At 59.4% G+C, this 89253-nt stretch carries 85 protein-coding genes, 4 tRNA genes and 1 pseudogene; 41 read left to right on the forward strand and 49 right to left on the reverse strand.

The window, feature by feature from the left end; genetic code table 11:
- Positions 1 to 244: 244 nt before the first annotated feature.
- The 9 genes from msrQ to mrcB all read right to left on the reverse strand — a co-directional run bounded on the left by msrQ (position 245) and on the right by mrcB (position 10118).
- Complete coding sequence (msrQ, locus tag AC1DVE_RS21285) at positions 245 to 877, reverse strand: protein-methionine-sulfoxide reductase heme-binding subunit MsrQ (protein WP_223454888.1); 633 nt, start codon at positions 875 to 877, stop codon at positions 245 to 247.
- A complete protein-coding gene (gene msrP, locus AC1DVE_RS21290; protein ID WP_223532974.1) occupies positions 877 to 1890 on the reverse strand; it encodes a protein-methionine-sulfoxide reductase catalytic subunit MsrP in 1014 nt (337 codons plus the stop codon). The genes msrQ and msrP overlap by 1 nt, the downstream gene beginning before the upstream one ends.
- A 58-nt stretch (positions 1891 to 1948) precedes the next feature.
- Positions 1949 to 2803 (reverse strand): CDP-diacylglycerol--serine O-phosphatidyltransferase, encoded by an 855-nt coding sequence (gene pssA / locus AC1DVE_RS21295; protein WP_223454885.1) that lies wholly within the window; start codon positions 2801 to 2803, stop codon positions 1949 to 1951.
- A gap of 143 nt (positions 2804 to 2946) precedes the next feature.
- Entirely contained in the window at positions 2947 to 3963 is a 1017-nt protein-coding gene (gene ilvC, locus AC1DVE_RS21300) for a ketol-acid reductoisomerase (RefSeq protein WP_003228216.1), read from the reverse strand.
- Positions 3964 to 4008: 45 nt separating this feature from the next.
- On the reverse strand, positions 4009 to 4500 hold the full coding sequence (gene ilvN / locus AC1DVE_RS21305) for an acetolactate synthase small subunit (RefSeq protein WP_003176102.1): 492 nt from the start codon (positions 4498 to 4500) through the stop codon (positions 4009 to 4011).
- A gap of 2 nt (positions 4501 to 4502) precedes the next feature.
- On the reverse strand, positions 4503 to 6227 hold the full coding sequence (locus AC1DVE_RS21310; RefSeq protein WP_223454883.1) for an acetolactate synthase 3 large subunit: 1725 nt from the start codon (positions 6225 to 6227) through the stop codon (positions 4503 to 4505).
- Between the two features lie 483 nt (positions 6228 to 6710).
- Positions 6711 to 7046: a YqcC family protein gene (locus AC1DVE_RS21315; RefSeq protein ID WP_223454881.1), complete on the reverse strand. Its 336-nt coding sequence runs from the start codon at positions 7044 to 7046 to the stop codon at positions 6711 to 6713.
- Positions 7046 to 7783: a tetratricopeptide repeat protein gene (locus tag AC1DVE_RS21320; RefSeq protein ID WP_223454879.1), complete on the reverse strand. Its 738-nt coding sequence runs from the start codon at positions 7781 to 7783 to the stop codon at positions 7046 to 7048. The genes AC1DVE_RS21315 and AC1DVE_RS21320 overlap by 1 nt, the downstream gene beginning before the upstream one ends.
- A 16-nt stretch (positions 7784 to 7799) precedes the next feature.
- Positions 7800 to 10118, reverse strand: coding sequence for a penicillin-binding protein 1B (gene mrcB / locus AC1DVE_RS21325; RefSeq protein WP_223454877.1), 2319 nt, complete (start codon positions 10116 to 10118; stop codon positions 7800 to 7802).
- A gap of 116 nt (positions 10119 to 10234) precedes the next feature.
- On the opposite strand from mrcB, the gene AC1DVE_RS21330 reads away from it, so the two are divergent.
- The 4 genes from AC1DVE_RS21330 to AC1DVE_RS21345 all read left to right on the forward strand — a co-directional run bounded on the left by AC1DVE_RS21330 (position 10235) and on the right by AC1DVE_RS21345 (position 13514).
- Entirely contained in the window at positions 10235 to 11791 is a 1557-nt protein-coding gene (locus AC1DVE_RS21330) for a bifunctional aminoglycoside phosphotransferase/ATP-binding protein (RefSeq protein ID WP_223454875.1), read from the forward strand.
- Positions 11792 to 11882: 91 nt separating this feature from the next.
- The gene (locus tag AC1DVE_RS21335; protein WP_223454873.1) at positions 11883 to 12227 is read left to right on the forward strand and encodes a pentapeptide repeat-containing protein; all 345 of its coding nucleotides are present in this window, start codon (positions 11883 to 11885) and stop codon (positions 12225 to 12227) included.
- 243 nt (positions 12228 to 12470) lie between these two features.
- Positions 12471 to 12743, forward strand: a complete 273-nt coding sequence (locus tag AC1DVE_RS21340) for a TfoX/Sxy family protein (protein WP_096515175.1) — start codon at positions 12471 to 12473, stop codon at positions 12741 to 12743.
- A gap of 453 nt (positions 12744 to 13196) precedes the next feature.
- Positions 13197 to 13514, forward strand: coding sequence for a Rieske (2Fe-2S) protein (locus AC1DVE_RS21345; RefSeq protein WP_223454871.1), 318 nt, complete (start codon positions 13197 to 13199; stop codon positions 13512 to 13514).
- Here AC1DVE_RS21345 and sfsA read toward each other — a convergent pair.
- Both sfsA and AC1DVE_RS21355 read right to left on the reverse strand, forming a co-directional pair.
- Positions 13511 to 14224 (reverse strand): DNA/RNA nuclease SfsA, encoded by a 714-nt coding sequence (sfsA, locus tag AC1DVE_RS21350; protein WP_223454870.1) that lies wholly within the window; start codon positions 14222 to 14224, stop codon positions 13511 to 13513. The two genes, AC1DVE_RS21345 and sfsA, sit on opposite strands and share 4 nt — an antisense overlap.
- Complete coding sequence (locus AC1DVE_RS21355) at positions 14224 to 15396, reverse strand: pyridoxal phosphate-dependent aminotransferase (protein WP_223446836.1); 1173 nt, start codon at positions 15394 to 15396, stop codon at positions 14224 to 14226. Before AC1DVE_RS21355 ends, sfsA begins: the two co-directional genes overlap by 1 nt.
- A 333-nt stretch (positions 15397 to 15729) precedes the next feature.
- Here AC1DVE_RS21355 and dksA point away from each other — a divergent pair, with 333 nt between their 5' ends.
- From dksA to AC1DVE_RS21435, 16 genes are all read left to right on the forward strand, one after another.
- Positions 15730 to 16170 (forward strand): RNA polymerase-binding protein DksA, encoded by a 441-nt coding sequence (dksA, locus tag AC1DVE_RS21360; protein WP_007971100.1) that lies wholly within the window; start codon positions 15730 to 15732, stop codon positions 16168 to 16170.
- A 77-nt stretch (positions 16171 to 16247) separates the two neighbouring features.
- Positions 16248 to 17138 carry a tRNA glutamyl-Q(34) synthetase GluQRS gene (gene gluQRS, locus AC1DVE_RS21365; RefSeq protein ID WP_223454868.1) on the forward strand — a complete coding sequence of 297 codons (891 nt, stop codon included), beginning with the start codon at positions 16248 to 16250 and terminating at the stop codon, positions 17136 to 17138.
- 78 nt (positions 17139 to 17216) lie between these two features.
- A complete protein-coding gene (locus AC1DVE_RS21370; protein WP_003176118.1) occupies positions 17217 to 17393 on the forward strand; it encodes a hypothetical protein in 177 nt (58 codons plus the stop codon).
- Positions 17377 to 20331, forward strand: coding sequence for a sensor histidine kinase (locus tag AC1DVE_RS21375; RefSeq protein WP_223454866.1), 2955 nt, complete (start codon positions 17377 to 17379; stop codon positions 20329 to 20331). Before AC1DVE_RS21370 ends, AC1DVE_RS21375 begins: the two co-directional genes overlap by 17 nt.
- A 22-nt stretch (positions 20332 to 20353) precedes the next feature.
- Positions 20354 to 21793 (forward strand): sigma-54-dependent transcriptional regulator, encoded by a 1440-nt coding sequence (locus tag AC1DVE_RS21380; RefSeq protein WP_108216467.1) that lies wholly within the window; start codon positions 20354 to 20356, stop codon positions 21791 to 21793.
- Positions 21794 to 22529: 736 nt separating this feature from the next.
- A complete protein-coding gene (locus tag AC1DVE_RS21385) occupies positions 22530 to 23930 on the forward strand; it encodes a polynucleotide adenylyltransferase PcnB (protein WP_223454864.1) in 1401 nt (466 codons plus the stop codon).
- Between the two features lie 3 nt (positions 23931 to 23933).
- Positions 23934 to 24419, forward strand: coding sequence for a 2-amino-4-hydroxy-6-hydroxymethyldihydropteridine diphosphokinase (folK, locus tag AC1DVE_RS21390; RefSeq protein WP_223454862.1), 486 nt, complete (start codon positions 23934 to 23936; stop codon positions 24417 to 24419).
- Positions 24420 to 24787: 368 nt separating this feature from the next.
- On the forward strand, positions 24788 to 25588 hold the full coding sequence (gene panB, locus AC1DVE_RS21395) for a 3-methyl-2-oxobutanoate hydroxymethyltransferase (protein ID WP_095965623.1): 801 nt from the start codon (positions 24788 to 24790) through the stop codon (positions 25586 to 25588).
- Positions 25585 to 26445 (forward strand): pantoate--beta-alanine ligase, encoded by an 861-nt coding sequence (panC, locus tag AC1DVE_RS21400; protein WP_223543120.1) that lies wholly within the window; start codon positions 25585 to 25587, stop codon positions 26443 to 26445. The genes panB and panC overlap by 4 nt, the downstream gene beginning before the upstream one ends.
- Positions 26446 to 26694: 249 nt before the next feature.
- The gene (panD, locus tag AC1DVE_RS21405) at positions 26695 to 27075 is read left to right on the forward strand and encodes an aspartate 1-decarboxylase (RefSeq protein WP_003228271.1); all 381 of its coding nucleotides are present in this window, start codon (positions 26695 to 26697) and stop codon (positions 27073 to 27075) included.
- Positions 27076 to 27299: 224 nt separating this feature from the next.
- The gene (gene pgi, locus AC1DVE_RS21410) at positions 27300 to 28964 is read left to right on the forward strand and encodes a glucose-6-phosphate isomerase (RefSeq protein ID WP_223454858.1); all 1665 of its coding nucleotides are present in this window, start codon (positions 27300 to 27302) and stop codon (positions 28962 to 28964) included.
- A gap of 229 nt (positions 28965 to 29193) precedes the next feature.
- Positions 29194 to 31128: an acetate--CoA ligase gene (gene acs, locus AC1DVE_RS21415; protein WP_223532973.1), complete on the forward strand. Its 1935-nt coding sequence runs from the start codon at positions 29194 to 29196 to the stop codon at positions 31126 to 31128.
- Between the two features lie 116 nt (positions 31129 to 31244).
- On the forward strand, positions 31245 to 32117 hold the full coding sequence (locus tag AC1DVE_RS21420) for an oxygenase MpaB family protein (RefSeq protein ID WP_223454854.1): 873 nt from the start codon (positions 31245 to 31247) through the stop codon (positions 32115 to 32117).
- A 209-nt stretch (positions 32118 to 32326) separates the two neighbouring features.
- Positions 32327 to 33343 carry a class I SAM-dependent rRNA methyltransferase gene (locus AC1DVE_RS21425; protein WP_223454852.1) on the forward strand — a complete coding sequence of 339 codons (1017 nt, stop codon included), beginning with the start codon at positions 32327 to 32329 and terminating at the stop codon, positions 33341 to 33343.
- Between the two features lie 93 nt (positions 33344 to 33436).
- A complete protein-coding gene (locus AC1DVE_RS21430; RefSeq protein ID WP_223532969.1) occupies positions 33437 to 36394 on the forward strand; it encodes a DUF748 domain-containing protein in 2958 nt (985 codons plus the stop codon).
- Positions 36394 to 36690, forward strand: a complete 297-nt coding sequence (locus AC1DVE_RS21435) for a DUF2845 domain-containing protein (RefSeq protein WP_223446861.1) — start codon at positions 36394 to 36396, stop codon at positions 36688 to 36690. The genes AC1DVE_RS21430 and AC1DVE_RS21435 overlap by 1 nt, the downstream gene beginning before the upstream one ends.
- 196 nt (positions 36691 to 36886) lie before the next feature.
- Here the strand turns inward: AC1DVE_RS21435 and AC1DVE_RS21440 are convergent, their stop codons facing one another.
- Positions 36887 to 37243, reverse strand: a complete 357-nt coding sequence (locus AC1DVE_RS21440) for a BON domain-containing protein (protein WP_223454848.1) — start codon at positions 37241 to 37243, stop codon at positions 36887 to 36889.
- Between the two features lie 300 nt (positions 37244 to 37543).
- Positions 37544 to 37966: a pilin gene (locus tag AC1DVE_RS21445; RefSeq protein WP_223454846.1), complete on the reverse strand. Its 423-nt coding sequence runs from the start codon at positions 37964 to 37966 to the stop codon at positions 37544 to 37546.
- Positions 37967 to 38193: 227 nt separating this feature from the next.
- Here AC1DVE_RS21445 and AC1DVE_RS21450 point away from each other — a divergent pair, with 227 nt between their 5' ends.
- The 4 genes from AC1DVE_RS21450 to yacG are packed head-to-tail and all read left to right on the forward strand — an operon-like array spanning position 38194 to position 41102.
- A complete protein-coding gene (locus tag AC1DVE_RS21450) occupies positions 38194 to 39411 on the forward strand; it encodes a type II secretion system F family protein (protein ID WP_223454844.1) in 1218 nt (405 codons plus the stop codon).
- 1 nt (position 39412) lies between these two features.
- On the forward strand, positions 39413 to 40285 hold the full coding sequence (locus AC1DVE_RS21455) for a prepilin peptidase (protein WP_223454842.1): 873 nt from the start codon (positions 39413 to 39415) through the stop codon (positions 40283 to 40285).
- Positions 40282 to 40905 (forward strand): dephospho-CoA kinase, encoded by a 624-nt coding sequence (gene coaE, locus AC1DVE_RS21460; protein ID WP_223454840.1) that lies wholly within the window; start codon positions 40282 to 40284, stop codon positions 40903 to 40905. Before AC1DVE_RS21455 ends, coaE begins: the two co-directional genes overlap by 4 nt.
- A complete protein-coding gene (yacG, locus tag AC1DVE_RS21465; protein ID WP_218432541.1) occupies positions 40902 to 41102 on the forward strand; it encodes a DNA gyrase inhibitor YacG in 201 nt (66 codons plus the stop codon). Before coaE ends, yacG begins: the two co-directional genes overlap by 4 nt.
- Before the next feature lie 35 nt (positions 41103 to 41137).
- Here the strand turns inward: yacG and AC1DVE_RS21470 are convergent, their stop codons facing one another.
- Both AC1DVE_RS21470 and AC1DVE_RS21475 read right to left on the reverse strand, forming a co-directional pair.
- On the reverse strand, positions 41138 to 41827 hold the full coding sequence (locus AC1DVE_RS21470) for an energy-coupling factor ABC transporter permease (RefSeq protein WP_223532977.1): 690 nt from the start codon (positions 41825 to 41827) through the stop codon (positions 41138 to 41140).
- A 71-nt stretch (positions 41828 to 41898) separates the two neighbouring features.
- Positions 41899 to 42831, reverse strand: a complete 933-nt coding sequence (locus tag AC1DVE_RS21475) for a LysR family transcriptional regulator (protein ID WP_223454836.1) — start codon at positions 42829 to 42831, stop codon at positions 41899 to 41901.
- A gap of 121 nt (positions 42832 to 42952) precedes the next feature.
- Here AC1DVE_RS21475 and AC1DVE_RS21480 point away from each other — a divergent pair, with 121 nt between their 5' ends.
- Positions 42953 to 43195, forward strand: coding sequence for a DUF2790 domain-containing protein (locus AC1DVE_RS21480; RefSeq protein ID WP_223454834.1), 243 nt, complete (start codon positions 42953 to 42955; stop codon positions 43193 to 43195).
- A gap of 9 nt (positions 43196 to 43204) precedes the next feature.
- On the opposite strand, the gene AC1DVE_RS21485 is transcribed toward AC1DVE_RS21480, so the two are convergent.
- From AC1DVE_RS21485 to AC1DVE_RS21495, 3 genes are read right to left on the reverse strand one after another with little or no spacing between them, the layout of a single operon-like run.
- A complete protein-coding gene (locus tag AC1DVE_RS21485) occupies positions 43205 to 44473 on the reverse strand; it encodes an OprD family porin (RefSeq protein ID WP_223454832.1) in 1269 nt (422 codons plus the stop codon).
- A 16-nt stretch (positions 44474 to 44489) separates the two neighbouring features.
- Positions 44490 to 45710 carry a benzoate/H(+) symporter BenE family transporter gene (locus AC1DVE_RS21490; protein WP_223454831.1) on the reverse strand — a complete coding sequence of 407 codons (1221 nt, stop codon included), beginning with the start codon at positions 45708 to 45710 and terminating at the stop codon, positions 44490 to 44492.
- A gap of 3 nt (positions 45711 to 45713) precedes the next feature.
- Positions 45714 to 47057 carry an MFS transporter gene (locus AC1DVE_RS21495; protein ID WP_223532962.1) on the reverse strand — a complete coding sequence of 448 codons (1344 nt, stop codon included), beginning with the start codon at positions 47055 to 47057 and terminating at the stop codon, positions 45714 to 45716.
- Positions 47058 to 47276: 219 nt separating this feature from the next.
- On the opposite strand from AC1DVE_RS21495, the gene AC1DVE_RS21500 reads away from it, so the two are divergent.
- From AC1DVE_RS21500 to AC1DVE_RS21510, 3 genes are all read left to right on the forward strand, one after another.
- Positions 47277 to 47903: a DUF1780 domain-containing protein gene (locus tag AC1DVE_RS21500; protein ID WP_007970534.1), complete on the forward strand. Its 627-nt coding sequence runs from the start codon at positions 47277 to 47279 to the stop codon at positions 47901 to 47903.
- 104 nt (positions 47904 to 48007) lie between these two features.
- On the forward strand, positions 48008 to 48181 hold the full coding sequence (locus AC1DVE_RS21505; RefSeq protein WP_007970531.1) for a DUF3094 domain-containing protein: 174 nt from the start codon (positions 48008 to 48010) through the stop codon (positions 48179 to 48181).
- A 60-nt stretch (positions 48182 to 48241) separates the two neighbouring features.
- Complete coding sequence (locus AC1DVE_RS21510) at positions 48242 to 49540, forward strand: NAD(P)/FAD-dependent oxidoreductase (protein WP_223532960.1); 1299 nt, start codon at positions 48242 to 48244, stop codon at positions 49538 to 49540.
- A 170-nt stretch (positions 49541 to 49710) separates the two neighbouring features.
- On the opposite strand, the gene AC1DVE_RS21515 is transcribed toward AC1DVE_RS21510, so the two are convergent.
- The 7 genes from AC1DVE_RS21515 to rluD all read right to left on the reverse strand — a co-directional run bounded on the left by AC1DVE_RS21515 (position 49711) and on the right by rluD (position 54805).
- Positions 49711 to 49787: transfer RNA gene (locus tag AC1DVE_RS21515), tRNA-Pro, on the reverse strand.
- A 95-nt stretch (positions 49788 to 49882) separates the two neighbouring features.
- Positions 49883 to 49958 (reverse strand) — tRNA-Lys (locus AC1DVE_RS21520).
- A gap of 5 nt (positions 49959 to 49963) precedes the next feature.
- Positions 49964 to 50040, reverse strand: a tRNA-Pro gene (locus AC1DVE_RS21525).
- A gap of 9 nt (positions 50041 to 50049) precedes the next feature.
- A tRNA-Asn gene (locus AC1DVE_RS21530) sits at positions 50050 to 50125 on the reverse strand.
- Positions 50126 to 50425: 300 nt separating this feature from the next.
- Entirely contained in the window at positions 50426 to 52990 is a 2565-nt protein-coding gene (gene clpB / locus AC1DVE_RS21535) for an ATP-dependent chaperone ClpB (RefSeq protein ID WP_223454825.1), read from the reverse strand.
- Between the two features lie 130 nt (positions 52991 to 53120).
- On the reverse strand, positions 53121 to 53846 hold the full coding sequence (gene pgeF / locus AC1DVE_RS21540; RefSeq protein ID WP_477784169.1) for a peptidoglycan editing factor PgeF: 726 nt from the start codon (positions 53844 to 53846) through the stop codon (positions 53121 to 53123).
- Positions 53843 to 54805, reverse strand: coding sequence for a 23S rRNA pseudouridine(1911/1915/1917) synthase RluD (gene rluD, locus AC1DVE_RS21545; protein WP_007990414.1), 963 nt, complete (start codon positions 54803 to 54805; stop codon positions 53843 to 53845). The genes pgeF and rluD overlap by 4 nt, the downstream gene beginning before the upstream one ends.
- Positions 54806 to 54956: 151 nt before the next feature.
- On the opposite strand from rluD, the gene AC1DVE_RS21550 reads away from it, so the two are divergent.
- The 4 genes and pseudogenes from AC1DVE_RS21550 to AC1DVE_RS21565 all read left to right on the forward strand — a co-directional run bounded on the left by AC1DVE_RS21550 (position 54957) and on the right by AC1DVE_RS21565 (position 58022).
- A complete protein-coding gene (locus tag AC1DVE_RS21550) occupies positions 54957 to 55979 on the forward strand; it encodes an outer membrane protein assembly factor BamD (RefSeq protein WP_477784170.1) in 1023 nt (340 codons plus the stop codon).
- Positions 55980 to 56105: 126 nt separating this feature from the next.
- Positions 56106 to 56339, forward strand: coding sequence for a PP0621 family protein (locus tag AC1DVE_RS21555; protein ID WP_223454819.1), 234 nt, complete (start codon positions 56106 to 56108; stop codon positions 56337 to 56339).
- Between the two features lie 28 nt (positions 56340 to 56367).
- A pseudogene (locus tag AC1DVE_RS21560) lies at positions 56368 to 56688 on the forward strand (hypothetical protein); the annotation flags it as partial.
- Entirely contained in the window at positions 56685 to 58022 is a 1338-nt protein-coding gene (locus AC1DVE_RS21565) for a sigma-54-dependent transcriptional regulator (protein ID WP_223532956.1), read from the forward strand. The pseudogene AC1DVE_RS21560 and the gene AC1DVE_RS21565, both read left to right, overlap by 4 nt.
- A 23-nt stretch (positions 58023 to 58045) precedes the next feature.
- On the opposite strand, the gene thiO is transcribed toward AC1DVE_RS21565, so the two are convergent.
- From thiO to AC1DVE_RS21600, 7 genes are read right to left on the reverse strand one after another with little or no spacing between them, the layout of a single operon-like run.
- The gene (thiO, locus tag AC1DVE_RS21570) at positions 58046 to 59146 is read right to left on the reverse strand and encodes a glycine oxidase ThiO (protein ID WP_477784171.1); all 1101 of its coding nucleotides are present in this window, start codon (positions 59144 to 59146) and stop codon (positions 58046 to 58048) included.
- 56 nt (positions 59147 to 59202) lie between these two features.
- Positions 59203 to 59604, reverse strand: coding sequence for a type IV pilin protein (locus AC1DVE_RS21575; RefSeq protein ID WP_223454814.1), 402 nt, complete (start codon positions 59602 to 59604; stop codon positions 59203 to 59205).
- 14 nt (positions 59605 to 59618) lie between these two features.
- On the reverse strand, positions 59619 to 59960 hold the full coding sequence (locus AC1DVE_RS21580; protein ID WP_223454812.1) for a hypothetical protein: 342 nt from the start codon (positions 59958 to 59960) through the stop codon (positions 59619 to 59621).
- A 58-nt stretch (positions 59961 to 60018) separates the two neighbouring features.
- Entirely contained in the window at positions 60019 to 60498 is a 480-nt protein-coding gene (locus tag AC1DVE_RS21585; protein ID WP_223454810.1) for a pilus assembly PilX family protein, read from the reverse strand.
- 10 nt (positions 60499 to 60508) lie between these two features.
- Positions 60509 to 61216: a PilW family protein gene (locus AC1DVE_RS21590; protein ID WP_223454808.1), complete on the reverse strand. Its 708-nt coding sequence runs from the start codon at positions 61214 to 61216 to the stop codon at positions 60509 to 60511.
- Entirely contained in the window at positions 61213 to 61662 is a 450-nt protein-coding gene (gene pilV, locus AC1DVE_RS21595; RefSeq protein ID WP_223454806.1) for a type IV pilus modification protein PilV, read from the reverse strand. The genes AC1DVE_RS21590 and pilV overlap by 4 nt, the downstream gene beginning before the upstream one ends.
- The gene (locus AC1DVE_RS21600; protein WP_223454804.1) at positions 61659 to 62132 is read right to left on the reverse strand and encodes a GspH/FimT family pseudopilin; all 474 of its coding nucleotides are present in this window, start codon (positions 62130 to 62132) and stop codon (positions 61659 to 61661) included. Before AC1DVE_RS21600 ends, pilV begins: the two co-directional genes overlap by 4 nt.
- A gap of 130 nt (positions 62133 to 62262) precedes the next feature.
- On the opposite strand from AC1DVE_RS21600, the gene AC1DVE_RS21605 reads away from it, so the two are divergent.
- Positions 62263 to 62802 carry a GspH/FimT family pseudopilin gene (locus AC1DVE_RS21605; RefSeq protein WP_223454802.1) on the forward strand — a complete coding sequence of 180 codons (540 nt, stop codon included), beginning with the start codon at positions 62263 to 62265 and terminating at the stop codon, positions 62800 to 62802.
- Here AC1DVE_RS21605 and ispH read toward each other — a convergent pair.
- The 6 genes from ispH to murJ form a co-directional block, all read right to left on the reverse strand.
- The gene (gene ispH, locus AC1DVE_RS21610) at positions 62771 to 63718 is read right to left on the reverse strand and encodes a 4-hydroxy-3-methylbut-2-enyl diphosphate reductase (RefSeq protein WP_223454801.1); all 948 of its coding nucleotides are present in this window, start codon (positions 63716 to 63718) and stop codon (positions 62771 to 62773) included. The genes AC1DVE_RS21605 and ispH overlap by 32 nt on opposite strands.
- A 162-nt stretch (positions 63719 to 63880) precedes the next feature.
- Positions 63881 to 64318, reverse strand: coding sequence for an FKBP-type peptidyl-prolyl cis-trans isomerase (gene fkpB, locus AC1DVE_RS21615; RefSeq protein ID WP_172435403.1), 438 nt, complete (start codon positions 64316 to 64318; stop codon positions 63881 to 63883).
- A gap of 7 nt (positions 64319 to 64325) precedes the next feature.
- The gene (lspA, locus tag AC1DVE_RS21620) at positions 64326 to 64838 is read right to left on the reverse strand and encodes a signal peptidase II (protein WP_007970932.1); all 513 of its coding nucleotides are present in this window, start codon (positions 64836 to 64838) and stop codon (positions 64326 to 64328) included.
- A complete protein-coding gene (gene ileS, locus AC1DVE_RS21625) occupies positions 64831 to 67662 on the reverse strand; it encodes an isoleucine--tRNA ligase (RefSeq protein ID WP_477784172.1) in 2832 nt (943 codons plus the stop codon). The genes lspA and ileS overlap by 8 nt, the downstream gene beginning before the upstream one ends.
- A 13-nt stretch (positions 67663 to 67675) precedes the next feature.
- A complete protein-coding gene (gene ribF / locus AC1DVE_RS21630) occupies positions 67676 to 68614 on the reverse strand; it encodes a bifunctional riboflavin kinase/FAD synthetase (protein ID WP_046041774.1) in 939 nt (312 codons plus the stop codon).
- 129 nt (positions 68615 to 68743) lie between these two features.
- Positions 68744 to 70282, reverse strand: a complete 1539-nt coding sequence (gene murJ, locus AC1DVE_RS21635; RefSeq protein ID WP_223454797.1) for a murein biosynthesis integral membrane protein MurJ — start codon at positions 70280 to 70282, stop codon at positions 68744 to 68746.
- Between the two features lie 252 nt (positions 70283 to 70534).
- Between murJ and rpsT the strand changes: the two genes are divergently transcribed.
- Entirely contained in the window at positions 70535 to 70813 is a 279-nt protein-coding gene (gene rpsT, locus AC1DVE_RS21640; protein ID WP_007970922.1) for a 30S ribosomal protein S20, read from the forward strand.
- Between the two features lie 184 nt (positions 70814 to 70997).
- On the opposite strand, the gene AC1DVE_RS21645 is transcribed toward rpsT, so the two are convergent.
- The 5 genes from AC1DVE_RS21645 to rplU form a co-directional block, all read right to left on the reverse strand.
- Positions 70998 to 71462: a CreA family protein gene (locus tag AC1DVE_RS21645; protein ID WP_090451491.1), complete on the reverse strand. Its 465-nt coding sequence runs from the start codon at positions 71460 to 71462 to the stop codon at positions 70998 to 71000.
- Positions 71463 to 71474: 12 nt separating this feature from the next.
- A complete protein-coding gene (proB, locus tag AC1DVE_RS21650) occupies positions 71475 to 72593 on the reverse strand; it encodes a glutamate 5-kinase (protein ID WP_150727089.1) in 1119 nt (372 codons plus the stop codon).
- Between the two features lie 137 nt (positions 72594 to 72730).
- The gene (gene cgtA / locus AC1DVE_RS21655) at positions 72731 to 73954 is read right to left on the reverse strand and encodes an Obg family GTPase CgtA (RefSeq protein WP_223454795.1); all 1224 of its coding nucleotides are present in this window, start codon (positions 73952 to 73954) and stop codon (positions 72731 to 72733) included.
- 195 nt (positions 73955 to 74149) lie between these two features.
- Positions 74150 to 74407 carry a 50S ribosomal protein L27 gene (rpmA, locus tag AC1DVE_RS21660; RefSeq protein WP_003281574.1) on the reverse strand — a complete coding sequence of 86 codons (258 nt, stop codon included), beginning with the start codon at positions 74405 to 74407 and terminating at the stop codon, positions 74150 to 74152.
- Between the two features lie 35 nt (positions 74408 to 74442).
- The gene (gene rplU, locus AC1DVE_RS21665; RefSeq protein ID WP_003176051.1) at positions 74443 to 74757 is read right to left on the reverse strand and encodes a 50S ribosomal protein L21; all 315 of its coding nucleotides are present in this window, start codon (positions 74755 to 74757) and stop codon (positions 74443 to 74445) included.
- A gap of 239 nt (positions 74758 to 74996) precedes the next feature.
- Between rplU and AC1DVE_RS21670 the strand changes: the two genes are divergently transcribed.
- The 3 genes from AC1DVE_RS21670 (at position 74997) to AC1DVE_RS21680 (ending at position 76903) form a co-directional block, all read left to right on the forward strand.
- Positions 74997 to 75965, forward strand: a complete 969-nt coding sequence (locus tag AC1DVE_RS21670) for a polyprenyl synthetase family protein (protein WP_223454794.1) — start codon at positions 74997 to 74999, stop codon at positions 75963 to 75965.
- Positions 75966 to 76099: 134 nt separating this feature from the next.
- Positions 76100 to 76441, forward strand: a complete 342-nt coding sequence (locus AC1DVE_RS21675) for a zinc ribbon domain-containing protein YjdM (protein WP_477784173.1) — start codon at positions 76100 to 76102, stop codon at positions 76439 to 76441.
- 204 nt (positions 76442 to 76645) lie between these two features.
- Positions 76646 to 76903, forward strand: coding sequence for a PA4570 family protein (locus AC1DVE_RS21680; RefSeq protein ID WP_217836406.1), 258 nt, complete (start codon positions 76646 to 76648; stop codon positions 76901 to 76903).
- A gap of 149 nt (positions 76904 to 77052) precedes the next feature.
- On the opposite strand, the gene AC1DVE_RS21685 is transcribed toward AC1DVE_RS21680, so the two are convergent.
- The 3 genes from AC1DVE_RS21685 to AC1DVE_RS21695 form a co-directional block, all read right to left on the reverse strand.
- On the reverse strand, positions 77053 to 77670 hold the full coding sequence (locus AC1DVE_RS21685; protein WP_223454792.1) for an FKBP-type peptidyl-prolyl cis-trans isomerase: 618 nt from the start codon (positions 77668 to 77670) through the stop codon (positions 77053 to 77055).
- 121 nt (positions 77671 to 77791) lie between these two features.
- Entirely contained in the window at positions 77792 to 78082 is a 291-nt protein-coding gene (locus AC1DVE_RS21690) for a DUF6482 family protein (protein WP_046041769.1), read from the reverse strand.
- A 135-nt stretch (positions 78083 to 78217) separates the two neighbouring features.
- A complete protein-coding gene (locus AC1DVE_RS21695) occupies positions 78218 to 78706 on the reverse strand; it encodes a TIGR00645 family protein (protein WP_223454790.1) in 489 nt (162 codons plus the stop codon).
- Between the two features lie 170 nt (positions 78707 to 78876).
- Between AC1DVE_RS21695 and AC1DVE_RS21700 the strand changes: the two genes are divergently transcribed.
- Complete coding sequence (locus AC1DVE_RS21700; RefSeq protein WP_223454789.1) at positions 78877 to 80706, forward strand: hypothetical protein; 1830 nt, start codon at positions 78877 to 78879, stop codon at positions 80704 to 80706.
- Positions 80707 to 80712: 6 nt separating this feature from the next.
- On the opposite strand, the gene AC1DVE_RS21705 is transcribed toward AC1DVE_RS21700, so the two are convergent.
- Positions 80713 to 81054 (reverse strand): PA4575 family protein, encoded by a 342-nt coding sequence (locus tag AC1DVE_RS21705; protein ID WP_223532951.1) that lies wholly within the window; start codon positions 81052 to 81054, stop codon positions 80713 to 80715.
- 332 nt (positions 81055 to 81386) lie between these two features.
- Complete coding sequence (locus tag AC1DVE_RS21710; RefSeq protein ID WP_223454787.1) at positions 81387 to 83825, reverse strand: Lon protease family protein; 2439 nt, start codon at positions 83823 to 83825, stop codon at positions 81387 to 81389.
- Between the two features lie 277 nt (positions 83826 to 84102).
- On the opposite strand from AC1DVE_RS21710, the gene AC1DVE_RS21715 reads away from it, so the two are divergent.
- The 3 genes from AC1DVE_RS21715 to AC1DVE_RS21725 all read left to right on the forward strand — a co-directional run bounded on the left by AC1DVE_RS21715 (position 84103) and on the right by AC1DVE_RS21725 (position 87405).
- A complete protein-coding gene (locus tag AC1DVE_RS21715; protein ID WP_223454785.1) occupies positions 84103 to 84591 on the forward strand; it encodes a DUF3015 domain-containing protein in 489 nt (162 codons plus the stop codon).
- Between the two features lie 92 nt (positions 84592 to 84683).
- Positions 84684 to 86537, forward strand: a complete 1854-nt coding sequence (locus AC1DVE_RS21720) for an Lnb N-terminal periplasmic domain-containing protein (protein ID WP_223535852.1) — start codon at positions 84684 to 84686, stop codon at positions 86535 to 86537.
- Positions 86538 to 86910: 373 nt separating this feature from the next.
- A complete protein-coding gene (locus tag AC1DVE_RS21725; protein WP_223454782.1) occupies positions 86911 to 87405 on the forward strand; it encodes a GreA/GreB family elongation factor in 495 nt (164 codons plus the stop codon).
- Here AC1DVE_RS21725 and gdhA read toward each other — a convergent pair.
- Positions 87402 to 88739, reverse strand: coding sequence for an NADP-specific glutamate dehydrogenase (gdhA, locus tag AC1DVE_RS21730; protein WP_223532948.1), 1338 nt, complete (start codon positions 88737 to 88739; stop codon positions 87402 to 87404). The genes AC1DVE_RS21725 and gdhA overlap by 4 nt on opposite strands.
- Between the last annotated feature and the right edge of the window lie 514 nt (positions 88740 to 89253).

Genomic DNA, 89253 nt, shown 5'->3' on the forward strand with positions numbered 1-89253 from the left:
TTTTCAGAAGTTTTCCAAGTTTCCTTTGTAACTTCAACCACTTGCGCTTCAGATCTCTCGTCAGCGGGAGGCGAATTCTACAGCGTTACACGCTGCTGTCAACACCTCTTTTTCAACTTCGTTTTGGCTTCGATGACCTGAAGCAACCTGCTGCCGAAAACTGCGTAACTCTTTGTTTACCAAGGAGTTTTCCGTTTCGACTGCGCCGGAAGTGGGGCGAATTATAGACACCTGGAATCTGCCGTCAACCACTATTTACGCCTTTTTTGGCGGAAGAGCCCTTTTTAGCCATTAAACGCGGGATTCGACGAGCCAAAGGCGGTAGCCGCAGCACTAACAGTAATGCACCTATAGATGCATAGATCACCCACTCCTTCAGGTCGGCACGCACAATCCAGAGCATATGCAGTAATCCAAGCCCGAGAATTACATAAGCCAGGCGATGCAACTTCTTCCAGCGAACACCCAATCGCCGCTGACTGTATCGATTGGAAGTCACCGCCAATGCCAGCAAACCAAGAAAGCCCAGCGCGCCGACAATAATGTAAGGCCGCTTGCGTAACTCGACACCCAGCTGCGACCAGTCAAAACCAAGAATGAATGCGCAATAACTACTGAGGTGGAGCAGCACATAGGCAAAACACCACAACCCCAACTGTCGCCGCACGGCATTCCACCCCGCCCAACCAGTGAGTTTCTGCAAAGGCATCATGCTCAACGTTATAAGCAGCAGAACAAGCGCGCCCAAACCCAATCGATCGACCAGCACCTTTCCTGGATCCGGCCCGAGGACATCCTCCCAGGCCTGGTACAACCACAGCAGCGGCCACACCAACACCACGACAAAGACACCGATGCGCCAAAACGGATAGCGCATCAGTAGTTCTTCCTCAGGTCGAGCCCCGTATATAGAGAGGCGACTTCCTCTGAATAGCCGTTGAACATTTGCGTGTCGCGCACATTGGGCTTGAACAGGCCGCTGGGCAGGCGGCGTTCACGCGCCTGAGTCCAGCGAGGATGATCAACGGTAGGATTCACGTTCGCATAAAAACCATATTCATCCGCAGCAATGCTCTGCCAGGTGGTTTTCGGCAGCTCGCTGACCAGACTGATGCGCACGATGGACTTGATGCTCTTGAAGCCATATTTCCAGGGCACCACCAAACGCAACGGTGCGCCGTTTTGATTAGGCAACTCACGCCCGTACATGCCTACCGCAAGAATCGCCAATGGGTTCATCGCTTCATCCAGACGCAGCCCTTCTATATACGGCCAGTCGATCAAGGCAAAACCAGAGCGCTGACCCGGCATGCTTTTAGGATCCTGCAGGGTTTCGAAGCGGATGAATCTGGCTTTCGAGGTCGGCTCGACTTCCTTGAACAAGGCCGAGAGGGGAAAACCGATCCAGGGAATGACCATCGACCAGGCTTCCACACAGCGCAAACGGTAGATTCGCTCCTCCAGCTGATACGGTTTCATGAAGTCTTCGAGCGCATACCGCCCAGGCTTGCCCACCTCCCCGTCCACCACCACCGACCACGGCTCCGTCTTCAGCGTGCCGGCATTGGCAGCCGGATCACCTTTGTCGGTGCCGAACTCGTAGAAGTTGTTGTAGTGGGTCGCATCCTTGAACGGCGTGATCGCCTCATCCTTGACGCTGACCGCGCCCCACTGGGTAGCCGGAAGTTTTTCGCTGAACCAGGCAGGCGCCTTGCCGGGCTCTACATCCGGATAACGCGCAGCATCGCCAGCGCTGGCCCATTGCGGCAGGCTGCCCAGAGCGAAGCCGGCAACCGTGGCGCCGAGCACTTTGCGTCGAGAAAGATAGAGGGATTCAGGCGTGACGTCCGACTCATGGCAGTCGGACGTTCTGGAGACTTTGATCAGCATGGTTACTCCGCAGCTTTGGAGGACAGATGCACCCATAGACTGCGGAGTATGAGGGAAATTACGCGCCCTTGTTACGGCGAAGACGTAACAGGTATTGAACCGGGCCGGAGGCTGCATAGGCGAGAAACACCAGCAGCAGGATGCGCGGAGGGTCACTGAACACCACTGCGAACACCAGCACCACAGCGAGAATCGCCACGAAAGGCACTCGCCCCTTCAGGTCCAGCTCCTTGAAGCTGTTGTACTTGATGTTGCTAACCATCAGCATGCCGGCCGCCGCAACCATCAGCGCAACCAGGAAGGACATCTTCGATCCCTGAATGCCGTAGTCGCTGAACGCCCAGACGATACCTGCAACCACACCTGCAGCGGCAGGACTGGCCAGACCGATGAAGTAGCGCTTGTCCGCGGTGCCGACCTGCGTGTTGAAGCGCGCAAGGCGCAATGCCGCGCCCGCCACATAGATGAAGGCGACCATCCAGCCAACCTTGCCCATGTCACCCAAGGCCCAACCGAAGGCCAGCAATGCCGGGGCAACACCAAAGGCAACCATGTCCGACAGCGAGTCGTACTCGGCACCAAAGGCGCTCTGGGTATTGGTCATGCGGGCCACACGCCCATCAAGACCATCGAGCACCATAGCGACGAAGATCGCGATGGCCGCGAACGCGAAATACTTGCTCGCATTGGCCGAGTCACCAGCACTCAAGGCCGCCTGGGCGCTCATCGAGTTGATGATGGAATAGAACCCTGCGAACAGGTTCGCAGTGGTGAACAGATTCGGCAGAAGATAGATACCACGATGCCGGACTTTACGACCTTCAGCGTCATGCCCTTCCTCGACATGTTCATCGATGGGCAGCAGGCTTTCGGCGTCAGAAGCCTGGTTTGGCTCTTCGGGGCGTTCGCTCATGGACATTACCTTGCAACGGGTGGAAAGTTTGGACAGGTGTCTGGGACGACGGTTCGGCCGCAAACGATGCAGCTTTATACCAGAACCGGCTCCCCAAACGAAAAAACGCGGCCTAAGCCGCGTTTTTCGTACAAGCGCGTGACTTAGTTTTTAGCTTTGTCGACGATCTTGTTGGCACCGATCCACGGCATCATGGAGCGCAGTTGCTCGCCGATGATTTCGATGCCGTGAGCGGCGTTGTTACGACGCTTGGCGGTCATCGAAGGATAGCCGGTAGCGCCTTCGCTGATGAACATCTTGGCGTATTCGCCGTCCTGAATACGTTTCAGGGCGTTGCGCATGGCCTGACGGGATTCGGCGTTGATTACTTCCGGACCGGTCACGTACTCGCCGTATTCGGCGTTGTTGGAGATCGAGTAGTTCATGTTGGCGATACCGCCTTCGTACATGAGGTCAACGATCAGCTTCAGTTCGTGCAGGCACTCGAAGTAGGCCATTTCCGGCGCGTAGCCAGCTTCAACCAGAGTTTCGAAACCGGCCTTGACCAGCTCAACGGTACCGCCGCACAGAACGGCTTGTTCGCCGAACAGGTCGGTTTCAGTCTCGTCCTTGAAGGTGGTTTCGATGATGCCGGTACGACCGCCGCCAACGCCGGCAGCGTAGGACAGCGCAACGTTCTTGGCGTTGCCCGAGGCGTCCTGGTAGATAGCGATCAGGTCAGGGATACCGCCGCCCTTCACGAATTCGGAACGTACGGTGTGGCCTGGAGCCTTCGGCGCGATCATGATCACGTCGAGGTCAGCGCGCGGCACAACCTGGTTGTAGTGGATCGCGAAGCCGTGGGAGAAGGCCAGGGTGGCGCCTTTCTTGATGTTCGGCTCGATTTCGTTCTTGTACAGGGAGGACTGGAATTCGTCCGGGGTCAGGATCATGACCAGGTCGGCAGCTGCAACAGCAGAAGCAACGTCGGTCACTTTCAGGCCGTGGGCTTCAGCCTTGGCAACGGTAGCCGAACCCTTACGCAGGCCGACAGTTACGTCAACGCCGGAGTCTTTCAGGTTGCACGCTTGAGCGTGACCCTGGGAACCGTAACCGATGATGGCAACTTTCTTGCCCTGGATGATCGACAGGTCGCAGTCTTTATCGTAGAAAACTTTCATGAATTTCCCCTATATCAGGCCGTTCAGGCCGTTCGCTAATTTGGTTTAGATGCTGAGTACTTTGTCGCCGCGGGCAATGCCGGTCACGCCACTACGGACGGTTTCCAGAATCGAGGCGGTGCCAATGGACTGAATGAAGCTGTCGAGCTTGTCGCTGGTACCGGTCAATTGAACGGTATACACGCTGGCACTGACATCGACGATCTGTCCACGGTAAATATCGGTAGTGCGCTTGATCTCGGCACGCTGGGCGCCGGTGGCCTTGACCTTGACCAGCATCAGTTCGCGCTCGATGTGAGCACTCTCCGACAGGTCGACCAGTTTTACCACTTCGATCAGCTTGTTCAGGTTCTTGGTGATCTGCTCGATGACTTCATCGTGACCGACCGTGGTCAGCGTCAGACGCGACAGGGTCGGGTCTTCGGTCGGAGCCACGGTCAGGCTTTCGATGTTGTAGTTGCGCTGCGAGAACAGACCAACCACACGAGACAGAGCGCCGGGTTCGTTTTCCAGAAGCAAGGAAATAATGTGCCGCATGATTAGGTACGCTCCGTCTTGCTCAGCCACATATCGCGCATGGAGCCGTCTTTGATCTGCATCGGGTAGACGTGCTCGCTGGTATCGACCGAAATATCGATCACCACCAGGCGATCTTTCATGGCGAACGCTTCTTCCATCTTCGACTTCAAATCTTTCGATTCAGTGATGCGCACGCCAACGTGACCATAGGCTTCAGCCAGCTTGACGAAGTCAGGCAACGACTCCATGTAGGAGTGCGAGTGACGACTGCCATAGCTCATGTCTTGCCACTGACGAACCATACCCAGAACGCCGTTGTTCAGAATGACGATTTTTACCGGCAAACCGTATTGCAGACAGGTGGACAGTTCCTGGATGTTCATCTGGATACTGCCTTCGCCCGTTACACAGGCAACGTCGGCATCCGGATAGCTCAACTGAATGCCCATGGCCGCCGGGAAACCGAAGCCCATGGTGCCCAGGCCACCGGAGTTGATCCAGCGGTTCGGCTTGTTGAACTTGTAGTACTGCGCAGCAAACATCTGGTGCTGGCCCACGTCGGAGGTCACAAAGGCGTCGCCCTTGGTCACTTCGCACAGGGTTTCGATCACGGTCTGAGGCTTGATCTTGCTGCCGTCGCCCTTGTCATACGGGAACAGGCCACGATCACCGCGCCACTCGTCAACCTGCTTCCACCAGCTGGCAACGGAGTCCTTGTTCGGGGTCTCGCCGATTTCCTTGAGGATCGCGACCATTTCGGTCAGGACACTCTCAACCGGACCCACGATAGGCACGTCGGCCTTGATGGTCTTGGAGATCGAAGCCGGGTCGATGTCGATGTGAATGATCTTGGCATTCGGGCAGAACTTCGACGCGCCGTTGATGACACGGTCGTCGAAACGTGCGCCGACAGCGAGGATCACGTCAGCATGGTGCATCGCCAGGTTTGCGGTGTAGCTGCCGTGCATGCCGAGCATGCCGATGAACTGACGGTCGGTGCCAGGGTAGCCACCGAGGCCCATCAGGGTATTGGTCACTGGCAGATTGAGCATCTTCGCCAGTTCGGTCAGTGGCGCGGAACCACCGCCGAGGATCACGCCGCCGCCCGAATACAACACAGGACGCTTGGCCGCCAGGAGCATTTCTGCCGCCTTGCGGATTTGACCGGAGTGACCGCGAACAGCCGGGCTGTAGGAACGCAGCTTGGCTTTTTTCGGGAAGACGTATTCGAACTTCTCGGCCGGGTTGGTCATGTCTTTCGGGATATCGACAACGACCGGGCCAGGACGACCGGATTGCGCCAGGTAGAACGCCTTCTTCATGACTTCCGGGATTTCCGACGCGTGCTTGATCATGAAGCTGTGCTTCACGATCGGCCGGGAGATACCGATCATGTCGGTTTCCTGGAACGCATCGGTGCCGACCATGGTGCTAGGCACCTGGCCGGAAATGATCACCATCGGAATGGAGTCCATATAGGCGGTGGCGATACCGGTGATGGCGTTTGTTGCGCCAGGACCGGAAGTCACCAGTACTACACCAGCTTTACCGGTGGCACGGGCGTAGCCGTCAGCCATATGGGTAGCCGCTTGCTCGTGACGAACCAGGATGTGGGTCACTTCCGGTTCTTTGAACAGGGCATCGTAAACATGAAGAAGAGCACCACCCGGGTACCCGTAGATATATTTGACGCCTTCGTCACGCAAGAAGCGGACGAGCATCTCACCGCCAGATAAAAGCTCCACGTTGCTCACCTCTAAAACGCCAGAATACCGCCCACGAAAAATGGGACGGGTCTTAATAGGTTTACTTCTCGGCAGAGCATGAGCGACGGTGGTCGCCGACTACGTCAGCACTGACTGAGCAAGTATTGGGATCGTCCCAAGTGTTGCGGGGCTTTCCCACCCAGCGCGAGGTAACGCGTTGCGGGTGTAACAGGTCGACGCGGATATGCGCCTCATGATCTGCTGAGAGGGTCTGCTTCTGGCAGTCCCTGTACAGCGGACTTTGGATTCTTCTGTTTCGTCCTTCGCAAGTCAAGCCGTCTATGTGCTTTATTCTACTAAGCACATGAGAACGCAAGAAAAAACCCGTAAATCAGCCCTGTGTTAGCTTCGATTGCGCAACTTTTAGTAAAAAATTGGCACGCGCATGCACTTACCCCGCAGCGGCCGACAAAATAGAGAGAGATTGTGAACAACTGCCAGCGGACGCTGGCAGCTTCTGGCTCAGCGAGACGCCGTGATCAATTGATCAAACTGTTTGAGCAATACCTGCAACTGCCGATCCTTGCCTTGGACATTGCGTCCAGCAAAGACCATTTCGGCCATTTCCTGAATGCCCGAAGCATTGGGTAGCGGCAAATCCTGCTCAAGGATCATCTTCATGCGTGGCAGGAAGATCCACTGCAGCCATTGCTCGAAATCCAGTGTATCGACCGAAAACGGCTCGACACTGGCAAGCGCTTCAGCAGAGGGCGAGACTTCATCCCACCACCCTTGCACCCGCAACTCGCGCTCGATCAACAACAGTTGATCGGCGATTTTCAGAAAGCGCGCGTCCATCACAGCGTTACCTTGGCCTTCTGACGAGCCAGTGCTGCGCCTTGGGAATCACTCTGCTTTTCACGCGCCTGGGCAATCAGCTCCCACAAGTTGGCCTGGAGGGCTGGACGGCCATTGGCAAAGGTCAGCCCACGGCGAGCGAACTGCTCGGCCTGGGCCGCATCGCCTTGAGCCATGCGCACCTGCGCCAGACGGTAAAGCACCTGCGGCTCACGCGGTGCAACGCGTTGGGCGCGTTCGAGACTGGAGGAAGCACCGTTGAGATCACCGCTCGTCTGTTGCTGTTGAGCGGTGGTCAGCAAGGCCAACACCGGGCCGTCCAGTTGCTCGTCCGCCGACAGGCCACCCGAACTGGCCGACGGAATCCCGCTTGGCGACGACGGCATGCTGTAGCTGCCCTGATTGATCGGCGCCGACTGGACCGGCGACGTGTCAATTGGCCCCGGCGTGATCGGACCCGGGGTAATCGGTGTGGTGCTGATCGGCGTCGAAGTCGTTGCAGCGCCTGGCACCATCACCACTACACCGCTGTCGCCTTGCGGAATCGCCTGGGTCCGCGACTGGCCTTGTGCAGGGCGCTTGACGGTCGTCTGGCGGAAGCCGCCATTGGCCGAGATCCGCTCACTGTTGGACACGACGGTGCCGGAATCCACAACCGGAATCGAGCCACGTTGTACGCTAGAGCAACCGCTGAGCAAAGCTACGGCGGCAACCGCTGGAATCAACCACTTGTTCACTTGAAACCCTCTTTGCTTAATTCATCCAGCCCTTGACCCAGTCCATCACCGACTCGGCAGGGTTTTCACCACCGCAAGCGGCGCCGGGAGGCGGTTCGCTGCCGCGAATATACGGCATCTGTACGGCACTCGGGCAACCGGCGTCAGAACCTTGCCCGGTTCGCGAATCAACCCAGGCCTGAACGATATTGTCCGGCTGCGGCATGTCCAACGGCAACGGGTCGGCCTTGCGCATGAAACTGGTCCATACCTGCAGGGCCCCGGTGGCGCCGGTGAATGGCGTCTTGCCGTTGTCGTCGCGACCCAGCCAGACCACCGCCAGCAAGTCCTGACTGAAACCGGCAAACCAGCTGTCGCGCGAGTCGTTACTGGTACCGGTCTTGCCCGCCAGGGTCAGGGTCCTTGGCAGCACGTTATAGACCGAGCTGCCGGTACCTTCACGCATCACCCGCTGCATGGCGCTCTGGATCAGGTAAATGGAGGCCGGATCGAAACGCTGCTGGATCTGGAACGGATAACGCTTGAGCGGCTCGCCCTCGGCAGTCAGCACGCTGCGAATCCCGCGCATCGGCGTATTGAAGCCGCCGTTGGCGAGGGTCTGGTACATGGTCGCCACTTCGATTGGCGTCATGCCGCCGGCGCCGAGCAACATCGACGGGAAGGCCGGGAATTCACGGGTCACACCCAGGCGCTCCACCGTCTTCAGGACGTTCGGCACGCCAACCGCCAAACCGAGACGCGCGGTCGACAGGTTGTAGGAATGCGCCAGGCCTTGATATAGGAACACCGTACCGTGAGAACGACGATCATAGTTCTGCGGCTTCCAGACCTGACCATCGGCGCCTTTGACCGAGAAGGATTCGTCCGACAGCCAACTGGTCAGTGTGTACTGGCTGGGTTTCTCCAGCGCGGTCAGGTAAACCGCCGGCTTGATCAGCGAGCCGATCGGCCGTACCGCATCCAGCGCCCGGTTGAACCCGGCAAAACTGGCCTGGCGACTGCCAATCATGGCCTGCACTTCCCCGGTCTCCGGGTTGGTCACGACCATTGCCGCTTCGACGTCATCGGAACCCTTGCGTCCTGCCAGACGCTTGAAGGTGTCGTTGACCGAGGCTTCAGCCTTCATCTGCAGGATCGGGTCGAAACTGGTGAAGATCCGCAGACCTTCTTCGGTCAAGTCTTCGTCGCGATAGTCTTCACGCAACTGGCGTTTGACCAGATCGAGGAAGCCGGGGAACGAGCTGTCCGCCAGACTGCCGCGCTTGGTCACGCCCAGCGGCATTTTCTTCGCCGCCTCAACCTGCTCGGCAGTCGCAACGCCCTGCTCCTGCAGCACATCGAGTACCAGGTTGCGCCGCTCGAGGGCACGCTCCGGATAACGACGGGGGTTATAGGCAGAAGGTCCCTTGACCATGCCCACCAGCAGTGCGACCTGGTGCAACTTGAGTTCGGCCAGCGGCTGACTGAAGAAGAACTGGCTGGCGAGACCGAAACCATGCACCGCGCGCTGACCGTCCTGCCCGATGAACACTTCGTTGAGGTAAGCCTCAAGGATTTCGCGCTTGTCGTAATGCAGTTCAAGCAGCAGCGCCATCATCGCTTCGGTGAGTTTGCGGTTCAGGCTGCGCTCGTTGGTCAGGTAGAAGTTTTTGACCAACTGCTGAGTCAGGGTACTGCCGCCCTGACGCATGCGTCCGGACGAACCGTTGACCCAGACTGCACGGGCGATCGACTTCGGCGAAACACCAAAGTGATGATAAAAATCGCGGTCCTCTACCGCCACCAGCGTTTCAAGCAGGTACGGCGGCACCTGATCGATCTTGATCAGAATCCGGTCTTCGAGGTTTTTCGGGTACAGGCCGCCGATCAGCAGCGGCTCCAGGCGCACCACCGACAGTTTCGAGCCTTTTGCCCCCGCCAATTCGGCCACGTAATCTCCGGAGAAACGCACCCGCACCGGTTGCGCTTGCTCCATGCCTTCATAGAACTGGAAGCCACGGGTGTTCAGATCAACGGTATTGCCGTTGACCGACGCCGCACCCGGACCGTTAGCCACGCTTTCACGGCGATAGCCCAGGGCATCGAGTTCAGTCAGGAAATCATCCCGGCTCAGCTTCTGTCCGACGAACAGTTCGAGCGGGCGCGCGTAAACCTTGGCCGGGATGGTCCAGCGCTTGCCGGAGAACTTCTCCTGGACGATTGCATCAAGGTAAACGGCGAATCCGGCCAGCACTACCAGGGCGACCAGACTGAGTTTAATGGCCCAGCCCAGCCACGGGCGCAGGCCCCTGGAGGGTGGTTTTTTTGGGGTTCGGGGAGTTCGAGTACGAGTCATGGCGGCGGATTATACGCACTTTATTCATCCTCAACAGGAGCGCTCCGAGGTTTGCGTCGAGCGGACTTGCGGCCATAATGACGGCCTTGAATTTCCCAGTCTCTGAAGGATCGCCTGTGAGCCAGTCCCTGATCGCTGCCCTGCAAAACCCTGCCCTCTACCCGCATCCTGTAGAGGGATTCCAGGTCATCGAGACCCATATTTCCTGGGTACTGCTCACCGGCCCCTATGCCTATAAAGTGAAGAAGCCGGTCAATTTCGGTTTTCTCGACTTCACCAGCCTTGAGGCTCGCGAACACTTTTGCGCTGAAGAACTGCGCCTGAACCAGCGCCTGACCGACGATTTGTACCTCGAAGTGCTGCCCGTCACCGGCAGCGCCGAGGCTCCGCAACTGGGTGGCGAAGGCCCGGCCATCGAATACGTACTGAAGATGCGCCAGTTCCCGCAAAACGGCTTGCTCAGCACCCTTCAAGCCAATGGCGAACTGACCACCGCGCACATCGACGAGATGGCCGAGCGAATCGCCCGCTTCCACCTCAGCGCACCGAAAGTGCCAGCCGGGCACGAAGCCGGCACACCGGACAGCGTCATGGCGCCGGTGCGACAGAACTTCGAACAGATCCGTCCATTCCTCAGCGACAAAGCCGACCTGCTGCAACTCGACGCCCTGCAAGCCTGGGCCGAAAGCAGCTTCGAGCGCCTCAAACCGCTGTTCGCCCAGCGCAAGGCCGAAGGCTTCATTCGTGAATGCCACGGTGATATCCACTTGGGCAACGCAACCGTGATCGACAGCAAGGTCGTGATCTTCGACTGCATCGAATTCAATGAACCGTTTCGCTTTACCGACGTTTATGCCGACACCGGCTTCCTGGCGATGGACTTGGAAGATCGCGGCCTGAAGTGCCTGGCGCGTCGCTTCATCAGCCAGTACCTGGAGCTGACCGGTGACTATCGCGGCCTCGAACTGCTGAACTTCTATAAAGCCTACCGCGCACTGGTTCGCGCCAAGGTTGCCCTGTTCAGCATGCCGGCCGACGCCACTGCGGTGCAACGCGCCACAACCCTGCGCCAGTACCGCAACTACGCCAACCTGGCGGAAAGCTACAGCACCATTCCTTCGCGCTTTATGGCCATTACCAGCGGCGTTTCCGCCGTCGGCAAGAGCCATGTCGCCATGCGCCTGGTCGAAGCCCTGGGCGCAATTCGCCTGCGCTCCGATGTCGAGCGCAAGCGCCTGTTCGGCGAGCAAACCGTCGAGAATGATGTACAGGCCGGCATCTATAGCGCCGACGCCAGCATCGCGACCTATGCCCGCCTGCATGAAATCGCCGACGTCATTCTGCGTGCGGGCTTCCCGGTGGTGGTCGACGCCACTTACCTCAAGCGTGATCAGCGTGACAGTGCCGCAAAGGTGGCCGAGGCCACGGGCGCACCCTTCCTGATCCTCGACTGCAATGCGCCACAGGCCGTGATCGAAAGCTGGCTGGCCATGCGCCAGGCAGACAAGAAAGACCCGTCCGATGCCACCCTGGCTGTTATCGCAGCCCAGCAAGCCAGCCGTGAAGCGCTGACACCCGCGGAAATCCTCTGCAGCAAGCGTGTCCAGACCAATGAAAGCGGGACGCTCGATACCGTTGTGGAACAGATTCGCCAGCGCCTGCCAGGCCTGTAAGAAACTATTTCGGTCGTGAGGCCCGCGCTGGCTTCACGACCGTCAAATAGTGGCACTATAATGGCGCCATAAAACCATCAGGTGATGCGACATGAGCCAGCCTAAACTTCTCGACACACCGCTTTATGCCCTGCTGCACAAAGACGACATCAGAGGCTTCAACAGTGAACGCCCCAAGGATGGCCCCATCGACATGGTGGGTGGAGATTTCCGGGGGCTGGACCTGCGCGAGCTGAATGCAGATGGCGTGGATTTCAGCGACGCCTACTTCCGCTCCGCCGACTTGCGCGGCATTGATTTCAGTAAAGCGAACCTGGAAGGCGCGAGCCTGGCCCACGCGCAAATTTCCGGCGCCTACTTTCCGGTGGAACTCAGCGCCGACGAAATCCTGATGTCGATGAACTTCGGCACGCGATTGCGCTATCGCACCCGCTGATCGACATCGGTGACTGACACGTCCAGCGCCCCGTTGCGCTGGACTGCGGGAATGTTCAGCCGTAATTCCTGATTCTTCCCCGCCTCTTCCTACCGCGTTCGCGGACTTTTCACGCTCTGCCAATACTCGTTTCTTAGAAGCATTTGCGTCGAAAACGAGCAAACAATCACGCTTTTCCTACTGATGGCTACACTCCTCAGAAGATTGCCCACGCTCTCCATTCGGCCATCGCAAGGAGGCTTGATGAATGATGAACTGCAACACCTGAAGAATCTTGGCAAGACGTCAGCGCAATGGCTGCATGCCGTGGGCATCCATAGCGCTTCGGACTTGCGTCGCCTCGGGGCGGTGGATGCTTATCGGGCCGTGCGCACGCGCGGTTTTCGGGCGTCCAAGGTGTTGTTGTACGCAATTGAAGGCGCCCTGATGGACGTTCACTGGAACGACATTCCTGCCGAGCGCAAGGAAGCGTTGAACAAACAACTGGAAGCCATCTCTTCACGCCACAAGATTTGATCCGGCAAATACTTCTGAAAGTTTTCAACCTGAAACCTAATGATTACGGGGTCTGCAGACGCAAATCCAGCGAATCGCAAAGAAATCAAAAAAACAGCGGTTGACTTGGTAATGAGAATCGATATGATTATCACAACTGGTCGCGAGACTGGTCGATATTCTGAAAAGCCCTTGGTTCGGACTCTCGGATTATCTCCTCATCAGGCTAATCACGGTTATTTGACCCGGCTCTTGCCGGGTCTTTTTTTGCCTTTGGAAAAGTACTGGCAGGATGCGGCGATGGATGCTCCATGCAGATCACGCTGACGCGGGTGGTCAGGCGCATAAACAGCTTTCTTTGAAGGTTTCCCGGGCATCGAATGATCAGGCCAAGTATCCTCGACGCCAGGCACTTGTCCCCCGGCGGGCAAGACGGCCAATTGATAATTGCAAGCCGCGGGACCGAGGATAGACATGAAGTTGCTTTGCGCAGGTGCCGAGCTGGTCAATGACAGCAGCCGCGGGTTCGACATCGATGGCCAAAAGTTTTTTGCGGTGCGCCGTAGCGGGCAGGTTTATGTCTACATCAATCGCTGCCCGCACCGGGGCGTTGCCCTGGAGTGGCATCCCGACCAGTTTCTCGACCCCAGCAACAGCCTGATCGAGTGCGCCACCCATGGCGCACTGTTCCTGATCGAAGACGGCGAATGCGTCGCCGGCCCTTGCGCGGGGCAAGCCTTGACCAGCGTGGCCTGCCGCGAGGATGAACAAGGGATCTGGATCAGCCTTTAGCCACCCGGCAACACGTCCAGACGCCGGTCGACCAGCATTTCTTCGTGGTTCAACCGCACACCGTAAGCCAATACCTCGACCCCGCAGGCGATAGCCTCACGCAAGGCCTGCGCATAAGCCGGATCGATTTCCTGCGCCGGGCGCACGGCCTCGATGTCGGCCAGGCAAACACAGTACAACTGCACCGCGCGAATACCGTCCCTGGCCAAGTGCGCCAGCTCCCGCAGATGCTTGGCGCCACGTTGGGTGACTGCATCGGGAAACGCCGCCACCGCCGTACCGTCGAAGCCCAAGGTCACGCTTTTGACTTCGACGTAGGCCGGCCCGTCGGGATAATCAAGGCGGAAATCGATACGACTGTTTTCCTGACCATAAGCTACTTCGCGCTTGAGCCCGGTAAAACCGTTCAGTTCGGAGATGACGCCCGCCAGCAACGCCTCTTCGATCAAACCATTGGCCCGGGCGGTGTTCACGCAAAACAGCCGCCCTTGCGGGGTTTCACCGATCTCCCAGGTGCCGGGCAACTTGCGTTTCGGGTCGTTGGAGCGACTGAACCAGACCTGCCCGCCTTCGACCTGACAATTGAGCATCGAGCCTGTGTTCGGGCAGTGGATGGTCAGCAATTCGCCGCCAACGGTTTCGATATCGGCGAGAAAACGCTTGTAACGTCGGATCAGGCGCCCTTCTTCGAGGGGAGGATGAAAACGCATCAGCCTTGCCAGCTCCGCAACCCACGGGCAATGCGCTCGACCGCCTCCTGCAAACGCTCGAGATTTTGCGTATAGGCGAACCGCACATGATGCCCGGCCTGATAACGCCCGAAATCCAGCCCCGGGGTGAATGCCACATGTTCGGTTTCGAGAAAATGCTTACAGAACGCGAAGGCATCGCCGCCGAACTTGCTGATATCGGCGTACAAGTAGAACGCCCCTTCCGGCTCCACGGCAATGCCGAAGCCCAATTCACGCAAGGCCGGCAGCAGGTAATCCCGACGCCGGCCAAATTCGGCGCGACGCTCTTCGAGAATGCTGATGGTTGCCGGCTCGAAACAGGCCAGTGCAGCGTGCTGTGCCATGCTTGGAGCACTGATGTAGAGATTCTGGGCGAGCTTTTCCAGCTCACCGACGGCTGCGTCGGGGGCCACCAGCCATCCGAGCCGCCAACCGGTCATCCCGAAATACTTCGAAAAACTGTTCAGAACGAATGCACTGTCGTCGACTTCCAGCACGCTGGCCGCATCGGTGCCGTAGGTCAGGCCGTGATAAATCTCGTCGACCACCAGATGACCGTGGCGCTCCTTGATCGCGACAGACAGCTTCGCCAGCTCGTCGCGGGTCAGGATCGTGCCGGTGGGATTGGCTGGCGACGCCACCAATGCGCCGACGCTGTCGTGGTCCCAATGACGCTCGATCAGACCCGGCGTCAATTGATAACGCACATCCGGACCGACCGGCACCAGTTGTGCCGCGCCTTCCACCAGCCTTAGGAAGTGCCGGTTACACGGGTAGCCCGGGTCCGCCAGCAGCCAGTGTTTACCGGGGTCGACCAACAAAGCGCTGGCCAGCAGCAACGCGCCGGAGCCGCCAGGCGTGATGAGGATGCGCCGCGGGTCGATGTTCAAACCATAACGCTGCTGATAAAAGCCCGAAATGGCCTCACGCAGCTCCGGAATGCCGCGCGCGGCGGTGTAACGGGTTTTCCCCGCTGTCAGCGCAGCCTGACCGGCCTGGATGATCGGTTCGGCGGTGGTGAAGTCCGGCTCGCCGATTTCCAGGTGAATCACATCGTGGCCGGCCGCCTGCAATTCATTGGCCCGCGCCAACAGCGCCATGACATGAAAAGGTTCGATCGCGCGACTGCGGGCACTGTAGGGCTGAGCCATTAGCCTTCCTTCAACGGAAAAAAAACCGATTCTACCCAAGCGCAGGAACGAGCGAGAACCTAAAGCGGTCAGAGGCCTTGTAACCCCGATCACAAACGACTCAAGCGTGCGCGCAAGGTTTGACTAAAATCAATAATTGAGCAGGGCTCCAGAGCCACCAGACAACGGTTTGTCATCATTTGCAAGCACCATGTGCCGCGAGCTCGACATCCGGGAGTAGCGCGGCCCGAGTTGATCTGGTAAGTTCGCCCGCTTGCAGCCGCAGGGCCGGCAGGTGCCGGTGATGGAGCAATCCTGCGCAGATGGATTACAAGAGTAGAGGCGGTCTATTTCATGTCCACCCAAGCAAAGCAGCAAAACCAGGCGATCAGCGGCTTCGAGCCCTATGTTCAGAAAGCCGGCGAAGAGTACATGGGCGAGCCCATGCGCAAGCACTTCACCAAGGTCCTGAATCAGTGGAAGAAAGAGCTGATGGAAGGTGTCGACAAGACCGTGGACCACATGAAGGACGAAGCGGCCAACTTTCCTGATCCGGCAGACCGTGCCAGCCAGGAAGAGGAATTCGCCCTCGAACTGCGTGCCCGCGATCGTGAACGCAAGTTGATCAAGAAGATCGACAAGACACTTCAACTGATCGAAGACGAAGAGTACGGCTGGTGTGAATCCTGCGGCATCGAAATTGGCGTCAAGCGCCTCGAAGCGCGTCCTACCGCCGACCTGTGCATCGACTGCAAGACCCTGGCAGAAATCAAGGAAAAGCAAGTCGGCAAATAATTGCGACTTGAACGAAGAACGGAGCGTGCGAACGCTCCGTTTTTGTTTCTGATGTTTTTTTGGCTTTAAATGCATTCATGACCGCCAACACCCCCTACATCGGGCGCTTCGCCCCCACCCCTAGCGGCCATCTGCATTTCGGCTCGCTGGTCGCCGCACTGGCCTCCTACCTTGACGCGCGCTCGGTGGGCGGACGCTGGCTGATGCGCATGGAAGACCTTGATCCGCCCCGCGAGGAACCCGGCGCCCAGGCGGCCATTCTCAAGGCACTGGAAAGCTATGGCTTCGAGTGGGATGGCGACCTGGTTCGCCAAAGCGAGCGGCACGATGCCTACGCCGAGGTGCTCAATCGCCTGTTCAATCACGGCCTGGCCTACGCCTGCACCTGCTCGCGCAAACAGCTGGAACCGTATCACGGGATTTATCCGGGGCTGTGCCGCAATGCCGGCCATGGCACTGACGATGCGGCCATCCGCCTGCGCGTACCGGAACTGGAATACCACTTCATCGACCGGGTGCAGGGCCAATACCGCCAACATCTGGGTCGGGAAGTCGGCGACTTCGTGATCCGCCGCCGCGACGGGCTCTACGCCTATCAATTGGCCGTGGTCCTGGACGATGCCTGGCAGGGCATCACCGATATCGTTCGGGGTGCCGACCTGCTGGATTCCACGCCCCGCCAGCTTTACCTGCAAGAACTGCTCGGCCTGCCTCAACCGCGTTATCTGCATATCCCGCTGATTACCCAGCCGGATGGCAACAAACTCGGTAAATCCTACCGTTCGCCGCCGTTGACCGAGGATCAGGCAACGCCCCTGCTGCTGCGGGCGCTACGGGCGCTGGGACAGAACCCTGGAGCCGAACTGACGTACGCCACGCCACGGGAAGTGCTGAATTGGGGCATTGCCCACTGGGATGCCTCGTTGATCCCGCGCACACTGAGCCTGCCCGAGGCACAGCTATTGTGATCGCACTTGCAGTGGCGCGCCCATCCGTTACCATCGCCGCACGTTTTCGGGCACGCGCATAAAAAAAGAGAGGCCGGGATGTACATCTATCGCTTGGTCCTGCTTTTGGTAGTGGGGATTTACCTGTTTTCCCCGGCCATCATGGATTGGTGGATCGACGCCACTGGCGCCTGGTATCGCCCATATTTGCTCTGGCTGATTCTGATCGTCGTGACCTTCATCCTGCAGAGCCAAAAAGATGCCGATGAGCTTTAGCCTGACCCAGATGATCCTGATCAGCGCCGCGTACCTGGCGGTGCTGTTCGGTGTGGCTTGGATCAGTGAACGGGGCATGATCCCCCGGGCGATCATTCGCCACCCGCTGACTTACACCCTGTCACTGGGCGTCTACGCCAGTGCCTGGGCGTTTTACGGCACCGTGGGCCTGGCCTATCAATACGGCTATGGTTTTCTGTCCAGCTACCTGGGCGTTTCCGGGGCATTTCTGCTGGCGCCGGTGCTGCTCTATCCGATCCTGAAGATCACCCGCACTTATCAACTGTCGTCGTTGGCGGACCTGTTTGCCTTCCGCTTCCGCAGCACCTGGGCCGGTGCGCTGACCACGATTTTCATGCTGGTTGGCGTATTGCCGTTGTTGGCCTTGCAGATTCAGGCGGTCGCCGACTCCATCGGTATCCTCACCCGCGAGCCGGTACAGCATCGCGTGGCCCTGAGCTTCTGCGCACTGATTACGCTGTTCACGATTTTCTTCGGCTCCCGCCACATCGCCACCCGCGAAAAGCATGAAGGCCTGGTGTTCGCGATTGCCTTCGAGTCGGTGATCAAGCTGATCGCCCTCGGCGGTGTCGGGCTGTATGCGCTTTACGGTGTGTTCGACGGCCCGCAACAGCTTGAGCTGTGGCTGCTGCAAAACCAGACCGCGCTCGCCGCCCTGCACACGCCTTTGCAGGAAGGCCCGTGGCGTACGCTGTTGCTGGTGTTCTTCGCCTCGGCGATCGTGATGCCGCACATGTATCACATGACCTTTACCGAGAACCTCAACCCGCGCTCGCTGGTCAGTGCGAGCTGGGGCCTGCCGCTGTTCCTGTTGCTGATGAGCCTGGCGGTGCCGCTGATTCTCTGGGCCGGCCTGAAACTGGGCGCCACCACCAATCCGGAATACTTCACCCTGGGCATCGGCATCGCCGCCAACAACAAGGCTTTGGCGTTGCTGGCCTATGTCGGCGGGCTGTCCGCCGCCAGTGGCCTGATCATCGTCACCACGCTGGCGCTGTCCGGGATGGCCTTGAACCACCTGGTGCTGCCGCTGTATCAACCACCGGCCGAAGGCAACATCTACCGCTGGCTGAAGTGGACCCGCCGGGCGCTGATCGTCGCGATCATCATGGCCGGCTACGGCTTCTACCTGATGCTCGGTGCCGAGCAGGACCTGGCCAACCTCGGCATTGTCGCTTTCGTCGCCACGTTGCAGTTCCTGCCGGGCGTGCTCTCGGTCCTGTATTGGCCGACCGCCAACCGTCGCGGCTTCATCGCCGGCTTGCTGGCGGGGATCCTGGTGTGGCTGGTGACCATGCTGTTACCACTGGTCGGCAATCTGCAGGGCTTCTACATTCCGCTGCTGAACATGATCTACGTGCTGGACGACACCAGTTGGCACATGGCGGCGATTGCCTCGCTGGCGGCCAACGTGCTGATGTTCACCCTGATCTCGCTGTTCACCAACGCCAGCACCGAAGAGGCGAGCGCCGCCGAAGCCTGCGCCGTGGACAACGTGCGCCGTCCGCAACGCCGGGAACTGCACGCCGCCTCGCCCCAGGAGTTCGCCACGCAACTGGCCAAGCCACTGGGTGCAAAAGCGGCGCAGAAAGAAGTTGAACAGGCACTGCGCGACCTCTATCTGCCTTTCGACGAACGCCGACCCTATGCCCTGCGCCGCTTGCGTGACCGCATCGAGGCCAACCTCTCTGGCCTGATGGGCCCAAGCGTGGCCCAGGACATGGTCGAGACGTTCCTGCCGTACAAGGCCGGCGGCGAAAACTACGTCACCGAAGACATTCACTTCATCGAAAGCCGCCTCGAGGATTACCACTCGCGCCTGACCGGCCTGGCCGCCGAACTCGATGCCTTGCGCCGCTATCACCGCCAGACCCTGCAGGAATTGCCGATGGGCGTTTGCTCGCTGGCCAAGGATCAGGAAATCCTCATGTGGAACAAGGCCATGGAGGAACTCACCGGCATCGCCGCGCAGCGCGTGGTCGGTTCGCGCCTGAGCACCATTGCCGACCCATGGAAAGAACTGCTGCAAGGCTTCATCAATCTGCCGGACGAACACTTGCACAAACAGCACCTGGCCCTCGACGGCCAGACACGCTGGCTGAACCTGCACAAAGCGGCGATCGACGAACCCCTCGCGCCGGGCAACAGTGGCCTGGTGTTGCTGGTGGAAGACTTGACCGAAACCCAGATGCTCGAGGACAAACTGGTGCACTCCGAGCGTCTGGCCAGCATCGGTCGACTGGCGGCCGGCGTAGCCCATGAAATCGGCAACCCGATCACCGGTATCGCGTGTCTGGCGCAGAACCTGCGCGAAGAACGTGAAGAAGACGGCGAGCTGAAGGAAATCAGCGGCCAGATCCTCGAGCAGACCAAACGCGTGTCGCGCATCGTCCAGTCACTGATGAGCTTTGCCCATGCCGGCAGCCATCAGCACAGCGACGAGCCCGTCTGTCTGGCCGAAGTGGCTCAGGATGCCATCGGCCTGCTGGCCCTGAACCGACGCAATTTCGAAGTGCAGTTCTACAACCTGTGCGACCCCGAACACTGGGTCGAAGGCGACCCGCAACGGCTGGCCCAGGTATTGATCAACCTGCTTTCAAACGCCCGTGACGCCTCGCCTCCCGGCAGTGCGGTACGGGTCAAGAGCGAAGCCGGCGAACACACGGTCGATCTGATCGTGGAAGACGAAGGCAGCGGTATTCCGTCGAGCATCATGGACCGATTGTTCGAACCTTTCTTCACCACCAAGGACCCTGGCGAAGGCACCGGTCTGGGCCTTGCACTGGTCTATTCCATCGTTGAAGAGCATTATGGACAAATCACCATCGACAGCCCGGCTGATGTTCAAAGCCAACGCGGCACCCGAATCAGGGTTACCTTGCCGCGTCATGTCGAAGCGACGTCCGCTGTGAACTGAGACCGTCGAGAGTATCGAATCAATGCCGCACATTTTGATCGTCGAAGACGAAACCATTATCCGCTCCGCCTTGCGCCGCCTGCTGGAACGTAACCAGTACCAGGTCAGCGAAGCCGGATCAGTGCAGGAAGCACAAGAACGCTTCACCATTCCCTCGTTCGACCTGATCATCAGTGACCTGCGCCTGCCGGGCGCGCCCGGCACGGAGTTGATCAAGCTTGCCCAGGGCACGCCGGTGCTGATCATGACCAGCTATGCCAGCCTGCGCTCGGCGGTCGACTCGATGAAAATGGGCGCAGTGGACTACATTGCCAAACCATTCGACCATGACGAAATGCTGCAAGCGGCCGCACGAATCCTGCGTGACCGACAAACGGTACAAACCGGCGGTGAAGCCGTTGCCGGCAAAGCCGCCAACGGCGCGGCGAAATCCGGTACCGACAACAGCAACGGTGAAATCGGCATTATTGGTTCGTGCCCACCGATGCAGGACCTCTACGGCAAGATCCGCAAAGTGGCACCGACCGACTCCAACGTTCTGATCCAGGGCGAATCGGGTACCGGTAAAGAACTGGTGGCGCGCGCCCTGCACAACCTGTCCAAACGCGCCAAGGCGCCGATGATTTCGGTGAACTGCGCGGCCATTCCGGAAAGCCTGATCGAGTCAGAACTGTTCGGCCACGAAAAAGGCGCGTTCACCGGCGCCAGCGCCGGGCGCGCCGGCCTGGTGGAAGCGGCGGACGGCGGCACCCTGTTCCTCGACGAAATCGGCGAACTGCCACTGGAAGCCCAGGCTCGCCTGCTGCGCGTATTGCAGGAAGGCGAAATTCGTCGCGTGGGCTCGGTGCAGTCGCAAAAAGTCGATGTGCGCCTGATCGCTGCGACTCACCGCGACCTCAAGAGCCTGGCGAAGATCGGCCAGTTCCGTGAAGACTTGTATTACCGCCTCCACGTTATCGCGCTGAAGCTCCCAGCCCTGCGCGAACGCGGTGCGGACGTCAACGAGATCGCCAACGCCTTCCTGGCGCGGCAAAGTGCGCGGATCAACCGCACCGACCTGAAATTCGCCGCGGATGCCGAGCAAGCCATTCGCCACTACTCCTGGCCGGGCAACGTTCGTGAACTGGAAAACGCCGTCGAGCGCGCCGTTATCCTGTGCGAAAGCCCGGAAATCTCCGCCGAGCTACTGGGCATCGACATCGAACTGGGCGACCTGGAAGACGACGAGTTCATTGGCCTGCCGCCCCAACAGGGCAACGGCAACGCCAGTAACAGCAACCACGAACCGACCGAAGACCTCTCCCTGGAGGACTACTTCCAGCATTTCGTCCTCGAGCATCAGGACCACATGACCGAAACCGAGTTGGCCCGCAAGCTCGGGGTCAGCCGCAAATGCCTGTGGGAGCGCCGTCAGCGCCTGGGCATCCCACGGCGCAAGACCGGGGTGGCCAGCGAAAGCTGAACCGTACCTGTCTCATGTGCGGGTAACACGTGACTTTCTGAAAAAACTGTTACCTCAGCTTTTTCACGTAACAGAAGCCGGGGCTTACGGTAACGAAGCCCCGGCTTTTTTTCGCCCTCGAAATGCCTGTCGACCGACCTAACCCCTTGTTTTATTGGGTTTCGCAAAAGTTGGCACGCACCCTGCTATATGTTTGATACAAGAACAATAACAAGCAATGCACAAGACAATAAAAATAAGACGAATCGACTCACGCACAATAAAAACAAGACGGCGAGAGGCGCAGCTAACTGATTCTTTTGGAGAGGCGTTGTATTTGGGGCTTGCCCCACGACCAGGCCGAGAACAACAAAAAACTGTCTTAAGACAGAGCCTGTACTGGTTGGATCGAAAGATCACAGCAATTCAGCGACCAAAGCAATCCGTTTGCTCTTGGCTCCCGATTGGGAGGGTCATGAAGGAGAGCTTCATGGCGAGGGCACTCAACAAAAACAAGAAGCCCGAAACCAAAAATAAAAATAGAGCATGCAACTACTTCTTGGGGAGCTTCGGCTCCCCTTGTGGTTTTCGCGATTCGGAAATCCCCGCAAATCGGCTCGTTCCGGCCTTGAAGCCTGCGGCCTACAGCTCATATCTGCTGTGTCCTACACCATCCCCCGACTAAATGCTAGAATCCCCGCCCATCATGCGGTCATTCTTCTGTTATGGCCGAATATTCCTTCAAACAGTGCATCCCATGCTGAAGAAGCTGTTCCAGTCATTCCGTTCTCCCAAGCGTCCTACGCAACACATTCGCAGCACGCCTGAAGTGCTCAACAGCGGCCAACACTCGCTGCAGAAGGCGCAATTCAGCCGCTACGCGGTGAATATCGTTGAACGCCTGCAGAACGCCGGTTATCAGGCTTACCTGGTTGGCGGTTGCGTGCGCGACATGCTGCTGGGTATCACACCGAAAGATTTCGACGTTGCCACCAGCGCCACACCGGAACAGGTACGGGCCGAATTCCGTAACGCGCGAATCATCGGGCGCCGGTTCAAGCTGGTGCACATCCACTTCGGCCGCGAAATCATCGAAGTCGCGACCTTCCGCGCCAATCACCCGCAAAACGAAGACGAGGAAGACAGCAACCAGTCTTCGCGCAACGAAAGCGGGCGCATCTTGCGCGATAACGTCTATGGCACCCTGGAAGAGGACGCGCAACGTCGCGACTTCACCATCAATGCCTTGTATTACGATCCGGTCAGCGAACGCATCCTCGACTACGCCAACGGCGTACACGACATCCGCAACCACCTGATCCGCCTGATCGGCGATCCGACGCAACGCTACCAGGAAGACCCGGTACGGATGCTGCGGGCCGTGCGTTTCGCCGCCAAGCTGAACTTCGGCATCGAAAAACACAGCGCCCTGCCGATCCGCGGCCTGGCGCCGATGCTGCGCGAGATCCCGTCGGCCCGCCTGTTCGAAGAGGTGCTCAAGCTGTTCCTCTCCGGCCATGCCGCCGATACGTTTGAAATGCTGGTCGACCTGCAGTTGTTCGACCCACTGTTCCCGGCCTGCGCCGAAGCACTGGAATACAACCCGACGTACACCCACACCCTGATCAGCGAAGCCCTGATCAATACCGACCTGCGGATCAAGCAGAACAAACCGGTCACCCCGGCGTTCCTGTTTGCAGCCCTGCTCTGGCCTGCCCTGCCGGCCCGCGTCCTGCGCCTGCAGGAGCGTGGCATGCCGCCGATTCCGGCGATGCAGGAAGCTGCGCACGAACTGATTGCCGAACAGTGCCAGCGCATCGCGATTCCGAAACGCTTCACCATGCCGATCCGCGAGATCTGGGACATGCAGGAGCGCCTGCCCCGCCGCAGCGGCAAGCGTGCCGATCTGCTGCTGGACAATCCGCGCTTCCGCGCCGGCTACGACTTCCTGCTGCTACGCGAAAGCGCCGGCGAGCAGACCGATGGCCTGGGCGAATGGTGGACGGACTATCAGGACGCCAACGAAAGCGAGCGTCGCGACATGATTCGCGACCTCAGCGGCAAGGACGAAGGCACCGGCGCCCCGCGCAAGCGTCGCCGCAGCGGCGGTTCCAAGCGCAAACGCGCTGCCGGCGCTTCGAGCACCACGGGCGAGTAATCCATGGAACGCATCTACATCGGCATGGGCAGCAATCTGGCTGCCCCCGCCGACCAATTGCGCAGCGCCGTCGAGGCGCTGGCGCATTTGCCGCAAACGGCGCTGGTCGGGGTTTCTGCGTTTTATCAAAGCGACTCGCTGCTACCCGGACAACCGCGCTACACCAATGCGGTGGCCGCTCTCGACAGCACGCTGGCGCCGCTGGATTTGCTCGATGCCTTGCAGGCCATCGAAAACGGCCAGGGTCGTGAGCGCCTTGAGCGCTGGGGGCCGCGCACGCTGGACCTCGACATATTGCTGTTCGGTGATCGCCTGATCGACGAACCGCGCCTCAAGGTTCCCCATTACCACATGCAGGAAAGGGCCTTCGTGCTGTATCCACTGGCGGAACTGGCACCTGCGGATCTGCGCCTGGCCGATGGCCGGACCTTGGCCGAACTGCTCAAGGCATGCCCGTTCGTCGGCCTGGAACGCCTCCCTCAGAATTGACCAAGTTCCCCTGTGGGAGCGGGCTTGCTCCGGGCGGCGTTCCGACGAAAGCGGTGTTTCAATCAACAAAAATGTTGAATGTGATGCCCCCCTTCGCGAGCAAGCCCGCTCCCACACTGGTCGCAGCTTCGACTGCTGAATCGCATCAGTTACCCCGGTAACACCCCACCCGTAACAATGCGGTAACACACGCAATTGACTTCCCTCGTTCTCCTCACGACTATAGGCGTCCCGCTGCCGCCAACACGGCGTTCAAGGGCGCAATCCAGGCCTTAAAAGCACGACGAAAGAGCGTGCGCCTGTATTCAACGAAGAATCACGCGCGTTACTCGCAGTAGTTTCCACAGCGCCTGAATGAGGAACTTTTCATGCCAGCCATCACCCTGACCACCCTGCAAGGTCTGAAGCAAAAAGGTGAAAAGATCACCATGCTGACCTGCTACGACGCGACCTTCGCCCATGCCTGCAACCAGGCTGGCGTCGAAGTGCTGCTGGTGGGCGACTCCCTCGGCATGGTTTTGCAGGGCCACGACAGCACCTTGCCTGTCACCACCGCAGAAATGGCTTATCACGTGGCCGCCGTCAAACGCGGTAACAGCGATGCCCTGATCCTCGCCGACCTGCCTTTCATGGCCTACGCCACCACCGAGCAAGCCATGACCAACAGCGCCCTGTTGATGCAGGCCGGCGCGCATATGGTCAAGGTTGAAGGAGCGTTGTGGCTGGCCGATTCGATCCGCCTGCTGGCCGAGCGCGGCATCCCTGTCTGCGCGCACATGGGCCTGACGCCGCAGTCGGTGAACATCCTGGGCGGCTACAAGGTCCAGGGCCGCAATGAAAACCAGGCGCGGCAGATGCGTGCCGACGCGATCGCCCTGGAACAGGCTGGCGCGGCAATGCTGCTGCTCGAGTGCGTCCCGAGCGAACTGGCGGAAGAAATCACCCAGGCGGTGAAGATTCCGGTGATTGGTATTGGCGCCGGTAATCGCACCGATGGCCAGGTACTGGTTCTGCACGACATGCTGGGCCTGTCCATTACCGGCCGCGTGCCAAAATTCGTGAAAAACTTCATGACTGGCCAGACCAGCATTGAAGCGGCATTGAACGCCTACGTGACTGAAGTCAAAGCGGCAACTTTCCCTGGGATCGAACACGGATTTTCTGCATGAACACCGTAAAAACCGTACGCGAACTGCGGGCCGCCGTGGCCCGTGCCCGTAGCGAAGGCAAGCGCATCGCCTTTGTGCCAACCATGGGCAACCTGCACAGCGGCCACGTGGCGCTGGTGACCAAAGCCTCGCAACGGGCGGACTTCGTGGTGGCGAGCGTTTTCGTCAACCCGCTGCAATTCGGTGCTGGCGAAGACCTCGACAAGTACCCGCGCACCCTCGCCGCCGACCAGGAAAAACTGCTCCAGGCCGGTTGCCATCTGCTGTTTGCCCCCACTGTTGAAGAGATGTATCCCGACGGCATGGCCGGCCAGACCCGCGTCAGTGTCCCGCAATTGTCCGAAGGCCTGTGCGGCGCCAGCCGCCCGGGGCATTTCGAAGGCGTGGCGACGGTGGTCAGCAAGCTGTTCAACATGGTCCAGCCGGACCTGGCGATTTTCGGCGAGAAAGACTTTCAGCAACTGGCGGTGATTCGTGCGCTGGTTCATGACCTGAACATGCCGATCCAGATCATCGGTGAACCCACTGTTCGCGCGGCCGATGGCCTGGCGCTGTCATCGCGCAACGGCTTCCTCAACGAAGAGCAACGTGCTGTGGCACCGGTGGTCTACCGCACGCTGAAAGCGATCGGCGAGGCGATCAAGCAGGGTGAACGCGACTACCCGGCGCTGATCGGCACGCAGATAAAACAGCTCGAAACAGCCGGCCTGCGTCCTGACTATCTGGAAATCCGCCATGCCCTGACCTTGCGCCCGGCGACGGCGCAGGATCGTGACCTGGTGATTCTGGTGGCGGCGTTCCTGGGGACAACGCGGTTGATCGACAACCTGCACCTGAACCTCGACGCGCCCGTCTAAACACTCTCGAACTCTGTGGAGTGAGTCTGTGGTGAGGGGGCTTGTCGGACCGCCGCACCGCCCCGTTGGGCTGCGAAGCGGCCCCAAACTTTCGAGCGTTTCCGAAATTTTGCCAGTGCTACGCACTGGAACGGGGGCAAGCCCCCTCGCCACAAAAGTACACTTCAAACCCTTCGCTTCATTCGTATTGCCGCCCACAAACCCTTCGGGCAAACTGCCCGCCGTTCGATTCCGACCTGGGAAATACTCATGCACGCCATCATGCTCAAAGCCAAGCTGCATCGCGCCGAAGTCACCCACGCAGTACTCGATTACGAAGGCTCCTGCGCCATCGACGGTGAATGGCTGGACCTGTCCGGCATCCGTGAGTACGAACAGATCCAGATCTACAACGTCGACAACGGCGAGCGCTTCACCACCTACGCCATTCGTGGCGAAGAAGGTTCGCGCATGATCTCGGTCAACGGCGCCGCCGCGCACAAGGCCAAGGTTGGCGATCGCGTGATCATCTGCGCTTACGCTCATTACAGCGAAGCCGAACTGCTCAACTTCAAGCCGCGCATGCTCTACATGGCACCGGGCAATGAATTGAGCCACACCAGCAACGCCATTCCGGTCCAGGTCGCCTGATCCGAGTCCTGTCTCTTCCGTTTGTCGGACCGTTCCTAACTTTGGTGTTAAAAAAGTACCGGAAACAGGTCAGACAAAGTCAAGACAGATCATTGCGCGGGGTTTAATGTATCCGCCCTGCGCCATGAAATCGTGTCGACGCAGTTGACCGGAACGCCCACCCGCAGCGCTCCGGGACTTTTAGTGTTCAAAAGGCCGTTCAAGTAATAAGGAAACCCGCAGCGATGGCGTATTACCGCACTCCTCACGACGTTACCGCTCTGCCTGCCTGGCAAGCGTTGAATGACCACCGCCAAGCCATGCAGGATTTCAGCATGCGCGAAGCCTTCAATGCCGATCCGCAGCGTTTTACTCAGTTCACCCTCAGCAGCTGCGGCCTGTTTCTCGACTATTCGAAAAACCTGATCAACGCCGAGACCCGCAACCTGCTGGTGGGTCTGGCCAACGAAGTCGACCTCAAGGGCGCGATCAAGTCGCTGTTCGACGGCGAAATCGTCAACTCTTCCGAAGGCCGTCCGGCCCTGCACACGGCCCTGCGTCGCCCGGTTGGCGACAAGCTGTCGGTCAACGGCGTCAACGTGATGCCCGAAGTGCACAAGGTACTGAACCAGATCACCGACCTCGTCGGCCGTATCCACGATGGTCTGTGGCGCGGTTACACCGAGAAGCCGATCACTGACGTGGTGAACATCGGCATCGGCGGCTCGTTCCTCGGCCCTGAGCTGGTGTCCGAAGCGCTGTTGTCCTACGCCCAGAAAGGCGTGCGTTGCCATTACCTGGCGAACATCGACGGCAGCGAGTTCCACGAACTGACCATGAAGCTGCGCGCCGAGACCACCCTGTTCATCGTCTCGTCGAAATCCTTCAACACCCTCGAAACCCTGAAGAACGCCCAAGCCGCCCGTGCCTGGTATCTGGCCCAGGGTGGTTCGGAAGCCGAGTTGTATCGCCACTTCATCGCGGTATCGAGCAACAATGCCGCCGCGGTAGCGTTCGGCATCCGCGAAGAAAACATCTTCCCGATGTGGGACTGGGTTGGCGGGCGCTACTCGCTGTGGTCGGCCATCGGTTTGCCGATTGCACTGGCCATCGGCATGTCCAACTTCAAGGAATTGCTGTCCGGTGCCTACACCATGGACCAGCACTTCCAGAGCGCACCGTTCGAACAGAACATGCCGGTGCTGCTGGCCTTGCTCGGCGTGTGGTATGGCAACTTCTGGGGCGCACAAAGCCACGCGATCCTGCCGTACGATCACTACCTGCGTAACATCACCAAGCACCTGCAACAACTGGACATGGAATCCAACGGCAAGAGCGTGCGCCAGGACGGCAAGCCGGTGTCCACCGACACTGGGCCGGTGATCTGGGGCGGCGTCGGCTGCAACGGTCAGCACGCCTATCACCAGTTGCTGCACCAGGGCACCCAACTGATCCCGGCCGACTTCATCGTGCCGATCGTCAGCTTCAACCCGGTGTCCGATCACCACCAGTGGCTGTACGCCAACTGCCTGTCGCAGAGCCAGGCGCTGATGCTCGGTAAGACCCTTGGCGAGGCCGAAACCGAGCTGCGCGACAAAGGCATGAGTGAAGCCGAGGTGCACAAGCTCGCGCCGCACAAGGTGATCCCGGGCAACCGTCCGAGCAACACCCTGGTGGTTGAACGCATCAGCCCGCGTCGCCTCGGCGCTCTGGTGGCGATGTACGAACACAAAGTCTTCGTGCAAAGCGTGATCTGGGGCATCAATGCCTTCGACCAGTGGGGTGTGGAGCTGGGCAAAGAGCTGGGCAAAGGTGTCTACAACCGCTTGGTCGGCAGCGAAGAAACCCCGGCCGAGGACGCCTCGACCCAAGGGCTGATCAATTACTTCCGTGGTCGTCACCGCGGGTGATTTGAAGCCTGCCCACAGGCTTTGGATCAACCCCAAAGTCTGAGGGCAAAAACAATCCCCTGTGGGAGCGAGCCTGCTCGCGATGGCGGTGTATCAGTCAGCATTGGATTGGCTGCCACTCCGCTTTCGCGAGTAGGCTCGCTCCCACAGTTGTTTTGTGTACGGATTGAACCCATTGACCACTCGGCGCATCTTTATCTTTGTCGCAAAACAAGCATAAGGAACCGTCATGTTCGATATCAGCATGTTCCCCAAAGCCGATGCCGTCCGCCGGGCCGCACAATTGAGTCAAGACGACTATCAGCGCCTGTACCGCGAATCCGTCGAACACCCCAGCACCTTCTGGGCCGAACAGGCCACGCGTTTTCTCGACTGGAGTGCGCCCTGGGAAACCGTCCAGCGCTACAACCTGAAAACCGGTGAAGCCAGCTGGTTTGCCGGTGCGCAATTGAACGTCAGCTACAACTGCATCGACCGGCACCTGGAGAAACGCAGCGATCAGGTCGCCATCATCTGGGAAGGCGACGACCCTGCCGACTCGACATCGATCACCTACAAAAAACTGCATGAAAACGTCTGCCGCCTGGCCAACGTGCTGAAAAGCCGTGGCGTGAAAAAAGGCGACCGCGTGTGCATCTACCTGCCGATGATTCCCGAGGCGGCCTACGCCATGCTGGCCTGTACCCGCATCGGCGCGGTGCACTCGGTGGTGTTCGGCGGCTTCTCCCCGGACTCGTTGCGTGACCGTATTCTCGATGCCGACTGCCGCACCGTGATTACCGCGGACGAAGGCGTGCGTGGCGGCAAGGTCGTGCCACTCAAGCAGAACGTCGACAAGGCGCTGCGAAGCTGCCCGGACGTGAGCACCGTGCTGGTGGTCGAGCGCACCAAGGGGCAGGTGAACTGGGTCGAAGGACGGGACATCAAGTATCAGCAGGCCCTGCGCGAAGCCAGCGCCGATTGCCCGCCCGAGCCGATGGACGCCGAAGCCCCGCTGTTCATCCTCTACACCTCCGGCAGCACCGGCAAACCCAAAGGCGTGCTGCACACCACCGGTGGCTACCTGCTGCAAGCAGCGATGACCTTCAAGTACGTGCTGGACTACCGCGATGGCGAAGTCTTCTGGTGCACCGCCGACGTCGGCTGGGTCACTGGCCACAGCTATATCGTCTACGGTCCGCTGGCCAATGGCGCGACCACGCTGATCTTCGAAGGCGTGCCGAGCTACCCGAGTACCTCGCGCTTCTGGCAGGTGATCGACAAGCACAAAGTGAACATTTTCTACACCGCCCCGACGGCCCTGCGCGCACTGATGCGCGAAGGCCCGGAACCGTTGAAGCAAACATCCCGCGCCAGCATCAGGCTACTCGGCACGGTCGGTGAGCCAATCAATCCGGAAGCCTGGGAGTGGTACTTCCATGCGGTCGGCGAGGAGCGTTGCCCGATCGTCGATACCTGGTGGCAGACCGAAACCGGCGGCATCATGCTCAGCCCGCTGGTCAGTGCCCAGCGGATCAAGCCGGGTTGTGCGACACAACCGATGTTCGGCGTGCAACCGGTATTGCTCGACGAGCAAGGCAGGGAAATCAAAGGTGCCGGCAGCGGCGTACTGGCCATAAAGTCCAGCTGGCCGGCGCAGATCCGCAGCGTTTATCGCGACCCGCAACGCATGGTCGACACCTACTTCAAGCCCTACCCCGGCTACTACTTCACCGGTGACGGCGCGCGGCGCGATGAAGATGGCGATTACTGGATCACCGGGCGCATCGACGATGTGATCAACGTGTCCGGCCACCGTATCGGCACCGCCGAAGTGGAAAGCGCCCTGGTGCTGCACGAAAGCATCGCCGAGGCCGCTGCGGTCGGTTACCCCCACGACATCAAGGGCCAGGGCATCTATGTCTTCGTCACGCCCATGAACGGCGTCGAAACCAACGATGAACTGAAGAAAGAATTGCTGGCCCTGGTCAGCCAGGAAATCGGCAGTTTCGCCAAGCCGGACTTGATCCAGTGGGCACCGGCCTTGCCGAAAACCCGCTCAGGCAAGATCATGCGGCGCATTCTGCGCAAGATCGCCTGCAACGAACTGGACAGCCTGGGTGATACTTCGACCCTGGCTGACCCGAACGTGGTGCAAGGGCTGATCGACAAGCGCTTGAAGTAGGAGCGAGCTCGCTCGCGATGAACTCCGACGCGCCGCGTATATTCAGGAAAAACGCGTTATCGTTAACGTCCATTGCGAGCAATCGAGCGTCGACCGGCTGCCCCTACAGAGTAACCATGGAATTCATCCGCACCCGCATCGAAACCCAGATCATGAGCCTGACCGGTTTGTCCCTGGGTAAACTCGACCTGGAAAACCCCAAGGGCGACCCCGGCCTGTTCGGGCCGGACTCGGTGAGCTGGCAAGTCCATGGCGATTTCAGCAGCATGTTGATCGGTGGCATCAGTGCCCTGATGCTGCAAGCCCTGCATCCTCTGGCATTGGCCGGGGTCTGGGACCATTCGAATTTCCGTGAAGACATGCTCGGTCGCTTGCGTCGCACCGGGCAGTTCATCTCCGGCACCACCTTCGGTTCTCGACAGGATGCCGACTGGCTAATCGAAAAAGTCCGCACCATCCACTTGCAGATCACCGGCACGGCACCGGACGGACGCGCCTACGCCGCCAGCGATCCCGAACTGCTGACGTGGGTGCACGTGGCGGAAGTCAGCAACTTCCTCGCCGCGCATTTGCGCTATCGCAATCCGCACCTGTCGCTGATCGATCAGGATCGCTACTACGCTGAAATTGCCCTGGTCGCCGAGCGCCTCGGGGCCCGGGATGTGCCCCGTTCTCGGCAGGAAATTGCCGACTACCTCGAGCGCATGCGCCCTCAGTTGCTGTGTGACGAACGCAGTCGCGAAGTCCTGCGCCTATTGCTGAACGCCCCCTCCCCCAGTCGCCTGGCCAAGCCGTTTGGCGGTTTGATGATGCAGGCCGGGATCGATCTGCTGCCGGACTGGGCCAGCGATATGCTCGGTGTCAGCCAGAACCCGCTGCAACGCAAGCTGATCCGCGCCAGCGTCAATCGCAGTGCGCCGATGCTGCGCTGGGCGGTGCGTAATGGGTCGGTGCAGCGGGCCAGGCGGCGGATGGGGTTGCTGACCTGAACACAACCTCTTGAATGTGATCACTCTGTGGCGAGGGAGCTTGCTCCCGCTCGAGTGCGTAGCGCTCGCAAAAAAACCGAAATGTACCGGGATTTTGGGGCCGCTTCGCAGCCCAGCGGGAGCAAGCTCCCTCGCCACAGGCAAGCCCCTCATCTCAGCTCCAAACTGTTAAACTCCCGCGCCCAATTCCCTCCTGCAAGGCGCCCAGCATGTCTTCCTTGAATCAGGCGCTGCGCGCCGCCCTCGAACGTCGCCAGGACCTGCTCGCCGAACTGCACCAGCAAGGTACCGATTGCTATCGCCTGTTCCACGGCAGCCAGGAGGGCGCCGGGGGCCTGACCATCGACCGCTACGGCCCGCAATTGCTGGTGCAGAGTTTCCACCAGGCGCTGGAGCGCGAGACGCTGCTGCAACTGCACGAAGCGATCAATCAACACCTGGGTTTTGACACCCTGCTGGTCTACAACGACCGCTCCCGTGGCAACTCACGCATCGACCGTGAAGACATCGTCTACCGCGCCGACGAAGCCGCCCTGCAAGACCTGGTCGGCCACGAGTGGGGCCTGAACTATCGGGTACGGGGTCGCCATGCCGGACAAGACCCGCTGCTGTTCCTCGACCTGCGCAACACCCGCGGCTGGGTCAAGGATCACAGCAAGAACAAAAGCGTACTGAACCTGTTCGCCTACACCTGCGGCGTCGGCCTCAGTGCCGCCGCCGGTGGTGCGCGCGAGGTGTGCAACCTGGACTTCGCCGAAGGCAATCTGGCGGTCGGTCGGGAGAACGGCCAACTCAACCCGCAGTTGCCGACCATGGAATTTATCCAGTCCGACTACTTCCCGGCCATTCGCCAACTGGCCGGCCTGCCAATCAGCCAGCGCCGCGGGCAAAAACTGCCGAGCTATCAGCGCCTGGAACAGCGCCAGTACGATCTGGTACTGCTCGATCCACCGGCCTGGGCCAAGAGTGCATTCGGCACCGTCGACCTGCTGCGCGACTACCAGAGTCTGCTCAAACCGGCCCTGCTGACCACCGCCGACAACGGCGTGCTGATCTGCTGCAACAACCTGGCGAAAGTCAGCATGGACGACTGGCGCGAGCAGGTTTTGCGTTGCGCAGAGAAGGCCGGGCGGCCGGTGCGTGAGTGGAGCGTGATGAAGCCAGGCGCGGACTTCCCGTCGATGGATCAGCAACCACCGCTGAAAACCCTGATTCTGCAGCTCTGACCGCTGTCGGAGAAATCTGAAACTTCCTGATCAGGCCAATCACTTGGGAACCGGAAACGCGTGCCATACTCCAAGGCACTCCGATCCAGACAGATGAAGCCGCACATGTACAAAGGATTGATTCGCGCCATCGGCGCCTTGTTGACTGCTCTGGCCCTCTACAGCTTGCTGGGTTTTCTGATTTTACCGGGTGTCGCGCTGCGCGTTGCCAACCAGCAACTGGCCAACTACGCCACCACACCCGCCACGATCCAGCGAATCGAATTCAATCCGTTCAGCCTTGAACTGACCCTTTGGGGCTTGAACATCGGCGAGCCCGGCAAGGAGCAGGTCGGTTTCGAACGCCTGTATGCCAATCTGCAACTCGACAGCCTGTGGACCAAGGCGGTGCACCTGTCCGATGTCGAACTGGACAAGCCCAAGACCGAAATCCTGTTCAGCAAGGACGGCAAACTCAATCTGCTGGGGCTGTTCAAACTGCCAGCGAGGGAGCCCACACCCGCCGACCCGGATGCCAAGCCGTTTCCGCTGCGCATCGAGCGGATCAAACTGGCCGGCGGCGCCGTGCACTTTGAAGATGCCCGGCCCAGCGAGCCCATCGAGTTTCTCTACGACACACTCGATTTCGAGCTGAAGAACCTCAGCACCCTGCCCGATGACAGCGCCGACATGACCTTGGTGGCCGTCGGCCCCAATGGCGGACAGATCGACTGGACCGGTAACTTCAGCCTGATCCCGATCGCCTCCGAAGGTAAGCTGAAAATCACCGATGGCAAGATGAAAGCCTTTTGGCCCTATGTGCGCGATGCCGTTCCACTGGACCTCGAGAACGGCGTCATGAGCATCAGTACCGACTACAAATTCAGCCTGGCCAAGGAAACCGAGCTGCTGCTGAGCAATGTAGCGGTCAACATTGCACCTTTCGCGATCAAGGCCCCGGATGGCCGGCCGCTGGTGAAGCTCGAACGCCTGGACGTCAGCGAAACCACCGTAGACCTGGCCAAACAGCAAGTGGTGGTCGGCAAGATCCGCAGCCACAAACTGGAAACCTGGGCCGCACTGGAATCGGACGGCCAACTCGACTGGCAGAAGCTGTTCGCCAGCCAGCCGGCCAAACCCGCTGCCAAAGCCAAGGCGGATGCCGAACCGGCCAGCACTCCGGCGGCGGCAGACTCACCGAAACCTGAACCAGCCGCGCCAGGCAAACCCTGGCAGGTGCTGCTCAAGGACGTACAGTTGCGCGATTACCAAGTGCATCTGGCTGACCGAAAGGCACAGCCTCCCGTCGCCCTGGATCTGGCTCCGCTGAATCTCGACCTGCAAAACTTCGACAGCCTCAACGGTTCACCCTTTACCCTCAAGCTCGATACCGGCGTGGGCAAGCAAGGCAAGATCATGGCCGACGGCGAGGTCAACCTGGCCCCGGTCAGCGCCAGACTGAAGGTACAGACCAAGGACATCGACCTGCGAGTTGCCCAGTCCTACATCACGCCGTTCATTCGCCTGGAATTGCGCAGCGGCATGCTCGGCAGCGATCTGGCGGTCGACCTGAAAAGCACCGCCCCCCTGGCGTTCAACGTCACAGGCCGCGCCCAGATCGATCAGTTGCATACCCTGGACACCCTGAAAACCCGCGACTTCCTCAAGTGGCAACAGGTCGTGGTCGAAGGCTTGAACTATCAGCATGGGGACAGTCTGTCGATTGACAAGATCAACCTGTTCCAGCCCTATGCGCGTTTCATGATCAACGATGATCGCACCACCAACATCGATGACCTGCTGATTCCCCAGCCGGCGGACTCCGGGGCAAGACCGGCGGCGAGCAAACCGGCCAGCAACGAAAAACCGCTGGGCATCCACATCGGCGGCATTTTCATCAATGACGGTTCGGCCAACTTCGCCGACTTCAGCCTGACCCCGAACTTCGCCACCGCCATCCAGCAACTCAACGGGCAGATCGGCACCATCGACAGCCGCCAGCCGAAACCGGCCAGTGTCGACGTCAAGGGCAAGGTCGATCGCTACGCGCCGGTGACCATCAAGGGCTCGGTCAATCCGTTCGACCCGATGGCCAGCCTCGACATCGCCACCAGCTTCAAGCGCGTGGAGCTGACCACGCTGACGCCCTACTCCGGCAAGTTCGCCGGCTACCGTATCCGCAAGGGCCGGCTCAATCTCGACCTGCACTACCAGATCACCAAGGGTCAGCTCAAAGCTGAAAACAAAGTGGTGGTCGAACAACTGCAACTGGGTGAAAAAGTCGACAGCCCCGATGCCGTGAGCCTACCGCTGAAACTGGCCATTGCCTTGCTCAAGGACGTCGACGGCAAGATCTCCATCGAACTGCCGGTCACCGGCGACCTGAACAACCCTCAGTTCAGCGTCATGCCGATTATCTGGCAGACCCTGCGCAATCTGATCGTCAAAGCCGCGGCAGCGCCGTTCAAGCTCATTGGCGGGCTGGTCAACGGTGGCGGTTCGGAAGACCTGGGCAGCGTTTCATTCGCAGCGGGTTCCAGCGAATTGGGCAAGGATGCCGAAGGCGCCCTGGACAAACTGTCCAAGGCGCTCAAGGAGCGCCCGGCCCTGCGCCTGGAAATCGAAGGCACCGCCGCCCAGAGCAGCGATGGCCCGCTGATCGCCGAACAACGCCTGGAGCGTGAGTACCAGTACAACTACTACAAAATGCTCCAGCGCCGCGGTGACAAGGTCCCGGCCCAGGCTTCGTTGCTGGAAGTGCCGGATGGGGAAAAAGGCCCGCTGCTCGAAGGTATCTACCGTACCCGCCTGAAAACCCAGCCCCCTGCCGAATGGAAGGACCTGGGCAAGGAAGAGCGCACCGCGAAAATGCGTGCCGAGGTGATCAAGTTCTGGAGCACCAGCGACGTGCTGTTGCGTCAACTGGGCCAGGAACGCGCCAGCAGCATCAAGGATTACCTGGTCGACAAGGCCCAACTGGAAGATGACCGGGTGTACTTCATCGACGCCAATCTGGGCGAGGCGCAAAGTGACGGCCGCGTAGTGACACCAATGCATCTGGATGCCGAGTGATGATGCGGCGGCAGCTGACTGGCCTGATCCTGGCGCTCTCCGCCAGTCAGGCCTGGGCGGCCGATACCCTGCGCTGTGGCAGCCAGTTGATCAGCGTCGGCGATCGTTCGAGTGAGGTTTTGCAGAAATGCGGTGAACCGGTCAGTCGCGACTTGCTGGGGTACAAACGCAGTGCAGATCGGCGTGAGGAATTTCAGGTCGAGGAATGGACCTACGGACCGAATGGCGGGATGTATCAATACTTGCGGTTCGAAGGTAATCGGCTGAAACAGATCACCAGTAAACGCGGCAATTAATTAGCACTATCCAATGTGGGAGCAAGCCCGCACATTGGGTTTTCAGCGCTACACATAGAACAGGCCCCGGCAAAAGTGCGCGGGGCCTGTAGTGGCCAACATCCTTTGGCCGTTCGCATGAACACTCAGGTTGCAACAGACCCATGACTCTGCCCGTCTGTCGCACCCTCTCCCGGTCCAGGCGAGAAGCCTTGCCTTACTCGGCTTTCAGGCCGTCAGCGGAGACCGCCTTGACGCCTTTGATTTTCTTGGTGATAGCTACAGCCATTTCTTTTTGCGAATCGGTCACGGCGGTGGTCGACGACAGCGATACCACGCCTTTGTTGGTTTCAACCTTGATGTCGGTACCTGGAATGCCTTTTTCGGTCATCAGGTCGGCTTTGACTTTAGTGGTGATCCAGGTATCGGAAGTAGCTTCTGTAGCCTTGGTCATTTCACCCGCCGCCAGGGTCATCGGAGCCTGGGTGGCTTGAGTGGTCTGGGCGAATGCCGCGTTTGCCATGGTCAGGGTCAGCGCAGTGGCAGTAGCGGCAGCGATAGCGAACTTCTTCATACGAGTAACTCCTGTTTTTCTGAAAAGTCTGCCGGGTGTCTTTTCGGCAGGGTTACCAGGGATATTGCGAACGCTGTGCCAACTTTGAAAAAGAGTTAAAAATCTTATTAATCAACGAGTTACAAAATCAGCCAACTTTCGGAATCATGCAAAATGCACGATAAGCACAAACACTGCATGCAAGTTGCGGTTTTATGGAAAGTTCCTAAGATGCTGAATTTCTGAGCTTTATCTGCAGCATTTGACGACGGGTCGACAAACAGGAAAATCCCCGCAAAAGCGGGGACTTGATTCAGCTCTTCATGCCGCAGAACCGGAACACCCTTTAGGCAAGTAGTCCTGGGATACGCTGCTTTTACATGACCAGCCTTTGGTTTCGTCCCGTGTCAGGGTGACGGTTTTGCCCTGGACCACCCCCGGGGCATTCTGCAACGTACAAACGATTGATCCCGCTCCCGCCTGCGTTGTAGCCGTCACAGACAGGGCGCAGTGGTTGGTCGATGTCGCGCCGGCGGGCGCCACGTTGGCAATTGTCGGGGTTTCCCCCTGGTTGATCACATCCTCGAACGGCACTTTCATTGCAGTCAGTTCGGCCAGCGCCGCCGTGACCTTGGCCCGAGCCTGGTACTTGGAATACATCGGCAGGCCCAGTGTTGCCAGGATCCCGATGATCGCCACCACGACGAGCAACTCGATCAGGGTAAAACCTTTTTGATTGTTCATGTACAAGCTCCATGCATGAGTCGAAGGCTCATGACCTGCCCCATGGCAGCACAGCCTGTGCCAATGCCAGAAGCCCCTGTTGGCAGGGGGCGTGGTGGCCGAAAAGCGCTTACCTACTACCAGGATCAGCACTATCTGACGTTTTTTGTCACCTCACCCTTGCGGGTTTGGCCTCGTCCTTTGACTAGGCTATAAGAGCAATTCAATCGGAATACCCAGGACTGAACATGGCGGTCAAGGCAGCGAAAATCAGCGTGTATGCATGGGAAGGCATCGACCGCAAAGGCACAAAAGTGACCGGCGAACTCAGCGCTCAAAACCCGGCGCTGATCAAGGCGAAACTGCGCAAGCAAGGCATCAGTCCCGGCAAGGTTCGCAAAAAAAACCATTCGGTTTTCAGCATGGGCAAGCGCATCAAGGCCCAGGACATTGCCCTGTTCACCCGGCAAATGGCGACGATGATGAAGGCCGGCGTGCCGTTGTTGCAGTCCTTCGAGATCATCGGCGAGGGCTTCGACAATCCGGCCATGCGCAAGCTGGTGGACGAGCTGAAACAGGAAGTTGCGGCAGGCAGCAGCTTCGCCGCTGCCCTGCGCAAGAAGCCCCGGTATTTCGATGAGCTGTATTGCAACCTGGTGGATGCTGGCGAGCAGGCCGGTGCCCTCGACACCCTTTTGGAGCGGGTCGCGACCTACAAGGAAAAAAGCGAAAGCCTCAAGGCCAGGATCAGGAAAGCCATGACCTACCCGCTGGTGGTGGTGTTCGTCGCGGCGATAGTCACCGGGATTCTGCTGGTCAATGTCGTGCCGCAGTTCGAGTCGGTGTTCAAAGGCTTTGGCGCCGAACTGCCGGCCTTCACCGTGATGGTCATTGGCCTGTCGCAATTCATGCAGGCCTGGTGGTGGGTGGTCCTTGGCGCACTGATCACCATGGCCTTCGGCGTGCGCCACGCCCTCAGGACATCCCCGGCCTTTCGCGACCGGATGGACACCTGGCTGCTGAAACTGCCGCTGGTGGGCACCCTGATGCACAAGTCCGCCGTGGCCCGGTTCGCCCGTACACTGTCGACCACTTTCGCAGCCGGCGTGCCGCTGGTGGAGGCCCTGGAATCAGTGGCCGGTGCGACCGGCAATGTCGTGTTCAAGCGCGCGGTATTGCGCATTCGGCAGGACATCTCGACCGGCATGCAATTGCATTTCGCCATGCGTACCTGCGGCGTCTTTCCGAACATGGCGATACAAATGACCGCCATCGGCGAAGAGTCAGGCACCCTGGACGCTATGCTCGACAAAGTCGCGGGGTTCTATGAAGACAACGTCGATAACATGGTCGATAACCTCACCAGCCTGATGGAACCGTTCATCATGGTGGTGCTGGGTGTTATCGTCGGTGGACTGGTAGTTGCCATGTACCTGCCCATCTTCCAACTTGGCTCAGCGATCTGACATGCCCTTGAATGAAATTCTGATTCACTCTCCGCTGGCCTTTGTCCTTCTCGCAGGCATCACCGGCCTGCTGGTCGGCAGTTTCCTCAATGTCGTGATCTGGCGCCTGCCGAAAATGCTCGAACGCGACTGGCGTGAGCAGGCCCATGACATTCTCGGGCTGCCTGGCGAAACGCCGCTGCCGACTTACAACCTGTTGCTGCCCCACTCCCAGTGCCCGCACTGCGGTCACCGAATCCGCGCCTGGGAAAACATCCCGCTGCTCAGTTATGTGTTTTTGCGCGGCCGCTGTTCAGCCTGTGCGGCAGCGATCAGCCCGCGCTATCCGTTGACCGAACTGGCCTGCGGGCTGTTGTCGGCGTTTGTTGCCTGGCACTTCGGCTTCGGTTGGCCGGCCTGCCTGGTGCTGGTCCTGAGCTGGGGTTTGCTGGCGATGAGCCTGATCGACGCCGAACATCAGATATTGCCGGACGTACTGGTGCTGCCGTTGATTTGGCTGGGGTTGATCGTCAACAGTTTCGGCCTGTTCGTGACGTTGCACGAGGCGCTTTGGGGGGCGATCGCCGGTTACAGCCTGCTGTGGTCGGTGTTCTGGCTGTTCAAGCTGATCACGGGCAAGGACGGCATGGGCTACGGTGATTTCAAGCTGCTGGCGATGCTGGGCGCCTGGGGTGGCTGGCAGATTTTGCCGTTGACCATCCTGCTGTCCTCGCTGGTGGGTGCCATTATCGGGCTGATGCTGCTGCGCTGGCGCAATGCAAAAACCTCGACGCCGATCCCTTTCGGTCCCTATCTGGCCATTGCCGGCTGGATTGCGTTGCTCTGGGGTGGTCAAATAACCGACCTCTATTGGCAGTTTGTCGGTTTGAAATGAATAGCCCTGTGGAAAAACCCTGGATTCTCGGCCTGACCGGCGGCATCGGCAGCGGCAAAAGTGCGGCCGCCCAACACTTCATAGATCTGGGTGTGCATGTGGTCGACGCCGATCACGCCGCTCGCTGGGTAGTGGAACCCGGCCGCCCAGCACTGGCGCAAATCGCCGAGCACTTCGGCCTCGGCGTGTTGCAGGCCGACGGGCAACTGGACCGCGCCGCGCTTCGCAAATTGATCTTCGAGGTGCCTGAAGAACGCCGTTGGCTGGAAGCCCTCCTGCATCCGCTGATCGGCGAGGAGATCGCTCACCACCTGGCGCTGGCAAAATCGCCTTATGCGATTCTGGTTTCGCCGCTGCTGATCGAGTCCGGGCAATACGCCATCACTCAACGGGTGCTGGTGATCGATGCCCCCGAACAATTGCAGATCGAACGCACCCTGCAACGTGACCAAACCAGCGAGCAGCAAGTCCAGGCGATCCTCAAGGCCCAGTCCAGCCGCCAGGATCGCGTGAGCCATGCCGACGACGTCGTGGTCAATGATCGCGACCTTGCCTGGCTGCACAGCGAGGTCGAACGCCTGCATCACTTTTATCTTTCTTTGCGTGGAGGCCAGTCATGAGCCAACCAACAACCGTCGAATGCCCAACCTGTGGCGCCCCCGTGGAATGGACCGCCGAGAGCAAATTCCGGCCATTCTGCTCCGACCGCTGCAAACTGATCGACCTGGGGGCCTGGGCGTCCGAAGAACACAAGATTCCAGTGCCCCCCGATGCCGAGGACGAGATGTTCAGCGGCGACTTTGACCCGCGCCACTGATCCATCGAGTGGGCGATTCCAGGTTTTGATGTGGATCAGGACTTGGGATCGTCATCCTTCCAGGGCGCCGAGAGGTAGCGAGTGCGGTTGAACGTTTCCAGCCACTCCGGACAAAACACGACCAGCGCACTGACGATCATGCCGTTGATAAACGCTTCGGGAAAAATGATCAGCCACAGGTAACCGACAAAATCCTCAAGCCAGTACGGCATCTCGAAACGCTCATCGAACCACAGCAACCACAGCCCCAGCAGCAGGCACAGCAACGCCGACAGCGCGGCGGCAAAGAATCCGGAAACGAAGATATACACGAAGGGATTTCGTGGCTGCGCCCGCTCCACCAGAATGGCGCAGCACTCGGTGACCAGCACCGGCAGCGCAATCAACAGCGCGCCATTGACCCCGACCGCCGCCAGGTCCTGTCGGCCGAGCAGCACCAGCCCCATTTGCGCAACCAACCCGCCAACCAGCGCCAGCGGCCAGTCCAGCAGTAGCGTCACCGCTGTCATGCCGATGAAGTGGTAAGACACGCCGGTATCAAAGTCGCGCCGCACCAGCCACAACAGAAACAGCGCAAACACCGTTCCAAACAGCAGATGCTGACGACGGCTGTCGGTGAACAGTTCGACCCACGGCGCGCGACAGATCGCCCAGATCAACACCGGCACATAGATCAGCCAGCCGACCGCAAGGGTTTGCGATGACAGCAACTCTGCACCGATCATGGCTACGCGCGACTCCTTGGCGAAAGACAACAAACACTCAGTCTACACCGCCGCTCGCCTGCCCTTCGACCTCAAGCCCAATGCCGCGGATCGTTCATCACCGCGTCATGTTCGGCGAACAGCTTCGGTAGCTCAGACTTGAGAAAGTCCACCCAGGTGCGGACCTTGGCATCGAGAAAGCGTCGCGAAGGATACAGCGCATACACATTGCGTTCGCGCAGGCGCCATGCAGGTAACACGCGCAGCAAAGTGCCGTCGTTCAAGGGCCGCGTCGCGGTGTAGAACGGCAGCAGGCTGATGCCCATGCCCGACTCCGAAGCCTTGACCATCGACTCGGCAACATTGCACTGAAAGGTCTTGGCCGGGCTGACAGCGTGCTCGCCGTGCTCGTCCTGGAACAGCCATTGATCGCTGTACAACGGGTCGAGCATGCGCAGGCATTGATGATCGCTCAGCGCCAGCGGCTGCTGCGGCACGCCCCGGCGTTGCAAGTAAGCCGGGGAGGCACAGGGCACGCTGTAGATCTGCCCGATGGCCTGCGCAACCATTTGCGAGTCGGCCAGTTCGGGAGCGATAGAAATCACCACATCGTGCCCCTCCTCCAGCGGATCGGGATTGCGCTGCGACAAGGTCAGCTCGAACACCACATCGGGATAAAGCTCGCTATAGCGGGCGATCAACGGCGTGAGCAGCACACCCAGGCCGTTCATGCTGTGCACCCGCAAACGTCCGGCCGGATTGATATGAGCGCCGCGGGCCTCGGCCGTCGCCTCATCCATGGCTTCGACGATTTGCCGGCTGCGCAGCAGGAAGCGCTCACCGGCGTCGGTCAGGCTCAAGCGCCGCGTGGTGCGTTGCAGCAGACGCGCCTGTACATGTTCCTCCAGATCCGCCACCAATCGGGATACCTGCGCGGTCGACAGATCCAGCGCATCGGCAGCCCCGGTGAAACTGGCGCAGTCCACCACCCGGATGAACACGCGCAAGTTGTTAAGCACATCCATAAGCCCCCCTCGGGCGATGACTGTTACGTTTTATGTAAGGCTGCATCCGCCGTTCGCCCCTTTATCCGTCGGTGGCAAAGACTAAAATTCAGACATCGAAACCGACACGGAGCACGCCAACATGAAAACGTTGATCAGCCTGTTGCTGACCGTTATCGCCACCTCGGCCATGGCCGCTGACAACGAGCCCCTCGCAGTCCTGTACAACCCGGAGCAGCCACTGGACATCGCCAGCGTGGTTTCTGTGTCGGACACCGCGACCGCGTGCGGGGTCGTACCGGCGACCATGGTATATGTCGATCATCAGGGCCAGACCCGCCGCGTGACCTACAACGTCATGGGTGATTGCACCAGCAACCTGTGATCAAAGGGCTCACAGCAAGGTCCACGTGTAGCTGAGGATCAAGCGGTTCTCGTCGATATCACTGCGGTAGTTGGAACGCGCCATGGCATTGCGCACGCGGATGCCAAGGCCTTTGAGACTGCCGCTCTGCAACACATAGCCGATATCCAGGTCACGCTCGCGATCCTTGCCTTCAAAACCCTTGCCAGTATCGACATTGTTGCCGCTGATGTAGCGCACGGTACTGGTCAGCCCCGGTACGCCGAGCGCCGCGAAGTCGTAGTCGTAGCGCGCCTGCCAGGAACGTTCATCGGTGAAGGCGAACTCATAGGTCGGCACTTCGTTGCCCAGCGGTGAGATGTTGGCAAACACCCGTGGGAACGCACTGTCACCGAACATGCCCTGATAGCCGACGTAAAACGTATGGCCGCCACGCTTGGCCGACAGCAACGAGAAGAACGCCTGGTTGTCGATGTTGCCCAGCAGTTTCTTGCCGTCCTCGCGCGAATCGTAATAACCGAGGTTGGCGCCGAGGATCCAGTCGCCCACCGGCTCACTGTGCTTTAAACCCAGAAAACGCTGGTTGTAGATATCTTCCAGTTGCCCGTACCAGGCGCTGACCGAGCTGCGCTTGTCGTTGAAGACATAATCAGCGCCAGCAAAATTGAAACCGTCACTGCTGACCTGACGCTGCGGCACATGACCCAACATCGCTTGCATCTTTTCGTCGCCAGCCTCGTTGCGCAGGCTGGTTGAACTCAAGTGACCACCCTGCAGCGTCAGGCCATTGATCTCGTTGGAGGTGATGCTTGCGCCCTGATAACTCGGTGGCAGCAGGCGAATATCGCTGAATGCCAACACCGGCAGATTGGGTTGCAACTCACCGACTTTCAGCTCGGTTTTGGAGTAGCGCATCTTCAACGCGCCTTCCAGGCGGCTGTAGTTATCCGCCGCGCGGCCGTCGCCCTGCACCGGCAGCAAACCGGTATTGGTCCGGTCCGGGGCGCTGTCGAGCTTGAGGCCGAGCAAGCCGATGACGTCCACCCCAAACCCGACGGTGCCCTGGGTGTATCCGGACTTCACGTTGAGGATGAAACCCTGGGCCCACTCTTCAGCCTTCGATTGCTGGTTGGCGCCGACGATGTCGGAATAGTCGCGGCTGAAGTAGTAATTGCGCGCCTGCAACGTCGCGGTGGTGTCTTCGATAAAGCCTTTTTCAGCGGCCATCGCACCTGTGGAAAAACTCGAGACGACAGCCAGGGACAACGCAGAACCGGTTGTTGGGAGAATCTGTTTCATCGTTTTTCTCTTATTGTTATTGATCGACTGGTTGAAAGACTTCAGTTGCAGTGGATTTGTAACGGGGGACGGAACGACGGGCGCTCAACAGCACATGGGTGACCATGCCGAAAATCAGCCCCCAGAACGCCGCGGACAAACCGAACAACGACATGCCCGAAGCCGTGACCAGAAAGGTCACCAGCGCGGCTTCACGATCGCTCGGCACCGCCATCGCGCCCGTCAACGCGCCGGCAATGGCGGCGAACAAGGCCAGCCCGGCCAGTGCCGCGATCAACTCTTTGGGGAACGCTGAAAACAGCGAGACCAGCGTGGCGCCGAAGACCCCCAGCAGCAGGTAACACAGGCCGCCGACGACCCCGGCCACGTAGCGTTTGCGAGGATCTTCGTGGGATTCGCGACCGGTGCAGATCGCCGCGGTGATCGCCGCCAGATTCAGTCCATGGCACCCGAACGGCGCCAGCAATGCCGTGCCCAGCGCGCTACTGGCGATGATCGGGCTCGCCGGCGTTGGATATCCGCTGGCGCGCAGCACCGCCATGCCGGGCACGAACTGACCGGTCAGCGCCACCATCACCAGCGGCAAGGCGATGTTCAGGATCGCGCCCAGGCTGAACTCGGGTGTGATCCACACCGGCGTGGCCAGGCCGATCACCAGCGCTTCACGATGCAAATCACCGGTGAACGCGGCGATCGAACAGCCCACCAGCAGCACCATCATCACCGCATAACGCGGCATCACACGCTTGCAGATCAGGTAGCAGGCAAACATCGCCAGGACCAGCAACGGCTTGTGCTGCATCGACACAAACAAGCCGGTGCCGAAACTGAACAGGATCCCGGCCAGCATCGCCGCCGCGATGGCTGCGGGCAGCTTGCTGATGATCCGGTCGAAAGCGCCCGAGATGCCAACCACGAAAATGATCAGGCTGCTGACCAGATAAGCCCCCACCGCCTCTGCCATGGAGATGTCCGGCAACAGCGTCACCAGCAACGCCGAGCCCGGCGCCGACCAGGCGATGATCACCGGAACGCGGTAGCGCAGGCTCAAACCGATACCGAGCACGGCGCTGCCAATGGAGATCGCCCAGATCCAGGACGACAACACTTCCCGCGAAAGATGTGCCGCTTCTGCCGCCTGAAAGATGATCACCAACGGGCCGGCATAGGAAATCACCGTGGCAATCAATCCAGCCACGGCGGCTGACAACGAGAAGTCCTGGAAAAACGCTTTCATGATTCAGGCACCGGTCGCTGACAACGCTGGGTTGACGCCAGCAGCGCTGCGTCGGCTGCTGATGGCGAACACGGTCATGGCCAGGGCCGCCACCGCACCGGGCAAGGCAAACGCCATGAAGTTCAATTGCAGGGGCAAGCTGATCCCGAGCAAGGCACCACCCAGCAGCGGACCGACGATGGCCCCGTTGCGCCCAATGCCCGACGCCCAGCCCAGGCCGGTAGAACGAATTGTCATGGAATAAAACTGCGCGGCGCAGGCGTACAAAAGAATCTGCGAGCCAATGGTGGTGGCACCCGCAATGGCGATCAGCAGGTACAACACCGGCATCGGGCTGTTGAAGCCCAACAGAGTGATCGACACCGCCGCCATGGCGAAAAACACCGACAGCACCCGCGGCAGATTGAGTTTGTCGCCCAGCACCCCGCCACCGACCGCGCCGAAGATCGCCCCGAAATTCAACACCAGCAGGAACGACAGGCTCGAACCCAGGCTGTAACCGGCGTTGGCCATCAGTTTCGGCAGCCAGGAACTCAGCGCGTACACCATCAACAGACAGCAGAAAAACGCCAGCCACAGCATCAGCGTGCGCAGCGCACGGCCTTCACGGAACAACTGCAACACCGGGGTGCCCGTGCCCTTCACTTCAGCCATGTGCAATTGATCAGACGTTTGCGCGACGTAAGCCGGATCAATCCGCTCAAGAATATTGCGCGCCTCTTCATTACGCCCCTGACGCAACATGAAGCCCACCGATTCGGGCAGGAAATACATGATCAGCGGCAACAACAGCAACGGCAGGACCGCCACGTAAAACACCGCCTGCCAGCCGAAACTCGGGATCAGCACAATGCCCAGCCCGGCGGACAGCATGCCGCCCACCGAGTAACCGCTGAACATGATCGCGACCAGAGTGCTGCGGATTTTTTTCGGAGCGTACTCGTTCATCAGTGCCACGACGTTAGGCATCACGCCGCCAATGCCGAGCCCGGCAATGAAGCGACAGAGGCCGAACTCGGTGGGGGTTCGGACGAAACCATTGAGCACGGTGAAACCACTGAAGAGCATCACGCAGATCGTGATGGCCTTCTTGCGGCCGATCCTGTCCGACAGCGGACCGAAGAACAGCGCGCCGAACATCATGCCGAACAGTGCATAACTGCCCAGTGCACCGGCTTGCAGAGGACTGAGCCCCCACTCTTTCATCAGCATCGGCAAGACCACGCCGTAGATCACCAGATCGTAACCGTCGAAGATGATGATCAGGGCACACCAGAACAGCACCATCCAGTGAAAGCGGTTGAAACGAGCGTTGTCGATAACCTCATGTACGTCGATCTTGCGCATGGCATATATCTCTTGTTGTTGTTTTTTTAGAGCGTCGGTAACACGGCTTACGTCCGTACAGCCGAGGGTAGAGCCGCCCGATACGTGGCAATAGCCAGTGAGCGCAGATCACTATCCATTTTGTGCAGGGCCCTGAAACGGGCATGGGAACGGAAGGCATTGAGCCTCTCCGACAAATTGTCTTCTTTGCGATCACATTTGAACGCTAAGCTTGGGCCTATGGATGACTCAGATTATTTACGCCTGCTGACCATCGCGGCTGAGCAGGCCAACGCGTTCCTGTCCAATGCCCGCAAATGGGAGCGTGAGCGTTGGGTCTGCCAGCGCCTGCTGCAAGGCTTGAACATTCCCTATCGTGCCGATGAATTCGCCCCCGCTGGCGAGCCGCCGGATGTGTTGTTTCGCGATGCCAGTTTCGAGGTGTTCTTCGTGCTCGACGAGGGCCGGCGCCTCAACGATGAATGGCGCGACGAGCTGCAACGCCGACGCAGCGCGTTTTCCCTGAGTCAACTGGTGCGCCGCGAGGCCAAGCCACGACGCATCCCCGCCAACGAATTTTTGCTGCGATTGGCGCCGACCTTGCGTAAAAAGGCGCACAACTACAAAGAACGCGGCATGGATCTGGGTGAGCTGGACATCATTGCCTTCGCCAGCCTCAAACGCGAAGTGCTGGACCTCAACAGCCATTTCCCGCCGCCGACCGAATACCTGCGCCAAGGTTGGCGTTCGCTGTCATTGGTTGGGCCGACATTTGCCCGCGTGCTGTTCGCTCACCCGGATGCGCCGGACTTCTTGCGCAGCAACCTGGGGCGCAGCATTGTGTTCGACGTCGGGATCAGCCTGTGAGCCTCGAGCCTTTCCCCGGTCAGCAGCTAAGCTCCGTTCACAGCTGAATAATTTCCCTGTAGCTTCTACACATTCAGCAACGTCTACTCCTGACGAGGCCCGATATGACCAGCCGCCTGAACCCCGACGACCAAAAGCATGTCGAAGAGTACCTGCAGTTGTCCCAGCACCAAGTCGAGCGCCGGCCTTTCCGGCCGTGGATGCTCCTTGTACTGGTCTTGGCAGTGACCATTGGTCTGGGCTTGTTGAGCCGACTTATCAGTTACCTGACGCTATGAGCTGCCTCGCGCTCGCTCGGGTAATTGCACCGATTTCTTTTAGCCTTGCGAGTTATCCTTATGTCCCATCGTATTGTCATTGTCGGCGGCGGCGCCGGCGGTCTGGAGTTGGCTACCCGTCTGGGTAAGACTCTGGGCAAGCGCGGCACAGCCAGCGTGATGCTGGTCGACGCGAACCTGACCCACATCTGGAAACCGTTGTTGCACGAAGTGGCGGCCGGTTCCCTGAACTCTTCCGAAGATGAACTCAACTATGTGGCCCAGGCCAAATGGAACCACTTCGAGTTCCAGCTGGGGCGCATGAGCGGGCTCGATCGTGCGAAGAAAAAAATCCAGCTGGCCGCCACCTATGACGAAGCTGGTGTGGAGCTGGTGCCGGCCCGCGAAGTGCCTTACGACTCGCTGGTGATCTCCGTCGGCAGCACCACCAACGATTTCGGTACCCAGGGCGCGGCGCAGCACTGCCTGTTCCTCGACACCCGCAAACAGGCCGAGCGATTCCACCAGCAACTGCTCAATCACTATTTGCGCGCTCACGCCGGTCAGACCGACACGATCGAGCAAATCAGCGTGGCCATCGTCGGCGCCGGTGCCACCGGGGTCGAGCTGGCTGCCGAACTGCACAACGCCGCCCACGAATTGGCAGCCTATGGCCTGGACCGGATCAAACCGGAAAACATGCACATCACCCTGATCGAAGCCGGTCCACGGGTGCTGCCGGCGCTGCCGGAGCGGATTGGCGGACCTGTGCATAAAACCCTGGAGAAACTCGGGGTCAACGTCATGACCAATGCCGCTGTCAGCGAAGTGACGGCCGACAGCCTGATCACCGCCAACGGCAACGAAATCAAGGCCAGCCTGAAAGTCTGGGCCGCGGGTATTCGCGCACCGGGTTTCCTCAAGGACATCGATGGCCTGGAAACCAACCGCATCAATCAGCTGCAAGTGCTGCCGACCCTGCAAACCACCCGTGACGAGAACATCTTCGCCTTCGGTGACTGCGCCGCCTGCCCGCAACCGGGCAGCGACCGCAATGTTCCGCCACGTGCCCAGGCCGCGCACCAACAGGCTTCGTTGCTGGCCAAATCGTTGAAACTGCGCATCGAAGGCAAGCCACTGCCGGAGTACAAGTACACCGACTACGGCTCGCTGATCTCGCTATCGCGTTTTTCGGCCGTGGGTAACCTGATGGGCAACCTCACCGGCAGCGTGATGCTCGAAGGCTGGCTGGCGCGGATGTTCTACGTGTCGCTGTACCGCATGCACCAGATGGCGTTGTACGGGCCGTTCCGCACGGCGATGCTGATGCTGGGCAGCAAGATCGGGCGCGGCACCGAGCCTCGCTTGAAGCTGCACTGATATAAAACTGTGTGCGAGCCTGCTCGCGAAGAGGTCGAGCCAGCCAGCATCAATGTTGACTGGCACACCGCTTTCACGAGCAGGCTCGCTCCCACATTAGTTTTGCGATGTCCTGAGTTTCTCGCAGGCAAAAAAAATCCCCGTATCTTGCGATACGAGGATTTTTAATATGGTCGGGGTAAGGGGATTCGAACTCCTGACATCCTGCTCCCAAAGCAGGCGCGCTACCGGACTGCGCTATACCCCGGTAAAAAAAAGGCACCTTTGCAAGGCACCTTCTTCGATCAGCGCTTTTGGCCTCTGATCTTAAGATTCGATTCCAGCGCTAACTGGTTTCAAAAATGGTGGGTCGTGTGGGATTCGAACCTACGACCAATTGGTTAAAAGCCAACTGCTCTACCAACTGAGCTAACGACCCAAAAATGGTCGGGGTAAGGGGATTCGAACTCCTGACATCCTGCTCCCAAAGCAGGCGCGCTACCGGACTGCGCTATACCCCGGTTTGAAATTGGCTCCGTGACCAGGACTCGAACCTGGGACCCAATGATTAACAGTCATTTGCTCTACCGACTGAGCTATCACGGAACTACACATTTCAATTTACAACTTTGAAGCTTTACTGCGTTCTCTTCGACCCGTTCGCATCGCTGCGTTCGTGTGTCTGAGGCGCGCTATTCTACAATCTTCAGCACCTCTGTCAACCCCCTAAATTGCTTTCAAGTTAATGATTTGCAACTTATTTTGGATTCCTGCTTGGGGAGCGGAAACCCTGGCGGGTGACTTACTGCGGGGCGCACTTTACAAGCCTTTTCCTTTGAGTTCAACAGCCTAACGAAAAAAAGGCCTCGTTATGCGAGGCCTTTTCGATTTTGCTGCCGTTTTGGATCAGACGAAGACGATTTCGTCGTTTTCCACCACACCGTGAGCGGTATCGCCCGGCATGAATCGACCGGACAGGATCAGCTGCGCCAGCGGGTTCTCGATCCAACGCTGGATAGCGCGCTTGAGCGGCCGCGCACCATACACCGGGTCGTAACCGACCGCGATCAGCTTGTCCATGGCTTCAGGGCTGAGCTCAAGCTTCAGCTCGCGCTCGGTCAGGCGACTGCGCAGACGACCCAACTGGATCTCGGTAATGCCGGCGATCTGATCCCGCGCCAATGGCTCGAAGATCACCACTTCGTCGACCCGGTTGATGAACTCCGGCCGGAAGTGGCTGGAAATCGCATCCATCACCGCTGCACGCTGCGCCTCACGATCACCGACCAGTTCCTGGATCTGCACCGACCCCAGGTTGGAGGTCATGACAATCACGGTGTTCTTGAAGTCCACCGTGCGGCCATGGCTGTCGGTCAAACGACCATCCTCGAGCACTTGCAGCAAGATGTTGAACACATCCGGGTGCGCCTTCTCGACTTCGTCCATGAGGATCACCGAATACGGCTTGCGACGTACGGCCTCGGTCAGGTAACCGCCCTCTTCATACCCCACGTAGCCTGGTGGCGCACCGATCAAGCGAGCCACGGAATGTTTCTCCATGAACTCGGACATATCGATCCGCACCATCGCCTCTTCAGTATCAAAGAGGAACTCGGCCAGCGCCTTGCACAGCTCGGTTTTACCGACACCGGTCGGGCCGAGGAACATGAACGAGCCGCTCGGGCGATTCGGGTCGGACAACCCGGCGCGGGAACGCCGCACCGCGTTGGAAACCGCAACCACCGCTTCGTCCTGGCCGATCACACGCTGGTGCAACAGGCTTTCCATCTTCATCAGTTTTTCGCGCTCGCCTTCGAGCATTTTCGACACCGGAATACCGGTCCACTTCGAAACGACTTCGGCGATCTCTTCTTCAGTTACCTTGCTGCGCAGCAACTGGTTTTCGGCTTTGCCGTGCTGATCGACCATTTGCAGGCTGCGTTCCAGGTCCGGGATCACCCCGTACTGCAACTCCGCCATGCGGTTCAGGTCGCCTTTGCGACGGGCCGCTTCCAGTTCCTGACGGGACTGCTCGATTTTCTGCTGGATCTGCGCCGAACCCTGGACCTCGGCTTTCTCCGAATTCCAGATTTCTTCCAGATCCGAGTATTCACGCTCATGCCGAGCGATTTCTTCCTGCAACTTTTCCAGACGCTTCTTCGCCGCGTCGTCGCTTTCTTTCTTCAGCGCCTGGGATTCCACCTTCAGCTGAATCAGACGACGCTCCAGACGGTCCAGCACTTCCGGCTTGGAGTCGATCTCCATGCGGATGCGGCTGGCGGCTTCATCGATCAGGTCGATGGCCTTGTCCGGCAGCTGCCTGTCAGTGATGTAGCGATGGCTGAGCTTGGCCGCGGCAATGATCGCGCCGTCGGTGATCGCCACCTTGTGGTGAACCTCGTAGCGCTCTTTGAGGCCACGCAGGATGGCAATGGTGTCCTCTTCGCTCGGCTCATCCACCAGCACTTTTTGGAAGCGTCGCTCGAGGGCCGCATCCTTCTCTATATATTGGCGGTACTCGTTGAGCGTGGTCGCACCGACACAGTGCAGCTCACCGCGGGCCAGGGCCGGCTTGAGCATGTTGCCCGCATCCATCGAGCCTTCGCCCTTACCGGCGCCGACCATGGTGTGCAGTTCGTCGATGAACAGGATGATCTGCCCTTCCTGCTTCGACAGTTCATTGAGCAGGGATTTCAGGCGCTCTTCGAACTCACCGCGATACTTGGCGCCGGCGATCAGCGCCCCCATGTCCAGGGACAACAGGCGCTTGCCCTTGAGGCCATCCGGCACTTCACCATTGATGATGCGCTGGGCCAGGCCTTCGGCGATGGCGGTTTTACCCACGCCAGGCTCACCGATCAGCACCGGGTTGTTCTTGGTACGACGTTGCAGCACCTGGATGGTCCGGCGAATTTCATCGTCACGGCCGATCACCGGATCAAGCTTGCCTTCTTCGGCGCGTTTGGTCAGGTCGACGGTGTATTTATCCAGCGCCTGTCGCGCTTCTTCGTGGTTAGGGTCGTTGACGGCCTCGCCACCGCGCAGGTTGTTGATCGCATTTTCCAGGGCTTTCTTGCTCACGCCCTGGCCGAGCAACAGCTTGCCGAGCTTACTGTTCTCGTCCATGGCGGCGAGCAGCACCAGTTCGCTGGAGATGAACTGGTCGCCCTTCTGCTGGGCCAGACGGTCGGCCTGGTTGAGCAGGCGCGCCAGATCCTGCGACATGTTCACGTCACCGGTCGGGTTCTGGATTTTCGGTAGCTGGTCGAGCTCTTTGGTCAGCTCTTTACGCAGGCTGTTGACGTCGAAGCCCACCTGCATCAGCAGGGGCTTGATCGAGCCGCCCTGCTGCTCGAGCAAGGCTTGCATCAAGTGCGCCGGCTCAATGGCCGGATGATCGTGGCCGACAGCCAGGGATTGGGCATCGGACAACGCTAACTGCAATTTGCTGGTTAAACGGTCTATACGCATGGGTCACCTTCCTTTTGAGCAGGCCGGACCTATAAAACATCCTGAATGAAGAAACCTGCCAGATACCACAATAGATGTGGTCGATTCTGGGAGTTTCAAGCGTCGGGACGTTGATGCAGGTCAGGCAAGTCTAGCGTTCGAGCCAGATAAGGGAGGCAAATCGGCCAGTGCGAGGGGCACGGCGATAGGAAAAGAAGCGAGGATCAGTCACGGTGCAGAAACCGCCACCGTAGACCGCGGTGACGCCGCGAGTTGCCAGACGCAAGCGCGCAAGCCTATAGATGTCGGCCATGAACTTGCCGGGGTTTTGACTCGGTACAAAGGCCTCTGCCGCTTGCGGCAACTGCTGCACGAAGGTTTCGCGCACTTCCGGGCCGACTTCAAAGGCTTGCGGACCGATGGCCGGGCCGAGCCAGACCAATACTTCAGCAGGTGGCACGGCCAGACTGTCGAGTGTGGCTTCCAGCACGCCAGCAGCCAACCCGCGCCAACCGGCATGGGCCGCAGCGACGCGGGTGCCGGCACGGTCGCAAAACAGCGCAGGCAGGCAATCGGCCGTCATCGCCGCACAGGCGATACCGGGTGTCGATGTCCAGCTGGCGTCGGCTGTGACCACCCTGCCAGGATCGGCATGGGCCACGACGATGCCGTGGACCTGCTGCAGCCAGGCCGGATGAATGGAAAAATGATCGGTCAGACGACGGCGATTCTCGGCAACAGCTTCAGGGCTGTCGTCGACGTGATCGCCGAGGTTGAGGCTGTCGAACGGCGCCAGACTGACGCCGCCCGCACGGGTGGTGACGCAGGCTTTGACCCCGGCCGGCGCGGGCCAGTCAGGAATCAGCCAGTCACTCATCCGATGAACGCCTCACGGTCTTGCTTGAGCAGGGTCAGCAACCAGACGAAATCTTCCGGCAACGGCGATTCCCAGCTCATGCGCTTACCGGTGGTCGGATGATCCAGTTCCAGGAAACGCGCATGCAGCGCCTGACGCGGGAAGTTTTTCAGCGACTCGACCATGGTTGGGTTGGCTGCCGGCGGGATACGGAAACGACCGCCGTAGGCGGGATCTCCGACCAACGGGTAGTTGATGTGCGCCATGTGCACGCGAATCTGGTGCGTACGACCGGTTTCCAGCTTCACCCGCACGTGGGTGTGGGAGCGGAAGCGCTCGAGCACGCGGTAATGGCTGACGGCTTGCTTGCCACCCTCCATCACGGCCATGCGCTGGCGTTGCTGGCCGTGACGACCGATCGGCGCGTTGATCTTGCCACCGGCTGTCACCACACCGATCACGATGCACTCGTAGATCCGGCTGACGCTGCGGCTCTGCAACTGTGTAACCAGCTGCGTCTGCGCTTGAATGGTCTTGGCCACCACCATCAAACCGGTGGTGTCCTTGTCCAGACGATGCACGATACCGGCGCGGGGCACATTGATGATGTCCGGCACGTGGTGCAGCAAGGCGTTGAGCAAGGTGCCGTCGGCGTGACCGGCAGCCGGGTGCACCACCAGGCCCGCAGGCTTGTTGATCACCAGGATATCGTCGTCTTCGTAGACGATGTCCAGGGCAATGTCTTGAGCGACCCATTCGCCCTGAGCTTCCTGCTCGGCAGTCAGCTCAAGGATGGCGCCGCCGTGGACGATGTCTCGCGGGCGGATAACCGCCCCATCCACAGTCAGGCGGCCGTCTTTGATCCAGGCGGAAAGGCGCGAGCGCGAGTGCTCAGCGAATAGTTGTGCGGCGACTTGATCGAGGCGTTGGCCGCCCAATTCGGACGGCACCTCTGCGCGAAGTTCAATTTTATCGGACATGCTCAGACTAGGCGTCGGCACAGCCTTTGGTTTCGGCTGCGCGCTTGTGGTTAAATACGGCGTCTTTTGCCCCGAGGCTATTCAACGGGGCACTCATCATAACAGGACGGCCACGCCCAAGACAGCGGCCGTCATAGGGACGCAAGCCGCCATGCAAGTGAAACACCTGCTGCTGATCGCCATCCTCGCATTGACCGCTGCTTGCTCATCGAAGGAAGTCGTAGACGAAAACCTCAGTGAAGTCGAGTTGTATCAACAGGCTCAAGCCGACCTGGACAATAGCAGCTACACCAGCGCCATCGCCAAGCTGAAGGCTCTGGAATCGCGTTATCCGTTCGGTCGCTATGCCGATCAGGCGCAACTCGAACTCATCTACGCCAACTACAAGAACACCGAGCCGGAAGCGGCCAAGTCCGCTGCGGAACGCTTCATTCGCCTGCACCCACAGCATCCGAACGTCGATTATGCCTACTACCTCAAGGGCCTGACTTCTTTCGACCAGGACGTCGGCCTGCTGGCGCGTTTCCTGCCGCTGGACATGACCAAGCGTGATCCGGGTGCCGCCCGCGACTCCTATAACGAGTTCGCCCAGCTGACCAGCCGCTTCCCGAACAGCCGTTACGCACCGGATGCCAAGCAGCGCATGATCTATCTGCGCAACCTGCTGGCAGCCTACGAAATTCACGTGGCCGACTACTACCTGACCCGTCAGGCCTATGTCGCCGCCGCGAACCGCGGTCGTTACGTGGTGGAAAACTTCCAGGAAACCCCTTCGGTCGGCGATGGCCTGGCGGTGATGACCGAGGCCTACCAGCGCCTGCACCTGGACGAACTGGCTGCCACCAGCCTGGAAACCCTGAAGCTCAACTACCCGAACCACCCGACGCTGGTAGACGGTCAGTTCGTACCGACCGTGGCCGAAGCCGACAACCGCTCGTGGCTGAGCAAGACGACCCTGGGCCTGATCGAGTCCCGTCCGCCGCTGCCACCGGGCGAAACCCGCGCAAACCAGGACGTGCAGAGGCAGTTCCAGGACGCCAAGGACGCAATTCCGAGCGAGCTCAAGCCTAAAGACGGCAATGGCGACGCGGTCGAAGAAGAAAATCACGAAGCGCAAGGCAACGACAGCAACCGTTCGTGGTTCAGCTACATGACCTTCGGCGTGTTCGACTGACACCTTAGGTTGTGCAAAAAGGGAGACTTTCGAGTCTCCCTTTTTTATTTTCAGCGCTTTATTACACTGTGCGCCTGTCTGGTCCTTGGCTAAACTGCCGCTTCATCAATCAAAAAGCAGCTCACCATGCTTCGTTTATTGTTCTGGATTGCCCTGATTGCCGCTGCAGTATGGTTCTGGCGCAAATTCAAGGGGCAGGCCTCCACCCCCAAGCCCCCTGCCGAACGGGAAGCGGCGCCCATGGTCCGTTGCGCCCATTGCGGCGTTCACCTGCCCCGTGACCGCGCGCTAAGCCTCGACCAGCAATGGTATTGCAGCCAGGCTCATCTCGAGCAAGACAAAGGTTCCAGAGGCCGCTGACACCTCACCCGAAATGGCGGCCGATTGAGAACTATCGCGCGCCCCCAAGGAACTGAAAGGCATCGATCGACGTCTGACGCAGATTATTCAAGATCACTTTCTGCGAATGAACCGGGTAATCGAAAACGTCCTGCACCTGCTGCGCCGCGAGCAAATGCCGCCGCTACGGCTCGATCTGAAATCACTGGAAATACTCGATAATAAGGCCCCAGCCCGCCATATCAAGGGCCCGGGGCTTTATCTGTCCGGCCAGCCGGGCGAAAGCATTCTGTCCCGCCTAGACTTCAAAGCACGCCAGGAAAGCGGCTGCTTTTGCATGACCTATGCTCACGGACGAACCCCACGTTGAACACGAGACCACGACAAAAAGTCTTGATCGTCGATGACGAACCGGACATTCGCGAACTCCTGGAAATCACCCTTGGAAGGATGAAACTGGAGACGTTCAACGCCCGCAACGTCGGCGAAGCGCAATCCCTGCTAAAACGCGAAACCTTCGATCTATGCCTGACCGACATGCAGTTGCCGGATGGAACCGGCCTGGAGTTGGTGCAGCACATCCAGCAACGCCACCCTCAGGTCCAGGTAGCGATGATCACTGCCTATGCCAGTCTCGAAACCGCGATCAATGTGCTCAAGGCCGGAGCATTCGACTTCCTGACCAAACCGGTGGACCTTACGCGCTTGCGTGAACTGGTCACCAGCGCCCTGCTGGTTCCTGCCCGCGGGGTCGGCATCAATCGATGCTTGCTGGGCGACTCATTGCCCATGCGCAACCTGCGCAAACACATCACGAAACTGGCCAGCAGCCATGCAACGGTATACATCAGCGGAGAATCCGGCAGCGGCAAGGAGTTGGTCGCGCGCCTGATCCATGATCAAAGCCCCCGCGCCAATCAACCGTTCATTGCGATCAACTGCGCGGCGATTCCCTCGGAACTGTTGGAGAGCGAGTTTTTCGGCCATCGCAAAGGCAGTTTCAGTGGCGCCATCGAAGACAAACCCGGCCTGTTCCAGACAGCTCACGGCGGCACCCTGCTCCTCGACGAAGTGGCTGACCTGCCGCTGACAATGCAAGTCAAACTGCTGCGCGCGATTCAGGAAAAAGCCGTACGCAGCGTCGGCGGGCAGCAGGAAGTGGCAGTGGATGTGCGCATTCTCTGCGCCACGCACAAGGACCTTGGCACCGAAGTTGCCGCTGGACGATTTCGTCATGATCTTTACTACCGTTTGAACGTGATCGAACTCCCGGTGCCGCCCTTGCGCGAGCGTCGTGATGACATCGAAACGCTAGCCAGCCACATACTCAAGCGCCTGGCCGCCGATACCGGTCAACCTGCCGCGAGACTCCAACCCAAAGCCCTCGATGCGCTGAAAAGCTATCGCTTCCCGGGCAATGTGCGGGAACTGGAAAACATGCTCGAACGGGCGCACACCTTGTGTGAGAACAATCAGATCGAAGCCGGCGACCTGCGCCTGGCTGAAGGCAACTGTGGGGCAGAGGGTGGCGTGCCGGACCTGACCCGGATCGACAATCTGGAAACCTACCTGGAAAACGTCGAACGCCAACTGCTGCTCCAGGCCCTGGAGGAAACCCGCTGGAACCGCACGGCGGCGGCTCAGCGGTTGAACCTGTCATTCAGGTCGATGCGCTACAGGCTCAAGAAGTTGGGATTGGATTGAGGCTGCGATTTTTTGTGCTTGCTTCAAAGTCTCCCGGCAGGCGCATAAGGCGCCGGATCGATAATCGGCGCCCGCCCCAGCATCACATCGGCAAACAGCTGGCATGACGCCGGCGCCAGCACCAGCCCGTTACGGTAATGCCCGCAGTTGAGCCAGAGCCCGTCAAACCCCGGCACCGGGCCGATATAAGGAATGCCCTCGGGTGATCCCGGGCGCAATCCGGCCCAATGCCCCACCACTTCGGCATCGGCCAGCGCCGGGATCAACTCCACCGCGGACGCCTTCAGGCTTTCCAGTGCCGACCCGGTCGGCGTCTTGTCAAAGCCTTCATGCTCCAGCGTACTGCCGATCAGTATGTGCCCGTCGCGCCGGGGAATCGCATAACGCCCCTTGGCCAGGACCATGCTCGGCAGGAAATCCGCCGCACACTTGTAGAGAATCATCTGCCCTTTCACCGGCTCGACCGGTAGCGTCAGATCAAGACTCTTGAGCAAATCACCGCTCCAGGCCCCCGCCGTCAGGACGACTTGATCGCCCAGGACAGTACCAGTGGAGGTCTGTACGCCGACCACTTTGTTGCCGTCACGAACAAATCCGCTGACTTCGCACTGCTCATGGATCGTCACGTTCGGCAGCGCCAGCAACGCGGCCTTGAGCGACTTCACCAGACGCGGATTGCGCACGTTGGCGACGTCGGCCATGTAGATCGCCCGGGAAAAGCCACTACCCAGCACCGGCACGGCGTCGTGTGCTGCCGAAATATCCACCGCGCTAAGCGGGCGATTTTCCCGGGCGGCCCATGCCAGGGCTTCAGCCTCGTCATCCAGATCCAGCCAGTAAAGACCAGTGGTGTGCACTTCAGGATCAACGCCAGTGGCGGCAAACAAGCGCTCGCCCAGCTGTGGATAAAAGTCCTGGGACCAGTGAGCCAACGCGGTGACCGCCGGGCTGTAGCGCCACGGGTAAAGCGGCGAAACGATGCCGCCACCGGCCCAGGACGATTCCTGGCCGACGTTCGAGCGATCCAGCAGCACAACGCTTTGCACTTCGGAGGCGAGATTGAAGGCCGTCAGCAAACCAATCACCCCACCGCCGACAATCACCACTTGCTGTTGCCTGGTCATGTTCTGATCCCATCGTTAAATAGACAGAGGGTGCAAAAGGCACCGGAAAAAGTAACTCAGCGCCCCCAGCAGTCTTTGCTGGTCAGGCCGGATTTCGCGTTGACCATTCCGAGCACACCGGTGTTGGTGATGGTCAGATCACCGCACTTGTCGGTGGCCATGCTCGAGTCAGCCTTGCGCACCGCCGTCAGCAGAAAGGCCTGGTCGGTCAGGGTCGGTGTGATGCTGTAGTAATCATTGCCGGCACTGAGGCCCGTCGCATCGGTGTAGGCATTTTTCTGCGAGTAGAAGCGCTCCAAGAGCTGCGCCTGCTCCGAGAGCAGACCGGCTACTTCTGCGCGACGGCCCTTGTTCAGGTATTCGGTGAAACTCGGGGCAGCAATGGTCATGACAATACCGATGATCGCAATCACGATCATGATTTCGATCAGGGTAAACCCGCGGTTGGAACTACGCATGCCTCAATTCTCACTCACTGTATTTGTCGCCACATGATGCGACGGCTGCCGCCGGATTTTTCCATCCCCGCAGTACCGTCACCTGTGGAATCGTTCACGACCCCGCCATTGTCGCTGGCGTCCTGGGTCGAATGCTCTCCGATAAAGATCACGCCATCGGATAGCGTGTCGCTGTTGTCGACCACTCCATCGGTGTTGCTGTCGAGCATCTTAACGCTGATCGCATCGGGCAGCTTCAGGCAGACGGCCTTCAGCCCCTGATTGCTGTGATAAAAACCGTACCAGTTGCCATTGGCCAGGCAGGTTGGCCGGTTCAGCGCTGGCGAATCCGCTGATGTGGCAGCGTGCGCCGACATCGACAGGTCAAGCGCGACGACGACAGCGAACAGTTGTGACCATAACCTGACAGGTCGCTCAGTACTTCGCATAGATGCTCTCCACCACACTGCGCGAATGACCCGCGATGCCCACTGCCGTGACCCGATACAACGTTGCCGGGGTATTGATTGGCACATTCACCGCATTTCGGCTGACACCGATGTTTTGCACGCCATAAAAGCCCTTGCCCGATGCAATCCAGGTCACTCCGGAAGTGGCGTTGAAACCGGCAGCGATAATAGTTGAAGACTCGGACGGTGGTGCACATTGAACGATGCCGCTGCAAACAGGTAGTGCATAACTGTCCCGTTGCACTGCACTCTCTCCCACCCGCAATGCTGCTTCGGCACTCTGAAACGACTGGTTGCGCAAGGCGACGCTACCGGCCATTTTTTCCTGCAGGGTGGCACTCTGCATCGATGAAAGACCAATCAGCGTGAGTAAGAGCAAGAACACCAGACTGACCAGCAGTGCCATGCCGCGTTGGGTGTAATACATCATGGGAGAACGATTCATTGGCGCTCCCTCATGGCAAGCGGTTGCGCAGAGCGGCAACCACGTTGAAGGTTTGATCGCTCACCCGGTGGTTCGGATCGAAGAGGGTCAGGCTCAGGCGAACGCTACGAATCAGCGCAGGGTCCGGCGGGCTGCTGCTGTAGCGTGAAGCAGCCAGATCAGTGGCAGTGCTGGCCAAGCCAAAGCTCACGTCAAAAGCGCTTACATTGCTCACCAATACCTGTGGTTTTGCAGACCCACTCCTCATAAGCAGTTGGTTGTTGCTGAAGCTGTAAGTCAGTTGCCGTATCGGAAAGACCAGTTGCCCTGCCACTGGAGGCGGACCGTCGCTGTAGGCCGTCGAATTGTTTCGACAATCGGAAAGCACGGTCCAGTCCGGTTTGCTGCCATTGCCGCCGACATCCGCCGTAACCAGCGTCAACTTGCGGCCGCCGTTTTCCCAACGGATCGGCGTTAGCTGATTGGCATGGAAATCACCTTTCTTACTTGAATCGGTGATCGTTTCCAGACAACCGAACATCCCGACCATGCGGACTTCCTGAATCATTTTGCTCAACACGAAACGTGCGTCCTCCTGCATGTTCGCGGCCGCGTTCTGGCTGAGATAAGTGTTCTTGGCCGCGATGAAAACCTGCACCACGCCCAGCACCACGATCAGGCTCAATGCCAGGGCGATCAGCAACTCGACCAGGCTAAAACCTCTGCTGCGGCGACTCACGGGATCACCACCGGATCAATGGCCGCGCGACTGCTCAGGACGAAGCTGCGCCGCGAATCGGCAGCCTTCGCAGCCCGTGAGTCGTCCCAGGTAATCGTGATGGTGTACACCTGCTGATTGACGCTGACACTGCCCGTCGCGGATGCACCGAGTGAACTGACAATGTTGGTGTTGAAGTCAAACAGGTCCTGATCCCGGGTAACGTCCGGGTTGCCCGAAGCCGGCGGCTCAATGGTGTAGTCCGCAGCGGCGTTGGCGCGAATGCGGTCCATCAGGTCGTAGGCGATAAAGCTGGCCTGGCTGGTCATGCGCGCGCTGTCCGTGTACTTCAGCGCATTGAGCTGAAACGCCGCCGCCCCCAGCAGGCCCACTCCCAGAATGACTAATGCCACCAGGACTTCGACCAGCGTCATACCTTCCTGCGTACGTTTGCTCCGTGCCCTCATCCGCAACTTCCACCCAATAGAATTCGTCCGTTCAAACACACCGTCAGCGTCCTGCTTTGTGCTCCTCGCCCATAGCTGATCAGCACCTCTGTGGACGGTGATGACAATCCGCCCATGCTGTTGAAATCGATGGCAGTGACGCCAGAGGTTAGCGCCAGAGTTGCGCCGCTGCTCATCGCCGGAACAACCCGTAATACATTGGCCAAAGCGCCAGTACCGTCGTAAATCGCCAGTTCCCCACTCCAGACATCCCCACCCGCCGTCGGGCGCACCCGTGTGGTATTGCCCCGATCGATGGCTTCGAGCCGGGCAAAATTCAAAGCTCGCTGCAGGTCCGCGATTTCGGTATCAGCCCTGGTTGTTTGCGCCGAGCGGGTAAACGCCGGGACGGCCATAGTCAGCAGAATCAGAAGGATCGCGAGCGCGACCAGCAACTCGATCAGCGTGAAACCTTTTGTAGGATGATCCATCGGGGCCTTCTGTTTCCTTCGGCTATACCTGCTCTTGCGCGGCACAACATTCGAGCGATGCGGTGCGTTTGCGTTGTCACTTCTCGCGCAGGGATTGCGCGAGCCACAGCACGCCACGGAGGGAGATGTCATGCGGCAACAAGGCTTCAGCCTGATCGAACTGCTCATGGGACTGGCAATTACAGGAATTGTTCTGCATCTGGTCAGCCCGACGTTCGCAACGCTGGTCGAGTCGAGCCGAAGAGAGCAAGCGGCACAGGCTCTTTTCAGTGGTATTCGCACCGCCCGGACCGAAGCCATCGTCCGCAACCAGGCCGTGGTGATTCACGGCATCAATGGCGACTGGAGCCAAGGCTGGCGGATCATTCTGGATATCAGCGGCAAGGGGGATATGGACAGCGACAATCCACTGCTGGCCGAACGCCAGAGCGGCGCACGAGTGTCGATTGTGGGGAACGGTCCGGTCGAAAGCTCAATACGATTCAGAGGCCAGGGCGAGCCACTGTTTGGAGGGACATTACACATTTGCGCAGTTCGCGAACCGATAAGCCGACATCAAGTGGTGTTGGCACGGACCGGTCGCGTCAGCCTGCGCAACGACAAGGCTGAACAGGCGTTATGCGAAGAAAGGAATAAATTCAGAGCAACGAGCGAACGCGCAGTTCTTTAGGCATCGAGAACGTGATGTTCTCCTCGCGACCGGCCAGTTCATCGGCACCGGTGGCACCCCAGGCCTGCAACTGCTGGATCACACCGCGCACCAGGACTTCCGGGGCGGATGCGCCAGCGGTGATGCCGATACGCTCGACGCCGTCAAACCAGCTTTTTTGCAGGTCTTCGGCACCGTCGATCAGGTAGGCCGGAGTGGACATGCGTTCTGCCAATTCGCGCAAGCGATTGGAGTTGGAGCTGTTCGGGCTGCCGACCACCAGCACCACGTCGCACTCGTCGGCCAGTTGCTTGACCGCGTCCTGACGGTTTTGCGTGGCGTAGCAAATGTCGTCCTTGCGCGGTCCACCAATGGCCGGAAAACGCGAACGCAGAGCGTCGATAACGCGGCTGGTATCGTCCATCGACAATGTGGTCTGGGTCACGAAGGCGAGCGCTTCAGGGTTGTTCACCTGCAACGCCGCGACATCTTTCTCGTCTTCGACCAGGTAGATCGCGCCACCACTGCTGGCATCGTACTGGCCCATGGTGCCTTCGACTTCCGGGTGACCGGCGTGGCCGATGAGAATGCACTCTCGGCCGTCACGGCTGTAGCGCGCCACCTCAATGTGGACTTTGGTCACCAGCGGGCACGTGGCGTCGAACACTTTCAGCCCACGGCCAGCCGCTTCGCTGCGCACGGCCTGGGAAACGCCGTGGGCACTGAAGATCACGATGACGTCGTCCGGCACCTGATCCAGCTCTTCGACGAAAATCGCACCACGGGAGCGCAGGTCTTCGACGACAAATTTGTTGTGGACCACTTCGTGGCGCACGTAGATCGGCGGCCCGAAGACTTCCAGGGCGCGATTGACGATTTCGATCGCCCGGTCCACACCGGCGCAGAAGCCACGGGGGTTGGCGAGTTTGATTTGCATGCTGTGCCTCGTGTCTTGCGCGCAAGAAATATCGAAAACAGAGAAAAACTAGTGTGGGAGCGGGCTTGCTCGCGAAGGCGTCATCACATCCAACATTCTTGCTGACTGACACACCACTTTCGCGAGCAAGCCCGCTCCCACATTTTGACCGTGCTCGGTCAGTTACAGCGCTTTGACGGAAATGATTTCCACGTCAAAGGTCAACGTCTTGCCCGCCAGCGGGTGGTTGAAGTCGATGGTCACTTGCGCGTCATCGAACTCTTTCACCACGCCCGGCAATTCAGTATTGGCCGCATCGTTGAAGATCACCAGCAAGCCAGGCGACAGCTCCATGTCCTGGAACTGGGAGCGCGGGATGATCTGCACGTTTTGCGGGTTCGGCTGGCCGAAAGCGTTTTCCGGCTCGATGCTCAGCGTACGCTTGTCACCGGCCTTGAAACCGAACAGCGCCGCTTCGAAACCTGGCAACAGGTTGCCGTCACCGACCTTGAAGGTCGCCGGGGCCTTGTCGAAGGTGCTGTCCACCGTGTCGCCGTTCTCCAGACGCAATGCGAAATGCAAGGTGACTTCCGTGTTCTGGCCGATGCGTTGCTCAGCCAATACCTGTTCAGTCATGAACGGTTTCTCCGGTCTTTTTACTTTTGAACATATCCAGTGCCAGCATGACAGCACCTACAGTGATTGCACTGTCGGCAAAGTTGAACGCCGGGAAATACCAGCGGTTCTGCCAATGCACCAGAATGAAATCGATCACATGGCCAAGGGCAATGCGGTCATACAGATTGCCCAGCGCACCGCCGAGCACCAGTGCCAGCGCAACCGCCAGCCAGGTCTCGTTGCGCCCCAGACGCTTGAGCCACACCACCAGCACCGCACTGACCACGACAGCGATCAACGCGAACAGCCAGCGCTGCCAGCCGGAGCTGTCAGCCAGGAAGCTGAACGCCGCGCCAGTGTTGTAGGCCAGGGTCCAGCTGAAGTAATCGGGGATGATTACGATCTGCTGGTACATCTGGAGCTTGCCTTCGAAGTAGAACTTGCTGGCCTGGTCGATGACCAGGACCAGCAAACTCAACCAGAGCCAGCTCAGCCGTCCAAAACGGCCAACGGCATTAGGCATAGTGACGGACCTCGCCAGCGCCGCTGATGTTATCCACGCAACGGCCGCAGATTTCCGGATGCTCCGGGTTCACGCCGACGTCTTCACGGCAGTGCCAGCAACGGGCGCACTTGGCGTGGCTCGACTTGACGATCTTCAGCTTCAGGCCGCTGACTTCGGTGACCACGGCATCGGCCGGTGCCTGCACCAATGGTGCAACACTGGCGGTCGAAGTGATCAGTACGAAGCGCAGTTCGTTGCTCAGCTTGGCCAGGTCGGCGGTCAGCGCGTCTTCGGCGAACAGCGTCACTTCGGCTTGCAGGTTGCCACCGACAGCCTTGGCTGCACGCTGGATTTCCATTTCCTTGTTGACCGTGACCTTGACCGCCATGATCCGGTCCCAGTAAGCGCGATCCAGCTCGAAGCCTGCCGGCAATTCGCTCAGGCCTTCGTACCAGGTGTTGAGCATGACGGACTCGTTACGCTCACCCGGCAGGTACTGCCACAGTTCGTCGGCGGTGAACGCCAGGATCGGCGCGATCCAGCGCACCAACGCCTCGGAGATGTGGAACAGCGCAGTCTGGCACGAACGGCGGGCCTTGCTGTCGGCGCCAGTGGTGTACTGACGGTCCTTGATGATGTCGAGATAGAAGCCGCCCAACTCCTGCACGCAGAAGTTGTGGATCTTCGAGTACACGTTCCAGAAGCGGTATTCGCCGTAGTGCTCTTGCAGCTCGCGTTGCAGCAGCAGGGTACGGTCTACGGCCCAACGGTCCAGAGCCAGCATTTCTTCGGCCGGCAGCAGGTCGGTGGCCGGGTTGAAGCCGGTCAGGTTCGAAAGCAGGAAACGCGCGGTGTTACGGATACGCCGGTAGGCGTCCGCGCTGCGTTGCAGGATCTGCTCGGAAACCGCCATTTCGCCCGAATAGTCGGTCGAAGCAACCCACAGACGCATGATGTCGGCGCCCAGGGTGTCGTTGACTTTCTGTGGTGCGATCACGTTGCCCAAAGACTTGGACATCTTGCGGCCGGACTCGTCGACAGTGAAGCCGTGAGTCAGCAGTTCGCGATACGGTGCGTGGTTGTCGATGGCGCAACCGGTCAGCAGCGACGAGTGGAACCAGCCACGGTGTTGGTCCGAGCCTTCCAGGTACAGGTCGGCGCGCGGGCCGGTTTCGTGGCCCATCGGGTGCGAACCGCGCAGGACGTGCCAGTGCGTGGTACCCGAGTCGAACCAGACGTCCAGGGTGTCGCTGATCTTGTCGTATTGCGGCGCTTCATCGCCCAGCAGCTCGGCGGCGTCCAGCTTGAACCAGGCCTCAATGCCTTCTACTTCAACGCGCTTGGCAACGATTTCCATCAGCTCGACGGTACGTGGGTGCAGCTCACCGCTTTCCTTGTTCAGGAAGAACGGGATCGGCACGCCCCAGTTGCGCTGACGGGAAATGCACCAGTCCGGACGATTGGCGATCATCGAGTGCAGGCGCGCCTGCCCCCAGGCCGGAACGAACTGGGTCTCTTCGATGGCTTTGAGCGAGCGCTGGCGCAGGGTGTCGCCGGTTACCGGCTGCTTGTCCATGCCGATGAACCACTGCGCGGTGGCGCGGTAGATCAGCGGGGTCTTGTGGCGCCAGCAGTGCATGTAGCTGTGTTCAATGATGGTGGTGTGCAGCAGCGCACCGACTTCGCTCAGCTTGTCGACGATGGCCGGGTTGGCCTTCCAGATGAACTGGCCGCCGAAGAACTCCAGCGAGGTCGCGTACACGCCGTTGCTTTGGACCGGATTGAGGATGTCGTCGTTGACCATGCCGTACTTCTTGCAGGTCACGAAGTCGTCCACGCCGTAGGCCGGAGCGGAGTGAACCACGCCAGTGCCGGCGCCCAGTTCAACGTAGTCGGCCAGGTAAACCGGCGACAGACGGTCGTAGAACGGGTGACGGAAGTTGATCAGTTCCAGCGCTTTACCGGTGGTGGTCGCAATGACCGAACCTTCCAGCGAGTAGCGTGCCAGGCACGACTCGACCAGCTCTTCAGCCAACACCAGCAGCTTGTCGCCGACGTCGACCAGGGCGTAGTTGAATTCCGGGTGAACGTTCAGCGCCTGGTTGGCCGGGATGGTCCACGGGGTAGTGGTCCAGATCACGATCGAGGCAGGCTTGGCCAGCGATGGCAGACCGAAGACGGCAGCCAGTTTGGCTTCATCGGCAATCGGGAAAGCCACGTCGATGGTCGAGGACTTCTTGTTCTCGTACTCGACTTCCGCCTCGGCCAGGGCCGAACCACAGTCGAAGCACCAGTTAACAGGCTTCAAGCCCTTGAACACGAAACCGCCCTTGACGATTTCGGCCAAGGCACGGATTTCACCGGCCTCGTTCTTGAAGTCCATGGTTTTGTACGGATTGGCGAAGTCGCCCAGCACGCCGAGGCGAATGAACTCGGACTTCTGCCCTTCGATCTGCTCGGTGGCGTAGGCCCGGCACAGTTCGCGGGTCTTGTCCGCGCCCAGGTTCTTGCCGTGGGTCACTTCGACTTTGTGCTCGATCGGCAGGCCGTGGCAGTCCCAACCCGGGACATAAGGCGCGTCGAAGCCCGACAGGGTCTTCGAGCGGATGATCATGTCCTTGAGAATCTTGTTCAGCGCATGACCGATGTGAATCGAGCCGTTGGCGTACGGAGGGCCGTCGTGCAATACGAACTTCGGACGATCCTTGCCAATCTCGCGCAACTTTCCGTACAGGCCAATGCTGTCCCAGCGCTGCAGAATCTGCGGTTCGCGCTGAGGCAGGCCGGCCTTCATTGGGAAGGCGGTGTCCGGAAGGTTTAGCGTGGCTTTATAGTCGGTCATTTAAGGCTCTTCATTAGCGATGGGCGCTAGGTGCGGCTAGTGCACGGGCGGCGGCGACATCCGCGTTGATCGCCGTTTTCAACGCCTCCAGAGAGGCGAAACGCTGCTCTTCACGCAGCTTGTGGTGGAAAACCACCGTTAAACGCCGGTCATACAGATCGCCGGCAAAATCTAAAAGATGCACTTCCAGGTGGGCTTTGCCATCACCTTGAACCGTGGGCCGCACGCCAATGTTGGCGACGCCGGGCCAGGTCTTGCCGTCGATATCGACATCCACCAGGTAAACTCCGGTGAACGGCACGCGACGACGCTTGAGTTGTATGTTGGCGGTGCGCGTCCCCAACTGCCGGGCGAGCTTCTGGCCATGCAGTACCCGACCGGCAATCCGGTACGGCCGCCCGAGCAGGCGTTCGGCCAGGGCGAAATCCGCGGCAGCCAGGGCGTTGCGGACCTGTGTGCTGCTGACCCGGATGCCATCCAGCTCGACGGTTTGCGCCGCTTCGACGGTAAAACCCTGAACGATGCCGGCCTGTTGCAGGAAATCGAAATCTCCCGCGCGATCACAGCCGAAACGGAAGTCGTCCCCGACCTCCAGGTGCTGGACGCCAAGGCCATCCACCAGAATGGTATCGACGAACTCGCTGGCGCTGAGTTTGCTCAGGCGCTGGTTGAACGCCAGGCACAGAACACGGTCGACGCCTTCGGCGGCCAACAATTGCAGCTTGTCCCGCAGGCGGGCCAGACGGGCCGGCGCGGTGTCCGGAGCGAAGAACTCGCGCGGCTGCGGCTCGAAAATCACCACGCAACTGGGCACGCCCAACTCGAGCGCACGCTCACGCAGCCGCGCCAGGATAGCCTGGTGGCCGCGGTGTACACCGTCAAAGTTGCCAATAGTGGCGACACAGCCCCGATGCTGGGGGCGCAGATTGTGGAGGCCTCGAACCAGCTGCATAACGCGCTTCTTGCTCATAAAGTGGTCGATTATAACCACACCCGGCGGCCGACGACAGGCAACACCGTAACCCAAAGTGATCGAGCCGACAAAACCGCCGGCTCGCCCGTGTTTATCGAGGCCTGAACCTCAGCCCAGCGTCTTGCGATTGAAGTCGCGCAAACGGAAGCCCATCAACACTAACATGCCGAAATAAGCCACCACACCCGCCGCCACCAACGCCCCCAGACGCAAGAAGCGTTCGAGCATATGCCCCTGATCCCAGGCCGGCATGAAGTGCATCGTACCCAACAGTACAGCGGACATCACTGCCACCGCGACCAGCAACTTGAAAGTGAACTTCGCCCAGCCCGGCTGCGGCTGGTACATCTGCTGCTTGCGCAGTTGATAGAACAGCAACCCGGCATTGAGACAGGCGCCGGCACTGATCGCCAAGGCCAGGCCCGCGTGAGCGAGGGGGCCGATCAGCATCAAGTTGAACAACTGGGTGAGCACCAGGGTGAAAATCGCAATTTTTACCGGTGTACGGATGTTTTGTTGCGCATAAAAGCCAGGGGCCAGCACTTTGACCACAATAATTCCGAGCAACCCGACCGAGTAGGCGATCAGGGCACGCTGGGTCATCGATGCATCAAACGCATTGAACTGGCCGTACTGGAACAAAGAAACCGTCAGCGGCTCAGCCAGAATCCCCAATGCCAGGGAGCAAGGCAGCACCAATACGAAGCACAGGCGCAGGCCCCAGTCGAGGATGCGCGAATACTCGTGACGATCCTTGTTGGCGTAGGTCTTGGCCAGGGTCGGCAGCAGAATCGTCCCCAGGGCCACGCCCAACACGCCGGACGGCAGTTCCATCAAACGGTCGGCGTAATACATCCACGACACGGAACCGGCAACCAGGAACGAAGCGAAGATGGTGTTGATGATCAGCGAAATCTGGCTCACCGAGACACCGAGGATGGCTGGCAGCATTTGCTTCATTACGCGCCAGACGCCGGTGTCGCGCAGGTTCAGGCGCGGCAGTACCAGCATGCCGATCTTTTTCAGGTGCGGCAGCTGATAGAGCAATTGCGCCAGGCCGCCGACCAGCACCGCCCAGCCGAGCGCCATTACGGGCGGATCGAAGTACGGCGTCAAAAACACCGAAAAGATGATCATGCTGACGTTCAGCAGGGTCGGCACGAAGGCTGGCACCGAAAAGCGGTTCCAGGTGTTGAGGATCGCACCGGCCAACGACGACAGGGAAATCAGCAGGATGTAGGGAAAGGTCACCCGCAGCAGGCTGGATGTCAGTTCGAATTTTTCCGGCGTGTCAGTGAACCCCGGCGCGGTCACCCAGATGACCCACGGCGCGGCGATCATGCCCAACACCGTGACCAATGCCAGCACCAGCGTCAGCAGGCCCGAGACGTAGGCGATGAAGGTACGCGTCGCCTCTTCACCCTTCTGGCTTTTATATTCGGCAAGAATCGGCACGAACGCCTGGGAAAACGCCCCTTCGGCAAATATCCGCCGCAGCAGATTGGGCAGTTTGAAGGCGATAAAGAAGGCGTCGGTCGCCATTCCCGCGCCAAATGCCCGCGCGATGAGGGTGTCCCGAACAAATCCCAAAATCCGGGAAAGCATCGTGATAGAGCTGACGGCGGCCAACGATTTGAGCAGATTCATGGAAAGAGTTTGTGCCTGTCGATAAACAGCAGGCGAACTACGCGCCTACTTGTGCGATACTCCGCGCCGCAACAGCACAGAGCCAAAGCTCGCGAGTTTACAGGTCACACGCCGGAAAGAAATATCCCGTCGCACCACGCCTACCACTTAGCGGAACGTTTCAAGTGCCCTTGACAAGACTTCAACTCATCGGCATGATTCGCGGCCTATTTTGTTTGCTATTTCCTAAAAAGTCTTTCGAGGAGCTCGACGGTGGCCAACTCACCTTCCGCCAAAAAACGTGCAAAACAGGCTGAGAAGCGTCGCAGCCACAACGCCAGCCTGCGTTCCATGGTTCGTACCTACATCAAGAATGTAGTTAAGGCCATCGACGCAAAAGACGCTGCCAAAGCTCAAGCCGCTTACGTTCTGGCTGTGCCAGTTATCGACCGTATGGCCGATAAAGGCATCATCCACAAGAACAAGGCCGCTCGTCATAAGAGCCGCCTGAATGGCCACGTCAAGGCCTTGAACGTTGCCGCTGCTGCCTAAGCGACTCGTTCATTAAAAAACCGACCTCAGGGTCGGTTTTTTATTGCCTGCGATTCAGTGATTTCGACGCAAAAAAATGTGGGAGCGAGCCTGCTCGCGATGACGGATTAACATTCAGCACTTGTGCTGGCTGGATATCCGCTATCGCGAGCAGGCTCACTCCCACAGTTTGATTTGCGTGAAATTACTGAGCGTGCGCCCACGGCAAAATCGGAATCGCCGTTACCGCATTCTGCGGGCTACCCTCGATCAGGCGATCGCTATACACCAGATACACCAGTGTATTGCGCTTCTTGTCGAGGAAGCGCACCACCTGCATGGTCTTGAACACCAGGGACGTGCGCTCCTTGAACACCTCGTCGCCATCCTTGAGCTCACCCCTGAAGCTGATCGGCCCGACCTGCCGGCAAGCGATAGACGCTTCGGCACGATCCTCAGCCAAACCAAGACCACCCTTCACCCCACCGGTCTTGGCGCGCGACAGATAGCAAGTCACACCATCGACCTTGGGATCATCAAAGGCCTCGACCACGATCCGGTCATTCGGCCCGACAAACTTGAACACCGTCGACACCTGACCAATCTCTTCGGCCGAAGCCAGCAGCGGCATCGCCAGCAATAGCCCCAACAATCCTTTTGCCACACGCATTCAGGTATTCCCTCAGACCAGGATCAGGTTATCGCGGTGAACCAGCTCCGGCTCCGCCATGTAACCCAACAGACCGACAATCGCCTCAGACGACTGACCGATGATTTTTTGCGCTTCCAGCGCACTGTAGTTGGCCAGGCCACGGGCAATCTCACGACCGTCCGGCGCCACGCAGACCACCATCTCACCGCGACGGAAGCTGCCCTGCACCAATTTGACCCCGACCGGTAGCAAGCTCTTGTTGCCTTGGGACAACGCGATCACCGCACCAGCATCCAGCACCAGAGTGCCACGGGTTTGCAGATGACCGGCCAGCCACTGCTTGCGTGCCGCCAGCATGCCGCGCTCCGGCGATAGCAAGGTGCCGATGCGCTCGCCCGCCTTGAGGCGATCCAGCACACGCTCGATGCGCCCACCAACGATGATGGTATGAGCACCGGAACGGGCCGCCAGACGCGCAGCACGCAATTTGGTCTGCATGCCACCACGCCCCAGCGCACCGCCCGTGCCGCCCGCCACCGCGTCGAGCGCCGGATCATCGGCACGCGCCTCGTAAATCAGCTGGGCATCCGGATTGTTGCGCGGATCGGCATCGAACATGCCGTCGCGATCCGTCAGGATCACCAGCAAATCCGCCTCGACCAGGTTCGCCACCAGCGCTGCCAGGGTGTCGTTGTCGCCAAAACGGATTTCGTCGGTGACCACGGTGTCATTCTCGTTGATCACCGGAATGACTTTCAGCTCGACCAGTGCGCGCAAGGTGCTGCGGGCGTTCAGGTAGCGCTTGCGATCGGACAAGTCGTCGTGAGTCAGGAGAATCTGCGCGGTATGCCGGCCATGCTCGGCAAAGCTCGACTCCCAGGCCTGCACCAACCCCATCTGGCCGATTGCGGCGGCAGCTTGAAGCTCGTGCATCGCACTGGGTCGCGAGGTCCAGCCCAAACGGCTCATGCCGGCCGCCACCGCCCCGGAGGACACCAGCACCAACTCGACACCCGCCTCATGCAAGGCCACCATCTGCTCAACCCAGACACCCATTGCCGCGCGATCCAGGCCTTTGCCGTCCGCCGTCAGCAAAGCGCTGCCGATCTTCACGACCCAACGCTGCGCACCTGTCACCTTGCTCCGCATCATCTTCAACCCTAGCTTGAGGGCAGCGCGACCTAGCACTGCCCGTGACGTTATTCGTGGTTATTCGTGACCAACAATCGATTTCCAGATACCAAAACGCCGCTCGATTGAGCGGCGCTTAAGTTTATCGCAACGAATCAGTCACGCACGTAAATGATTTCCGGACCGTCTTCGTCATCCACATCTTCTTCATCCCAATCATCGTCGCCGATGTCGTGGACCGACTTCACGCCGCTGCGACGCAGTGCACGCTTGTCATCCAGCGCCTGCAGTTGCGCGCGAGCTTCGTCTTCGATGCGCTGATCGAGATCAGCCAGCTCTTCCTTGTAAGCCGGGTCATTGGCCAGGCGATCAGCACGATCTTCCATGTAACGCATGATGTCGTGGCACAGACGCTCGGTACCGAGCTTGGAGATGGCCGAGATCACGTAGACCGGACCAGTCCATTCCAGGCGATCAACGACTTCCTTGACGCGAGCATCGTGCTCCTCATCAAGGATCTGGTCGCACTTGTTCAGGACCAGCCAGCGATCACGCTCCGCCAGGGACGGGCTGAACTTGATCAGCTCGTTGACGATCACTTCAGCGGCATCCGGTGCGCTGGCGTCATCCAGCGGCGCCATGTCCACAAGGTGCAGCAGCAGACGCGTACGCGCCAAGTGCTTGAGGAAGCGAATGCCCAGACCAGCACCTTCGGAAGCGCCTTCGATCAGCCCCGGAATATCGGCAATGACGAAGCTCTTCCAGCGATCGACGCTGACCACACCCAGGTTCGGCACCAGCGTGGTGAACGGGTAGTCGGCAACTTTCGGCTTGGCAGCCGAAACCGAACGGATAAAGGTACTTTTACCGGCGTTCGGCAAGCCCAGCAGACCGACGTCAGCCAGTACTTTCATTTCCAGCTTCAGGTCGCGCTGCTCACCCGGCTTGCCCGGAGTGGTCTGGCGCGGCGCACGGTTGGTACTGGATTTGAAACGGGTGTTGCCCAGACCGTGCCAGCCGCCCTGCACTACCATCAATTTCTGACCGGCCTTGGTCAGGTCGCCGATGACTTCCTGAGTCGCGGAGTCGATCACCGTGGTGCCGACCGGAACGCGCAGGATCAGGTCTTCACCCTTCTTGCCGGTGCAGTCGGTGCTGCCGCCGTTGGAGCCACGCTCGGCATCGAAGTGCCGGGTGTAACGGTAGTCCACCAGGGTATTGAGGTTTTCGTCGGCCATCATGTAGATGGAACCGCCGTCACCGCCATCACCGCCGTTCGGGCCACCGTTCTCGATAAATTTTTCCCGACGGAAACTCATGGCGCCATTGCCGCCGTCACCAGCCTTTACTCGAATCGATACTTCATCAACAAACTTCATAACAAACGCCTCTCGCCATACGGACGAGCCGAAAAACAATCAAGACATAAGACTCTTGCAAAAATGAGCGCAGCGACCCCAAACCACGACACCTACATCGTACGCCGACAGCCCATACAAACAGCTTTGCAAGAGACTCACCCCACAAACGAAAAAGCCCCGTCGCGAGACAGGGCTTTTCCAGCGATCGCGCAATTAAGCTGCGACTACGCTCACGTAACGACGACCGAAGGCGCCTTTTACTTCGAACTTGATCACGCCTTCGACTTTAGCGAAGAGGGTGTGATCTTTACCCATGCCAACGCCGTAGCCAGCGTGGAATTGGGTGCCGCGCTGACGCACGATGATGTTGCCTGCTTTGATAGCCTGGCCGCCATACATCTTCACGCCAAGGCGTTTGGCTTCTGAGTCGCGACCGTTACGGGTACTACCACCAGCTTTTTTGTGTGCCATGAGTTCAATTCTCCTAGTGAGGAATTAGGCTGTAATTAAGCCTGAATACCGGTGATTTTGATCTCGGTGTACCACTGGCGGTGGCCCATACGCTTCATGTGGTGCTTACGGCGACGGAACTTGATGATGCGGACTTTATCGTGACGACCTTGGGAGATCACTTCAGCCACAACGGTAGCGCCAGCAACAACTGGAGCGCCGATATTCACGTCGTCACCGTTGGCAACCAACAGAACGCGATCAAAGGTAACGGATTCGCCGGTAGCGATTTCCAGTTTTTCGATCTTCAGGTATTCACCTGGGGCGACTTTGTACTGCTTGCCGCCAGTAACGATTACTGCATAAGACATGGTATTTCTCCGATAATCCTGCTCACCCAGCTCTTTATAAGAAGAGGTATTGGCTGGCATGGCTGCATGGGGCTGGAGGCCCGCTTGCAATTGCGTAAGGCAGGTGCTGCCCAGGAAGTTCAGGGTGCGCGATTGTACGCAAGCCACGAGCGCCTTGCAAGGGGCCGTCCATCGCGCCTTGACAGGCCCGGACGTGGGTCCTAGCATGCCGCGCAACCCTTCTGGAGCGACTGTCGCTGATGCAACCCCAAGCTTTCTACCGCGCGGTGGCGGACGATTTTAGCGCCGTCGACGGCATCATCAAGAAGCAGCTGACTTCGCGCGTGCCGCTTGTATCGAAAATCGGCGATTACATCACCTCGGCCGGCGGCAAACGCCTGCGTCCTTTATTGGTGCTGCTGTGTGGCAAGGCCCTGGGTCGCGAAGGCGATGACCTGCGCCTGCTGGCCGCGACCATCGAGTTCCTGCACACCGCTACCCTGCTGCATGACGATGTGGTCGACATGTCCGGCATGCGCCGTGGCCGCTCGACCGCCAACGCCATGTGGGGCAACGCGCCAAGCGTGCTGGTCGGTGACTTCCTGTATTCGCGCTCGTTCGAAATGATGGTCGAGCTGGGCTCGATGCCGGTGATGAAGATCCTGTCGCAGGCCACGCGCATCATCGCTGAAGGCGAAGTGTTGCAGCTGTCGAAGGTTCGTGACGCCAGCACCACTGAAGAAACCTACATGGAAGTCATCCGCGGCAAGACCGCGATGCTCTTCGAAGCCTCGACCCACAGCGCCGCCGCCCTGTGCGAAGCCTCGCAAGAACAGGCCGAAGCCCTGCGTACATTCGGTGATCACCTGGGCGTTGCCTTCCAGCTTGTCGACGACCTGCTCGATTACAAAGGCGACGCCGAAACCCTGGGCAAGAACGTCGGTGACGATCTGGCCGAAGGCAAGCCGACCCTGCCGCTGATCTACACCATGCGCGAAGGCACGCCGGAACAGGCCGCCCTGGTGCGCAAGGCGATCCAGAAAGGCGGAATCGAAGACCTGGAAAGCATCCGCGAAGCCGTGGAAGCCTCGGGCTCGCTGGAGTACACCGCGCAACTGGCCCGCGATTATGTGGCCCGCGCGATCAAGTGCCTCGAAACGCTGCCTGCTAGCGAGTACCGCGATGCACTGGTTGAACTGAGTGAGTTCGCGGTCGCGCGTACGCACTAAAAGAACCTGTGGCGAGGGGGCAACCCCCCCTCGCCACAGGTTCGCTCCCTCAGGTTTTCCTGCGTTATACCCTCTCCCGCCTAAAACCCTATACAATGTGCGCTTTTTAGCGATCCTGAATCCAAGGAGCCTTAGTGAGCACGTTGCCACCCTGCCCAAAATGCAATTCCGAATACACCTATGAAGACGGCGCCCAGCTGATCTGCCCTGAGTGCGCCCACGAATGGTCCGCGAGCGGTGAAGCCGAAGCTGTGTCCGATCACGCAGTGAAGAAGGATTCGGTCGGCAACGTCCTGCAGGACGGCGACACCATCACCGTGATCAAGGACCTCAAGGTCAAGGGTACGTCTTTGGTGGTCAAGGTCGGCACCAAGGTCAAGAACATCCGCCTGTGCGATGGCGATCACGACATCGATTGCAAGATCGACGGCATCGGCCCGATGAAACTCAAGTCCGAGTTCGTCAGAAAAGTCTGAACCGGCTGTTGTCCATCCCGCGCCCGGCGTGGGATGGCGCCTCACCCTCCCCCGTTTCGCCCATTAAATCCTCGCAATAGCCAAACGCCAGTCGCTTTGACCTGACGCAATCTTTACCCGGGAAAAAACGCAAACCGCCAATAGGCCCTTGCTATTTAATGAATAAGAATTATTCTCATCAATCCTTCAATGGAGATGAGAACCATGACTTATTTGATCGATGCCTGGCTGGACCGCCCACACCCTTACCTCAGGATCCTGCATCGGGAAACCGGGGAAGTCTGTGCCGTGCTGGAAGAGGAAGCCTTGAACGAGCTGCAGGATCAGGGTGACCTGGACGTCAGCGGTTTGAGTTCAAGCGAGCCAGTGGTGCTCAAGGAACTGGTGCGTAATCTGTTTCTGTTCTGCTATGCCCGGGCTTTGCGCCCGCACAGCGAACTGCACCACAAGATCGAAATATGAAACACCGTAAAAAAACTGTGGGAGCGGGCTTGCTCGCGATGACTGACTGACATTCAACATCGCTGTCGACTGTTATGCCGCCTTCGCGAGCAAGTCGGATCGCCGCACCGTCGCTCCCACATTAGCCCGTCATAGCGACAGGCCAGGTCTTACAGAACGTCGAGCAACTCGACGTCGAACACCAGTACGCTGTGCGGCGGAATGCTGCCAACGCCTTGAGCGCCGTAAGCCAGTTCGCTCGGCACGTACAGGCGCCATTTGCTGCCGGCGTTCATCAGTTGCAGGGCTTCGGTCCAGCCGGCGATCACGCCGCCAACCGGGAATTCTGCAGGCTCGCCGCGATCATAGGAGCTGTCGAACACAGTGCCGTCGATCAGGGTGCCGTGGTAGTGAGTACGCACGGAGTCTTCACGGGATGGCTTGGCGCCTTCGCCAGCGGTCAGCACTTCGAACTGCAGGCCGGAAGCCAGAGTGGTGATGCCGTCACGCTTGGCGTTTTCAGCCAGGAAGGCCAGGCCTTCGCCAGCAGCCGCTTCAGCCTTGGCTGCAGCTTCGGCCTGCATGATTTCGCGGATGACTTTGAAGCTGGCGGACATTTCTTCCTGACCCACACGGCTTGGCTTGCCGGCGAATGCGTCGGTCAAACCTGCCAGGATCGCGTCCAGGCTTACGCCCGGTGGCGGGTTGTCGCGCAGTTGGTCGCCCAGCTGACGGCCAATACCGTAGCTGACGCGGGTTTCGTCGGTGGACAGATTTACTTCGGACATGACACTGCTCCGCTGTGCGGACGGCTCGGGAACTTGCCATGCGTACACAGCGCGTCCCGGAGCGCCCGGAACCAAAAGGGCCAGCAGACTAGCACAGATGTCATGCCATTGATGAGGGGCGTCAGGCGATCGGCACCTTCAGGTTTTCCTCGACATCGGCAACCAACCCGCACATTTCGTCATGTACGACTGTGTGCACGAGGTTGAAGTGCAACTTGGGAAAGGAGCGCAGCACATCACGGGCATGCTCCACCGAACGCAGGCTCATCATGTGCCCGTGCGTATCGCTCAAGGGATACGCCGTGCCATGCATCCGCGCCTCCAGCAGGTAGATGCCCCCCTCCATAGAGATCAGGTTCAGCTCATCGACCTTCCCGGCGACGGCATACGCATTCAACTCTTGCAGGTTCATGAGCGCACCTCACGCAGTAGCGAGCCAATCTCATTACAGGGATAGGCCTCGGCGCATCAAAGCACAAGCCACAAACGACGCCGCCCGTCTGTTTTGCAACAGACGGGCGGCGTGTTTCATGGGGCCAGCAATGGATCAGTGCTTGGTGACTTTATCCAGGTAACCCATGGCGAATGCCGATACCACGAAAGTCATGTGGATGATCACGTACCACTGCAAATGTTCAGGGTTGACGTTCTTGGCGTCCATGAAGATGCGCAGCAGGTGAATCGACGAAATCGCCACGATCGACGCGGCCACTTTCATCTTCAGTGACGAAGAGTCCATGGTGCCCAGCCAGTTGAGCTTCTCCTTGCTGTCGTCGATGTCCAGTTGCGAGACGAAGTTCTCGTAGCCGGAAATCATCACCATCACCAGCAAACCGCCCACCAGCGCCATGTCGATCAGCGACAGCAGCACCAGGATCATGTCCGATTCGGCCATTGAAAACACGTTCGGGATGACGTGGAAGACTTCCTGGAAGAATTTCAGTGCCAGCGCCAACAGCCCGAGGGATAGGCCGAAATAGATCGGCGCCAGCAGCCAGCGCGAGGCGTACATTGTATTTTCGATAAAGCGTTCCATTGAATCTCACATGTGGACTGAAAACGGCCGCGAGTATAACAGCCGCCCGTCTATACCCAGAAGCAGCCAGAAACCGTCGGAAAATCCGTCACCTGCGCCTGTGTATCAAGGTTTTTCTGCTAGTGTCCAAATCATTGACTGCTCAGTGATATCGGACAGGAAGACTGGAAATGGATGTGCGATTGCCTTTGACGAGTGCCGGTATCTGCCTGGCGCTGCTGCTAAGCGGCTGCTCACCCAGCGATGAAAAACGCCAGGTCAGCCTCGAAGAAAAAACCGCGCAGTTCGAAAAGTCGCTGGACGCTATCCAGGATCCAAAGCTCAAGGATGCCGTGTCGGAGCTGGGCGGCTCACTGCTGCTGCTTGAACGCGCACAACTCAAGCTCGACAGCAAACCAGTTGAAACCGAATACGGCGAAGACACCCTCGCCATGCTCAAGCACTATCCGAGCCCGCAGGCCCTGGTCGACACCTACATCAACGGGTTGTTCGTGCTGCAAAAGGACTCCAGCTCCGACTACCTGACCGACTTGCAACCGGTGTTTCCCTTCACGTTCAGCGTTCCTGCCGCATTTTTGTTTCCCCATGGCCTGGAATGGCAGTCGGTCACGCTGAGCAACAAGCGAGTGATTGCGTTCCAGCCGGAATGGTCGGAAACCGACCCTGGCATCCAGTTGAGCCCATCGAGTTCCAACCTGACCAACCCCGATGACCTGACCGTGGCCTATCCCTTCATCGAAGGCCTCGACATCGACAGAAAGCAGCAGCCGCAACCGGTGAGCCTGCAAGGTAAAGTCGAAGTCGTCGCGCCACGCCGCCTCTACAGCTTCGATCTGACGAAAAAGGACGTAGGCCAGACCCGCACCAATGACAACCTGAGCGTCACCCTGCTCTCATTGACGAACAACTACGCGGAAATCGAATACAACAACAGCGCGCCGCTGGCCCCAGAAGTCAGTGAAACACCGCTGAACCCGCTGATCGTCCAGGCCATGGACAGCACCGGGCAATTCATCTCGCGCGCCGGCTCAATCAACGAAACCGCGGTACAAATCGCCTTCTATCAGCAGCAGCTGGCCAAGATGCAGCAGCAAAAGAGCTGGAGTGAGTCCCTGGAAAAACAGCTCGACGAAGAACAACGCAACTTTGAGAAACAGCAGGCTCGACATTATTCGAAGGTGTACTTCAACGGGACGATCGAAACCCTCGAAGTCAGCATGCTGGATTTTTCCGCCGTCACGGTCACCCGCAAGGACCTCGACCTGCCGATCCGGCGTTTCGATGCCAATACCACGGACAAGTCCATCCAGCCCTTGAACCTGCCCGTGGTGGTCTATGACGACCAGGCGGCGGGCTGGCTGAAAGGAGCAACGCTGAGCGAGGACCAACTGAAAAAGAACGTCAACATCAGTCAGTCGGTCGACGACCCCAGCGCGGCACGAATCGAATTCACTCATCTGCGCAGCTTCAACGATGAACTGCTCGGCACGTCGTTCAACCCTGGTCAAAGTCCGGTGAGTTTCTTTACCGAAGACGCGAGTGGCAAACGCGACGAGCCGATCGAGTTGCCGCCCGAGGCATACCAGATCGACCCCCTGCGCGGCACCATCACTTACGATCTGAATCTGTTTCCGCAAACGCCGGCCTATGCGGTGGGCTCGATGCCGCTGTTCCTGGCCACGGTCGAGCAAAAAACCGTCGATGCCCGCCAACTGCCCAAAGGCCTTGAGCTCAAAAACAATGCACTGGTGGTGGACCTGAAGGCGTTTCCCGCCCAGGACTGGCGCTTTTTCGCCAAGGACGACAGCGGTAATTACTTGAAGGAGATTCTATCGGTCAGCCATGACGCGAGCGCACAAGGTCCGGCGCAGTTTGCCGTGCATTACTTCTACGGGCAGCCTACGCACCTGGAAACCTATCAGCGCACTGACCTCGACACCGTGCAATATGGTTTCGAGGTCAAACTCGACAAGGCCGACATGACGCGCCTTGATCAATAGTGCGACTCAGTGCTCGGGGTGAAACTCGAAGCTGCCCATGTTTCGGCAGCGACCCCCGTTGATTTCCCGCAGTTGGGCTTGCAGGTGCAGGCACCAGATTTGCGGATCGTCGGCCAACTCGTAGCCGTGCAAGGTCAGGCTTTCAACGATGGTGTCGAGGATTGATTCAGCGACGAATGGACCGTGAAACGGGCCTTGGGCCTTGATGGCCGAAGGTTGTTCACCGGCCATTCCGGCGGCGAACAGCAGAGTCCACATGCCCGTATCTCCCGCCAATGGACGGATGGAACACTCGATACGGGTCACAAGGCCCAGGCATTGACGGGTGAGGCAGAGGTTGCGCGACATGGCGGCGACCCTCGGTAGATCCGGTATTCAGCCCCCATGGGAAGGCTGTTTCGATCCTGTGATTACTATCGATATCCCTGAGCTGAGAATAGAAGAAAAGTCTGCCTTGCAGGCCGGGCGAGACCGAAAGGCGCCGAATGGTCACAGTATGAATATTGACGTCATTTCGATGACGCTTTTCCAGTGTTCACACAAACAAATGTGGGAGCGGCGGTGCGGCGATCCGACTTGCTCGCGAATGCGTCTTTTCATTCAACATTTATGTTGGCTGATACGCCGCTTTCGCGAGCAAGTCGGATCGCCGCACCGCCGCTCCCACATGGGTTACTGCATCAGGCCGGTTTTGTTTCCGCCAACGCCTCTTGCGCCAACTCTTTCTCGGCTTCCTTCAGATCATCTTCACTGATCATTTCCGCGATAACCCGCAAGCGCTCCACGACCCGTGCGTTCACGCTGCCTTCAGGGAATTCGCCATTCTCGTTCGGCTCGCCGGCCGGCTCGCCGACCAGCAAACTCAAGGCTTCGTCGGCCTGACGGACCGCGTAGACATGGAACTGCCCCGCACGCACAGCCGTCAGCACCTTCTCGTCGAGCATCAGCGTAGCGACGTTGGCGTGAGGAATGATTGCCCCCTGCTCGCCGGTCAACCCGCGGGCTTCGCACAGACGGAAGAAGCCCTCGATCTTTTCGTTGACTCCGCCGACCGCCTGCACTTCGCCGAACTGGTTGATCGAACCGGTGATGGCAAAGCACTGCTTGAGCGGGGTTTTCGACAAGGCCGAGATCAGGGTGCAGGCTTCGCCCAGGGAAGCACTGTCGCCATCGACATAACCATAGGATTGCTCCAGGGCGATGCTCGCGGAAATCGCCAGCGGAAACTCCTGGGCGTAACGGCTGCCCAGATAACCGGTAAGGATCATCACGCCTTTGGAGTGGATTGGCTGGCCGAGGTTGACCTCGCGCTCGATGTCGACAATGCCGCTGCCGCCCGGGTACACCGTGGCGGAAATCCGCGCCGGTATACCAAAGGCCGAGTCACCGACTTCCAGCACCGTCAAGCCGTTGCACTTGCCGACCGCCGCGCCCGCGGTGTCGATCAGGATGATCCCGGCCAGCATGTCATCGAGAATCCGCGCCGAAACCCGCCCGGTCCGCGTGGCCTTGGCCTTGAGCGCACGCTCGATATGCCCCGCGTCGGTCATTTCATCGCCTGCCAAGTGACGAATGAAATCCGCCTCGCTGACCAACTGGAACAAGTCCCCGATACGCGCCGACAAGCGCCCCTGGTGCTCGGCCAGACGCGCACTGTAGGTCGCCAGGCGTGCCACCGCATCGGCGGTCAGCGGTGCCATGCCTTCTTCGGAAGTACGGGTTTTGAGCAACTGGGCGAACTGCTCCAGGCTCTCGTCGACCATCGGGATGTCTTCGTCGAAATCCACCAGGACGCGGAACATCTCCTGGAAGTCCGGATCGAGGTCTTGCAGCGTGTAATACAGCTGACGCGCACCGATGATGACGACTTTGACCTGCAACGGAATGTGTTGCGGTGTCAGGGTCACGGTGGCCAGACGGCCCAGTTCACCCAGCGGCGATTCCATTTTCAGCTTGCGCGATTGCAGGGCGCGTTTCAGCGCGTCCCACACGAACGGCTCGCTGAGCATTTTGTCCGCTTCAAGGATCAGGAAACCGCCATTGGCCCGGTGCAAGGCACCCGGCCGCAGTTGGCGGTAGGTGGTGTACAGCGCGCCCTGATCGGTGCTGTATTCGATACGACCGAAAAGGTTTTCGTAGGTCGGGTGCGGCTCGAACACCACCGGCGCACCGCCGCTGGCCGAATGACCGACCACCAGGCTCGGCGCGTATTGCTCTTCCAGCAACTTGCGGGCGACAGCGTCGGTCTTGCTGTCGTCCACCAGTTGCTCGACCACGGTCTTGAGCAAGTACACCTGCATGGCTTGCAGATAACCGCATACCGCCGCGTTCTCGGCGTACTTCTCCGACAATGGCGACAACAATGGCTGCAAGGCCAGGGTGATGGTTTCCTCGTTCAGATGACGCAGTTGGTTGCTCGACTCACGCTTCCATTGCGGCAGGCTGGCGAGCTCTTCGTTCAGGCGCTCCTCCAGCACGGAAATATCCTCGTGAAAGCGCTCGCGCTCGGCTTCCGGCAGTTGCGCGAATTCAGCTTCGTCCAACGCCTTGCCGTCGCCCATTGGGGTGAAGGCGATATTGCTGGCGTCGCGGTACAGCGCGACGTCCTTTTCCAGTGCCAGACGCTCGATGACGTCCAGGGCCTTGTCGTAGCGCTGGTTGAAGGCGCGGTCGATGGCGCTTTTCTTCTGCTGGTAGGACGGATGCTCGAAGACTGCCGGAAAGGTCGCCAGCAGGTTGTCGATCAGACCGTTGATATCTCCAATGAAGTTACCGGCAGTGCCCGACGGCAGTTCCAGTGCGCGCGGCTCGCGCGGCTCATCGAAATTGTTGACGTAGACCCAGTCCGCCGGGGTCTGCAGGCGCTTGCCTTCGGCCTTGAGGTAGCGTTTGACGAACGAGAACCGGCCAGTGCCGGGCTCGCCCATGACGAATACGTTGTAACCGGGGCGTGGCATGGCCACACCGAACTGCAAGGCTTCGACCGCACGTTCCTGGCCAAGCACACCGCGAAAGGGCTCCAGATCATTGGTGGTAGAGAAGCTGAACTGTTCAGCGGAAAACGGACGGGTCAGCGCTTCGGGCGCTAGACGCAAGCTGGCAGCAACAGGATCAGGCATCGGGCTTCCTTAACAATCAGGCGGGGCAGATGGCAGCATTCTGGCGCCGCCCATGCCCGACTGGCAAGGAGCGCCGCAGGCCTGAGCATAGTCAATCCGCCAACCCCAGGCGGGCCGGGCTTGCGCCACGGTTTCCCATGAATGTTTTGCAAAAAATCACGGAGCCCCGTGATCGTGCCTAAACTCCAGACTGCGCGGCTGGACTAATGACCGGCCCACTGGCACCAGACGGGCCAGACTCCTTGTCTATTGGTAGGCACATAAAGAGAACAAAGCTATGAAACGGATTCTTCTCGGTACTCTCTTCACTGCTGTATCCATCAACGCCATGGCTCAGGCGCCAGGCGGCCCGGATTGCGGCTGGGGCAACATGCTGTTCGAAGGCCAGCGTGGTACTCCGGCTCACTTCATGGCATCCACCACCAACGGCACCTCAGGCAACGCAACCTTCGGCATGACCTCCGGCACCAACGGTTGTGCGACCAATGCGTCGCTGACCTATGGCGGCAAATCCTGGTTTGCCATGAATGGCATGATGAACGAGCTGTCCGAAGACATGGCCAAGGGTCAGGGCGAAGCGCTGACCACCTATGCCGTGGTACTGGGCGTGGCGCCGGAAGACCGTGCGCACTTTGCCGCCGTCACTCACGAGCACTTCCAGCAGATCTTCAGCAAGGCTGACGTGACTGCCGAAGACGTGCATACCAATACCCTGGCCGTGCTCAAAGCCGACCCTCGTCTGGCCAAGTACGCGACTCAAGCTTAAGCTCGACCCGCCCCGCTTCTTTCGGGAAGCGGGTTTTGTTTTTTGGACCTGCCTCTTTTGGGTCTTTTTCTCAAGTTTTTAAGTTGTCACTTATGCTCAATCGCCTTGCCTGGCTGGCGCTGTGTGCCTGCGCCCCGCTGTCCGCCGCGCCTCAGATAGACCCACAACATTTGCAGCAACTGGCCAACGACCCTTTCTGGATATCCCTGGGCCATTACGAAACCGCCAAGTTCGGCGGCTGGCGCAGTTATGTCAGCGACCGGAAATTCTTCCTCGCCGCTGACGGCAATGAACATCCGGACCATGAACTGGCGGCGACCGTGCAAGCCTTGTACGCCCCGGCCAGTGCCGGTGAAACACACGCTCAATGTGTCTACCCGGCCCGCACCCGCTGGCTGAAAGAACAACTCGGCCTGAGCGGACTGCCGACGCCGGCCTGCGCCGAATTCAAGCAATGGTTCAAGGACGTCTCGCCCGACAGCGCGGTGATGATATTCCCGGCGGCCTATCTGAACAGCCCGTCCTCGATGTTTGGCCATACCCTGCTGCGCATCGACCAGGCCGAGGTGAAGAGCGACAAGACTTCGCTGCTCAGTTATGCGATCAACTTCGGCGCCTACATCGAGGGCTCGGACAACAGCATCCTCTATGCCTGGAAAGGCCTGATGGGCGGCTATCCCGGCCTGTTCGCGCTGGTGCCCTACCAGGAAAAACTCTCGGAATACCGTAGCCTGGAAAACCGCGACCTGTGGGAGTACCGCCTGAACCTGACCCGGCAGGAAACCGCGCGCATGGTCGAGCACGTCTGGGAGCTGAAGCAGATCAAGTTCGACTATTTCTTCTTCGACGAGAACTGCTCATACCGTTTGCTGGAACTGCTGCAAGTGGCCCGCCCGAGCCTGCGCCTGACCGAGCAGTTCCCACTCACCGCCATCCCGACCGACACCGTCAAAGCCGTGAAAGAGGCCGGGCTGGTGGAATCGATCCAGTATCGCCCGTCCCGGGAGCGCGAACTGCTCAGTCGCGCCGAGCCGTTGAACCCTGAAGAACAGCAATGGGTGCTGAAAATCAGTGCCGATCAGAAACAATTGCAAGACCCGGCCTTCAAGGCTCAACCCCGCGACCGCCAGGCGCTGATCATCGATGCGGCCTATCGCCTGGAGCGTTACCGCGCCAACGGTCAGGAACGCGACCCGGCACGCGCCCAGCGCAGCTTCGAACTGCTGCGGGCAATCAACCAGAATCCGGCGCCGGAGCTGGATATCCCACAACCGGGCCTGCCTGAAGACGGTCACGAGTCCCGCACCTGGCAGCTCGGCCTCGGCACCCGTGGAGATAAGGCCTTTGGCGAGTACGGCTTGCGCATGGCTTATCACGACCTCAATGACAACAACGAAAGCTTTCCCCTTGGCGCGCAGATCGAAATCCTGCAATTGAAACTGCGCCAGTACGAAGGCAATGACTGGCAAGTGCAGCAACTGGACCTGGCAACCATTCGCTCCCTGACCCCGCGCAACGAGCTGCTGCAACCGCTGTCATGGCAAGTCACCGGTGGTCTGGAGCGAGTGCCGGGCAAGCATGATGACCAAACCCTGGTCATCCACGTCAACGGCGGCGGCGGTGGCACCTGGCAACTGGGCGACGACACGCTCGGCTTTGCCCTGGGCACCGTGCGTATTGAGCACAACAACGATTTCGCCGCATTCATCGCCCCGGCCGCCGGTTTCAACAGTGGTGTGCTGTGGAAAAACCCGCTGGGCAATTTGAGCCTGGAAGCCAAGGGCGATTTCTTCACCAATGGTGAAGTGCGTCGTAGCCTGAGCCTGAATCAGCAGTGGGAAATATCCCGCAATCTCGGACTGCGCTTGAGCGCCCAGCGCGAGTTCAGCCATTTGGCGACGGCCGAGAACGAAGTGATGCTTGAGCTGAAGTGGTATCACTACTGACCCGAATGCAGCGCAACTCCCTGTGGGAGCGGGCTTGCTCGCGAAAGGGGCGTGTCAGCCAACATCAATGTTGAGTGGCATATCGCATTCGCGAGCAAGCCCGCTCCCACAAGGGCTGTTTGGTGTTCGACGAAATGCTTACACACCTTTCACAACCACCCGACGAATCCACTTCTAGACTTTCTCTATGGGCCGCGTATCGGCTTGGGAGAGTGAGATGTGGTGGTATGCGGGATGGCTGGGTGTAAAGCCTGGCAGCAGCAGAAGGATCAGGACGCCGCACGGGCCTATCACTCGCCATAAGTCGCTTTCAGACATCCAGTGAAACCAAATGCCTGAGACCATGGCCAAAACCCTATACCGGGAGAATTCCATGAGCCGTGCCTTCGTCAATGAAGATAACGCCGCCGCGCAAGCCGATCAGCCTGTCGAACGGCAGGTCAGCGCGCAGCCCAATTACGTCACGCCGCAAGGCCTGGACCTGTTGCAGGGAAAAGTCGCCGAACTGCAAACCCTGCACGCCGAACAATCGGCCAGGGGCGAACAGGCCGACAAGCAGCGCCTGGCCGATCTCGAACGTGATTTGCGTTACTTCAAGCAACGCCTGGGCAGCGCTCAGGTCGTACTCGCTGCGACCTCGACCGAGAAAGTTCAAATCGGCAGTTGGGTGACTTACGCCGACGAACATGCCACCGAACGCCGGGTACAACTGGTGGGCGAAGATCAGGCCGATGCCGCCCACGGCCTGATCAACTGGAGTTCGCCGCTGGGTCGGGCACTGCTCGGTGCACGACTCAACGATGAAGTGCTGTGGCAGCGCCCCGTCGGGGATCAATTGATAGAAGTGATCCGTATCGAACCGACTTAGACGACGCCCTGGGCCAGCATGGCATCGGCGACTTTGACGAAGCCGGCGATGTTCGCACCCTTGACGTAGTTGACCCGGCCATTCTCTTCGCCGTAATGCACGCAAGCGTGGTGAATCGACTGCATGATCGCGTGCAGCTTGCTGTCCACTTCGCCACCGGTCCACGCCAGGCGCATGGCGTTCTGCGACATTTCCAGCCCGCTCACCGCCACGCCGCCGGCATTGGACGCCTTGCCCGGTGCGAACAGAATGTCGGCCTCGATGAACAGGTCCACCGCCTCAAGGGTGGTCGGCATGTTCGCGCCTTCGGCCACACAGATGCAGCCGTTGCGCAGCAAGGTGCGAGCGGCTTCGGCGTCCAGTTCGTTTTGCGTCGCGCATGGCAGCGCGATATCGCAGCTCAGGCTCCATGGCAGTTGGCCGGCGCGGAACTCCAGGCCAAAACGGCCGGCCAGTTCACGGATACGCCCGCGCTGTACGTTTTTCAGCTCCAGCACCGCCAGCCATTGCTCCTCGGTCAAGCCGCTTTCGCAATACAACGTGCCTTCGGAGTCGGACAGCGAAATCACCTTGCCGCCCAGGTCCATGACCTTGCGTGCGGCGTATTGCGCGACGTTGCCAGAACCGGAGATTGCCACTCGCTTGCCCTCGACGGCCAAACCGCGGCGCTTGAGCATTTCTTCGGCGAAGTACACGCAACCGAAACCGGTGGCTTCCGGGCGAATCAGGCTGCCGCCGTAGCTTGGGCCTTTGCCGGTCATCACGCTGGTGAACTGGTTGCTCAGGCGCTTGTACTGGCCGAACAGGAAACCGATTTCCCGCGCGCCGACACCGATGTCCCCGGCCGGTACGTCGACGTCGGCACCGATGTGGCGGTACAACTCGCTCATGAAGGCCTGGCAGAAGCGCATGACTTCGGCATCGCTTTTGCCTTTGGGGTCGAAGTCCGAACCGCCCTTGCCGCCGCCCATGGGCAATGAAGTCAGGGAGTTTTTGAAGGTCTGTTCGAAGGCGAGGAATTTCAGCACGCCCATGTTCACCGACGGGTGGAAACGCAGGCCCCCCTTGTACGGGCCGATCGCGCTGTTCATCTGGATGCGGAATCCGCGATTGACCTGGACCTGGCCCTGATCGTCGACCCACGACACTCGAAATACCACCGCCCGCTCCGGCTCGCAGATGCGCTCCAGGATGCCGGAGGTCAGGTAATGCGGATTGGCCTCAAGAAACGGCCACAGAGTGCGCAGGACTTCTTCTACAGCCTGGTGGAATTCGGGTTGGTCCGGATCGCGTTTTTTCAGGCGCGCAAGGAAGGTCTCGACGGATTCGATCATGGAAAAGTCTCGGCAAATTTATTGTCGTTGGAGGAGATTGAGCCGGACTGTAACAAACGATTCGCGCACAAGAACAGCGCAAAATGTCGCACTTATGAAATTAAATGGTGCACAGGATATAAATTAAACTGATTTTTTGAGCATTTTTGCACCTGAACAGGGATTCGCAATTCAAGTCTTGCACCATTAGAAACACCGCCTTCGCGAGCAAGCCCGCTCCCACATTTGAAATGCGTTCCACTAATGTGGGAGCGGGCTTGCTCGCGAATGGCGCGACTCGGTTTCACTGGAAGCGCGCAATCGGCATAGGGGACGGCCTTCATAGACCGTACCCCTGCCACACCACCCGGCATGCGGGTCCGCACCGGGCGGTTCGAGGGATTGAGGTCAGGAGAGACGTGGAAGTCCCAAGCGATCAAACCACGCGAGATTAAGCACCCAATTCAAGGCCCATCGACTGTTGTCCCACCAACGACGGGTGTTACATGCCACTTTCTGGGCGACTTCTTTACTC

The sequence above is a fragment of the Pseudomonas sp. P4_B4 genome (assembly GCF_056402255.1).

Bases quoted from the DNA above. Each gene is read 5' to 3' on its own strand.
- msrQ (WP_223454888.1), bottom strand. From the start codon at position 877: ATGCGCTATCCGTTTTGGCGCATCGGTGTCTTTGTCGTGGTGTTGGTG.
- msrP (WP_223532974.1), bottom strand. From the start codon at position 1,890: ATGCTGATCAAAGTCTCCAGAACGTCCGACTGCCATGAGTCGGACGTC.
- pssA (WP_223454885.1), bottom strand. From the start codon at position 2,803: ATGAGCGAACGCCCCGAAGAGCCAAACCAGGCTTCTGACGCCGAAAGC.
- ilvC (WP_003228216.1), bottom strand. From the start codon at position 3,963: ATGAAAGTTTTCTACGATAAAGACTGCGACCTGTCGATCATCCAGGGC.
- ilvN (WP_003176102.1), bottom strand. From the start codon at position 4,500: ATGCGGCACATTATTTCCTTGCTTCTGGAAAACGAACCCGGCGCTCTG.
- AC1DVE_RS21315 (WP_223454881.1), bottom strand. From the start codon at position 7,046: ATGGACGCGCGCTTTCTGAAAATCGCCGATCAACTGTTGTTGATCGAG.
- mrcB (WP_223454877.1), bottom strand. From the start codon at position 10,118: ATGACTCGTACTCGAACTCCCCGAACCCCAAAAAAACCACCCTCCAGG.
- AC1DVE_RS21335 (WP_223454873.1), top strand. From the start codon at position 11,883: ATGAGCCAGCCTAAACTTCTCGACACACCGCTTTATGCCCTGCTGCAC.
- AC1DVE_RS21340 (WP_096515175.1), top strand. From the start codon at position 12,471: ATGAATGATGAACTGCAACACCTGAAGAATCTTGGCAAGACGTCAGCG.
- AC1DVE_RS21345 (WP_223454871.1), top strand. From the start codon at position 13,197: ATGAAGTTGCTTTGCGCAGGTGCCGAGCTGGTCAATGACAGCAGCCGC.
- sfsA (WP_223454870.1), bottom strand. From the start codon at position 14,224: ATGCGTTTTCATCCTCCCCTCGAAGAAGGGCGCCTGATCCGACGTTAC.
- AC1DVE_RS21355 (WP_223446836.1), bottom strand. From the start codon at position 15,396: ATGGCTCAGCCCTACAGTGCCCGCAGTCGCGCGATCGAACCTTTTCAT.
- dksA (WP_007971100.1), top strand. From the start codon at position 15,730: ATGTCCACCCAAGCAAAGCAGCAAAACCAGGCGATCAGCGGCTTCGAG.
- gluQRS (WP_223454868.1), top strand. From the start codon at position 16,248: ATGACCGCCAACACCCCCTACATCGGGCGCTTCGCCCCCACCCCTAGC.
- AC1DVE_RS21370 (WP_003176118.1), top strand. From the start codon at position 17,217: ATGTACATCTATCGCTTGGTCCTGCTTTTGGTAGTGGGGATTTACCTG.
- AC1DVE_RS21375 (WP_223454866.1), top strand. From the start codon at position 17,377: ATGCCGATGAGCTTTAGCCTGACCCAGATGATCCTGATCAGCGCCGCG.
- AC1DVE_RS21380 (WP_108216467.1), top strand. From the start codon at position 20,354: ATGCCGCACATTTTGATCGTCGAAGACGAAACCATTATCCGCTCCGCC.
- AC1DVE_RS21385 (WP_223454864.1), top strand. From the start codon at position 22,530: ATGCTGAAGAAGCTGTTCCAGTCATTCCGTTCTCCCAAGCGTCCTACG.
- folK (WP_223454862.1), top strand. From the start codon at position 23,934: ATGGAACGCATCTACATCGGCATGGGCAGCAATCTGGCTGCCCCCGCC.
- panB (WP_095965623.1), top strand. From the start codon at position 24,788: ATGCCAGCCATCACCCTGACCACCCTGCAAGGTCTGAAGCAAAAAGGT.
- panC (WP_223543120.1), top strand. From the start codon at position 25,585: ATGAACACCGTAAAAACCGTACGCGAACTGCGGGCCGCCGTGGCCCGT.
- panD (WP_003228271.1), top strand. From the start codon at position 26,695: ATGCACGCCATCATGCTCAAAGCCAAGCTGCATCGCGCCGAAGTCACC.
- pgi (WP_223454858.1), top strand. From the start codon at position 27,300: ATGGCGTATTACCGCACTCCTCACGACGTTACCGCTCTGCCTGCCTGG.
- acs (WP_223532973.1), top strand. From the start codon at position 29,194: ATGTTCGATATCAGCATGTTCCCCAAAGCCGATGCCGTCCGCCGGGCC.
- AC1DVE_RS21420 (WP_223454854.1), top strand. From the start codon at position 31,245: ATGGAATTCATCCGCACCCGCATCGAAACCCAGATCATGAGCCTGACC.
- AC1DVE_RS21425 (WP_223454852.1), top strand. From the start codon at position 32,327: ATGTCTTCCTTGAATCAGGCGCTGCGCGCCGCCCTCGAACGTCGCCAG.
- AC1DVE_RS21430 (WP_223532969.1), top strand. From the start codon at position 33,437: ATGAAGCCGCACATGTACAAAGGATTGATTCGCGCCATCGGCGCCTTG.
- AC1DVE_RS21435 (WP_223446861.1), top strand. From the start codon at position 36,394: ATGATGCGGCGGCAGCTGACTGGCCTGATCCTGGCGCTCTCCGCCAGT.
- AC1DVE_RS21440 (WP_223454848.1), bottom strand. From the start codon at position 37,243: ATGAAGAAGTTCGCTATCGCTGCCGCTACTGCCACTGCGCTGACCCTG.
- AC1DVE_RS21445 (WP_223454846.1), bottom strand. From the start codon at position 37,966: ATGAACAATCAAAAAGGTTTTACCCTGATCGAGTTGCTCGTCGTGGTG.
- AC1DVE_RS21450 (WP_223454844.1), top strand. From the start codon at position 38,194: ATGGCGGTCAAGGCAGCGAAAATCAGCGTGTATGCATGGGAAGGCATC.
- AC1DVE_RS21455 (WP_223454842.1), top strand. From the start codon at position 39,413: ATGCCCTTGAATGAAATTCTGATTCACTCTCCGCTGGCCTTTGTCCTT.
- coaE (WP_223454840.1), top strand. From the start codon at position 40,282: ATGAATAGCCCTGTGGAAAAACCCTGGATTCTCGGCCTGACCGGCGGC.
- yacG (WP_218432541.1), top strand. From the start codon at position 40,902: ATGAGCCAACCAACAACCGTCGAATGCCCAACCTGTGGCGCCCCCGTG.
- AC1DVE_RS21470 (WP_223532977.1), bottom strand. From the start codon at position 41,827: ATGATCGGTGCAGAGTTGCTGTCATCGCAAACCCTTGCGGTCGGCTGG.
- AC1DVE_RS21475 (WP_223454836.1), bottom strand. From the start codon at position 42,831: ATGGATGTGCTTAACAACTTGCGCGTGTTCATCCGGGTGGTGGACTGC.
- AC1DVE_RS21480 (WP_223454834.1), top strand. From the start codon at position 42,953: ATGAAAACGTTGATCAGCCTGTTGCTGACCGTTATCGCCACCTCGGCC.
- AC1DVE_RS21485 (WP_223454832.1), bottom strand. From the start codon at position 44,473: ATGAAACAGATTCTCCCAACAACCGGTTCTGCGTTGTCCCTGGCTGTC.
- AC1DVE_RS21490 (WP_223454831.1), bottom strand. From the start codon at position 45,710: ATGAAAGCGTTTTTCCAGGACTTCTCGTTGTCAGCCGCCGTGGCTGGA.
- AC1DVE_RS21495 (WP_223532962.1), bottom strand. From the start codon at position 47,057: ATGCGCAAGATCGACGTACATGAGGTTATCGACAACGCTCGTTTCAAC.
- AC1DVE_RS21500 (WP_007970534.1), top strand. From the start codon at position 47,277: ATGGATGACTCAGATTATTTACGCCTGCTGACCATCGCGGCTGAGCAG.
- AC1DVE_RS21505 (WP_007970531.1), top strand. From the start codon at position 48,008: ATGACCAGCCGCCTGAACCCCGACGACCAAAAGCATGTCGAAGAGTAC.
- AC1DVE_RS21510 (WP_223532960.1), top strand. From the start codon at position 48,242: ATGTCCCATCGTATTGTCATTGTCGGCGGCGGCGCCGGCGGTCTGGAG.
- clpB (WP_223454825.1), bottom strand. From the start codon at position 52,990: ATGCGTATAGACCGTTTAACCAGCAAATTGCAGTTAGCGTTGTCCGAT.
- pgeF (WP_477784169.1), bottom strand. From the start codon at position 53,846: ATGAGTGACTGGCTGATTCCTGACTGGCCCGCGCCGGCCGGGGTCAAA.
- rluD (WP_007990414.1), bottom strand. From the start codon at position 54,805: ATGTCCGATAAAATTGAACTTCGCGCAGAGGTGCCGTCCGAATTGGGC.
- AC1DVE_RS21550 (WP_477784170.1), top strand. From the start codon at position 54,957: ATGCAAGTGAAACACCTGCTGCTGATCGCCATCCTCGCATTGACCGCT.
- AC1DVE_RS21555 (WP_223454819.1), top strand. From the start codon at position 56,106: ATGCTTCGTTTATTGTTCTGGATTGCCCTGATTGCCGCTGCAGTATGG.
- thiO (WP_477784171.1), bottom strand. From the start codon at position 59,146: ATGACCAGGCAACAGCAAGTGGTGATTGTCGGCGGTGGGGTGATTGGT.
- AC1DVE_RS21575 (WP_223454814.1), bottom strand. From the start codon at position 59,604: ATGCGTAGTTCCAACCGCGGGTTTACCCTGATCGAAATCATGATCGTG.
- AC1DVE_RS21580 (WP_223454812.1), bottom strand. From the start codon at position 59,960: ATGTCGGCGCACGCTGCCACATCAGCGGATTCGCCAGCGCTGAACCGG.
- AC1DVE_RS21585 (WP_223454810.1), bottom strand. From the start codon at position 60,498: ATGAATCGTTCTCCCATGATGTATTACACCCAACGCGGCATGGCACTG.
- pilV (WP_223454806.1), bottom strand. From the start codon at position 61,662: ATGAGGGCACGGAGCAAACGTACGCAGGAAGGTATGACGCTGGTCGAA.
- AC1DVE_RS21600 (WP_223454804.1), bottom strand. From the start codon at position 62,132: ATGGATCATCCTACAAAAGGTTTCACGCTGATCGAGTTGCTGGTCGCG.
- AC1DVE_RS21605 (WP_223454802.1), top strand. From the start codon at position 62,263: ATGCGGCAACAAGGCTTCAGCCTGATCGAACTGCTCATGGGACTGGCA.
- ispH (WP_223454801.1), bottom strand. From the start codon at position 63,718: ATGCAAATCAAACTCGCCAACCCCCGTGGCTTCTGCGCCGGTGTGGAC.
- lspA (WP_007970932.1), bottom strand. From the start codon at position 64,838: ATGCCTAATGCCGTTGGCCGTTTTGGACGGCTGAGCTGGCTCTGGTTG.
- ileS (WP_477784172.1), bottom strand. From the start codon at position 67,662: ATGACCGACTATAAAGCCACGCTAAACCTTCCGGACACCGCCTTCCCA.
- ribF (WP_046041774.1), bottom strand. From the start codon at position 68,614: ATGCAGCTGGTTCGAGGCCTCCACAATCTGCGCCCCCAGCATCGGGGC.
- murJ (WP_223454797.1), bottom strand. From the start codon at position 70,282: ATGAATCTGCTCAAATCGTTGGCCGCCGTCAGCTCTATCACGATGCTT.
- AC1DVE_RS21645 (WP_090451491.1), bottom strand. From the start codon at position 71,462: ATGCGTGTGGCAAAAGGATTGTTGGGGCTATTGCTGGCGATGCCGCTG.
- proB (WP_150727089.1), bottom strand. From the start codon at position 72,593: ATGCGGAGCAAGGTGACAGGTGCGCAGCGTTGGGTCGTGAAGATCGGC.
- cgtA (WP_223454795.1), bottom strand. From the start codon at position 73,954: ATGAAGTTTGTTGATGAAGTATCGATTCGAGTAAAGGCTGGTGACGGC.
- rpmA (WP_003281574.1), bottom strand. From the start codon at position 74,407: ATGGCACACAAAAAAGCTGGTGGTAGTACCCGTAACGGTCGCGACTCA.
- rplU (WP_003176051.1), bottom strand. From the start codon at position 74,757: ATGTCTTATGCAGTAATCGTTACTGGCGGCAAGCAGTACAAAGTCGCC.
- AC1DVE_RS21670 (WP_223454794.1), top strand. From the start codon at position 74,997: ATGCAACCCCAAGCTTTCTACCGCGCGGTGGCGGACGATTTTAGCGCC.
- AC1DVE_RS21680 (WP_217836406.1), top strand. From the start codon at position 76,646: ATGACTTATTTGATCGATGCCTGGCTGGACCGCCCACACCCTTACCTC.
- AC1DVE_RS21685 (WP_223454792.1), bottom strand. From the start codon at position 77,670: ATGTCCGAAGTAAATCTGTCCACCGACGAAACCCGCGTCAGCTACGGT.
- AC1DVE_RS21690 (WP_046041769.1), bottom strand. From the start codon at position 78,082: ATGAACCTGCAAGAGTTGAATGCGTATGCCGTCGCCGGGAAGGTCGAT.
- AC1DVE_RS21695 (WP_223454790.1), bottom strand. From the start codon at position 78,706: ATGGAACGCTTTATCGAAAATACAATGTACGCCTCGCGCTGGCTGCTG.
- AC1DVE_RS21700 (WP_223454789.1), top strand. From the start codon at position 78,877: ATGGATGTGCGATTGCCTTTGACGAGTGCCGGTATCTGCCTGGCGCTG.
- AC1DVE_RS21705 (WP_223532951.1), bottom strand. From the start codon at position 81,054: ATGTCGCGCAACCTCTGCCTCACCCGTCAATGCCTGGGCCTTGTGACC.
- AC1DVE_RS21710 (WP_223454787.1), bottom strand. From the start codon at position 83,825: ATGCCTGATCCTGTTGCTGCCAGCTTGCGTCTAGCGCCCGAAGCGCTG.
- AC1DVE_RS21715 (WP_223454785.1), top strand. From the start codon at position 84,103: ATGAAACGGATTCTTCTCGGTACTCTCTTCACTGCTGTATCCATCAAC.
- AC1DVE_RS21720 (WP_223535852.1), top strand. From the start codon at position 84,684: ATGCTCAATCGCCTTGCCTGGCTGGCGCTGTGTGCCTGCGCCCCGCTG.
- AC1DVE_RS21725 (WP_223454782.1), top strand. From the start codon at position 86,911: ATGAGCCGTGCCTTCGTCAATGAAGATAACGCCGCCGCGCAAGCCGAT.
- gdhA (WP_223532948.1), bottom strand. From the start codon at position 88,739: ATGATCGAATCCGTCGAGACCTTCCTTGCGCGCCTGAAAAAACGCGAT.